The sequence below is a fragment of the Rothia sp. HMSC067H10 genome (assembly GCF_001810635.1).
Lineage (GTDB): Bacteria > Actinomycetota > Actinomycetes > Actinomycetales > Micrococcaceae > Rothia > Rothia dentocariosa.
Genome location: NZ_KV802317.1, coordinates 230,687 through 346,029 on the forward strand (window position 1 = coordinate 230,687; position 115,343 = coordinate 346,029).

General features: G+C 50.0%; 92 protein-coding genes, 1 tRNA gene and 2 riboswitches (1 of these 95 cut by a window edge). Of the genes, 60 read left to right on the plus strand and 33 right to left on the minus strand.

Annotated elements, in window-relative coordinates; genetic code table 11:
- Positions 1-23: 23 nt before the first annotated feature.
- From HMPREF2756_RS08075 to fabF, 10 genes are all read left to right on the plus strand, one after another.
- A complete protein-coding gene (locus HMPREF2756_RS08075; protein WP_070620130.1) occupies positions 24-818 on the plus strand; it encodes a ribonuclease HII in 795 nt (264 codons plus the stop codon).
- Positions 818-1,153, plus strand: a complete 336-nt coding sequence (locus HMPREF2756_RS08080; RefSeq protein WP_013398957.1) for a DUF2469 domain-containing protein — start codon at positions 818-820, stop codon at positions 1,151-1,153. Before HMPREF2756_RS08075 ends, HMPREF2756_RS08080 begins: the two co-directional genes overlap by 1 nt.
- A gap of 279 nt (positions 1,154-1,432) precedes the next feature.
- Positions 1,433-1,879 (plus strand): YraN family protein, encoded by a 447-nt coding sequence (locus HMPREF2756_RS08085; RefSeq protein ID WP_246825895.1) that lies wholly within the window; start codon positions 1,433-1,435, stop codon positions 1,877-1,879.
- On the plus strand, positions 1,879-3,423 hold the full coding sequence (locus tag HMPREF2756_RS08090) for a YifB family Mg chelatase-like AAA ATPase (RefSeq protein ID WP_070620138.1): 1,545 nt from the start codon (positions 1,879-1,881) through the stop codon (positions 3,421-3,423). Before HMPREF2756_RS08085 ends, HMPREF2756_RS08090 begins: the two co-directional genes overlap by 1 nt.
- Positions 3,424-3,623: 200 nt before the next feature.
- Complete coding sequence (gene dprA / locus HMPREF2756_RS08095; RefSeq protein WP_246825896.1) at positions 3,624-4,958, plus strand: DNA-processing protein DprA; 1,335 nt, start codon at positions 3,624-3,626, stop codon at positions 4,956-4,958.
- Between the two features lie 61 nt (positions 4,959-5,019).
- Positions 5,020-6,090, plus strand: coding sequence for a tyrosine recombinase XerC (locus HMPREF2756_RS08100; RefSeq protein WP_083301700.1), 1,071 nt, complete (start codon positions 5,020-5,022; stop codon positions 6,088-6,090).
- Positions 6,091-6,384: 294 nt separating this feature from the next.
- The gene (locus tag HMPREF2756_RS08105; protein WP_070620141.1) at positions 6,385-7,284 is read left to right on the plus strand and encodes an ACP S-malonyltransferase; all 900 of its coding nucleotides are present in this window, start codon (positions 6,385-6,387) and stop codon (positions 7,282-7,284) included.
- Positions 7,285-7,340: 56 nt separating this feature from the next.
- Positions 7,341-8,366, plus strand: coding sequence for a beta-ketoacyl-ACP synthase III (locus HMPREF2756_RS08110; RefSeq protein ID WP_070620144.1), 1,026 nt, complete (start codon positions 7,341-7,343; stop codon positions 8,364-8,366).
- A gap of 202 nt (positions 8,367-8,568) precedes the next feature.
- On the plus strand, positions 8,569-8,811 hold the full coding sequence (locus HMPREF2756_RS08115) for an acyl carrier protein (RefSeq protein ID WP_004004541.1): 243 nt from the start codon (positions 8,569-8,571) through the stop codon (positions 8,809-8,811).
- An 88-nt stretch (positions 8,812-8,899) separates the two neighbouring features.
- Positions 8,900-10,168, plus strand: coding sequence for a beta-ketoacyl-ACP synthase II (gene fabF, locus HMPREF2756_RS08120; protein ID WP_070620147.1), 1,269 nt, complete (start codon positions 8,900-8,902; stop codon positions 10,166-10,168).
- A 209-nt stretch (positions 10,169-10,377) separates the two neighbouring features.
- On the opposite strand, the gene HMPREF2756_RS08125 is transcribed toward fabF, so the two are convergent.
- Complete coding sequence (locus HMPREF2756_RS08125) at positions 10,378-11,853, minus strand: GH25 family lysozyme (RefSeq protein WP_070620150.1); 1,476 nt, start codon at positions 11,851-11,853, stop codon at positions 10,378-10,380.
- A 480-nt stretch (positions 11,854-12,333) separates the two neighbouring features.
- Positions 12,334-12,473: riboswitch (FMN riboswitch) on the plus strand.
- A 123-nt stretch (positions 12,474-12,596) separates the two neighbouring features.
- Between HMPREF2756_RS08125 and pnuC the strand changes: the two genes are divergently transcribed.
- The 12 genes from pnuC (at position 12,597) to lgt (ending at position 24,597) form a co-directional block, all read left to right on the plus strand.
- The gene (pnuC, locus tag HMPREF2756_RS08130) at positions 12,597-13,316 is read left to right on the plus strand and encodes a nicotinamide riboside transporter PnuC (RefSeq protein ID WP_070620153.1); all 720 of its coding nucleotides are present in this window, start codon (positions 12,597-12,599) and stop codon (positions 13,314-13,316) included.
- Entirely contained in the window at positions 13,313-14,560 is a 1,248-nt protein-coding gene (gene ribD / locus HMPREF2756_RS08135; RefSeq protein WP_070620155.1) for a bifunctional diaminohydroxyphosphoribosylaminopyrimidine deaminase/5-amino-6-(5-phosphoribosylamino)uracil reductase RibD, read from the plus strand. The genes pnuC and ribD overlap by 4 nt, the downstream gene beginning before the upstream one ends.
- A 191-nt stretch (positions 14,561-14,751) precedes the next feature.
- Positions 14,752-16,029, plus strand: coding sequence for a 3,4-dihydroxy-2-butanone-4-phosphate synthase (gene ribB / locus HMPREF2756_RS08140; RefSeq protein WP_070620157.1), 1,278 nt, complete (start codon positions 14,752-14,754; stop codon positions 16,027-16,029).
- Entirely contained in the window at positions 16,026-16,787 is a 762-nt protein-coding gene (locus tag HMPREF2756_RS08145; protein WP_070620159.1) for a GTP cyclohydrolase II, read from the plus strand. Before ribB ends, HMPREF2756_RS08145 begins: the two co-directional genes overlap by 4 nt.
- 82 nt (positions 16,788-16,869) lie before the next feature.
- Positions 16,870-17,343 (plus strand): 6,7-dimethyl-8-ribityllumazine synthase, encoded by a 474-nt coding sequence (gene ribH, locus HMPREF2756_RS08150; protein ID WP_048779800.1) that lies wholly within the window; start codon positions 16,870-16,872, stop codon positions 17,341-17,343.
- Between the two features lie 139 nt (positions 17,344-17,482).
- The gene (locus tag HMPREF2756_RS08155) at positions 17,483-19,075 is read left to right on the plus strand and encodes an anthranilate synthase component I (RefSeq protein ID WP_070620164.1); all 1,593 of its coding nucleotides are present in this window, start codon (positions 17,483-17,485) and stop codon (positions 19,073-19,075) included.
- Positions 19,076-19,099: 24 nt separating this feature from the next.
- Positions 19,100-19,783 carry a Trp biosynthesis-associated membrane protein gene (locus tag HMPREF2756_RS08160; RefSeq protein WP_070620167.1) on the plus strand — a complete coding sequence of 228 codons (684 nt, stop codon included), beginning with the start codon at positions 19,100-19,102 and terminating at the stop codon, positions 19,781-19,783.
- Positions 19,784-19,954: 171 nt separating this feature from the next.
- On the plus strand, positions 19,955-20,209 hold the full coding sequence (locus HMPREF2756_RS08165) for an HGxxPAAW family protein (protein ID WP_048779795.1): 255 nt from the start codon (positions 19,955-19,957) through the stop codon (positions 20,207-20,209).
- Between the two features lie 94 nt (positions 20,210-20,303).
- The gene (gene trpC, locus HMPREF2756_RS08170; protein ID WP_070620170.1) at positions 20,304-21,098 is read left to right on the plus strand and encodes an indole-3-glycerol phosphate synthase TrpC; all 795 of its coding nucleotides are present in this window, start codon (positions 20,304-20,306) and stop codon (positions 21,096-21,098) included.
- A 187-nt stretch (positions 21,099-21,285) separates the two neighbouring features.
- Positions 21,286-22,617 (plus strand): tryptophan synthase subunit beta, encoded by a 1,332-nt coding sequence (gene trpB / locus HMPREF2756_RS08175; RefSeq protein WP_070620173.1) that lies wholly within the window; start codon positions 21,286-21,288, stop codon positions 22,615-22,617.
- Positions 22,614-23,465 (plus strand): tryptophan synthase subunit alpha, encoded by an 852-nt coding sequence (gene trpA, locus HMPREF2756_RS08180; protein WP_070620176.1) that lies wholly within the window; start codon positions 22,614-22,616, stop codon positions 23,463-23,465. The genes trpB and trpA overlap by 4 nt, the downstream gene beginning before the upstream one ends.
- A 1-nt stretch (position 23,466) precedes the next feature.
- Positions 23,467-24,597 carry a prolipoprotein diacylglyceryl transferase gene (gene lgt, locus HMPREF2756_RS08185; protein WP_083301701.1) on the plus strand — a complete coding sequence of 377 codons (1,131 nt, stop codon included), beginning with the start codon at positions 23,467-23,469 and terminating at the stop codon, positions 24,595-24,597.
- A 228-nt stretch (positions 24,598-24,825) separates the two neighbouring features.
- Here the strand turns inward: lgt and HMPREF2756_RS08190 are convergent, their stop codons facing one another.
- Positions 24,826-25,398, minus strand: coding sequence for a flavodoxin domain-containing protein (locus HMPREF2756_RS08190; protein WP_070620183.1), 573 nt, complete (start codon positions 25,396-25,398; stop codon positions 24,826-24,828).
- 509 nt (positions 25,399-25,907) lie between these two features.
- On the opposite strand from HMPREF2756_RS08190, the gene pyk reads away from it, so the two are divergent.
- On the plus strand, positions 25,908-27,386 hold the full coding sequence (gene pyk, locus HMPREF2756_RS08200) for a pyruvate kinase (RefSeq protein ID WP_013398979.1): 1,479 nt from the start codon (positions 25,908-25,910) through the stop codon (positions 27,384-27,386).
- A gap of 199 nt (positions 27,387-27,585) precedes the next feature.
- Here pyk and HMPREF2756_RS08205 read toward each other — a convergent pair.
- Positions 27,586-27,665, minus strand: a tRNA-Leu gene (locus tag HMPREF2756_RS08205).
- A 211-nt stretch (positions 27,666-27,876) separates the two neighbouring features.
- On the opposite strand from HMPREF2756_RS08205, the gene HMPREF2756_RS08210 reads away from it, so the two are divergent.
- A complete protein-coding gene (locus tag HMPREF2756_RS08210) occupies positions 27,877-28,491 on the plus strand; it encodes an ANTAR domain-containing response regulator (RefSeq protein ID WP_048754317.1) in 615 nt (204 codons plus the stop codon).
- Positions 28,492-28,931: 440 nt separating this feature from the next.
- Here HMPREF2756_RS08210 and HMPREF2756_RS08215 read toward each other — a convergent pair whose 3' ends face one another.
- Positions 28,932-29,396, minus strand: coding sequence for a PaaI family thioesterase (locus HMPREF2756_RS08215; protein WP_037231482.1), 465 nt, complete (start codon positions 29,394-29,396; stop codon positions 28,932-28,934).
- 112 nt (positions 29,397-29,508) lie between these two features.
- On the opposite strand from HMPREF2756_RS08215, the gene HMPREF2756_RS08220 reads away from it, so the two are divergent.
- Positions 29,509-29,922 carry a nuclear transport factor 2 family protein gene (locus HMPREF2756_RS08220; RefSeq protein WP_037230878.1) on the plus strand — a complete coding sequence of 138 codons (414 nt, stop codon included), beginning with the start codon at positions 29,509-29,511 and terminating at the stop codon, positions 29,920-29,922.
- 79 nt (positions 29,923-30,001) lie between these two features.
- Here the strand turns inward: HMPREF2756_RS08220 and HMPREF2756_RS08225 are convergent, their stop codons facing one another.
- A complete protein-coding gene (locus tag HMPREF2756_RS08225) occupies positions 30,002-31,279 on the minus strand; it encodes a dicarboxylate/amino acid:cation symporter (RefSeq protein WP_070620188.1) in 1,278 nt (425 codons plus the stop codon).
- Between the two features lie 229 nt (positions 31,280-31,508).
- On the opposite strand from HMPREF2756_RS08225, the gene polA reads away from it, so the two are divergent.
- Both polA and rpsA read left to right on the plus strand, forming a co-directional pair.
- Complete coding sequence (gene polA / locus HMPREF2756_RS08230) at positions 31,509-34,454, plus strand: DNA polymerase I (RefSeq protein ID WP_083301702.1); 2,946 nt, start codon at positions 31,509-31,511, stop codon at positions 34,452-34,454.
- 322 nt (positions 34,455-34,776) lie between these two features.
- Complete coding sequence (rpsA, locus tag HMPREF2756_RS08235) at positions 34,777-36,237, plus strand: 30S ribosomal protein S1 (protein WP_004004572.1); 1,461 nt, start codon at positions 34,777-34,779, stop codon at positions 36,235-36,237.
- 115 nt (positions 36,238-36,352) lie between these two features.
- Here the strand turns inward: rpsA and coaE are convergent, their stop codons facing one another.
- Complete coding sequence (gene coaE, locus HMPREF2756_RS08240) at positions 36,353-36,973, minus strand: dephospho-CoA kinase (RefSeq protein ID WP_246825897.1); 621 nt, start codon at positions 36,971-36,973, stop codon at positions 36,353-36,355.
- A 33-nt stretch (positions 36,974-37,006) separates the two neighbouring features.
- Here coaE and HMPREF2756_RS11550 point away from each other — a divergent pair, with 33 nt between their 5' ends.
- The 5 genes from HMPREF2756_RS11550 (at position 37,007) to HMPREF2756_RS08260 (ending at position 43,064) form a co-directional block, all read left to right on the plus strand.
- A complete protein-coding gene (locus HMPREF2756_RS11550; protein ID WP_246825941.1) occupies positions 37,007-37,699 on the plus strand; it encodes an IMPACT family protein in 693 nt (230 codons plus the stop codon).
- A 139-nt stretch (positions 37,700-37,838) separates the two neighbouring features.
- The gene (locus tag HMPREF2756_RS08250) at positions 37,839-39,038 is read left to right on the plus strand and encodes a hypothetical protein (RefSeq protein ID WP_246825898.1); all 1,200 of its coding nucleotides are present in this window, start codon (positions 37,839-37,841) and stop codon (positions 39,036-39,038) included.
- A 114-nt stretch (positions 39,039-39,152) separates the two neighbouring features.
- Complete coding sequence (gene uvrB / locus HMPREF2756_RS08255; RefSeq protein WP_070620200.1) at positions 39,153-41,321, plus strand: excinuclease ABC subunit UvrB; 2,169 nt, start codon at positions 39,153-39,155, stop codon at positions 41,319-41,321.
- A 209-nt stretch (positions 41,322-41,530) separates the two neighbouring features.
- Positions 41,531-42,214 (plus strand): transcriptional initiation protein Tat, encoded by a 684-nt coding sequence (locus HMPREF2756_RS11055; RefSeq protein WP_083301704.1) that lies wholly within the window; start codon positions 41,531-41,533, stop codon positions 42,212-42,214.
- Between the two features lie 154 nt (positions 42,215-42,368).
- Positions 42,369-43,064 (plus strand): hypothetical protein, encoded by a 696-nt coding sequence (locus tag HMPREF2756_RS08260; protein WP_070620203.1) that lies wholly within the window; start codon positions 42,369-42,371, stop codon positions 43,062-43,064.
- A 21-nt stretch (positions 43,065-43,085) separates the two neighbouring features.
- On the opposite strand, the gene HMPREF2756_RS08265 is transcribed toward HMPREF2756_RS08260, so the two are convergent.
- On the minus strand, positions 43,086-43,484 hold the full coding sequence (locus tag HMPREF2756_RS08265) for a winged helix-turn-helix transcriptional regulator (RefSeq protein WP_070620207.1): 399 nt from the start codon (positions 43,482-43,484) through the stop codon (positions 43,086-43,088).
- A 158-nt stretch (positions 43,485-43,642) separates the two neighbouring features.
- Here HMPREF2756_RS08265 and HMPREF2756_RS08270 point away from each other — a divergent pair, with 158 nt between their 5' ends.
- Complete coding sequence (locus HMPREF2756_RS08270) at positions 43,643-44,245, plus strand: NAD(P)-dependent oxidoreductase (protein WP_013398991.1); 603 nt, start codon at positions 43,643-43,645, stop codon at positions 44,243-44,245.
- A 76-nt stretch (positions 44,246-44,321) separates the two neighbouring features.
- Here HMPREF2756_RS08270 and HMPREF2756_RS08275 read toward each other — a convergent pair whose 3' ends face one another.
- The 5 genes from HMPREF2756_RS08275 to HMPREF2756_RS08295 all read right to left on the minus strand — a co-directional run bounded on the left by HMPREF2756_RS08275 (position 44,322) and on the right by HMPREF2756_RS08295 (position 54,057).
- The gene (locus HMPREF2756_RS08275; RefSeq protein WP_070620210.1) at positions 44,322-45,755 is read right to left on the minus strand and encodes an alpha/beta fold hydrolase; all 1,434 of its coding nucleotides are present in this window, start codon (positions 45,753-45,755) and stop codon (positions 44,322-44,324) included.
- Between the two features lie 133 nt (positions 45,756-45,888).
- Positions 45,889-47,205, minus strand: a complete 1,317-nt coding sequence (locus tag HMPREF2756_RS08280) for a hypothetical protein (RefSeq protein ID WP_070620213.1) — start codon at positions 47,203-47,205, stop codon at positions 45,889-45,891.
- A gap of 155 nt (positions 47,206-47,360) precedes the next feature.
- Complete coding sequence (locus HMPREF2756_RS08285) at positions 47,361-48,701, minus strand: hypothetical protein (RefSeq protein ID WP_246825899.1); 1,341 nt, start codon at positions 48,699-48,701, stop codon at positions 47,361-47,363.
- Positions 48,702-49,396: 695 nt separating this feature from the next.
- Positions 49,397-50,761, minus strand: coding sequence for a hypothetical protein (locus HMPREF2756_RS08290; protein WP_070620219.1), 1,365 nt, complete (start codon positions 50,759-50,761; stop codon positions 49,397-49,399).
- Positions 50,762-51,450: 689 nt separating this feature from the next.
- Entirely contained in the window at positions 51,451-54,057 is a 2,607-nt protein-coding gene (locus HMPREF2756_RS08295) for a DEAD/DEAH box helicase (protein ID WP_070620223.1), read from the minus strand.
- A 224-nt stretch (positions 54,058-54,281) separates the two neighbouring features.
- Here HMPREF2756_RS08295 and HMPREF2756_RS08300 point away from each other — a divergent pair, with 224 nt between their 5' ends.
- The 3 genes from HMPREF2756_RS08300 (at position 54,282) to HMPREF2756_RS08310 (ending at position 58,797) form a co-directional block, all read left to right on the plus strand.
- Entirely contained in the window at positions 54,282-54,959 is a 678-nt protein-coding gene (locus tag HMPREF2756_RS08300) for an immunity 52 family protein (protein WP_246825900.1), read from the plus strand.
- Positions 54,960-55,244: 285 nt separating this feature from the next.
- Positions 55,245-57,071: an ABC transporter transmembrane domain-containing protein gene (locus HMPREF2756_RS08305; RefSeq protein WP_070620226.1), complete on the plus strand. Its 1,827-nt coding sequence runs from the start codon at positions 55,245-55,247 to the stop codon at positions 57,069-57,071.
- Positions 57,064-58,797 carry an ABC transporter ATP-binding protein gene (locus tag HMPREF2756_RS08310; protein WP_070620229.1) on the plus strand — a complete coding sequence of 578 codons (1,734 nt, stop codon included), beginning with the start codon at positions 57,064-57,066 and terminating at the stop codon, positions 58,795-58,797. Before HMPREF2756_RS08305 ends, HMPREF2756_RS08310 begins: the two co-directional genes overlap by 8 nt.
- A 112-nt stretch (positions 58,798-58,909) precedes the next feature.
- Here the strand turns inward: HMPREF2756_RS08310 and HMPREF2756_RS08315 are convergent, their stop codons facing one another.
- Positions 58,910-59,998, minus strand: coding sequence for a hypothetical protein (locus tag HMPREF2756_RS08315; protein WP_246825901.1), 1,089 nt, complete (start codon positions 59,996-59,998; stop codon positions 58,910-58,912).
- 43 nt (positions 59,999-60,041) lie between these two features.
- A complete protein-coding gene (locus HMPREF2756_RS08320; RefSeq protein WP_246825902.1) occupies positions 60,042-60,767 on the minus strand; it encodes a DUF6318 family protein in 726 nt (241 codons plus the stop codon).
- 229 nt (positions 60,768-60,996) lie between these two features.
- Positions 60,997-61,121: riboswitch (TPP riboswitch) on the plus strand.
- Between the two features lie 100 nt (positions 61,122-61,221).
- Between HMPREF2756_RS08320 and HMPREF2756_RS08325 the strand changes: the two genes are divergently transcribed.
- Complete coding sequence (locus HMPREF2756_RS08325; RefSeq protein WP_070620235.1) at positions 61,222-62,865, plus strand: bifunctional hydroxymethylpyrimidine kinase/phosphomethylpyrimidine kinase; 1,644 nt, start codon at positions 61,222-61,224, stop codon at positions 62,863-62,865.
- Positions 62,866-62,981: 116 nt separating this feature from the next.
- On the opposite strand, the gene HMPREF2756_RS08330 is transcribed toward HMPREF2756_RS08325, so the two are convergent.
- The 5 genes from HMPREF2756_RS08330 to HMPREF2756_RS08350 all read right to left on the minus strand — a co-directional run bounded on the left by HMPREF2756_RS08330 (position 62,982) and on the right by HMPREF2756_RS08350 (position 68,709).
- On the minus strand, positions 62,982-63,530 hold the full coding sequence (locus HMPREF2756_RS08330) for an NAD(P)H-dependent oxidoreductase (protein ID WP_004004591.1): 549 nt from the start codon (positions 63,528-63,530) through the stop codon (positions 62,982-62,984).
- Between the two features lie 253 nt (positions 63,531-63,783).
- Positions 63,784-64,332, minus strand: coding sequence for an NAD(P)H-dependent oxidoreductase (locus HMPREF2756_RS08335; protein ID WP_013399010.1), 549 nt, complete (start codon positions 64,330-64,332; stop codon positions 63,784-63,786).
- Positions 64,333-64,541: 209 nt separating this feature from the next.
- Positions 64,542-65,324, minus strand: coding sequence for a slipin family protein (locus HMPREF2756_RS08340; RefSeq protein ID WP_004004593.1), 783 nt, complete (start codon positions 65,322-65,324; stop codon positions 64,542-64,544).
- Between the two features lie 158 nt (positions 65,325-65,482).
- A complete protein-coding gene (locus HMPREF2756_RS08345) occupies positions 65,483-66,292 on the minus strand; it encodes a transposase (RefSeq protein ID WP_070620238.1) in 810 nt (269 codons plus the stop codon).
- A 5-nt stretch (positions 66,293-66,297) separates the two neighbouring features.
- Complete coding sequence (locus HMPREF2756_RS08350; protein WP_070620241.1) at positions 66,298-68,709, minus strand: nitric-oxide reductase large subunit; 2,412 nt, start codon at positions 68,707-68,709, stop codon at positions 66,298-66,300.
- A 459-nt stretch (positions 68,710-69,168) separates the two neighbouring features.
- On the opposite strand from HMPREF2756_RS08350, the gene HMPREF2756_RS08355 reads away from it, so the two are divergent.
- From HMPREF2756_RS08355 to HMPREF2756_RS08430, 16 genes are all read left to right on the plus strand, one after another.
- Complete coding sequence (locus HMPREF2756_RS08355) at positions 69,169-69,849, plus strand: lysophospholipid acyltransferase family protein (protein ID WP_004004596.1); 681 nt, start codon at positions 69,169-69,171, stop codon at positions 69,847-69,849.
- Between the two features lie 91 nt (positions 69,850-69,940).
- Positions 69,941-71,914 carry an excinuclease ABC subunit UvrC gene (uvrC, locus tag HMPREF2756_RS08360; protein WP_070620244.1) on the plus strand — a complete coding sequence of 658 codons (1,974 nt, stop codon included), beginning with the start codon at positions 69,941-69,943 and terminating at the stop codon, positions 71,912-71,914.
- A gap of 103 nt (positions 71,915-72,017) precedes the next feature.
- Positions 72,018-72,908 carry an RNase adapter RapZ gene (gene rapZ / locus HMPREF2756_RS08365; RefSeq protein WP_013399016.1) on the plus strand — a complete coding sequence of 297 codons (891 nt, stop codon included), beginning with the start codon at positions 72,018-72,020 and terminating at the stop codon, positions 72,906-72,908.
- Positions 72,908-73,978 (plus strand): gluconeogenesis factor YvcK family protein, encoded by a 1,071-nt coding sequence (gene yvcK, locus HMPREF2756_RS08370; RefSeq protein WP_048752243.1) that lies wholly within the window; start codon positions 72,908-72,910, stop codon positions 73,976-73,978. Before rapZ ends, yvcK begins: the two co-directional genes overlap by 1 nt.
- A gap of 136 nt (positions 73,979-74,114) precedes the next feature.
- On the plus strand, positions 74,115-75,080 hold the full coding sequence (gene whiA / locus HMPREF2756_RS08375) for a DNA-binding protein WhiA (protein WP_070620247.1): 966 nt from the start codon (positions 74,115-74,117) through the stop codon (positions 75,078-75,080).
- A 469-nt stretch (positions 75,081-75,549) separates the two neighbouring features.
- Positions 75,550-76,554, plus strand: a complete 1,005-nt coding sequence (gene gap / locus HMPREF2756_RS08380; RefSeq protein WP_070535121.1) for a type I glyceraldehyde-3-phosphate dehydrogenase — start codon at positions 75,550-75,552, stop codon at positions 76,552-76,554.
- Between the two features lie 270 nt (positions 76,555-76,824).
- Entirely contained in the window at positions 76,825-78,048 is a 1,224-nt protein-coding gene (pgk, locus tag HMPREF2756_RS08385; RefSeq protein WP_070620250.1) for a phosphoglycerate kinase, read from the plus strand.
- A 118-nt stretch (positions 78,049-78,166) separates the two neighbouring features.
- Positions 78,167-79,624, plus strand: a complete 1,458-nt coding sequence (locus tag HMPREF2756_RS08390; protein WP_070620252.1) for a hypothetical protein — start codon at positions 78,167-78,169, stop codon at positions 79,622-79,624.
- 142 nt (positions 79,625-79,766) lie between these two features.
- A complete protein-coding gene (tpiA, locus tag HMPREF2756_RS08395) occupies positions 79,767-80,543 on the plus strand; it encodes a triose-phosphate isomerase (RefSeq protein WP_013399020.1) in 777 nt (258 codons plus the stop codon).
- A gap of 128 nt (positions 80,544-80,671) precedes the next feature.
- Positions 80,672-81,019: a DUF6176 family protein gene (locus HMPREF2756_RS08400; protein WP_070620255.1), complete on the plus strand. Its 348-nt coding sequence runs from the start codon at positions 80,672-80,674 to the stop codon at positions 81,017-81,019.
- Between the two features lie 289 nt (positions 81,020-81,308).
- Positions 81,309-82,934: a BCCT family transporter gene (locus tag HMPREF2756_RS08405; protein WP_070620258.1), complete on the plus strand. Its 1,626-nt coding sequence runs from the start codon at positions 81,309-81,311 to the stop codon at positions 82,932-82,934.
- Positions 82,935-83,078: 144 nt separating this feature from the next.
- Complete coding sequence (locus HMPREF2756_RS08410; protein ID WP_048752228.1) at positions 83,079-83,489, plus strand: hypothetical protein; 411 nt, start codon at positions 83,079-83,081, stop codon at positions 83,487-83,489.
- 122 nt (positions 83,490-83,611) lie between these two features.
- Positions 83,612-83,869: a preprotein translocase subunit SecG gene (secG, locus tag HMPREF2756_RS08415; RefSeq protein WP_172461380.1), complete on the plus strand. Its 258-nt coding sequence runs from the start codon at positions 83,612-83,614 to the stop codon at positions 83,867-83,869.
- Between the two features lie 247 nt (positions 83,870-84,116).
- Positions 84,117-85,496 carry an SWIM zinc finger family protein gene (locus HMPREF2756_RS08420; RefSeq protein ID WP_070620261.1) on the plus strand — a complete coding sequence of 460 codons (1,380 nt, stop codon included), beginning with the start codon at positions 84,117-84,119 and terminating at the stop codon, positions 85,494-85,496.
- A 135-nt stretch (positions 85,497-85,631) separates the two neighbouring features.
- Complete coding sequence (locus HMPREF2756_RS08425) at positions 85,632-88,217, plus strand: DUF6493 family protein (protein ID WP_246825903.1); 2,586 nt, start codon at positions 85,632-85,634, stop codon at positions 88,215-88,217.
- Positions 88,218-88,239: 22 nt separating this feature from the next.
- Positions 88,240-90,873 carry a DUF6493 family protein gene (locus HMPREF2756_RS08430; RefSeq protein WP_070620269.1) on the plus strand — a complete coding sequence of 878 codons (2,634 nt, stop codon included), beginning with the start codon at positions 88,240-88,242 and terminating at the stop codon, positions 90,871-90,873.
- A gap of 67 nt (positions 90,874-90,940) precedes the next feature.
- Here HMPREF2756_RS08430 and HMPREF2756_RS08435 read toward each other — a convergent pair whose 3' ends face one another.
- The 9 genes from HMPREF2756_RS08435 to HMPREF2756_RS08475 form a co-directional block, all read right to left on the minus strand.
- Positions 90,941-91,906 (minus strand): 6-phosphogluconolactonase, encoded by a 966-nt coding sequence (locus tag HMPREF2756_RS08435; RefSeq protein WP_070620272.1) that lies wholly within the window; start codon positions 91,904-91,906, stop codon positions 90,941-90,943.
- On the minus strand, positions 91,899-92,885 hold the full coding sequence (locus HMPREF2756_RS08440; RefSeq protein WP_070620275.1) for a glucose-6-phosphate dehydrogenase assembly protein OpcA: 987 nt from the start codon (positions 92,883-92,885) through the stop codon (positions 91,899-91,901). The genes HMPREF2756_RS08435 and HMPREF2756_RS08440 overlap by 8 nt, the downstream gene beginning before the upstream one ends.
- Positions 92,882-94,435 (minus strand): glucose-6-phosphate dehydrogenase, encoded by a 1,554-nt coding sequence (gene zwf / locus HMPREF2756_RS08445; protein WP_013399029.1) that lies wholly within the window; start codon positions 94,433-94,435, stop codon positions 92,882-92,884. The genes HMPREF2756_RS08440 and zwf overlap by 4 nt, the downstream gene beginning before the upstream one ends.
- 212 nt (positions 94,436-94,647) lie before the next feature.
- Positions 94,648-95,754, minus strand: coding sequence for a transaldolase (gene tal / locus HMPREF2756_RS08450; RefSeq protein ID WP_070620278.1), 1,107 nt, complete (start codon positions 95,752-95,754; stop codon positions 94,648-94,650).
- Between the two features lie 109 nt (positions 95,755-95,863).
- Positions 95,864-98,005: a transketolase gene (tkt, locus tag HMPREF2756_RS08455; protein WP_083301706.1), complete on the minus strand. Its 2,142-nt coding sequence runs from the start codon at positions 98,003-98,005 to the stop codon at positions 95,864-95,866.
- A gap of 328 nt (positions 98,006-98,333) precedes the next feature.
- Complete coding sequence (locus HMPREF2756_RS08460) at positions 98,334-99,245, minus strand: heme o synthase (protein WP_070621057.1); 912 nt, start codon at positions 99,243-99,245, stop codon at positions 98,334-98,336.
- Between the two features lie 305 nt (positions 99,246-99,550).
- A complete protein-coding gene (locus HMPREF2756_RS08465; protein WP_070620283.1) occupies positions 99,551-100,597 on the minus strand; it encodes a COX15/CtaA family protein in 1,047 nt (348 codons plus the stop codon).
- A 93-nt stretch (positions 100,598-100,690) separates the two neighbouring features.
- Positions 100,691-101,521 (minus strand): ABC transporter permease, encoded by an 831-nt coding sequence (locus tag HMPREF2756_RS08470; RefSeq protein ID WP_037230894.1) that lies wholly within the window; start codon positions 101,519-101,521, stop codon positions 100,691-100,693.
- Positions 101,518-102,534 (minus strand): ABC transporter ATP-binding protein, encoded by a 1,017-nt coding sequence (locus tag HMPREF2756_RS08475; RefSeq protein ID WP_371440708.1) that lies wholly within the window; start codon positions 102,532-102,534, stop codon positions 101,518-101,520. The genes HMPREF2756_RS08470 and HMPREF2756_RS08475 overlap by 4 nt, the downstream gene beginning before the upstream one ends.
- Before the next feature lie 326 nt (positions 102,535-102,860).
- Between HMPREF2756_RS08475 and HMPREF2756_RS08480 the strand changes: the two genes are divergently transcribed.
- The 5 genes from HMPREF2756_RS08480 to HMPREF2756_RS08500 all read left to right on the plus strand — a co-directional run bounded on the left by HMPREF2756_RS08480 (position 102,861) and on the right by HMPREF2756_RS08500 (position 107,653).
- The gene (locus HMPREF2756_RS08480; RefSeq protein WP_070620289.1) at positions 102,861-103,685 is read left to right on the plus strand and encodes a helix-turn-helix transcriptional regulator; all 825 of its coding nucleotides are present in this window, start codon (positions 102,861-102,863) and stop codon (positions 103,683-103,685) included.
- A 93-nt stretch (positions 103,686-103,778) separates the two neighbouring features.
- Positions 103,779-105,236 (plus strand): Fe-S cluster assembly protein SufB, encoded by a 1,458-nt coding sequence (gene sufB, locus HMPREF2756_RS08485; protein ID WP_004004625.1) that lies wholly within the window; start codon positions 103,779-103,781, stop codon positions 105,234-105,236.
- The gene (gene sufD / locus HMPREF2756_RS08490) at positions 105,236-106,510 is read left to right on the plus strand and encodes a Fe-S cluster assembly protein SufD (protein WP_070620292.1); all 1,275 of its coding nucleotides are present in this window, start codon (positions 105,236-105,238) and stop codon (positions 106,508-106,510) included. The genes sufB and sufD overlap by 1 nt, the downstream gene beginning before the upstream one ends.
- An 18-nt stretch (positions 106,511-106,528) precedes the next feature.
- Entirely contained in the window at positions 106,529-107,287 is a 759-nt protein-coding gene (gene sufC / locus HMPREF2756_RS08495) for a Fe-S cluster assembly ATPase SufC (RefSeq protein WP_070620295.1), read from the plus strand.
- Between the two features lie 36 nt (positions 107,288-107,323).
- Positions 107,324-107,653, plus strand: a complete 330-nt coding sequence (locus HMPREF2756_RS08500) for a metal-sulfur cluster assembly factor (RefSeq protein WP_004004628.1) — start codon at positions 107,324-107,326, stop codon at positions 107,651-107,653.
- Positions 107,654-107,789: 136 nt separating this feature from the next.
- Here HMPREF2756_RS08500 and HMPREF2756_RS08505 read toward each other — a convergent pair whose 3' ends face one another.
- Positions 107,790-108,254 (minus strand): HD domain-containing protein, encoded by a 465-nt coding sequence (locus HMPREF2756_RS08505; RefSeq protein WP_083301708.1) that lies wholly within the window; start codon positions 108,252-108,254, stop codon positions 107,790-107,792.
- 1,430 nt (positions 108,255-109,684) lie between these two features.
- On the opposite strand from HMPREF2756_RS08505, the gene HMPREF2756_RS08515 reads away from it, so the two are divergent.
- A complete protein-coding gene (locus tag HMPREF2756_RS08515) occupies positions 109,685-110,497 on the plus strand; it encodes a DUF4253 domain-containing protein (RefSeq protein WP_070620301.1) in 813 nt (270 codons plus the stop codon).
- 50 nt (positions 110,498-110,547) lie between these two features.
- On the opposite strand, the gene HMPREF2756_RS08520 is transcribed toward HMPREF2756_RS08515, so the two are convergent.
- The 3 genes from HMPREF2756_RS08520 to HMPREF2756_RS08530 all read right to left on the minus strand — a co-directional run bounded on the left by HMPREF2756_RS08520 (position 110,548) and on the right by HMPREF2756_RS08530 (position 112,623).
- Positions 110,548-111,114 carry an energy-coupling factor transporter transmembrane protein EcfT gene (locus HMPREF2756_RS08520; protein ID WP_246825466.1) on the minus strand — a complete coding sequence of 189 codons (567 nt, stop codon included), beginning with the start codon at positions 111,112-111,114 and terminating at the stop codon, positions 110,548-110,550.
- Between the two features lie 117 nt (positions 111,115-111,231).
- The gene (locus HMPREF2756_RS08525) at positions 111,232-112,023 is read right to left on the minus strand and encodes an energy-coupling factor ABC transporter ATP-binding protein (protein ID WP_083301709.1); all 792 of its coding nucleotides are present in this window, start codon (positions 112,021-112,023) and stop codon (positions 111,232-111,234) included.
- A 6-nt stretch (positions 112,024-112,029) separates the two neighbouring features.
- Positions 112,030-112,623, minus strand: coding sequence for a biotin transporter BioY (locus HMPREF2756_RS08530; RefSeq protein ID WP_070620307.1), 594 nt, complete (start codon positions 112,621-112,623; stop codon positions 112,030-112,032).
- 269 nt (positions 112,624-112,892) lie between these two features.
- Here HMPREF2756_RS08530 and HMPREF2756_RS08535 point away from each other — a divergent pair, with 269 nt between their 5' ends.
- Positions 112,893-114,491 (plus strand): ABC-F family ATP-binding cassette domain-containing protein, encoded by a 1,599-nt coding sequence (locus HMPREF2756_RS08535; protein WP_070620309.1) that lies wholly within the window; start codon positions 112,893-112,895, stop codon positions 114,489-114,491.
- Positions 114,492-115,085: 594 nt separating this feature from the next.
- On the opposite strand, the gene HMPREF2756_RS11070 is transcribed toward HMPREF2756_RS08535, so the two are convergent.
- Positions 115,086-115,343, minus strand: partial view of a metal-dependent hydrolase gene (locus tag HMPREF2756_RS11070; protein WP_004004637.1) — the final stretch only. It continues 459 nt past the right edge of the window; only the last 258 of its 717 coding nucleotides appear in the window; its start codon lies off the right edge, out of view; its stop codon occupies positions 115,086-115,088.

A 115,343-nucleotide genomic window follows, 5' to 3' on the forward strand; every position in this document is an offset into this window, starting at 1 on the left:
CACGTGGAAAGATAAGACTACACATGCATAGCGCGAATCTTGAGTATGAACAAAAACTTTTTACCGCAGGGTATCGCTTGATCGCTGGTCTTGACGAAGTCGGGCGTGGAGCATTAGCAGGCCCCGTAAGCGTAGGTGTTGCTGTGTTAGACCAACAAAATCAGCAGATACTTGAAGGACTCACGGATTCAAAGGCCCTAACCCCAAAACGCCGTGAAGCCCTTATACCGCGTATCCAAAAATGGTGTTCCTACGCTATTGGGCACACTACACCCGCCGAAATAGACGTTTTAGGAATGACCTACGCACTACGACTGGCGGCGCAGCGAGCGCTCGCCGATCTTGCGCATCGAGGTTTATACCCTGAGGCCGTACTTTTGGATGGGAAACATGATTGGCTCAGCCAGCCGCCTGCGAACCTGCTCGATTCTATGGACCCTGTATACCGTCGGTATGAGGAATTGCTTCACCGCGTATGGAAAGGTGCTGACTCGGCCGTAGAAAAAGGTTGGAGTGGTCCAGTCACCACGATTATTAAGGGTGATTATCAGTGCGCTTCTATAGCTGCCGCCTCGGTGGTTGCCAAAGTCGAGCGTGATGCCTTCATGGAATCCTTATCGGCAGAGAACCCACACTACGGCTGGGCGAAGAACAAGGGGTATGGGTCTGTGGCGCATCGTCAGGTTATTAGCGAGTATGGACCTAGTATTTATCATCGTCTTTCATGGTCGTTACCGGCTACAGAAGAGCAACTGACGAATACACGTATCGGTCGCAGCGAAGTATTGAAAGTTTCGAGAGAAGACGGGGAAAGTTAATGAGTGCAGAAGAACTGGAAAACTATGAGACCGATGCTCAACTAGCATTATACCGGGAGTACCAAGATGTTATGTCGCTATTTAGCTATGCCGTTGAAACGGACCGCCGGTTTTATCTCGCAAATAAGGTCGATGTAACGCCTCAGATCCGGGAGGGAACCATATACTTTGAGGTCGTGATGAATGATGTGTGGGTGTGGGATGTTTTTCGCACTAATCGGTTCGTCAAGAATGTTCGAGCTTTTTCGACTCGTGACGTAAATGTTGAAGAACGGCTACCAAATCAGGACTTTACGGTGCCAGAAATTGCTGATCTCCCCGATGATTTAGGATAAAAGCGACCGTAGCGCGGCAAAAGACTGAGCTTAATATAGCGGTTTATAGCCGGCTCTCAGATTCAAATTTTTGGGGGTTAATAGGAAGTTTTCGCATAAATCGCTGTGGATAACAAAGAAAAGTGTCCCATTCCCTTAGGTTTTCCACAAATCTCAGAGTAGAGCCCGCGTACTATGGATACAGCGGTCATAGTAGAGGCAAGAACATCTGCTATGCGCCAAGAATCTGGGGAGCTAGTGAGCTTCGCATGAGTTTTGGTGTTCTCATGAGGAGCCACTATGACAGCTATAACGTCGCGCACGCCATCGAGCCGCACACTGGGAAAGCCAAGCTGGATTCGTAGACCTGCGAAGGCACATCGGGTGGGGCGCTGGGGCGAAGACCTAGTTGCCCAGATTCTTAGTGTTAATGGGTACAGGATTCTGGAACGTAATTGGCGTCCGCCCGCAGGGCTAGATATTCCGCTGCGGGGAGAGCTAGATCTTATTGCTATTACTCCCCAGGACGAGCTGGCTTTTGTCGAAGTTAAAACTCGATCCTCAGAAGAGTACGGGCATCCTTTTGAAGCTATCAATGGTGATAAGGCTAAACGTACACGTGAACTCGCTATACTATGGTGTCGTCTACGCGAGAACCTTGATTTTGGGTATTTTCGTGTTGATGCTATTGCGGTGACAGGAACTCCTGAAAAGTTCACCTTCGAACACTTGATGGGGGTGGCGTAGTGGGGTTTGCACGTACGTACTCTGTAGCTTTGGTTGGGCTTCACGGCCATATCGTTGATGTTGAGGCGGATGTCTCTCAAGGGCTTCCCGGATTTGTGCTCTTGGGCCTTCCTGATACAGCTCTTAACGAATCTAAAGAGCGTGTTCGCTCTGCCGCTAAGAACTCGGGTATTTCGTTAACACAGCACAGACTCACCATTAACCTGACACCCGCAACACTGCCTAAGCGTGGCTCTGGGTTTGATCTTGCGATGGTAATCGCGGCTCTGCAAGCTGAACGAAATTTACATCCTAGCGGCGATTGCGTTTTTCTTGGGGAGCTAGGGCTCGACGGTTCTTTGCGGTCTGTTCCTGGCATACTGCCAGCTGTAAAAGCTGCCGCTGATGCGGGGCACTCGCGCGTAGTGGTGCCCCAAGCCAACGTTGCAGAGGCATCGTTAATTCCGGGAATTCAGGTTGCCGGATTCCGGTGTTTGGCAGAAGTATTTTCTGCTTTCGGAGCGAGCACAGAGAACCTGAAATATCCACCAGCGCCGGTTGAGTCGATGACTCCGAATCCTTCTGCGCATACTGCGGTATTAGCTGATATGTCTGATGTTGCGGGGCAACAACAGGGAAGATTTGCCCTCGAAATTGCTGCCGCCGGGGGACATCATATTTTGTTGCAGGGTCCTCCCGGATCTGGGAAAACAATGCTGGCAGAGCGGCTTCCTACTATTCTGCCTCTTCTTGATGATGAAGCAGCTATGGAGGTAACAGCGATTCAATCGCTCTGCTCATCGGACGCATCTTTGAGCGAACTAGTGCGTATACCGCCTTTTGAAGCTCCGCACCATAGCGCATCTGCACCCGCTATTTTGGGAGGAGGCAGCGGAATCCCGCGACCGGGTTGCGTTTCAAAAGCCCATCGCGGAGTACTTTTTCTGGACGAAGCTCCAGAGTTTAAACGTACAGTGCTCGATTCGTTGCGCCAGCCTTTGGAGAGCGGAGAAATAGTTCTTGATCGAGCTGCGGCCTCAGCAATTTACCCGGCCCGGTTTCAATTAGTTCTTGCTGCCAACCCTTGCCCTTGTGGAATGAACGTAGGTACCGGTGCTGATTGCACCTGTACCCCTCGTGAGCGACGCTCATATTTCAGCCGTTTATCGGGACCACTTCTTGACCGTATAGACCTCAATCTGATGGTTCCTAAAGTATCCTCCGCCGAACTTGCCAGCCAAGAACGCGGGGAAAGTTCTCGTAGCATTCGAGAAAGGATTATCACAGCTCGTGCTGCCCAGGTGGAAAGATTATCTCCCTATGGGTTACGGGTTAACGCTGAGACGAATGGAAAAATTCTACGCGGACCGCTTCGGCTGAACTCAACCTTGGTACAAGGTCTTAACCGAGCCGTAGACCGGGGCACTTTAACAGCGCGCGGATACGATCGCGTGTTACGCACCGCATGGACTCTGAGCGACTTAGACGGCACGACCTCACCTCAACAGGAACATCTTGATGTGGCTTTATTCCTGCGGCAGCAGGGTGGGCATCAAGGGCTATAAAAATTATCCACGTTGATGGAATAAACGAGCATAGTGAAGAGAGAACTATCATGCCAGACGTACTTTTAGACGTAGAAAACCATACATATTTTCAACAGCTAATGATGTATCGCAGGAAAGAGCTTGAAAGCCTAGACCAAGCGTACATCCCGGAACCTTTTGAAAGTTCAATACCGTTTCAGTGGCGAATAAATGCGAAGTTGCAGGATGAAGAAGCCGAGCTGCTATTTGAGGAAAACCTGGAACCGGAAGAACGGATCCGCCAGGTGCGAGCCTATATTCGGTTATGTACCGCCCTTATTATGCGCTTTGCTGATCCTGCGGACCCTCTGATCGTTGAGGGACTAAAAACTTTGGGGGCTCCGCTTACTTTGTATTGCGTGACTAATCCGGAAGGAATGACGGAAACGTGGTGGAATGGGGGAGAACCCAGCGAAGAAATTGCCGATGTACTTCGTGCCGCAGGGGTCAGTTATACACCCGGTCAGCATTCCATGAGCTATGAGGACTTTACTCGTGGTATCGCAAAGAAGCGTAGGAGATGGCAGGGACGTCAGCGATTTGAACCTCGACGTGAATGCGCTATGGCGGTATCTTGCGGCATATGGCTTGTAACCCCTGTTGATGATTTTTGGCCTAACCACCTGCAAGATTTAGGGGATGAAACTCCGTATGGTCTGTGGGGCAAGGGTGATCCCGCAAAATTACGGATACTAACAGAGTATTTTCAGAAATGTGTTGCGGTCGTTGGTTCGCGCGATGCAAGCGTGTACGGGGCTGATGCAACATCATATTTAGTACACGAATTAGCGCAGAAGAGTCACATTATCATCTCCGGTGGGGCTTATGGCATTGACGTGGCTGCACATCGTGCTGCGCTTGCCGCAGGAAATTCTGCGGTTCCTACGATTGCGCTCATGGCTGGAGGTCTGGATCATTTCTATCCCGTGCAGAACAGTGAGATTTTGCACCGTATTGTGGAGGAAGGTCTTATTCTGAGCGAAGTATCTATTGGAAATACACCCACACGGTGGAGATTCCTAGAGCGTAACCGTCTTATTGCCGCCCTTTCACACGACATTGTGGTGGTGGAAGCACGTTGGAGGTCGGGCGCCCTCAACACCGCCCGGCATGGACTTGAAATCGGACGGGAACTTTGGGCTGTTCCAGGGAATATTAACTCTCCAAACTCTGTAGGTTGTCACAGGCTTATTCGGGATGGCTATGCTCGTATCCTGAGCGAGATACAAGATATTCTGGAAGCTCGTGAAGGGTTCGATGCTCTGCAGGAAGAAAAGCAAAGTCATGATCACGAGCAAAGCACAATTCTCGATACCATGTCGGAGGCGCAGGGACGGCTTTGGGACATGATGTCCCCGCGGACCTATCGATCGGCGGAGGAGCTTGCGGGCCACATCGGCTTGCCTTTGCGCGGTACTATGGTAGAACTGAGCCAATTGGCGCAACAAGGTCTGGCAGAAACCGATGGGTTCGGGTGGCGTAAAATACGGCAGGCAGCTCGCTCAGCATCATAGCTTAGTACATGGACTTGCTAACCTTGCAGAAGAGATAGGGGCAGAAGGTGAGGAAGGAGAAATGACAGCAGCATTTTGGGATGATAATAAAGAGCTTTCAAAGACTTTACCTATGCCCGATGCAGTTTTACCGGAAAGTTCATTAGCCCCTACCCTCCCCATATCAGCAAGCCAGCAAGACTCCGCCCCAGACCTTGCTCCCGTCTTATCTGGAGAAGTATTTTTACCTATTGTCGAGCATTTCGAACGTTATCTCAGGTACGAGAAGTATCGTTCCGAAGAGACTATCCGATCGTACATATCTGATCTCTACGGGTTTTTCGGTTTTATCGGACGACGGGGAATTAGCCGTGTTGAAGATATAAACCTGCAGCTTATCCGTGAATGGCTGGGGTCTATGCACCTAAAACAAAATGCCAAGACGACTGTAGCTCGACGTGGTTCGACCCTGCGCACTTTTTTCAGCTGGGCTCATGAGGAAGAACTCATCACAGAAAATCCTACCCGGGGAATGAGTACGCCTAAGCGTGACCGACATCTTCCTGCTGTCCTGAGTCAGGAACAGATGAGCTCCGTTTTGGACACCGTAGCACTGCGATGCCGCGAAAATCCGCAGGATATCCGGATGCTGAGGCTTTGGGCTGTTCTAGAGGTTCTGTACTCATCGGGTATGCGTATCTCAGAACTTACAGGCTTGAATCTATCGAGTATAGACCGAGCTAATAAGACGGTTCGCGTTATCGGTAAAGGTAATAAAGAACGTGTTGTACCATTGGGAACCCCCGCGATGAAAGTTCTTTCACAGTGGGTCAAAATAGGGCGCCCGTATTGGATAGCCAAAGGTTCACGCGATGTAACTGCCCTGTTTATAGGGCCACGCGGTAAACGTGCAAACCCTCGACAAATTCGTGAAGATATTAGCCGAATCCTACGTACACTTGAGGATACCGAGGTTTCAGGGGCACATGTCCTTCGTCATTCTGCTGCAACTCATCTTGTTGACGGAGGGGCAGATATTCGTACCGTTCAAGAGCTGTTAGGGCACGCATCGCTCTCAACGACACAGATCTATACCCATGTCTCCATGAAACGTTTAGCAGATACCTATATTCGTGCTCATCCGCGAGCTTGATTGTACGGAAGCGGAAAAGGCTATTGAAGTTTTTCGTATGCTTGCCCTGCGCGGTAAGCGAAAAATGATGACGTTACAAGAAGCAGCTGGTACTTAGAGGGCATAAGATATCAAGACCAATATCCAGCGGAGCCTGTGGTGGGCGCTTATGGGATATACCAGCTAGGACAAAAGATGAGTAGAATATCTCTGGAGCGTTTATCATAATATGTGGCATTTTGAGCTACTCCGTACGATGATAAAGCGATAGAATACTATACGCGAGAGCGTCATGAGCTATTTGAAAGGTCAAGAATGTACGCTATTGTCTGCCCCGGTCAAGGATCTCAAAAAAAGGGCTTTCTCACTCCTTGGCTTGAGATTGTTGGAGTTCGTGAACACCTTGAGCGTCTCTCACAAGCAGCAGAGCTTGACCTTATCCATTACGGCACCGAAGCCGAGGAAGAAGCTATTAAAGACACCGCTATTGCCCAGCCTTTGATTGTTGCTGCAGGTATTGTCACCGGGCGTCTAACGCTTGCTCGTCTAGGATCAGAGAATCTACTTTTCGCGGGGCACTCCGTAGGAGAAATTACAGCAGCCGCACTTTCTGGAATTCTTAGCGATGAAGATGCTATGCGTTTTATTCGCGTTCGTGCCACCGGCATGGCCCAAGCCGCCGCTGCATCCCCAACCGGTATGGCAGCAGTCCTGGGCGGCGATGAAGAAGAGGTTCGTGAAGCAATTAAAGCGGCGCAGCTAGTTGCAGCCAACTCCAATGGCGGTGGACAAATCGTTGCAGCAGGCGCACTTGACGCTCTTGAAAAATTCACTGAGAATCCACCGGCGCGTACTCGTGTTATTCCGCTTAAAGTTGCTGGTGCCTTTCACACAGAAGCTATGGCCCCAGCCGTGGAACCACTCAAGAAATTTGCATACACGATCACGGTTGAAGATCCGAAGCACAAAATTTTGAGTAATCGCGATGGCTCTGCGGTCGCTTCCGGACAGGAATTTCTCGATTCTCTCGTCAAGCAGGTTACAAACCCTGTGCGGTGGGATCTGTGTATGGCTCAGATGTTGCAAGACGAAGTCACCGATATTATTGAGGTAACACCTGCAGGAACCCTCGTCGGATTGGCAAAACGCGCAATGCGTGGTGTACCTTTCACCGCCATTAATGCTCCTGAAGACCTCGAAAAATTTGGTGCATAGGTTTAAGGCGTATCAGATCAGACCCACGAAGAAACAGCTCAAGGAACAGTAAACACGTGACTACCCTCAAACAATATGAGAACAATCGTTACTCCCGCATTTTAGGCTATGGGGCTTCCCGTGGTGAGGTGATTGTTCATAATAACGATATCGTTGAAGCTATCAACTCGTCTGATGAGTGGATTAAGCAGCGTACCGGGATTTCAACCCGACATCGAGCGAGCGAAAACCAAACCGTTAATGACCTTGCAATCGCAGCAGCTCATGATGCGCTCGCCAACTCACACGTGACGGGTGAACAGATTGATGCCGTTATTATCTCAACAATTTCCCATCCGTATGCTACTCCGTCACTAGCTGTTCTGGTTGCGGATGCCATTGGGTCTCGGTGTCCTGCTTACGATATTTCTGCGGCCTGCGCTGGCTTCTGCTATGGTATAGCTCAGGCAGATGCTATGGTTCGTTCTGGTATGGCGCAGAATGTTCTCGTGATAGGCGTTGAAAAACTCTCAGATTTTATAGATAATACGGAACGTTCTATCTCATTCTTGTTGGGAGATGGAGCGGGTGCGGCTGTTGTCAGCGTATCGGACGAACCCGGCATCGCCCCGACTATTTGGGGGTCAGACGGTTCTCGTTGGGGGACTGTTGGAATGACCCATTCCCTCCTCGATATCCGTAACCGTGACTTTGTCGCTAACCCTGTGCAGGAAGACGAAAAGATTTGGCCTACCCTGCGTCAAGATGGACCTTCAGTCTTCCGCTGGGCCGTGTGGGAAATGGCAAAAGTTGCACAGCAGGCTTTAGAATCGGCAGGTATTACTCCGGATGAGCTGGATGCATTAATTCCGCATCAGGCTAATGCTCGCATTATCGATCAGATGGCAAAAACCCTGAAATTGCCTGAAAATGTCGCTATTGCGCGAGATATTGCGGATGCTGGTAACACGTCTGCCGCCTCCGTTCCTTTGGCAGCGCATCGTCTTTTGCAGGAACAGCCTGAACTTTCTGGAAAATTTGCACTACAGATTGGTTTTGGGGCCGGTCTTGCATATGCGGCACAGGTTGTTGTTCTTCCGTAAGTTATCGAGATCACTCTTAAGGTATCTGAATATACCTTTTATGAGATAGCTCAAATTCGTACCTGCAAAAACTAGATTTACAGTACGAATTTGAAAAACTCGGGGTTATTGTGTGAGATACTTACACAGACACGATAAACTCGATTATGCACATGCTCTTAACCAGGAGCGTGCTACCACTTCTATGACAAAGGAGCCCTTCATGGCTAACAAAGAAGAGATCCTCGCAGGTCTTGCTGAGATTGTAAATGAAGAGACCGGTGTTGAAGTTGAAGATGTTCAGCTGGATAAGTCCTTCACCGAAGACCTCGATATTGACTCTATCTCGATGATGACTATTGTAGTGAACGCTGAGGAAAAGTTCGAAGTTACTATTCCAGACGAAGAGGTCAAGAACCTCAAGACTGTTGGTGACGCAGTAGACTTTATCGCAAAAACAGCCTAAATTAGGCTACCGACGATGGGCGCGGGCAAGTAACCGCGCCCATCTGTCTAGTTTCACCCTCCACCGATATAAACAAGAAAGTGTGAAGATGTCTCGAAAAGTGTTGGTGACCGGTCTCGGCGCAACCACTCCTATTGGCGGCGACGTCCCCACCACCTGGGCAAATGCGCTTAAAGGCGTCTCGGGTATCACTAAAATTGATGAGCCCTGGGTAGAAGAATACAGCCTGCCTGTTTACATCGCTGGGCGCCTCGCAGAGCCTGCTCACGAGTCAGAACGACTCACCAAAGTTGAAGCAAAGCGCTTAGATCCTTCAGGACAGCTAGCACTTATCGCTGCTCGTGAAGCCTGGGAAGATGCTGGTTTTTCGGGTTCCGACGCTGAATCCGCAGAAGAAGTTGATCCCTTACGCACCGGTGTAGCATTTGGTACTGGGATCGGTGGTGTGTGGACCCTGCTTGATGCATGGGATACATTGCGTGAGAAAGGGCCTCGAAGGGTTCTTCCCATGACAGTTCCCATGTTAATGCCTAACGGTAACGCAGCCGCTGTGTCGATGAACCTGAAAGCGCGCGCCGCTGCTCAAACCGTCGTATCTGCCTGTGCTTCTTCAACGGAAGCTATGGAGCTGGGGGTCGATATGATTCGCACAGGTAAAGCAGATGTGGTTGTTGTCGGCGGTTCCGAAGCAGCAATTCATCCTCTTCCTTTAGCGGCCTTTGCACGTATGCAGGCATTGTCATCGCGCAACGATGACCCCGAAAAAGCCTCACGCCCTTATGATATGGATCGTGACGGATTTGTGATGGGCGAAGGCGCTGCGGCTATGATTCTTGAGTCAGAGGAGCATGCCCGAGTCCGTGGAGCGCGAGTCTATGCCGAGCTAGCAGGTACCGGTGTCTCTGCTGATGCCTTCCATATAACCGCTCCCGATCCTGATGCTCTAGGAGCCACACGAGCTCTGCGTGAAGCACTCAAAGATGGGGATATTGACCCTGCTACAGTTGTGCATATTAACGCACACGCAACCTCAACTCCTGCGGGGGATCTACCGGAAGCAACTGCTATGCATGCTACTTTCGGTGAGCATACAAAGAATATTGCTGTTTCTGCAACCAAGTCTATGACGGGGCATCTTTTGGGTGGTGCAGGAGCCCTTGAAGCAGTGCTTACCGTATTGGCGATTTACAACCGCAAAGCTCCGGCTACTATTAATCTGGAAAACCAAGATCCGCAGATTGATCTTGACGTTGTGACACAGGCACGGGAGCTTCCTGAAGGAGAGATTGTTGGTATCTCGAATTCCTTCGGCTTTGGTGGACATAATGCAGTCGTCGCGTTCCGTTCTGTTGAGTAACTCTGCATAATACTGCATTGGGGTCTTCTCAGGAATTACCTGAGAAGGCCCTTTTCGTATCTGTGTACAGCTGAAGCCATGAAAAACAGTGAGGTATGCATACCTAACGCAGCTGTCATATCTGAAAGTGCAGCGGGTAATAATATCAGGGAGGATTCCCCACAGTTTTGTGGGGAATCCTCCCTGATTATTAATGAGAAGCGACTATTTTACTTGTGCTTATAGCGGTAGATAAACGCTGCCATCGCACCCCGTTCAACAGGTTGCCAAGGGCGGAAGGTGCCATCAGCCCAACCGGTAGCGATACCAGTACCTTTGAGCCACATAATTTCTCGATAAAATTGATTGTTCGCTCCAATATCTGAGAAATTACGGCCTGCGGGCACCGCTGGCTTCCCCGCAAAACGGTAGAAGAAAGCTGCCATCGCATCGCGGTTGACACTATCGTGCGGACGGAAGGTGCCATCAGCCCAACCGGTAGCGATACCTTGCTGATGCATCCAGACGATTTCGCGATAGAACTGGTCTTGAGGCGCTACATCGCGGAAAGGTGAACGTGCTGGAAGATTAACCGGGGGAGAGCCAGCCATACGGTAGAAATAAGCTGCCATTGCAGCGCGTTCTACACCTGCGTCCGGTCGAAAAGTGCCATCCGGCCAACCAGTAGTAATTTTCTCGTTGGCTAACCATTCAATTTCTTTATAGAAAGGCGAGCTCTGCGGAACATCCCGGAACCGGGTCTTAGGAGCCGTTTCTACTCGGGGCGCGGGTTGAGGATGCCATGAACGGTTCTTTGCCCCCGCATTGGTGGCTAGTGCACGTAAATCGTGAACCGTACCCGGGAAGAAATTCGAGTCTCCAACAAAAGGTCCTTCAGAAGAGAACTGCCATATATCGTAATTACTCCACCCGGCTGGCATAGGACCGGGATAGTAGTTGTAATTTGCCAGATGCAGGAGGTGGTTACCGAACTCTGTTGCGCCTACGCATTGTCTCCACCAGTAATTAGCGGTATAAATCATAGGATATCGACCGGTGAGGCTGCGATAGGTTTCCATGAAATCACGAATCCATCGAGTGAGATCGGCGCTGCTCATGTTGTAGCAGGTGTTGCCAAGACTTGGATATGGGTTATATTCAATGTCGAGCAGACCCGGCATCGTGATTCCGTCGTTAGTCCACCCACCGCCGTGTCTGACGAAATAGCGTGCCTGCTCAGCACCAGAAGTCGAACGCGGGTTAGCGAAATGATAGGCACCACGAATCATGCCCGACTGTGCGGAACCGTTGTATTGTTGAGCAAAGTAAGGGTTAGTGTAATAGTTACCCTCTGTTGCTTTTGTGTATGCAAAACGGGAGCCCATATTATATGCACGGTTCCAATCTACATTTCCTTGGTATGAAGAAACGTCCATACCGAGGGTTCCACCTGTGGGAGTCCACATGGAAGTGGCATTAGGGGAGATCTTGCCAAGAGTTGAGGATTGCGACTCTGCAAGGCGAGCTCGCTCACCTGCACCCATTGGAGTATTCATTTCCGCGTGAGCGGGAATTTGAGCTGTAGCAGAAGCATCAGAAGTATTTTCATGAGCTACTGCCGGGCTTATAGTCCCTAAAGCCAGCACCATAGCGCCAACGGCTGCTAGGGTCTTTGAAATAGACTTTTGCCGGTTAAAAAGTTTCATGTTTACCTGCAATTTTATTTAGTTGTGTATGTGAGAGTGATATGTGTTGTGCATGATTTAAAAATGCGAAGAATTTTTTTCGATTCTTAAAAATGCACTGCAGATCATGCTTCTCAAAGGAAGCGTGAACGAAGAGTATTCTAAAGATAGTTTCCTATAAATTTCAAGTATTTAAACCTTTGTAGCCCGTTTTTGTGGAAGTATGAGTATTTTTTAAGTGTCAAGTATTAAAATATCTGATACCGCAGGAGTAATATCATTAAATTGTATGTTAAACCTCATATACGGTGGAAAATTTTATATTTTTCAATATAAACAGGCAAGGAGAAAAGTACATTCTATGTGAGAGTACATAATGTCTAAATCACAAAATTAAGGGTAAAGAAATTGACATATCTTTAGCCCATACTGTGATAGCGATGGTGCCTTCCTCAAGACCTGCTTTTGGCGATCTTGCGTGGTGTGCCATAATTGACCCGTAATCGTGCTCCGGGGTCGGTGAAATTCCGAACCGGCGGTGACAGTCCGCGAACCGTGTGTATCAGTTATTGTGATGCTTACGGCCGAACCGGTGAAACTCCGGTACCGACAGTACAGTCTGGATGGTAGGCAGCACGAGCAGAAAGCACGGGATGCGGTCACGGTATATATTCGAAACCGTTATCTAATGTTCCAGCAATTGCTGGAATCAATGCATTTTGTTCTCCCCGGAGTCGCCGCAATGACGATGAAAGGGAGGAACAGTGAACGTTCTGCGGTGGCTCTTCGACGCACAAATACAGTTTGGAGACCAGATTCTTCTTGTGCGCGAAGTTTTAGGTAACCTTTTCGGTTTAGCCTCAGCGCTGGGCGGAATGCGCCGTAAAGTCTGGGCATGGCCGATCGGTATAGCCGGAAATCTGCTGCTTTTTACCGTTTTTATGGGTGCCTTCTTCGGCAGCCCCAACCCCATTAATATGCTTGGTCAGGCTGGGCGCCAGATTATGTTCATAACTGTTTCTGTATGGGGCTGGTATCGTTGGCGGCAATCTTGCAGAGTTCAAGGAACGCGTGCCGAGGGGGCAGCTGTAATTCCACGATGGGCATCCAGGATGGAACGTTTTAGCATTATCTCTGTACTTATTCTTGGCACGATAGCGTTAACCCCAATATTTCGTTCTCTAGGGTCATACGAGCCTGTATGGTCAGATGCTTGGATATTTACCGGTTCGCTTATGGCGACCTATGGTATGGCACGAGGATGGGTAGAGTTCTGGCTAATTTGGGTTGCTGTTGATATTGTTGGTGTTCCGCTACTTTGGGGTGCAGGCTACTATGCCACCTCGCTGATGTATGTTTTCTACGGATGCTTTACTCTTGTAGGCTTCTTCGTATGGTGGAGTACTCGGAACCGTGAAGAAAAAACCCGAGTTCAAACGCAATTTCCAGATATTACTGTTGACGTGGAATCGAGCAAATCATGACAACGTATCTAGGTCCTGAGATGTATACGCCCGTAAATGACCTTGACTATTCTGCTGCGGAGTACGGACATCTTCAAGGAATACCTGCTTCGGTAACCATGAAGATCCCTGAAGGGGCATTGACCGATGATTGTGCTATGCGTTTAGCTTTAAAAGCCGCTCGTCAGGGTATACGAGGGGCTAATCCACTTGTGGGGGCAATTATTACAAATTCCACCGGTCAAGTACTCCACGTTGGATGGCATCGCGGGGTAGGAACACCTCATGCTGAAGCTGATGTCCTAGCTCAAGCCCGCGCGGCTGGCACGGATATGAGCGATGCAAAAATGTATGTTTCGCTAGAACCCTGCAATCATACAGGCAAAACCGGTCCGTGCTCGCATGCTATCAAAGAAGCTGGAATTTCTCAGGTCTTTTATGCATATCCAGATAGGAACGCTCAGGCTTCTGGCGGAGCAGAATATTTAAGCTCTCACGGAGTCGTAACAACGTATATGCGAGAATTTGCTGAGGACTCGTACTCGCTAAATGAACGATGGTTTATTTCGGTCGCAGAAAAACGACCATTTATTACCGTTAAATCTGCTTCAACTCTTGACGGTTTTATCGCGGCAGCAGACGGCACCAGTAAATGGATAACTGGTTCACAAGCACGTGCTGATGGGCATCTCATCCGAAAACGTGCAGACGCCGTGATGATCGGAACCCGCACTACACTCCTTGATAATCCCTCACTAGATGCCCGTGATATCTCAGGGCAACGCTACAAGAAACAGCCTTTACGGGTTGTCATGGGAGAAACAGATATACCAAGCACCTATAAAGTGTGTGGTCTAGGTACAAGAGACCCAGAAAATTACATGCAGGTTTACACTCATGAGCCCCGAGTGCTTCTTGACGAACTTTACAGTCGTGGGGTGCGACACCTCATGATTGAGGGAGGACCGGGAATGGTTGGTCTATTTACCGGGGAAGATCTTCTTGACGAACTTGTTTGGTACCGCGCTCCTATACTCATGGGGCACGGTAAAAGTGCAATGTACCGACTTATTACCAACACGTTGGAAAATGCCCCTCGTCTGCAGCTTGATGATCTTGGGATGTTTCCATCAGTCCGGGTCTTAGGCGAAGACACCGCAACGCACCTGATACCAAGCCCCCGTAGCACTGCAAAAAATACACCGGGTATTCGTCGTGTACTTCCACGTTTCACACACAAATATTTTCCAGAATCACGAGAATAAAAACTACAAAAGTTATGCATAATTCCTGGAAACAAAGTGTAGGAAAGGGAACATCGTCTTTGAGATCGTTCCGGTATGCACCTGCACAATATTTCGGGGAATAAAAGACTCATCTTTATAGTTATAGTGCAAGTATCGTAGCGGCATCTGAATTCCATCCCGGTGCAGCTGCCACAGAGGAGAAGACACACATGTTCACAGGAATTATCGGTGCGCTAGGTACCGTTGAATCCGTTCAACCAGTCTATGACGCTCAAGGGACTCCGACCGGAGCTGCATATATCACTATTAACGCTGGTGACATTGTCTCTGACTTGGACCATGGAGGATCCCTAGCTGTCAACGGTGTATGCCTAACTGCCGTTGATGAGGATAGCATTGAACCGCAGCAATTTCGCGCTTATGCAATGGGGGAGACGCTCACTCGGACCAATCTAGGCACACTAACTCAAGGATCGGTCGTTAACCTTGAACGGTGCATGCCTGCCAATGGAAGGTTTGACGGACATGTAGTCCAGGGACACGTAGATGGTATCGCGACGGTTATATCAATAACTGAACATGATGCATGGTGCACTATTCGTTTTTCCATTCCTCAAGAACTTGCTCCGTATCTGGTTGAGAAGGGTTCTATTGCAGTCTCTGGCGTATCGCTGACAGTAACAGCGGTTTCTGCCTCTGCTGAGAGCGCTCCCTGGTTTGAAGTCGGTTTGATTCCTGAAACTCTTAGCGCAACTAATCTAGGGCAGCTTACCGTAGGAGACACTGTCAATCTTGAAACAGACGCGCTCGCTAAATACGTAGCCCGGTTGATGGAAATGAGAAATGTAGATTTCCATGAAACTTCCGTAGTTGCACAAGAGTTGGATTCTATTCAGGAGGCCATTGAGGCTATCTCCGCCGGTCGAGCTGTCGTTGTAGTGGATGATGAAAACCGTGAAAATGAGGGAGATATAATTTTTGCGGCTGAATATGCTACAGAAGAACTCATGGGATTTACTATCCGCTATACTTCCGGAGTGATATGTGCTCCAATGAGTCACGAACGCGCAGACAGCATGAACTTGCCGCCAATGACCGCGCACAATGAAGATCCTAAAGGTACTGCATATACGGTTTCTTGCGATGCGCGTGTAGGAACCACAACAGGTATTAGTGCTGCCGATCGGGCTTGTACAGCGAGAGTTCTTGCGGATAGCTCGGCGGTTCCTGAAGATTTAAGTCGTCCGGGACATATATTTCCCTTGCGCGCCGTGGCTGGTGGGGTTTTGGAACGTGCTGGGCATACCGAAGCGGCCGTAGAACTTACTCGTGCGGCCGGTCTTTCGGGCGTAGGCGTTATTGCCGAGCTTGTCCATGATGATGGAAGCATGATGCGTTTTGAAGCATTGCGCTCTTTTGCAGCTGCGCACAGCCTCCCCATAATTTCGATCGAAGACCTTATTCAGTATGTGAAGGAACGAGCATGAGTGATACCCCAGAAAAGCAGAGCACTCAGCACAAGCACATACCCTCAGAGCTCGAATTCGAGAAATGCGATCTTGCTGAGAGATTTGCCCACCAATACACAGCTTCGCCTTTAGACTTAGTGCCTCATCCCAGCCCGCAACTGGTGGAATCGACCGTTGAGGTTATTGTTCCTACACCCCATGGAAACTTTGGGGTAAGTGCTTGGCGGTTTGCCGATGGTGTTGAGCATATGAGCATTCGTGCTATAGACGCCCAAGGGAACCCTATTGCATTTTCGGGAGAAGCTCAGATTCCCGCAGTGCGAATCCACTCCGAATGTGCTACTGGAGATATTCTGGGCTCCTTCCGATGCGACTGTGGTCAGCAGCTTGAGAATGGGTTAAAAATTCTCTCGCGTTATGGTGGTTGGATGCTCTATATTCGCAATCATGAAGGGCGAGGTATTGGGCTTGTAAATAAGCTGCGAGCCTATGCACTTCAAGACGTTGGCCTTGATACCCTAGACGCAAATTTAGCGCTTGGCTTAGACGAAGATATGCGTGATTACACGCAGGCGGCACTTATTCTGCAAGAACTCGGGGTTCATAATCTGCGACTTATCACAAATAATCCGGCAAAGGTTGACGCGCTGACCGAGCTGGGGCTTGAAGTACATGAGGTAATTCCTGACGAAATTCCGGCGCGTGCTGAGAACGCCAAGTACCTTGAAACAAAACGTCGGCGTATGGGGCATAGGCTCCATGGGCCTAGTATATAGTTCTTCTGGCTGATAACAGCTTGCTGTGTGGTCAGAGGACGACTTTGCGATATAAACCAACGACACCAAGGAGTTAAGAAATATGAGCGGCGCAGGAGCAGCAGATACCACTCTCAATCCTGAGGACTACACTGGATTCAAACTAGCTATTGTCGCGGCAAGCTGGCACACTCAGGTCATGGAAGGGTTACTCGATGGGGCGCAGCGCGCCGCCGCTGATGCGGGGCTGGAGCCGACTATTGTGCGTGTTCCGGGGACTTTTGAACTACCTGTTGCAGCAACCCGTCTTGCCGAAAAATACGATGCGATTGTTGCCCTCGGCGTTGTTATTCGCGGTGGAACTCCTCACTTTGACTTCGTATGTCAGGGCGCTACGAGCGGTCTGACCGATGTTTCCGTGCTGACTGGTCGCCCGGTCGGTTTCGGGGTACTCACTTGCGATAATGAACAACAAGCTCTAGACCGTGCCGGACTTCCTGGTTCCTCTGAAGACAAAGGCTATGAGGCAACGGCGGCAGCTTTGCAAACCGCAGCGACTCTCAAACGACTGAGCTAATTAACAGCGCGAAGTGTCAATTTTGATACTTCGCGCTGTTTGGTCAAACCACTGTTAGATGTGGTGGAACTTGTACACTAATACGAGAGCCCCAGGCAACAGCTTGGGCATCAGCGATCAAGCACGAAGGATTAGTCCTATGCAGGATTTGGGCATTATCTCACCCTCTCTTGAAGAATTCCGGGAACGCGCGGTGACTCACCGAGTTATTCCGGTGTGCATCAAAATTCTTGCAGACTCGCTCACACCCATTGGTATTTATCGTTCGCTGGTTCTACACGATGGTGCCGCTGATCCTGGAACTTTTTTGCTTGAATCGGCTAAGATCGCGACCGAGGGGGAATCGGCAGCTTGGGACCGGTATTCTTTTATCGGCGCTTCTTCTCGTTCAACCCTGACCACACGAGACGGCAAGATATATTGGCAAGGGCAAACTCCGGCGGGAGCCCCAACAGAAGGCGACCCCGTTGAAGCTATCGATCAAACACTTCGTATGCTTCATACTGAACCGGTTCCTGGCCTTCCACCGTTAACATCGGGGTTGGTAGGTTACTTGGGCTGGGACGTAGTACGCCGCTGGGAAAACCTGCCGTATCCGCCAGCTGATGACGTGAATCTTCCAGAATTTGCCTTGAATATGGTTTCTGACATGGCAATCCATGATAATACTGACGGTACAGTGCTCTTGATCGCAAATGCCATTAACTTCAACGGTACCGATGAAAATGTGGATGATGCATACGTCGATGCGGTCGAACGTCTGCACCGTATGCTGCAGCAGCTAGAACAGGGTGCCTCTGAAACGGCATCGGTTTTAACCGGAGTTTCTGAGGTAAATGATCGAATTCATCGTGAGGTTACTCAAACCTGGTCGGTGCAAGGGTATCAAGATGCAATTGATCGGTGTAAGAAAAATATTATTGATGGCGACGTCTTTCAGATCGTGATCTCACGTCGTTTTGAAGCTGAAACTGGTGCGGATGCGCTTGATGTCTATCGCGTCCTTCGTCAATCTAACCCTTCACCCTACATGTACCTCTTTAACTTTGAGGATGCTGAGGGTATTCCTTTCCAAATTGTTGGTTCTTCCCCAGAAGCCTTGGTGACCCTCAAGGAGGGTCGTGCGACCTCGCATCCTATCGCTGGTTCCCGGCCTCGCGGTGCAACTCGTGAACAGGATATAGCTCTTGCTGAAGAGCTTCTTGCCGATCAAAAAGAGCGCTCTGAGCATTTGATGCTGGTTGATTTGGCACGTAATGATCTGTCTCGAATTGCAAAGCCTGGAACGGTCTCTGTTGATGAGTTCATGGTGATTGAGCGGTTTAGCCATATCATGCATATTTCTTCCTCAGTGAGTGCTGAACTTGACCCTCAATTCAGTGCTTACGATGTACTTCGCGTTGCTTTTCCGGCGGGGACTCTCTCGGGGGCTCCCAAACCGCGGGCCATGCAGCTTATCGATGAGTATGAGCCGACCCGTCGTGGGGTTTATGGGGGTGTCTGCGGATATTTTGATTTTGCTGGAAACATGGACATGGCTATTGCAATTCGTACTGCTGTTCTCAAAGGAACAAAAGCTTACGTACAGGCTGGAGCCGGTATTGTGATGGACTCCAACCCGGAGTCCGAGACTGAAGAGACCGTAAATAAGTCAGCTGCTCCGCTCCGTGCCGTATTGACGGCATCGGGTCTGAAACCTCTGCAGACAAAACGCGTTACAACAGCAGATTAAGAACCTGCGGGAGGGCATAATCCCATGAATACACAGCGGCATAAATCCTCGTCTTTGAATCAATCAAATAACTACGAGACAACGAGTACTGCTACGGCTTTTAGTGCGGCGGATGAAAACTTACACTCGAAACCTGCGCGACTACAAGCGCCTGGACTGGTGCTTTTAGCAGGGCTTGCTGTGGCTGCCCTTGCCTTTAGCACGACGCTTTTTCCTTGGGTCCAAGCGCATGTGAACGGGGTCTTGGGGGAACAAAACCTTGACATTAACGGGTCTCAAGCGGCGCCCGCAGTAAGCGCGCTGGCGATGGTAGCTTTAGCAGCTCCTTTAGCGGCACGCATAGCCCCTCAGCTTTTGCGGTATGTTATCGCATTTGTAAGTTTAGGATCCGGGGTGGGTATTATTTTTTCTGCGCTGTCGGTGGTGATGAATCCCGCAGATGCGGTTGTAACTGAGACCAGCAAGGTAACGGGAACCGTGGCGTCTACAGGTGCGTATGATGTGACTGTTTGGCCGTGGATTTCATGCATATCAGGTTTTCTTATTATGTGCGTGGGACTTTGGACTCTTGTGGTGGCTCGACACTGGCAAGGTGGGCGTAAATATGACCGCACAGTGCGTAACATGCAAGAAACTCCCGGTGAGGTCGACAATATGGATGCATGGGACCTGCTGAGCAGGGGAGAAGACCCTACCGCAGAGAAATAGTTTTAATAGTAAAAAGGTTTCAAACGCTGCGAGTTGTACACCCATGCCTGCCTAAATATTTGTACGATTCTCACCAGCAAATTCACAGAAGACGAGGTCATGACCTAAAATCGAAGAAAGGACGTCTGTACGCATTATTCGCGTATCTGTGCACACACATGAGGAGTTTTCGTGACGGAAGAGAAAGTTGTTATTGTTCCTGAGCGCCCGTATGCAAATCACGGTAGCACCGTAGCGTCGTGGGTTATGATCGCCATCATGACGGCCGGGGTACTTGTTGGTGCTGTTGCGTATGATCTGGCTCAGCCCGTTATCGTCTTTGTTGGTGCTGGCATTATCGTGCTGGGTCTAGTGGCTGGATTGCTTCTCAAGAGTGCTGGCTACGGCCAAGGTGGTTCTAAAACCAAAAATACTGAGCGTCACTAGTAAATACGCTATGAGCGCCTCGCCCATGACGAGGCGCTCTCTCTTGTGCTATCTCAAACTTTTGGATATTTGATGACTATGAGAAGGAACACTGTTGAGTACCGTACTAGATGAAATTATTGGTGGAGTACGTGAGGATTTAGAGGATCGTCGTGCAAAACATCCTCTGGAAAAGGTGCAGGAGCTAGCGCTCTCTACGGCGCCAGCTCTTGACGCTGTATGCGCTTTACGTGGTGATGGCCGAACTGTGCGTATCATTTCAGAGGTGAAACGTTCGTCTCCATCGAAAGGTGTCCTGGGGGAAATAGCGGATCCAGCGGAACTAGCGGTGAAGTATCAGCGTGGAGGAGCAGCAGCTATTTCGGTGCTTACCGAAGAACGCCGTTTCGGCGGAAGCCTGGAGGATCTGGATGCGGTTCGTGCTCACGTCAGTATTCCCATATTGCGTAAAGATTTTATTGTTGATGAGTACCAGATTTGGGAGGCACGTGCACACGGCGCAGATCTGGTGCTTCTTATTGTTGCTGCTTTGGAAGAGGATACCTTGAGTGCTTTCTTAGAGCTTGCCGAATCGCTTGGTATGAATGCTCTCGTAGAAGCACATACTTCAGAAGAAATATCTATAGCTCAGCGTGTCGGAGCCAAAATTATAGGTATTAACGTTCGCAACCTAAAAACTCTTGAAGTCAAGAACGCGCATTATGCAGAGCTTGCGTCCGACCTGCCGGAAAGCGTTATTAAAGTTGCAGAATCTGGTGTATCTGGGCTGAGCGATGTACAGAACTACGCGCAGGCTGGTGCTGATGTCGTGCTTATTGGTGAGACTCTGGTCAAATCTGGAGACCCGGAGAAAACTGTACGTGAATTTTCGGCTGTACCTCATCTCTAATGCAGATTAGAGCTATCTTACGTAGATGACAGTTTTTCACATGTGAATAATCATAGGGCTTTTCTTTATATACGCTGACGCTATGTCATTCCGCGTAGAATAGTAAGAATACGAACAAGCCGTACCATGAGTTAAGTGTACAAACCTAACTCATGGATGAAAATAAAAGTACCCGGGAAGGACAACAATGAGCGAAAACCTGGCAGACGCATTTCTTGAGGGGAAATCCCTCAAAAATGCACCCGGTCCCTACTTCGGGCAATACGGTGGGCGATGGATGTCTGAGTCGTTAATTGCCGCCATGGATGAGCTTGAGTCTACCTTCCAGAATGCTAAGCAGGATCCAGAGTTTATTGCGGAATTTCAGCGACTCTCTGCTGAATACTCGAATCGTCCTTCATTGCTAACGGAAGTTCCGCGGTTCTCAAAGCACGCTGGGGCTCGGATCTTTCTGAAACGTGAAGATCTTAACCATACCGGTAGCCACAAGATTAACAATGTTTTAGGACAAGCACTTCTCGCAAAGCGCATGGGTAAGACACGTCTGATCGCAGAGACCGGTGCTGGTCAGCACGGTGTAGCAACGGCAACGGCTGCTGCGCTTTTCGGTATGGACTGTGTGATTTACATGGGTGAAGAAGATACCGAGCGGCAGGCTTTGAACGTGGCGCGTATGCAGCTTTTGGGCGCGAAAGTTATTGCCGTTCAGAATGGCTCCCGTACTCTGAAAGACGCTATTAATGAGGCTCTTCGAGACTGGGTCGCTAATGTCGAGAATACCCACTATCTGCTGGGTACAGCGGCGGGAGCACATCCTTTTCCTACTATGGTGCGTTTCTTTCATGATGCTATTGGCTCTGAAGCACGCGAACAAATTCAACAGATGACTGGGCGTCTTCCCCACGGAGTTTCTGCATGCGTTGGTGGGGGCTCAAACGCCATTGGAATCTTCCATGCATTCCTTGATGACCGCGATGTAAAACTTTACGGTTTTGAGGCGGGGGGAGACGGTGTAGAAACCGGACGTCACGCCGCAACTATTAATCTAGGCCGCCCAGGAATGCTTCACGGTGCCGTAACCTACCTGATGCAAGACGAAGATGGGCAAACTATAGAGTCGCATTCGATTTCTGCTGGCCTGGACTATCCCGGCGTTGGGCCCGAACACTCATACCTTTCAGACTTAGGCCGTGTCAGCTACCAGCCGGTGACCGATACTGAAGCTATGGATGCTTTTCAACTGCTTTGCCGTACTGAAGGTATTATTCCTGCCATCGAATCGGCGCATGCACTTGCCGGTGCGTTACGGGTCTGTCAGGAGTGGGCGCATCAAGATTCTGAGTCTGCCCGTGAAAAAATAATGGTGGTGTGCCTATCTGGTCGTGGCGATAAAGACATGGAGACCGCCTTGAAATGGTTCGATCTAGGGAAAGCAACCCCGTCATCTTCTCTCATGACAGGCAATAAAGAGGCAGTTGCTGAGAAGGCAGTGCAGGCAGAAAGCGAGGCGCACGCATGAGCTATCAAGACGCACAGCCGCATGCGGCAAAGTACGAAGTCCTTGACGGTACCTTCCCACCCCAAAACCCGAACTCGCTTCTCGTGCAGCGGTTACGCGAATGCAAAGAAGATGGGCGTGCAGCACTTATCGGGTACCTCCCCGCAGGTTTTCCCAACTTTGAAGATTCTGTGGCAGCAGCTATCGAATTAGGCAATAACGGTGCCGACATTATTGAGCTGGGCGTACCGTACTCGGATCCGGTCATGGACGGCCCCGTTATCCAGCATGCCACAGGTGCCGCATTAGAAGGCGGCTTCAAACTTTCTCGGGTTTTTGATGCTGTACGGCGCATTACCGAGGCAACCCAATCTGTCGTTGTCGTGATGACGTATTGGAACCCCGTACTTGCCTACGGTGTTGATAATTTTGCACGTGATCTTGCGGCTGCTGGAGGAGCTGGAATGATCACTCCAGATTTAGTACCCGATGAAGCATCGGCTTGGTTCGAAGCCTCTAAAAAATACGGGTTAGATCGTATTTTCTTGGCGGCGCTATCATCATCGCCTCAACGTTTAGAGACTATCGCTAAGGCTTCGAGCGGGTTCGTTTATGCCGTTTCTGTCATGGGCGTTACAGGGGCTCGCACCTCAGTCTCAGAAGCTGCCCAAGGACTTGTCGAAAACCTTCATGCTGCAGGTGCTGAATACGCATGTGTTGGTTTAGGCGTTTCAACTCGTGCCCATGTTGAAGAGATCGGAACTTATGCAGATGGTGTGATTGTAGGAACGGCACTTGTAAAAGCTCTAGCTGATGGAGGTCCTGCTGCGGTGGGAGCACTAACTCGTGAACTTGCAGGACGTGCATAGTATGAATGTTATATTATCGGAATCCTTTACCTCAGCAGTATCCCTTCCGCTGGCGTCAATTCCGTCGCCGAGTGTATCTTATCTTCAGCTTGGGCCGTTTCGTATCCATTTTTACGCACTTTGCATTTTAGCCGGAATAATCGTGTGTCTATGGCTTAGCGCTCGGCGCTGGGCACAAGTTGGCGGCACACGTGAGCGCGTATATGACGTGGCAATGTGGGCTATTCCCGCTGGAATTATTGGGGCGCGTGCTTACCATGTGCTCATTACAGACCCTGGCAGCTATTTTGGTCCCAATGTCTCTGATCCTTGGGCTTTCCTGAAGATTTGGGAAGGCGGCATCGGCATTATGGGAGCGGTGTCCGTAGGAGCCCTGGGGGCCTGGATTGCTTGTCGCCGATACCAGATTAACTATGCAGCATTTGCGGATGCAGTTGCACCAGGTATTATTTTGGCGCAGGCTTTTGGTCGTTGGGGCAATTGGTTTAATCAGGAGCTTTTCGGTAAGCCTACTACCCTTCCGTGGGGTTTGGAGATTAGTCAATCGAGTGGGAATTTTCCTGCTCAATATCCCGCAGGAACTCTCTTTCACCCCACATTCCTTTACGAATCATTGTGGAATCTTGTGGGCGCATTCCTTCTAATTTTCCTGGGGAATAGGTTCCTGAAGCGCGGACAAACTTTTTGGCTCTATGTGCTGTACTACGGTATTGGACGGTTCTTCATTGAAGTGTTCCTGCGTATTGATACCTCTGAAACACTTCTGGGGCTGCGGGTTCACGTGTGGACATCGGGTGCCCTGATTGTACTAGGGTTGATCGGCTTTGTTGCCGCTGGTATCCGCGCTAGGGCTAAAGCTGCAGCGGGCATTGCTGAAGCTCCAGTTCAGGGGCCATCTGTTCAGCATACCCCTAACTCAGAGAAGACTGCCGCCCAAGATTCGGATGAGGTTTCTAACCAGGGTAAAGAGACCTTGGAAGAATCTCGGATATCTGAAAAGAAGGTAACGGAAGAGAAGAAAGCTACAAAAGACAAAGAACCAGGCACCCACGAGGAGCCTGCAGATAGGGTTCAGACCGGTGATAAGCAGGATAAAGCTCCTGAGATCCCGTGGAAAAAATCTAAATCGTAAATTCCTGGACAACTAACCTTGGGTCCTCTTCACTATTTTAATGGTGGAGAGGACCTGACTTTTTCCTTGATGAAAGATAAAAGGAGGGGGTGGGCCGCACACACAAGACCCACCCCCTGCAACCGAATACGTTATCGGCGCGGCCTCGCACCCGCATCCGGAATCAAAAGACCGGAGGAGGAGAGAAAACCTCCGGCCAAGCTTATTTTGGTAACCTGCTATGCGATATCAGAGGAATTTGGATATTGCTTCAACAAGTGGTTTTAGAGACTCTCGGTTGGTGTAATCCGCATGGCCGGTTTTATAGCACTCAAGCATTTGCTGAATACCTTCGTTGGGGTTTGGATTAGCCATCAACCAGGCGCGAACCGGACCTTTAAGAGCGGTCTTATGAGCAAGTGAAAGTTCTGAAAAATCAATCCCACCACGTAAATGGAAAGTCGGGCGTCCATCGGTGAGTTCTGCGGTATAACTTTTAGCGACAGCCTTGTCGAGTAGTTTTTTGGAGTGCTCGCCTGTGAAGGAAACCGTGAAGAATGCAGTACGTTCCTTTTTAGGGAGAATAACGGGAACAATTTTCTTCTTGAGGCTGGGAGCGCCTGTAAGGAACCCACCGTAGTCGCTACCGCCAATAATAACGGAGTCTGCTGCTTCCACAAGTTCAGGGGTTACTTCTGTAGCCCGTAGAGTATCGACTTCAGGAGCCTGTGGTAATGCTCGCAGATCTTCTGCTAGCCAGTTCGCATAACGCTCGGTGTACCCATAGGTTGAACCGAAGATAATCAGCACACGAATGGTCACTGAAGCCTCCCAAAGCAAATTTGCATACAAGATACTAATTATTGATTCCAGTCTATGGCAGGTGGTGATAAATGTGAAATTGCTTAGCCAATACTGGCGTGTCGTTTTTATCACATGGAAGAAGGGGGCGAGCGATGAACATCAAGGTGTGTCATACATGATGTGGGCATATTTGTTTCTCGGACAGGAACGCTTGGCCATAGTTTCAAATGAGATGTCAGAAAACAACTAAAACCTAATTATTGTTCTGAGGGGCAGGTAGAGAGCATGTGAGTCTTGAGTGGGCAACATGGTTCGAGGTTAAAACAAGGATTTCCTGAAAATACCGAGAATTTTCCTCCCGAAAACGCTTGAGAAGGAATATACTAGAAGGGATGCATGCCGCACATGCCATGTTGTGTATACATGGTGTTGTGTGGGAATAATTGGGACTCCTGATGAGAAGGTTCCATTCATATTATGGGTATCTTTCTTAGAAGGTTCCACCCCAACACACGAAGGTTAGGTACATGAGGCGCGCAAAAATCGTTGCAACCATTGGTCCGGCTATTTCTTCTCCCGAAAAAATTGCGGAAGCGATCAAGGCGGGTATGAACGTTTCCCGTCTGAATATGAGTCACGGTGACCATGACGTTCACACTAACTCTTACACAACTATCCGTGAACAATCCGCGGCGTTGGGGAAAGAAGTAGCTATTCTCGCTGACCTGCAAGGTCCTAAGATCCGTTTGGAGCGCTTTGTAAACGGGGAAGAATATCTAAAGCCTGGCGCTGATTTTACGATTACTTCTGAGGACGTTGAGGGTACCAAAGATATCTGTGGTACGACTTATAAAGGTCTTCCTGGCGATGTGAAGCCCGGCGATAAACTTTTGCTGGATGACGGTAAGATCCAGCTGGAAGCCGTTGAAGTAACTCCAACTCGTGTTCGCACTCGTGTGATTGTAGGCGGACCTATTTCAAACAATAAAGGCATCAACCTTCCTGGAGCGGCCGTTTCTCTTCCCGCGCTGACCGAGAAGGATGAGGCTGACCTTCGTTTTGCCTTGAATTTGGGCGTAGATATTATTGCTCTTTCCTTTGTACGTAGCGGGAAAGACGTAAACCGCGTTCATGAGATCATGGCCGAAGAGGGTATCCGTATTCCGGTGATTGCCAAGATCGAAAAGCCTCAAGCCGTTGATAATCTGCAAGATATTATCGACAAGTTTGATGGCATCATGGTTGCCCGTGGCGACCTTGGCGTGGAACTGCCGTTCTCTGAGGTGCCACTGGTTCAGAAGAAAGCTATTGAGATGGCTCGTCGCTGGGCTAAGCCCGTTATCGTGGCAACTCAGGTACTTGAGTCCATGATCTCTAGCCCGACTCCTACGCGCGCGGAAGTCTCTGACTGTGCAAATGCAATCTTGGATGGCGCCGATGCGGTGATGCTCTCCGGCGAGACTTCGGTGGGCAATTACCCCATTATTACCATTGCGGCAATGGCCTCCATTATTCGTGATACTGAGGAAAAGGGTCTATACCGCGTACCACAGCTGGACCGTAAGCCCCGTACCCGTGGTGGTGCCATCACGCGTGCAGCTGTAAACATTGCGGAACAATTGGATGTAGATTACATTAGTACTTTTACCCAGACTGGTGACTCAGCACGCCGTTTAGCACGTCTACGCCCTGCGCAGCCGGTACTTGCTTTCACCCCCAACCCAAAGGTGCGTGCTTTTATCTCACTGTTGTGGGGCGTTGAAGCTGCGCATGCGCCGGTGGCGACCAACATTGACGGTACGACCGACATCGTAAATGACTACCTAGTGGAGCATAAGCTTGCAGAACCGGGTGATCTTATTGTGATTGCTGCAGGTTCCCCTCCCGGGGTGGCGGGATCAACCAATATGGTTAAGGTACACCGTATTAAGGAACAGGGTTCCGGTGAGCATGAGCCGGAAGAGCGTGAGCACCTGCGCCCCTACGGGGAAGACGAACACAAGTAAGGTTCTTCTTTATCGTGTAAACATTTTTCGAACTGAATCTATGAGAAGTCCCGCCTCTTTGATGCAGGAGGCGGGACTTTCTATATGCGGAAAGACCCACCATATGAGTTGCGGGTACCCAATCTATTGAACTGGAGCTCCAAGAAAATAAAAACTCGTCTCGAAACCATAACTATGGTCAAGACGAGTTTAGTAAATGTGCCCGAGGTGGGACTCGAACCCACACTCCGAAGAACCTGATTTTGAGTCAGGCGCGTCTGCCAATTCCGCCACTCGGGCTTGCACTCAAAGGTACGCATAAGATTCTACCCTATCGATTGGCAGAAAATCGAATTACAAAGAGTGAGAAATGTCCACAGTATTCTTTGAGTCCTCGACGATAGTTTTGCATCTAGACGAGAAACATACAAATTTCAACCTTATACAGTAGATGAAGTTTTATTAACTACTGTAGAATAAAGGCGACTGAAAATAGACCAAGGAGAGAGTTATGTCAGAGAAGACCGCTCACGAACACGAGGGAGAGCAGGTCTCGGCGCGCACCGTTGTGGTTGCCGAAGACGAAGCATTGATTCGCCTGGACATCGTCGAAATCCTGAAGGACCAAGGGTTCGAGGTCGTGGCAGAGACCGATAATGGTAAAACCGCTATCGAGCTTGCTAAAAAACACCATCCCGATTTGGTGCTCATGGATGTCAAAATGCCGATTATGGACGGTATTACAGCCGCCGAGGAAATCGGAAAGGAAAAAATAGCGCCTGTGGTGCTCCTGACCGCTTTCAGCCAGAAAGAGCTGGTGGATCGTGCTGTTGAAGCTGGGGCCATGGCATATGTGGTCAAGCCCTTTACTCCTAATGACCTTTTTCCCGCTATCGAGGTGGCGCTTTCTCGATATGAACAGCTGCGTACGCTAGAGAAAGAGGTCACAACTATTCGTGATCAGTTTGAGACTCGAAAGCTCGTAGATCGTGCCAAGTCTTTGCTTATCACCAAAATGAACCTCACCGAGCCCGAGGCATTCCGGTGGATTCAGAAGACCTCAATGGACCGTCGCCTCTCTATGCGAGAGGTATCCGATACTATTATCAAGCAGCTGTCTGAGTAATCTTCTTGGGACCTTAGTGTCAAGTCCCAAACGATGATTAGCTGCTGCTCTAGAATATAAAATTCAGGAGTGTGGATTTTCAGGACAACAAGACTCTTGTTGTCCTGAAAATCCACACTCCTGCTTTACGCTTTTATTTGCTCACGACAGCCTTGAAATGAATGTATTAGCGTCGCATTATACGGGTTATGTCGTCATCGTCATCACTACCATGAGGACCTTTAATCGGGCGTGCTGTTGGGGACCCAGCCCAGAGTAAAACGCCGGCTGCCATGAAAAGTCCTAACCACCAGAAACTTCCTGGATTTCCCATAGCGGCAACCCAACATACCAGTAGAGCAGCTATGGCTAAGGGCAATGTAATACGTTTTGCACGGACGATTTTTGGATAGCGTTTGGAATACGGTTGGCGCGCCATATCAATCCTCTATATGTCTGCTTTAGGGTCGTGGAATGATCATATTAGTTATACGAGCTGTACAAATAGTTCGATCGGACTCATCCATAATCTCTATAGTGTGTACGCAAACGGTACGTCCCAGCTTAACTGCCGTACAGATTCCCGTAACGTGGCCACTAATAGCGGGGCGCACGTGAGTTGCATTGAGATCTACCCCAACGGCTATGGAGTCAACTCCTCCATGGATACCTGCTGCTAATGAACCAAGAGTTTCTGCAAGAACAGCCGAGGCACCTCCGTGGAGCAAACCGACAGGCTGGGTATTCCCCTGCACAGGCATGGACGCCACAGCTCGCTCAGCAGTTAGCTCACTAAAGATAATTCCCATACGGGGGATTAGCTCTCCCAAACCCTTCGGAAAGAATTTATGAGCCTCTGCGGGTACACCGTACTCGTTGAGCTGCGCTATAAGGTCAGCAGATAGTTTAGGGGTAGATTCAGTCATGCCTTCAAGTGTACTCCCAGTGATAGGGTGGAGTAGAAAAAGAGCTCTTATCAAGTATCTGTTTGTCGGGATTGAGAAGAAACGAGATTCCTGCTTTGGAAGGTGTAAGAATATGGATGATCATGCACGTATCTATGAAGAATGGCATCGGTACGCTAAAAACCGTGATACTGAAGGACTGCTCAGCCTTTATGCTGAGGACGCAGTTTTTGAAAGCCCCCTCGTGCCAGCAATAATTCCCGGAGCTGGCGGCGGAGTTTTGCGGGGACGAGAAGCGATTAAGCATTTTCTGGAAGAGGGCACCCACCGTCGTCCGAATGAACTTGTACGTTGGTACCGCACGGGGGAGTATCTGACTAATGGGAAAACTTTGGTGTGGGAATATCCGCGAGAAACTCCTGAAGGAGAACAAATAGATATCTTAGAGCTCATGGAAATATCTGATGGGCTTATTGTGAATCATCGCATCTATTGGGGTTGGAAAGGATGTCAGCATATTAGCGAAGCACTCGTACGGAATAAGTAAGGTGTAAGTAAAGCTCCATATGAATAACGGGGTGCGCATCCAAGGTTTCTGGATGCGCACCCCGTCGTTTAGGTCAAGGCTATGCCGAAATTGCTTCTGCTTTTTCGATGTCTTCATCGCTAATCCCGGCAGTTGGATCAACCCCCAACATCTTAGAGATACGTTCGGTAAACGTTGCAATGGTGGCATCTCCGGTGACATTAGTTGCGGTACCGAAAGAGTCTTGCGCAAGGTACAGAGCAATCATGAGGGCGATCATGGATTCATTGAAACCAAGCATCGACTCCAGCAGCCCGATGGCGGTCATCACACCTCCGCCGGGTACACCCGGGGCCGCGACCATCATAATGCCTAGCATAAGCACTACTGGAGTTACCGAGGCAAAATTGGGATTTTGCCCGGTCATATACAGGACTGCGACTGCACATGAAGTAATCGTGATCATAGAACCCGAAAGGTGGATGGTAGCGCATAGCGGAATAGCGAAATCAACCACGCGAGGAGAAATACCAGCCTTCTTCGCGGATCGAACCGTTACCGGGATGGTAGCTGCTGAGGACTGAGTTCCAATGGCCGTGAAATAGGCGGGCATCATGGTCTTGAGCATCCTAAACGGGTTGCGTTTTGAAACGCTTCCGGCAACTGTGTACTGTAGCGTTAGCGTTATCCAGTGCAAGATAATGACCATAATGAATACCATGCCGAAGACCGAGAGAATCTTAGCAACCTGGCCTGCAAGGGTCATATTCGCAAAGACGCCCACGATATGGATGGGCAGAAGCGGGATAATAACGTAGCTGAGAAGCTTCTCAATGATAACTTGAAAATCCTCGAAGAGATTGAGCATGCTACGAGTCTTGAGGGCTGTTATTCCCAGACCTAGGATAAAGGACAGAATGAGTGCGCTCATCACTCCCATAATGGGGTCAAGCTCAAACTTGATGTATCCTGTCGAGAGTGCATTTTCAGGGTTATCAAAAGATTCTAACCGTTGCCCCTTCAACAAAATAGGGTACAGGAATAGTGCCGCCGTTAAAGCTAAAAATCCAGCAACAATACTGGAAAGATATGACAGAGCTACGGTAATGCCCAGCATCTTACCTGCACCTTGGGCTAGCGAACCAATTCCTGGAACGATAAAACCGATAATAATAAGCGGGATAGAGAAGCTCAGGAACGCACTGAAAACAGTAGAGAACGAGACAAAGATCTGAACTACAACATCGGTAGGGATAGAGGTACCCAGCCCGCTATTTATGCCACCGATCATCCCAGGAGTTGTAGCACCGATAAGAACACCTGCAAGAATTGCAATCGCAATCCAAGCAAGGAGAGGGATCTTTTTGAGTAGTTTCATAATTTCCTATGTGTGTTGGGACCGATAAGATCCATGCCGCTCATCCCCGGTATTCTCAGGGAACACTCAAGTATAGAGTTATATCCTAGCGTGAATGAATATGTTTATCCAGCGACAGGACAGACGTTCATGACATGAAAACGCCTAGCCGGTACTAGGCCTTTTAGAAGTTTTCAGGCGCGTTGCGTTCACTATCACTCCCGCCGTCGAAAACCTCTAGAATGGGATTGTGAGTAACTCAGAAAATACCCTGCTCCTTATTGATGGACATTCACTGGCCCTTCGCTCTTTCTTTGGCATCTATACAATGGCAGAGAAAACGGGAAACCATGTTTTTGTGCGAAGCGACGGGCAGCATACGGAAGCAGTTCATGCCTTCCTGTCTACCTTGCTGAACATTATTAAAGACCATAACCCTAGCCATATTGCGGTGGCATTCGATCTGCCCGGTGGTACTTTTCGCACGGAGGAATACAGCGAATATAAGAGCGGTCGTAACGTTATCCCTGAAGCCTTCGACGGGCAGCTTGATCTCATCAAGAAGATGCTCGGAGCTCTGAAAATCCCGGCGCTTACCCAGGAGAATTATGAGGCAGATGATATCGTCGCGACCCTGACACGGCAGGGATCAGAAGCTCAATACAAAGTGCTCATTCTTTCAGGAGACCGCGATATTTTCCAGCTTGTTACGGACGATGTTACATTGCTGTATCCCGTAACGACTGGTCCCTCCAAGGGTATTCAGCGTATGGATCCTGCAGCGGTTGAGAAAAAAACAAAAGTACCACCTCGGCTGTATCCGGATCTCGCTGCGCTCACCGGTGAACAAGCCGATAATCTGCCTGGAGTCCCCGGAGTTGGACCAGGCTTTGCTGCTAAATGGCTTCACGAGTACGGTGATCTTGAAGGTGTACTTGCTAATAGCGAGAACATCAAAGGTAAAAAAGGTGAGGCTCTGCGCGAAAACATTGAGAATGTGCGCAGGAACCGTCGCCTCAACCAGCTTGTTGACACGCTCAATTTGGATGTTGAGTTCGATCAAATGCGGTTTATTCCGGACCTTCAGGAGCTTGAAGCGTTCTTCGATGAAGTGGAATTCCGCACTATTCGTAAGCGGGCCCAGGATATATTAGGGCCTGTCATACGTGCTTTGGGCGCGCAAGCTCGTACCGCAGGTGAAGAACCCATGACAGATAACGGGGTTCCGAGTGGTCCCACCTTTGAGCCAATTCGTACCGATGAGGCGATCACTGTGACATCAGCCGCAGACTTTCGTGCATGGTGCGAGCATGCAGCCCACGTTGGGTATGGGCGTGACGCATCGGGTAATACCATTGAGGTTCCTGAAAGGCTTAAAGGCGCGGTTACGCTTTTCCCTGTGATTGATGTGCCTGTAGCCCGTGAAGGTGTGAAAGTTACCAAGACTAAGATTCGCGCTGCTGAAGAGAATCCGGTACTGCGAGGAATTATTCTGACCTCGAAAGAATCATCGCTGTGGATCAACCTGACGAATATTTCCGAGGATCTCGCCTCAGCATTTGCGGAGTGGGTTTCTGACCCTCAAATGCGTAAGATCGTGATGGATCTCAAAAATCAGCGGAAACTCTTACGTGAGTACGGGTATAAACTCGATGGAGCCATCGAAGATCCGTCACTATCCTCATATATGTGCGGATACATAGCAGCTACGAATCGTAGGCTCTTTGCTGAACGTATTGAGGATTTAGCTGAGAAATATCTTTGGATTCCCCAACAGGAATTCAGCGAACTTGTCTTCCCAGAGGAAGCACCCTCACTTTTTGAGATGCCCGGTGAAGAGAACCTACGTTACTTTACCCAGGTTTCACGGGTTATTCACGAACTGGCGCGTATTCTGCACTTCGAAATGCAAGAACAGGGCCAGCTTAAGATTTATGAAGATATTGAGCTGCCGCTTCTGTACGTTCTGGCTGATATGGAGCAGGCGGGTATCGCTGTCTCAGATGCCTTACTAAACGAGCTTAATGATACGTTTAGCTCACGCGCATCCATGGCCGAGGAACAGGCGAAAGTACTTATTGGCGGTGACGTCAATGGTGAGTCCCTCAATCTGGCATCTGTGAAACAGCTCCAAACTGTACTCTTTGAGAGGCTCGGTCTTCCGAAGACCCGCAAAATTAAGTCCGGGTATTCAACGGATTCAGAATCTGTGGCTGACTTGTTGACCAAAGTATCGCCGGAATCAGATGGTGCTCAATTCTTGATTGCGCTCCAGGCGTACCGAGATAATATCAAGCTCAAGCAGACTGTCGAAGGTCTACAAAAAGCGGCAGTCACAGATGGTCGTGTACACACTACTTTCCAGCAAAATGCTGCATCAACGGGGCGTCTTTCCTCGACGGCACCGAACCTGCAGAATATCCCAATCCGCACTGATGAAGGACGACGTATCCGCGGTGCCTTTATCGTGGCTCCAAAAGTTTTAGACGGTGTAGAGTATGAAGGTTTGCTCACCGCCGACTACTCGCAGATTGAGATGCGTATTATGGTGCATCTCGCCGCCGATGAGAAATTAATCCAGGCTTATGCGGATGGTGAAGACCTGCATCGGTACGTTGGCTCTGAGGTGTTCGGGGTTGCCCCCGAAGAGGTGACACCCCAGATGCGTGCGAAAGTTAAAGCAATGTCTTATGGATTGGCATACGGTCTTTCTCGGTTTGGTCTCGCAAAGCAGCTTAATATTAGTTCCGATGAGGCAGGAGAGTTGCGTACCAACTACTTCAAACGATTTGGTCGTGTGGGGCGTTTCCTGCGCGGGGTCGTCAAACAGGCTCATAACGACGGTTATACCGAAACTATTTATGGGCGCCGACGTTCACTGCCAGATCTTGACTCTCCAAACCGAACTCGACGTGAGGCAGCTGAACGAGCTGCCCTCAACGCTCCAATTCAGGGGACAGCTGCAGACATCATTAAAATCGCAATGATTAACATTCACCGCCGACTTCAAGAAGAGAATCTCAAGACCCGCATGCTCTTGCAGGTTCACGACGAGATTATCCTCGAAGTTGCCGTCGGTGAACGCGAAGCAGCGCAGCGCATCCTAGTAGAGGAGATGAGTGAAGCTATTGAGCTGAAGGTTCCTCTCGACGTGCAAGTTGGCTGGGGCAAGTCCTGGGAAGAAGCCGGACACTAGTCAGAAGCCGCGAAGAGAGATGAACGATGCCGTCGGACTTATTCGGAATATATTGCACACAGAATAGTGCAAGAAATACCCGCATCGATGCGCGTCGTTCATTGACGACACGCCCGAAAAACACGTACACTAGTAATCGCGTGTATCAGCATCCCTATGCACCAGAGGCATGTACCATACGCATCTTCCGGATGATACGCGCGGTAAGTATCCGTCAGACTCGACGTCACCTCTCGTGCTTTGAGTAGGAAACAGTAAGTGAGCGCTCGCAAACTTGCCGGAGACGTCGACCTATTATTAATCCAATTGGAGCCCTAACTACATGAGCACCAACATCCCTCAGGTCGCAATCAACGACATCGGCAACGAGGAAGAATTCCTCAAGGCAGTTGACGAGACCATCAAGTACTTCAACGATGGCGATCTCGTCTCCGGTCAGGTTGTTAAGGTTGATCACGACGAGGTTCTGCTCGACATCGGTTACAAGACCGAAGGCGTCATTCCCTCTCGCGAGCTTTCTATCAAGCACGATGTAGATCCCGGTGAAGTAGTCGCAGTTGGCGATGAAATCGAGGCTCTCGTCCTGACTAAGGAAGACAAGGAAGGTCGCCTGATCCTCTCCAAGAAGCGCGCACAATACGAGCGTGCATGGGGCGACATCGAAAAGATCAAGGAAAACGACGGCGTCGTCACCGGTACCGTTATTGAGGTTGTCAAGGGCGGTCTTATCCTTGACATTGGTCTGCGAGGCTTCCTGCCCGCATCCCTCGTTGAGATGCGTCGTGTTCGCGATCTTGCACCCTACATCGGTCAGCAGCTCGAAGCTAAGATCATCGAGCTTGACAAGAACCGCAACAATGTTGTTCTCTCTCGCCGTGCATGGCTTGAGCAGACTCAGTCCGAGGTTCGCTCCACTTTCCTCAACCAGCTCGAAAAGGGCCAGGTACGCGAAGGTGTTGTATCGTCTATCGTCAACTTCGGTGCCTTCGTCGATTTGGGTGGCGTGGACGGTCTGGTTCACGTTTCCGAACTCTCCTGGAAGCACATCGACCACCCCTCCGAGGTTGTCGAAGTTGGTCAGCCTGTAACCGTTGAAGTTCTTGAGGTTGATCTGGATCGTGAGCGTGTCTCGCTGTCCTTGAAGGCTACCCAGGAAGACCCGTGGCAGGCATTTGCTCGCACTCACGCTCTGGGTCAGATCGTACCCGGTAAGGTTACTAAGCTCGTTCCCTTCGGTGCGTTTGTTCGTGTTGAAGATGGTATTGAGGGTCTGGTTCATATCTCTGAGCTTGCTGTGCGCCATGTTGATTTGGCAGAGCAGGTTGTTTCGGTGGGCGAAGAGCTCTTCGTCAAGATCATTGATATTGATATGGATCGTCGTCGTATCTCCCTGTCCCTCAAGCAGGCTAACGAAGGCGTTGATCCCAACGCTACCGAGTTCGATCCCGCACTATACGGTATGGCAGCTGAATACGATGAAGCTGGCAACTACAAGTACCCCGAAGGCTTCGATCCCGAAGCTAACGAATGGCTTGAAGGCTTTGACGCACAGCGCGAGGCTTGGGAAGCACAGTATGCAGAAGCACAGGCTCGCTTCGAAGCACACAAGGTTCAGGTTGCTAAAGCACTTGAAGCTGACGCAGAGGCAGCCGCTGCTGCTCCCGTTGCCGCAGCTGAGCCAGCACCCGCATCATCTTACTCTTCCGATGAGAAGTCTTCCGCTGGCACTCTCGCATCTGACGAGGCTCTAGCAGAGCTGCGTAAGAAGCTGACTGGCAACTAAGGTTTACTCGTTTATGGAGTAGCCTCTAGTTTTAGAGCACAAATATCACGCGCGAGGGTTCCCAAACCTGGGGGACCCTCGCGTAGTATTGTACGCCTTTTCTCGTGTACCAGTTTTAGACCTCAGCACGTAGCTCGTTCCAGACCTTTTGAACCTGTGCTTGAGTATCTTCACGAGATCCACTATTGGTAATAACCCACCGAGCAATGTCGGCACGCTGCTGATCGGTGGCTTGAGCAGAAATGCGTGCTTGGGCTTCTGCATAGGACATATTCCGATATTTGCTAAGTCGCTCTAGACGAATGGGGAGATCTGTCTGTACCGCAATGACAGCATCAAATTCTGCAGCGCGTTGAGTCTCAACCAGGAGCGGAATATCATCAATGATAATGCCCGAAAAGTTGGGGGAGTTTACCGCATCGTCAACAATCTCAGAGGCGCGAGCACGAACTTTGGGATGCACAATAGCATTAAGTTTCTTTCGCTCTGCGTCATGGGCAAAGATACGTTCCGCTAAACGAGCACGATTAAGGGTTCCGTCTGCATTGAGGACGGACTCTCCGAAGAGGTTGACTGTGCGAGCAAGGACTTCCTGCCCAGGATCCATGAGTTCACGCGAGATCGCATCTGCATCAATAATAACGGCTCCTAGATCCCTGAACATCCGCGCGACTGTGCTTTTACCGCTTCCAATGCCGCCTGTCAGAGCGTAGCGACGGTACTGTGTAACGCCCATGAAACCCCTAGAATAGTAGTTGTGAGTACTCAAATGTTCCAAGAATCCCGCGCACAACGATACACAGTATTGCATGGAATAGCACCCTATGAGAGTCTTCTTGAGATTAAGCGTAGCGAATTTATTGGTCATGTTAAACGCGTATACACAACAGATGAGGCACGTGCTTACATAGATTCGCTTCGGAAGAGCTATCACGATGCCCGCCATGTGTGTTCGGCCTTTGTTCTTGGAGCGGACCGTGAAATTCAACGTTCATCGGACGATGGCGAGCCTGCCGGTACTGCCGGAATTCCAATGCTTCAAGCTCTTTTAGCACGCCAGACACGCATTGATGAGGGCGGTACTGACCTTTCTGATCTTGTGGCCGTTGTTGTGCGTTATTTTGGGGGTATCAAATTGGGCGCTGGCGGATTGGTGCGCGCCTATACCGATGCGGTGGTGCAGACTCTCGATAACGCCCATTTTGATTCTCGGGAACGGATGCGGGTAGGCACCGTTTTAGTTTCTCTGGCTGAGGTTGGGCGAGTGGAGAATGAGATTCGAGCATCAGGAATTGAAGTCTTAGGTACGGATTATCTTGTAGACGGCGCCCAGATCTCTCTAGGTGTTTTCGACCGGGAGCAGGAGAAGCGCGAGGCACAGGAACGTGTTATAGCAATAACTTCTGGTCGGGAAAATATCGTATGGGACGATACTCGGTGGGTAGATATTCCATGTTTTTAGCCCAGCCATATTAGATTTAGAGCATACCCTAAATTTTAAACTAGGCTAGGCATAGTATCTTGGTGCTGATTGTGGTACGTTGAATACGGTGCAGCATTGTCTGCCACATACACCGCAAGTGAAAGCCGAGAATTTTCCCGTGCATTTTAACTCTGAACAGCATAGCTCCATCACACATACGTCTAAGCCCGATATTGGACCTGCGACTGTTGAGCAGATTCTCAATGCTTATGCGCAGGGTAACCTAGATACGCTCCTGAACGTGTTGGCGCAGCGGCCGCATGATTTTGCGCAACAGCTTAACCGTATTTGCCGTGCTTTTCCTTCTGAAATTGAACGTATTGCAGTCACTCTTCAAGAAGTAGGCGAAAATCTTCCTCAAGGAACCCTAGTTCGCCTCTATAATCAGTATTCCAATGCGGCTCGCGGCGTGGGAGAGAAAATCTCTCAAGATAATTCTCGCATGCTGCATATCATCCAGACCCCTGTGGTAACTCGTGCTCATGCTGCCCGCCTGCTCCTAGCCCTAGAACTCTGTCTGGCACCTAAAATGCGTGGACTAATTGTGACCATGCCGCCTCAAGATTTTTACCAGCCTATGGAAGTCGAACCTCAGCCGGTCTCATGTAACCCAGCGCTCGATGGTGCAGTTAACCCCTTTATACCCAGTCTGTGGGAAACTTTTCCGTTGGGAAATTCCAATGAAGCTGTGGCGCTGAGTGCTACAGGTATACGCGAAATTCCTGACGGGTATGAACTATCTGTTATGCTCCTCGACGATGACTACCAACGCGTGCATACCATAGAGCGGGGTGCACCAGATACTTGCTTCTCATGTTTCTGGGATGAAGAAGTAGAAGATTCAGAGAACGATATTCGATGTGGGCTTGAGCTGGGATACCGTGTTGAAGAGTACGCTGAAATTAACGTGCACCGCGCCATGAAAATGGGGGCGCGGTACGTCGTAGTAACGGCTCTTGCAGGAGAGCGCTTTCCACAGAGCACTGATGAGGATGATACCTGTAATGCACCGTCGCAAAATGGTGCTCCACGGTTTGATTCTCGGGTTGCGCCAGATCTGCGATCTTTGATTATTACCCCGGATGAAAATATTCGCCCGGTTGCACATCGCGGTAATTTTCACGTTCTGGATGTTCCAGGGCGCACGGTTTGTGCCGTACTCGATCTTTATAAGCAACGAATTACTATGCCTGCGGTCGGCATTCCGATGAAAGCTGACGAAGACAATACGCTCGCCGCTCTCATAGGAGCGCTAAATGGTTACCTGCCCATGACAGTACGAGATTTCATGCAGCTATCGGGAGCTATAGTTAAATAAGTATCAAGTTTGGATCGTGTGGGATATTGGACCCATCAATTTCTTAGATGGTGGCATGCATCTTCCTAGAGTGAAACCCTCTGATTTCTCGAATACATCAACTAGAATAGATGTATGAGTCTTGCTCCGGAGATTAAACGAGTCGTAGCCCCTTTTGAAGTTGTCAGTCCATATCAGCCAGCTGGTGATCAGCCTAAGGCCATTGCTGAGCTTACTGAGCGCGTGGAGAACGGTGAAAAAGACATCGTTCTGATGGGTGCCACCGGCACCGGTAAATCTGCTACGGCGGCATGGCTGGTCGAATCTGTGCAGCGTCCTACGCTTGTTATGGTGCAGAATAAGACTCTTGCTGCCCAGTTAGCCAATGAACTGCGTGAGCTCTTGCCCAATAACGCAGTCGAGTATTTCGTCTCATACTATGACTACTATCAGCCTGAGGCATATGTTCCGCAGACGGATACTTTTATTGAGAAAGACTCCTCGATCAATGAAGAAGTAGAACGCCTGCGGCACTCTGCTACGAATTCCCTTTTGACTCGCCGCGATGTTGTTGTGGTCTCGACTGTATCGTGTATTTACGGTTTGGGTACGCCCGAAGAATATGTGGAGCAGATGGTCACTCTTGAGCGCGGGGATGAGATAGATCGTGATGACCTGCTGCGCCAATTCGTGAATATGCAGTACGCCCGCAACGACATGGATTTTCACCGTGGAACCTTTCGGGTTAGGGGCGATACTGTCGAAATCATCCCTATGTACGAAGAGCATGCTATTCGTATTGAATTCTTCGGCGATGAGATTGAGGCTATTTATACTCTGCACCCGCTCACGGGTGAGGTTATTCGAGAGGAAGACGAGATGTATGTCTTCCCAGCGAGCCACTATGTTGCCGGTCCTGAGCGCATGGCTCGCGCTATTGCCTCTATCGAAGACGAACTCCAGGAACGTTTACAAACGCTAGAATCTCAGGGGAAGCTGCTGGAGGCACAGCGACTACGTATGCGTACCACCTATGACCTTGAGATGATGGAACAGATGGGGTTCACCAGCGGTATTGAGAACTATTCACGCCATATCGACGGTCGTTCAGCAGGTTCGGCTCCGCATTGTCTGTTAGACTATTTCCCCAATGATTTCCTGCTTATTATCGACGAGTCACACGTGACGGTACCTCAAATCGGTGCCATGTACGAGGGCGATATGTCTCGTAAACGTACGCTCGTGGAACATGGGTTCCGTCTGCCTTCTGCCATGGACAACCGCCCTCTAAAATGGGATGAATTCTTAGAGCGCATAGGGCAAACTATTTATCTTTCGGCTACTCCCGGCAAGTATGAGCTTTCACAGGCTGATGGTTATGTTGAACAGATTATTCGTCCAACAGGACTGGTGGACCCAGAGATTATTGTAAAGCCTACGAAGGGGCAGATTGACGACCTTCTTGAACAAATTCAAGAGCGTACTGAACGCGACGAGCGTGTTTTGGTGACGACTCTAACCAAACGTATGGCAGAAGACTTGACCGAGTATTTGGTGCAGCATGGAGTACGTGTGCAATATTTGCACTCCGATGTAGATACTCTCAAACGCGTAGAGCTGTTACGTGAGCTTCGCCTGGGCACTTTTGATGTTCTGGTAGGTATTAATCTGCTTCGTGAGGGACTGGACCTTCCTGAGGTTTCACTGGTGGCTATTTTGGACGCTGATAAAGAAGGATTCTTACGTTCGACGACCTCGCTCATCCAGACGATTGGTCGTGCAGCGCGTAACGTCTCGGGGCAGGTACATATGTATGCAGATACTGTTACCGATTCAATGCGTACTGCTATTGACGAGACGAACCGTCGTCGAGAGATTCAGCAGGCGTATAACCGGAAGCATGGCATAGATCCGCAGCCTCTGAGGAAGAAAATTGCGGATATTACAGATGTTCTCGCTCGCGAAGAGGAAGACACACATGAGCTTTTGCAATTACGCAAGAGCGGTAAGAAAGGTTCTCGAACAGTTGAAGCCGGAGCGAAGACAGGGTCAAGTACTTCCTCGAAGATCGTAGCAAGTACTCCAGAGTCGGATGCTCTTCTTGCCAAAGCTCAAGACCGTGTTCGCGCCGATGGCCTCGCAGCTGAGCCTGCTGAGGATCTGTTGGAACTTATCGAACAATTGAGTGAGCAGATGCGTCTGGCTGCAGAAAACCTGCAGTTTGAGTTAGCGGCACGTTTACGTGATGAACTTACCGATCTCAAAAAAGAATTTCGGCAGATGCGAGAAGCTGGGCATGCGTAATGTCTTATTAAGAATGAAAATATAAAGGTTCAACCTTATACTTGTTGAGATATTGTGTTTTGTCCTAAAATTTAGAATATTGCTTCGATGAAGATATGCGTTATTTTCGCTTCACAGATGTATAGGAATTTGCGCGTTATAATTACCTGTTAGCAGAGAAGCAATTACACTCACTCACAAGATATGCATAGGCATTCAAGGAGAAGCTTTTGCCCAGAAATAAGTCAATACCTATTAATCGACGTGCTGTGGCTAAGGGCGTCGCATGGGCTACCCCGGTAGTGGTCGCTTCTACAGCGGTTCCAGCAGTTGCTGCATCCCGATGTGATCCTAAGAGCGCCCCTGGATTTCGCCAGGCGGGTTCGTGGGCCATTAAGAATCCAGACAGAGGAAAACTCAAGTCCGCTGGATCTAATCGTCCGAGCACGTTTCATGGAAAAGAATATTGGATTTCAAATACAACTGCTTTAGGCGAAGAACCCGCTACTATTAGGATTACTGCGGGGTTTGAATCAGGAGCTGATGACAGCAGTATTTTAAATACTGAATGTGGTATGTATCGTGTACGTATCTATATGACGGCTATAGAAACACGAGCAGCTTCCGGAGAATACCGTGGTAATCCTAAAGTAACTATTACCCTGAGAGATCCTCGAGGAAAACTTATTAACGGGAAAACTCTTCGATATACCACTGACCCCGCTGGACAACCTGGGGGGTTTATTTCAGTTCCCTTAGGTGAAGATATACAGGCACAAGAATGGACTCTCAAAGCAATTCCTGGAGTCTATAGGTTTGAGGCTGTCTTTGACGTTCCTGCCGAGGGTCTGGAGTCTCGTCGAGTCCAGAATCGTGGTCTTGGCTTTACTGTGCCAATTTTTGAGCCAATGTAAAGTAGATTATTTTGCATAACCTTGTACATGCACAGAAAGATAATAATGTCGTAGTGCATATGCATAGATTTACACGTATGCCTACACTCTGGATTTGTTCTTGTTCCATAAGGGTTTAGGTGGTCATCAAAACTTGAAAGAAGGAACAATACCTGTGCGAACCGGTGCGTCGCAGAGCTGCGATTACAAGGCAAATCGCCGCACTGTTACTAAAGGTATAGCCTGGGCGGTACCTGCAGTGCTGTCAGCAGTGACAGTACCAGCTTTTGCAGCTTCCGGCTGTGAAGATGTACCTGGACCCAGTTTTGCCCAGCTGGAGCGGTGGTCTATCTCCAATCCTACATCCGGGGAACTGATATCGCCTGCCTCGAATGGGATAAAAATTATTGGTGGGCAGGAATACTGGATGTCGGAAAGCACCGCAGCAGGCAATGAAAAAGCGAGTATTATTTTGCGCACTGCGTACCGTGCTGGCTACGATTCAGAAGCTCAGCTACGACCAGGATGTCGGTATTCTTTTAAATACTCTGTAGCGGCACATGACGCAGACCATGGTAGGCGCAAAGGCAAAGGTGACGTCAAGTTGGATGTTTACCTCTATGACCCTGATGGGGTCCAGGTGCGTAACAGTGGGCATACCTATACGACAAAGCCGAGACAGAACACTAACAAATCAACCTCTGTTCCTCTTGGCGGGCAGGTGTCTGCGCATGAGGTTTATGTAACTGCTCAGGAGGGGCTTTACCGTCTCGAAACTGTTATTACTGTTGCCGCAGAAGAAAAACGGCACGATAAAGTCGTAGCCCGAGCAATCGGAATTACCTCACCCTGCTTTGAATTTGCGGGGTAGATGCTTCCTGCCTAGGGAAAACTATGAGGCAACAACGTTCTGATCGTAACGTTCGCGGGCGGCGAGAACTGCATTCATATTAGTTTCTGCCCACTGGCGTAAAGCATTCATCGGGGCAATAAGTGTATTACCAAGCGGAGTTAATGAATAATCTACACGTGGTGGCATGGAAGCCGTGACCGCGCGGGTGAGCAGGCCATCGCGCTCCATGGAGCGCAAAGTCTGGGTAAGAACTTTGGGGGATAACCCTTCGATATGATCCTTAATCTCCCCAAAACGAGCACTTGGCTGATCGGCAAGAACAGCAACAATCATAGGAGTCCAGCGGTCCGTAAGATGTCGCAATACAGTACGTGAAGGACACGCGCTAGCCAGAATATTGGCGGGGGCTCCATTATGTGATGTCAGAGTTGCAGCCATAACTACTTTCCAGTCCAAAAATTGAGAAAGTTTCTATAATTACCTTGAGGTATCTGGTTACTAAAGGATACTATTGTCTCGGAAGCCCGGCAAGCTGGGGGAGTACAAGACAAAAATCCGAGCTATTGGCGTGCTTGGAAACAGGAAAGGATATACAGATGAACATCGCGGTTATTGGGGCAACCGGCATGGTCGGGGAGCGCACTGTGGCAGAGGCAGTTGCGCGCGGGCATCAGGTCGATGCATACAGCCGTTCTGGCAATGCTGTACCCGGTGCAGAAAGCAAAACTGTTGATCTAGCTAACACCGACGAACTTGTCTCAATCGTTAACGGTCACGACGTTACCATTATTGCTGTTTCTGCCGGTCGCGGTACTTCTGCAGATCCGGTTATCAACGCCCATAAGGCGCTAATTGCAGCCAAGCCTGCTGGTCGTCTACTGATTGTAGGTGGTGCCGGTTCCCTCATGGACGAAAATGGTGTGCGTCTCGTTGATACCGCTGGGTTCCCCGAGGCGTACAAAAATGAAGCCAAAGCTTTCTGTCAGATCCTTGAAGAATACCGAGCATCCGACGGGCTAGCTTGGACGTTGCTTTCCCCCGCACCTCTTATCCGTCCCGGTGAGCGCACCGGAAAATACAATGTATCGCTTGACACTCCTGCTGGTACTGAGATTAGTGCTGAGGATTTTGCTGTTGCTCTGCTTGACGAAGCGGAAACCCCGAAACATCCTGGTGTTCGTTTTACCGTTGCTCACTAAAATGTAGGGTTGGAAATACTAAAATCCGGTACAGCTTCTTAAGAAGCTGTACCGGATTTTAGTATTCACAAAGAATTTACTGATTATGGACCTCGGCTAGCATATTCTTCAAATGGCCCAAAATAGTGAGTGGATCGGAACCAAAACCATCATGATGATGAGTTTTTGAGGTCCACACCTGAGTATTACCCACCCAGCGGGCTGTCTCCATTGAGTTCTCAAAATCCACATAAATATCTGGATTGTAAGCTGCAGCAACTACCGGAACCTCATTCCGATGCAACTGTTCATGATCGTAGAGTCGGCCCCAGTCTTTCTTCTCCGCAAGAATTTGCGCAACATCTGCCAGAGGGTGCAGGGCAGGATCTTCTTCGTAGTACCACGGAAAAATATGCTCGCCCGTGAAGAAGAGAGTATCGGCCTCAGGAGAAAACTCGGGGCGCTGTGCCGCTACCCGTGCCGCTGCCCAATTAGTGGGGGCGGGCGAAGGTGAGAGCTCATAACCCGCAATGCCCGGCAAGGTACCGTCAGCGGGACCATCTGCATAGATCGTCTCATGCATGAGGGCGTAGAGAGGATTTGCCAGGAAAGAAACTTCGCTGCTCATAGATGAGAGGAACTGATCTGAGAGGCGATCGTCTCCTTCAGCGAAAGCAGTTTCTAAGAAGTAGTGCAGACCGCGCTCGCGCCAGCGCCCACCTAAATAGTGACCAGCCATCTGAAAACGGTGATCGGTCAGGCGTTCACCCGTGGGAAGGTACTCTTCGTGGGTCCGCAGATGTTCTGCGATGCGAGTAGCGAGAGCTGCATCCTCGGGGAACCACTCATAGTATTCCTTGTTACGCTCAGCCATACGATCGAAGGTATGCTGGTACACGTTGTCTACTGTGGTGCGAATTGGTGCCAAACCCGCAGTAATCCTCGAATCACGCAGTGATTGTGGGGCGAAGGACAGGTAAGACAGAGTCAAGAATCCGCCGAAGGACTGACCGATGGTTGACCACCGCTTGTCCTTACGGCTGGCGAGCAAGACCTCGCGTATAGCTTCCGCATCTGCGATGATAGAGTCTGCTCGGAAAAGCTCAACATATTCGGCCTGAATCTGGGGGTCACCCACCGCTGTAATGTTGCGTGCGGATAGGGGAGAAGACATACCGGTACCACGCTGATCCAGCAGGATAACGCGGTGAGTTTTAGCCAGCTCGGCTATCCACCCACCGATGGAACCGGTCTTAGGGGAACCAAACCCAGGACCGCCCTGTAGATAGACGATATAGGGACGCTTCTCGACGGGAAGAGTCAGAGTCTCGCTTGTATTGATGACTTCACGAGCAAAAATTTTGATGCTTTGATCTGCAAAACGTGAAGATAGCGCGGCATCACGCCCTTTAGAAAAAATCAGACCGTGAGTGAGCGGAACCTGAAACCAATGGTCGATAATTTCGTATCCATCATGTTTGACGACAGTGCCTTGGCGGTATTCAACTTGAGGAAGTGCAGAAATGGTCAACGGTGAACCTTCTTTCGTACCTATAAACTCATCATGTGTATAGTCTATCGCGCCCTACCTCTTAAGGCAGAGCGCGATAGTTTTTATGGTAGTGCAAGAAGTCAGATTCGCTTACATGTGCGTACTCAATGTGTTAGGAAAGCTTGCACAGCGAAGACTCAGCGGTTCCATTAACACGACGACCTGGGGAACCCGGGGTCGTGCCTGAAGAAATATTAGAGTTATAGACTTGCGAGCTATCTACATATGAACCGCCTGCGCCGCCGCCGCCCGAAAAAGCAGAGGCACCCACAGGAGACCATGTACGGGTAGTCCACGGTCCATATGTTTCACGAGTCCAGCTCTGATCGGTGATGTAGCCGCCCGATGTAGTTACCGAACCTGAACCACCGCCTCCATAACCCCCACCACCGGTTGCGCCGTGGAGAATAGAACATTGGTTAACTTCTTCATCGGATGAATTCGTCGTGTTCACCATGCCGATACCGACGACACCGGAACCCCCAGTACCACCGTTGGAACCATTACCCGTTAGACGTGCATCATCTCCCATGCTACCCGCAAGGTACTGGTTTATTGTGGAATGCTCGGCATTATTCTCATAGGAAACCGAAGTGATATTCCGTGTATTAACGGTACCGCCAACAGCGCCGCCAGCACCTCCGCGCCCGTCACGGCCACCAAGTCCACCATTCATTTTGAGTCCGAGACCTGGAAAATAGTGGTATATTTCTTCATAACTACCGCCGTTCGTGTCGCCAGAGCCTCCCGTACCACCATTAGCGACGGTACCCGGAGTGAAATAAAGGGATTTAAAGTCTGCTGGGCGAGGTCCAAGGCTATCTTCTCGCCAGTCCGTATAAAGCGTCTGGCGACCGCCTCCTGCACCGCCACCGCCAGCGATAGCGATAACAGTACCGTTGAGAAGAACCGCAGATGCGCCTCCGCCCGTAGGAGCATAGAACTCCATCAATCCGCCTGGATGCTCCTGAAACCTTTGTACCTGACTATTAGTGCCAATATATGCACCAACATGGGAACCACCGTCTGCCCAACCGCGTCCCGGCGTAGAAGCAGTAAAACCATAAGGGCCGCCTCCACCGGCCACAATGAAGGTGATAACGTCACCTTCGTTGACATTGACAGCACCAGAGACTGTGGCTCCCGCACCCCCGATGCCACCTTGGGCAGACCCCTGGTACGAGCCTCCAGAGCCACCGGTAATAGAAAATTTGAAGGCCTTAGTTTTCTTATCTACCGTTACAGTATATGTACGCGACGTACCGTCGGCTGAGGTATTTGCAAAGGCCTGTTCGTAGCCGCCATATTCACATTCCACCGATGATGCGTAAGCGGGAATGGTAGCGCTTGCTGTCACGAGGGGGACAGCCCACGCCGACCCCTGTACAAGAGTTCGACGAGATAAGAAGGGGGAGGATTTTGCTTTCATGGGTTTAACTCCTTGAGAAATTGATATAAAGATTTGCGAAGTGCAGTAGGGGAGATAGAGCGATCATACGTATAGGGTAACTCCCTAGTTACACGCATTAGAGGGATAAGAAGTACGGTGCGAAATACGTACAAGTATTTCGCACCGTACTTTATTTACTTGGTCTTCTTATCTGCTGTGAAATTACGGCATACAACAGCGGTTGCCGCGCCATTCACACGCATACCGGGCTTACCAATGTTGCTACCAATAGTTATACTGGAGTCATAGACGCGAGAGGTATCGACGTAGGACCCTCCACCGCCACCTGCGCCGGAGAACGCCGCTGAGCCAACTGGTGACCAGTATCCCCCCTCGATGTAGTTCCCATCAACCCAACCTGTGACAGAGGCGTAGGATTGATCCGCGCCATAACCGGCAGCAGTAGTCACTGACGCGCTACCGCCGCCGCCGTATCCACCGCCGCCGGTTGAGCCGTGGAGAATGGAACACTGGTTCAGATCACTTGTGCGGTACCAGGTAATAGCCATACCGATACCAACCACGCCTGCACCGCCTTGACCTCCATTATTTCCTTGGGAATTTTTTGTGAGGGTAGCATCAGCACCTGCGTTACCGGCAACGTTTTGGCTGAATAAGTAGCGCTCTTGTGAACCCTCAAAGGAAATAGCGCTGTTGCTCTTCGGATCAGACAAGGAACCTGCAGGTGCACCTGCTCCGCCCTGCCCATTACCGCCGCCAAGACCACCGTTCATGTTGAGGGCAGGTCCTGGGAAGAACAAGTAGGTTTCTTGGTAGCTGCCGCCGCGTTCACCCACACGTCCGCCAGAACCGCCGCTTGCCATATCGCCTGTATTGAATTTGAGACCTTTAAAGCTTTCAGGCTGCGGACCGTAAAACTCCTTATTCCAAGAAGTACGCGAAATCTGGCGAGCCCCTGCACCGCCGCCGCCGCCAGCAATAGCAATAGGAGTACCATTCAAGAGAATTGCTGATGCACCGCCGCCAGTAGGACCATATAGCTCGTTTATTAGGCTCTTGCTAGAATGCTCCTTGTACCGCTTCGTGTATTCATTTTCATCCATGATCGCTTCACTATGAGAGCCACCGTCAGCCCAGCCTTTACCCGGTGTAGACGGGCTATTATTATATGGGCCTCCGCCGCCAGCAATGATAATGGTTACCTCATCGGTTGGGTTAAGATCAAGGGTTCCGGTAACAAGAGCACCAGAACCACCGTGGCCATCGCGGGCATTGCCTTGATAAGTACCACCGGCTCCGCCCAAAAGGGTGAAGGTCATGACTTCAATATTGCCAGCGGTGAAGGTGTGGGTTACAGAATCACCGTTTGTTGTAGTGTTAGTGGGTACATCTAGGGTAATACCTGGGGTGCACAGCGATGATGCAAAAGCTGGTACAGAAGCGCTTGCTATGACCATAGGAGTAGCCCACGCAGCACCTTTAACAACGTTGCGGCGAGATATGGAATGCTTCATTGTATCCTTCCAGTGTTTGATGTGTGAGTGATATGAAAACCTTAGCGCTAGTTTTGACGCACTATCGAATGATGGCATTATCACCACTGTCATTAGTAGGCGATAGGTGTCATTATCCTTGGTATCTCTGCAGATTTATCAGTCAGAGCTGTTAAAACTCTGATATGAAACTGCTCTGCGGAGATGAGAAAGTCCTAAATTATTTTGTGTAGTGGCGCCTTTCGAGGATGGATATAGTGCGATTATTTGAAGCGCATGGATTATTTAAGGATTATAGAGTATTTTCTCTGTGAAATGTATTCCCAAAGTTGAGAATATTATAAAATTCACTATTTTACGTCAATATTGATGTGATATTTACAAATCTCTCAACCTCTTACGGAATGATATTGAGTAAAAATATTAAAAATGTATCATGTAGTGAATGAGGGAGCATAATGAATGCATGAGAAGATATTTTGATGTAGGGAGCATCTAGAAATGATTTATTGGTAAAGTTATTTTTGATAAAATTTATGGCTTTCGATACACATACATGAAGTCAGATTCGAAATAGTATTGATATAAAGTTTTACTTATTTGAGGTATATGAGATAAGGCTTTGCATGGTCAAAATTCTACACATGCAAAGCCTTATCTCTAGAGAACACCGTAACGCGTAAGCATCATCATATGCTATTCGGCGTTGTCTTTACTTACTCACCTTTATTGTCTTTATTATCCGAGTTTTCTTTCTTGGGGTCCTCGTTGTTGGGGAGGCGGCACCAAGAAAGTTCTGCTACTGCGTTAATACGGCTCAAAGCAGTAGCCGGACGGGTGGCCAGATCCGGTAGGATCTGCCCTTCAAGGAGAGCATCGTCATGGGTTAGGTATGAACCGCCCGCACCCGCGCCGCCAGACACAGCGGCAGCACCAACAGGAGCCCAGCCGCCTCGGTCGTATTTAACCCAGCGCTGATCAGAAGCATAAGCACCTGCGGTTGTTACGGAGCCAGAGCCGCCCCCGCCGTAACCCCCGCCACCGGTTGAGGAGTGCACAAGCGCGCCCTGGTGCAGATATTTGTGGGTAAACTGACGGTTATCGACAAAGGCGCGACCAACTACGCTGCCACCACCTGTGCCGCCGTTATTGCCGAGGCTATTTCCGTCAAGGGTAGCGTCTTCACCCGATTTGCCAGCTACATCCTCATAAAATACGTCGTTTTCATCGTTAGTGGCAAAAATAATGGAAGCATTGGAATCCATATTGCGCAGACCACCTGTCGTTGCGCCAGCGCCGCCTTTGCCATTTTCTCCCGCAAAACCACCGTTTGCTCTTATGCTGGGACCGGGGAAGAACTTGTAGATCTCAGAGAATGAGCTGCCATTTGCGCCGTTTCCAGCGCCGCCGCTGCCGCCTTGGGCAGCTTCGGTTGTTTCAAGAACGAGAGGGAGAAACTCTTTGGGTTGGGGGCCGGACTGCATATCGTTCCATACGGTGTAGGAGTAGAACCTAGTTCCCGCTCCGCCACCTCCACCGGCGACAGCAATGAGTTTGTCATTGAGGAATACCGCAGATGCGCCACCGCCTGTAGGGCCGTAGTATTCCTCGGCAGTGTTGGGGCCTTCAAAGAATTTGACGGTGCGTGCGTCGGTCGTTTTGTAGGATGGCCCGTGTGAACCGCCATTAGCCCAGCCCTTACCTGGTTCCGTCGGCTTATCACGGTTATAGGCGCCGCCCCCAGCAAGAACAAACTTGAGAACGTCATTCTCCTTGACCGCAAGAGTCCCAGTAATGAGTGCGCCTCGGCCGCCGGAACCATGCATTGCAAGACCGCGGTAAGAGCCGCCCACACCGCCAGTAATGCGGAAAGTAACGGTTTCAACACCAGCAGGAATGGTGAAAGCTTCTAGGGTAGATGACCCATCATTAGTGAGGTTCTGGTTAACCGGGACAGAAATGTCGGGAACGCATTTTTCGCGGGATGATGCGTATACAGGAACGGCGGAGCTGGCGATAACAATGGGGGTTGCCCATGTGGTGCCCTGAATAATACGACGTCTAGAAATTGAGCTTGCCACGTATGATAATCCTAAATGTCTGAGATGTAGTGATACTGTCTTTCCCTGTTTGCCTATCAGAGCAAATTCCGGGATGCGTTACTGAGCACAACAGACGCAAAGAATTACATAGGCGAACCTTAATCTGTAATCAACAATATATGTCAGGTATAAGTATATACTTGGCAGAATATATGCTGATATTAAGGTTAGATTCTTGTTATCTGTGTGTTTTGAATCGTAACTGTATCTATAGTTTACGTGGTTGAAGATTGTAGTGGTCGGAAATGCAGAGAGATTTTGGTAGTGCACTTCCATAAAATTTGTTTCAGATCACAAAAAATTTAAGATTTATAGAAGTTTTTGTGATGTAAGATACTAAATATTCTAGAAATTTAGGCACTTTGGCGAAAATTTGTGATTTGTGACATATTTTTCTAAGTAAAGAAACTATTCTTCATATTTGGAAAATGAGCGTGTTCGATAAACGCGGTATGTGGACTATAAGTACATCAAACTACGCAAGCTATTTGCAATGTATGACGGCGCAAAATGATGTGGAAGAGGATAATTTTATAGACGCGGGGGGGGGGACAATCCTACTCTCGATAGTTTAAGGCTATGCGAACTCTATTAGCACTGGAATCGTTTTATTGGATTATGAAATGTTTAAACAATGCATTGAAAGTACGCAGCTGATCGCACATATTTTAGAATTCACCCACACTTAGGATCTTCAGAACTGGGTAACCAGCATCATCGGAGGCAGCAAGAGTTACCTCCGCCCGAATACCCCAGTCGAAGTTGTCCTCAGGATCAGCAAAGGTCTGCTGTACTTTCCATACGCCAGGATGTTCCCGCACATCATCGTCAATTTGAACGAGCTTAGGGGAGCGAGCCTCAGCATCCGTATAGATATCGTCGTAGGCATCAAAATAGTCATCCATCGCATCCGCCCAAGCGTCAGCATCCCATCCTGAGACCTCATCTAGTTCCCCAAGTATGTTCTCTCGCTCATCGGCGAAAAGCTCAACACGGCGGAAGAGAGCATTGCGCACCATCACCCGGAACGCACGTACATTCTTCGTGACGGCCGGGGGAGTATCATCCTTAATCTCGGCGGCGGCACGGTCAGCTGCCAAGGATGCAGCATCTTCGCCAGCGGCAAGTTTCTCCCACTCATCCACCAGCGATGAGTCGGTTTGGCGCACTAGTTCACCCAGCCACTCGATAACCTCCGCAAGATCATCGTTGACGGCCGACTCGGGTACCGTTTGCCGCAGCGCCTTATACGCATCCGAAAGGTAACGCAACAGTACGCCCTCACCACGTTCTAACGCATAGTACTGCACAAAGTCATTGAAGCCCATAGCGCGCTCGTACATATCACGCACCACAGATTTTGGATGCGGCTCAAAGCGTGCCACCCAGGGTGCCGACTGCTGATACGTAGTGTATGCCTGCTCGATTAACTCAGTGAGAGGCTGAGGGTAGGTTACCTGATCGAGCTCATACATACGCTCGTTATACTCCACACCGTCTGCCTTCAGCTGCGCTGAAAGCTCGTTCTTAGCCTTACGCTCCTGTGCATATAGCACCAGGTGAGGCGGCTCCAAAGTTGCCTCAATCAGCGAAAGAACATCTAAAGCATAGTTGGGAGAATCAGGATCCAAAAGTTCAATGGCTGCCACCGCGAATGCCGAAAGCGGCTGATTTAAAGCAAAGTTATCCTGTAAATCTTCGGTAAGCCGCAGGTATGAGCCATGCTCATCCGGGGTATCTGTGCGCTCAATAACCCCGCCGGTCAGTAGTTCCTTATAGATACTAACGGCTTTACGCAAAAGTTCCCGGCGACGTTGCGGCGGCTCATGATTCACCTGAAGAATGCGATAGGCTGCGACCACCGGGTTCTGCGGGCGTTGCATCAGGTTCAAAAGCATTGAGTGGGTAATATCGAACGAAGGGGTCAGCGGCTCAGGCTCTGCCGCGACCAGTTGATCGAAGGTCTTCTCTGACCAACCCACAAAACCTTCCGGCGCTTTCTTGCGTTTAGACGACAGTGACTGATTAATCTTCTTTGTATCGTCACCGAACTTCGCCTGTGCTTTGGCCAATAGGCGCGCATTTTCTATATCGTGTTCGGGCGCCTGCACCACTACGGTACCGGCGGTATCAAAACCAGCTCGACCGGCACGTCCCGCGATTTGGTGAAATTCACGTGCGCGCAGGCGGCGATTCTTCGACCCATCAAACTTCGACAAGGCCGTGATAAGTACGGTGCGAATAGGCACGTTAATGCCTACGCCCAAGGTATCGGTACCGCAAATCACCTTTAACAACCCAGCCTGCGCAAGCCTCTCCACAAGACGACGATATTTAGGGAGCATTCCCGCATGGTGAATACCGATACCAGCCCGCACCAGTTTATTCAGCGCCTTGCCGAAACCCGGGCCAAACCTGAACCTCGCAATAAGCTGCGCGATCCGCTCTTTCTCCTCCTTTGAAGCAATAGCTACCGACAGCAGCGCGTTTGCCTGTTCCAGGGCGGCCTTCTGCGAAAAATGAACAATGTAGACGGGGGCTTGCTTAGTCTGCACAAGCTCCTGAACCGCCTCCTGAATGGGATCGGTCGAGTAGTAGAAATGAAGCGGAATCGGGCGCTCGCTACTGGCAACCAGCACGCTTTCACGACCGGTGAGTGCCGTCATCTCTTCCTGGAAGCGCGTGGTGTCGCCCAGGGTCGCGCTCATGAGCAAGAATTGCGCCTGCGGAAGCTCCAAAAGCGGCAGCTGCCATGCCCAGCCGCGTTGCGGGTCAGAGTAGAAATGGAACTCATCCATAATGACTTGGCAGACATCCGCAGACTTACCCTCGCGCAGAGCAATATTCGCCAGGATCTCGGCGGTACAACAGATAATGGGGGCATCTGCGTTAATAGCCGAATCTCCGGTAATCATACCGACATTTTCGGCACCAAAAATCTCGATAAGATCAAAGAACTTCTCGGAAACAAGAGCTTTGATGGGGGCGGTGTAGTAAGAACGCTGCCCAGTCGCCAAACCGGTAAAATGCGCCGCCACCGCCACCGTAGATTTACCCGATCCTGTAGGGGTAGCCAGCACCACGTTATTCCCCGCCGCAATTTCCAAGACAGCTTCATCTTGAGCTGGGTAAAGCGTCATGCCTCGGCTGGAGATCCACCCGGTGAACGCCTCATAGATTTCATCCGGGGTGAGCGGATTGCCAGTATAGTCGAGCCGGTTGTAACCGCCGGGATTCTCCGCGAGTTTGGGGGAAAGGTATTCAAGAATGCTCATGGTGCTTCAATTTTACCGAGTCTAGAGGCAGAGAATTAGCAGAATCCGTCAAAATCAGCGATGCGCACAATATTGGGTAACTATTGCGTTACGCAAGATATACACGCCACAGGAAACTTAGGTTATGGTCATTTTTTACGCTAGCAGAAACCCCTCTGACTGTTAGACTTGCGTATAGCGAAGTGCGGTTAGTTTCCCTTCTGATAAGGAGTACGCAATATAGCATGAGAATATCCTTAAAGGACACACAAATAGCGGGATACTGGGCGACCGCAAGGAAAAATACTCTTGATGATTGTGTGTCAGAACTTCACCATTTTATGACCTCGCTTGAGTCACTGTACCCGGGCGGACACTGGCGTATCATGCGCGAAGCTCCTCAGCGGTTAGGGGCTAATGTTGAAAACGCTATTCCTGGATTGACCGATCTGCTACTGGGCCAGCTAGAGGGCGCGAAAACTCCAGATGCAGACGTCTCATTTGGGTACTACTTTAACCTTGAATATCTGGGGCCGCTCCCAATAATTGTCCAAGGATGCGTGGGAATACAAACCGACAATAAGAATTTTAAAAACTTTGTCCTGATCAAATTTTGGCGAGACCCCGAAGTGCCAGAATCTTCACAGGGAGAACCCACTCTTGAATCCGGTCACCAACTGCTTGAAACAATTATTCGTTGTTGGTCACCGCACTTAGCGACATGGACAACACCCGCCTGGTTACGTGCTGTACCGAAGAGAGAAGCGTATACACCATCTCTAGGGTGGAAAACCTATTTCAGCGAACCAGCAGCATGCGAACTAATCAGCGACTTAGGAAAACCCCTGCATCAGGGAATACTTCTTGAAACCTCATCGGATATTCACGATGTCACCCCGGAGAAAATTGTGGCGCTCGCGTAAGAACTATCGAACCGTGGAGTAGAGCGTGTACTCTACTGCGGCACATGAACGTATTGAATCAGCATCTTGAATCTTCGCACCAAAAAATTACTGCGTGACATCTTATGCTGTGTATGTTTCATCTAGATTGTCTGCAAAAGTATCGTAGCTAGTTTTCTGTAGGCTCTCGTGAAAATAAGCGGTACAGCAGAAAACTATAAAATCTGCAATGCAACATGTCACATATATAAGGTAAATGTGTTAGCCTCAATATTTAATGAAATAGAGGGTATAAGCGAGGCACATATGGCGAATGCGGACGAGCAGTATCACCAAAGAAGTACAGAAGAAGCTCCCACTAGTACAAAGACGACGCAGAACCAGCAGAAAAATCATACACAGTCCTCACAAACTCCCAAGGTAGGTATTTCTGACGATGACCTGAAAAATCGGGTATCTTTACGTGTGAGTGCCCCCGGGTATAAATATCCCTGGTACCGTTGGGTTATCCCCATGCTTGGAGAAACTACTGCGGGTATCGGTGCTATCGGCATTCCCGTTGTCGTGGGCACTTTTATCAATCACCAAATCGCAGGACACACGGCTGATGCCTGGCTGCTGTTTTGGGTCGTTGTCGTCTCCATCGGGTTTATCGCGCTCAACGAATACTTTGGGTGGGGCGCATCCATGAAATTTGGTGCCGAGCTAGACCGCGACTGGCGCACCTATATTAACGCCCTGCTCAACCGCGCAGCGCATAAGAACAATGCGGGTGAGATGGTTACCGTTATGAGCAAAGACGTGCGCCGTATCAGCGCAGTATTTTTCTCAATCCCTCTCTTCACCAACGCCATGATTATCGCAACTTTAGGCGCTATACAGTTGTGGCTCATTAGTCCGCTCACTGCGGCGGTGACTCTTACCGGAACAGCCTTAGTGATATGGGTTCTGGCGAAATACTCCACCTTCATGGAAAGTAAAGTGGGCGTCTACCGCGCGAAAGATGGTGAAAATTCTTCGCGTGCCTCAGATATAGCAACAGGACTACGCACCATCACAGGACTGGGCGCTGAACAGCAAATGCGCGAGCGCTATCACCAGGGAGCAGATGACGTTTTCGACGCTCTCATGGAATATGAGAAAACTCATCGCTGGATGTTCCTTATCCGCGTATTCCTCAGTGGAACAGTCACCCTGCTTGGTATTGGTTTCGCGCTGACGGGACACGTTGAGAACGGACGCTGGGTACCTGATGTTCCAGCTGCTTCCCTAGTAACGGTTGCTTCTATTATCGCCATGATGGGTGGGCCCGTCTGGATTTCACAAAACTTTCTCACCGAATGGCGTTACGCCAAGGTGGGGCTGGCTAAAGTCGCTCGGCTTGAAGGGTACGCCGGGGTACGTAAAGGTGTGCTTAAAGAACCGCGAACAGATACCGAACTTGAAGCATATGTGAGCCATGAGAAAGAACACGATATGCCGGTCGTCGATATCCCGCAGGTTCCCGCAAAGGCACGCAACGCGCGCATCGTATACATCAATCCTCGACATTGGCAGCTGACTGCTCAAGAGTATGCAGAATCGCTTGTCGAACATGTGCGTGCGCTCGCTGCCGAAAAACTGCCGGATAAACAGCGAATCCTACTAAGTGAGCCTAACCCTATGATTTTCGCCGGAACTTTGCGGAATCACCTACGTCTGGGCACCGTACCGCCCGAAGATACTATAGCTGCGCAAGCGAAAGATGAAGCTCTCCTTCAGATAACCGACTCTAGCGAAATTGCTTACCGTTTGGGTGGGCGAAATCCAGATGAATATTTTGAAGCGCTGATCACTAGCGAAGGGGCTAACCTTTCGGGCGGACAACGCCAACGTTTAGCTCTTGCGCGTGCTATCGCTCAGGACACCCAAATACTCATTTTGACTGAGCCCCTTAATTCTGTGGATGAGCCAAGCCAGAAATATATTTACGACAGACTTGAGGAATGTGTGGGCACGCCTGCAGCACCAGAGCTCTATCCTGGGCTGCTTGCGGGCTTTGAGACTATTTACATTATTTCGACAACTGCAGAAGTATCTCGGCGTATTGCGCGAGATAACAATATCGAAACCCAGAGGGTAAATCATGTCTAAGTTACCAACCGAACCGCCCCGTGTGGTTGTGCAGAAAATGGGTTCTTATATTGTGCGTTATAGAGGGCATGCATTCTTCACTTTTATGGTTTATGTGTTGAGCAGCGTCATGGGCGCGGTAGTGCCTCTGCAGATTGGTGCAACTGTTGACGACGTTGTGGCTGGTAAGTATGCGCAATTTCCGTGGAAACCTGTATTGATCATTCTTGCCGCTACTGTTGCTCAAGCCATCGTGATGCTTTTGGCTATGTACAGCGCCGCCCGTCTTGGCGCCCTCGTAACACGCCAAGCAAGTATAGATACCATTGATGCAACTCTAGATCTTGATGCGCGAACCGTCGAGGAATCCGGCAGCGGCGACCTGCTCACACGAGTGACTGATGACCTGTCTTCAGCCTCGAACGCCGTCAGCTTTGACCTGCTCGAAATTCTTTTTGTGATTCTGTATTTCGTAGTTTCTATGGTTTCACTTGCCACACTCAGCGTACCTCTGAGCGTTATCTTCCTGCCCATGATTATCGGCTTGGGCGTGCTGATGGGATATTTTCTGCCGCGTCTTGCCCGTGAAAATCAGAGCGTGCAGGAGATTACGAGCGAGCTTAATAGCGTGCTGACCGAGAATGTTCGGGGCGCATCCACCATTCGTGAACTTGGGGTGCATGATGCTCGCAACGAAACATTCGAGGCTGATAACGATCGGCGTTATCGGGCTACACTCAAGATGGTGCGTATACGCCAAAATTATTACACGCTTGATGCTCTGAATGCGTGGTTCCCTACCGTTATCTGCTTGCTCTGGGGGTCCTTCTGCGTCATGCAAGGGTGGGCAACCTGGGGTGCCTTGGCGACTGCATCCATTATGGTTTTCAGCCTGAGAACTATGGCGGATATTTTGGGGCATCACGTGGGCAATATACGCATAATGCTGGTTAATATGGGGCGTGTGTTTGGGATTATTAATCTGGCGCAAGCGCAGCGTGCTCGGCGCAAAGATATTCGTAGAGCACAACATCATGAAACTTTGGGGAATACCACACATGTAATCGAGTGCTCCCATGTGTCGTACGGTTATTCTTCAGATGCGCTTGTACTGACTGATATTAATCTAAAGATTGCGCCTGGGGAGTGCTTAGCGTTAGTTGGGCGTTCTGGCTCTGGAAAAACCACGCTTGCAAGGCTCATTGGCGGTTCCTTGAGCGCGCTTGACGGTACAATCCGTGTGCTGGGAAAACCAGTTGGCAATGGGGAATTTCCAACCGACAAGTACGAAGATGGTAGGCCGCGACTACTGGTTTGTACCCAAGAAGCGCATATTTTCTTTGGTACCGTTATTGATAATTTCACCGCTGTAGTACCAGAAGCCACCGAGAAACAGATCGGTGAAGCTCTGGATGCTGTTAGCGCTCGTTGGTGGCGTGAGCTTCCCCAAGGGTTGAAGACGCGCATCGGTACGGGAGAGCACGAACTCACCCGTGACCAGATTCAGCAGCTTGCTTTAGCGCGCATCGTCGCGGCAAACCCTCACGCGGTGATTCTTGATGAATCGACCACCCAGCTTGAGCTTGTGGACGCGATCGAATCATTACAGGCCGTGCTCGCGAATCGTGCTGTGTTGATTATTTCGCACGATGCGCGTATCGCCTCTCTGGCAGACCGCGCCGTTTTGCTTCAGGAAGGCATGATTACTGCTGAGGGCACGCCCGCTGAGATTTTCGCTCTGACCTAGAAGATGATAGTCAAAAGCCGTACACTCTCTGCCCCTCTCGTAGATGGGCACAACGGCACGATAGAGAAGAAAAGTGTACGACGCTCGGACAGGTTATAGAGTTAGTTGGGATTTATTTTTTCTTATGGAGCCGCCATTCGGTATCGCCTGCTCCCGAGTCATCGCGATGCCAATGCTGCCCTGTCACCGGGTCAGGCTGCGTTAACTTTGGATTCGGGTTATTACGATCGGGCTCATCCGGATGTGCTGGGCATCCTCGAGCACCAGGGTCTTCGTGGCAGGTTTTACCTACAGAATGCACCTCGGTATCCCACACGCGTACTAGAGTGGGATCACTGCGAACCGTAAGCGAGCCAACAATATTCCAGTCTCCACCTTTGAGACGGTACCGACCCTGATAGGTGACAGTAACGTAAGCATGATAGTTGCCGGATTCTTTGAAAGCATAGCTGGTATCGGTGGGTTTAAAGTTACGTTTGCTCTTGTCCCAGACAGAGCCTTGCGCGGTTCCTGAATCCCGCGTTGTGTACACAGGGTCGCCGGCACCGTACTCATAGGTATAGGCAACGGGAACAGCTTCTATCGTGACTTCTTCATCGAGGATAGTAGTATCATGTGCTGCGGTTTTCACGCCGGTCACATAGAAGTTTGTGTTGATCCCGGTATTGACGTGGGGCTCATGCCCGTCGAAATGTAGTGCGGGTTTTGTAGTGGTAAGTTCGGCGAGTTGCTCCCGAACTTGGTGCTCTATCTTTTGGGTGCGAACTTGGGCGTTATCGGCAGTAGGTTCGTTTTCAGGTGTGTTTTGGTCTGCAGGATCGTTGGGAACGCACGCTATACCGCCGTTTCCTGACTGAACGACACCGTATTGTTTATAGTTGCCTGAATCGTCAATGGGTAGGGGAACACGGGCTACTTTACCGGGTTTCCCTTGGTAGAGACAGGGCGCATCTTTAGAAGCATTGCCATTGTAGACATCGAAGGTATTTCCTACACTACTCACGGTTGCGGGAGCGTTAGAGCCTGTATCGGCGATACCTTGCTTCGCGTCAGTATCTCGATATCCATTACTTTGTTGAGGTACCGTATGAGGTTCGTTAGGCTGTTGTGAATTGCTGGAAGACGAGGTTCCCTTAACCGTGAGTTTACCTCCGTGGATATTGCCTGAATAGTCGTTTGCAGCAGAAGAAGAGTATGACACTGTACAGAAGAAAATTACTGTTATAGCGCAAAAAACGCGTTTCTTATTTGAGCTCAACTTTTTCCATCCCAGCAAATGCCCAGTGACCAGTTGATTTGAAAACGATACCGAACTCGATAGTGTTCTTATTTTGTTCGGACAAGGGATAGGTATGGGTCTTATAGTCTTCGTTATCTAAGTAGACGACGTCGTTAGCGATAATATTTCCGATGATGAGGTAAACGTGATCGCTTGGCGATATCAGAGTGGACGGGTCAAAGGTGAGTTTTCTAGTACCACCAACTGCCCATCCTCCCTTTTGGTAGAGCCTATAGACATAGTTGGCAATCTCTTCCTCTTCTTTATAACCTTCAGACGTATAGTCAGCATATGGTTGTACGTCTCCAGTCTGTATAGCATAGTTCCGCAGGTCGTTCCAATACTGAATAAAGTGAAAAAGCGCCTCCGGTGTCTCAATCCCAATATCTTCGGGCTTTTTGGGCTTGGGGACGTTCTGCGCGGGTCCTTTTTCGTCTGCGGGACGGTACTCACCTTTGGGCGCTTCAGAGCCACCAGAATAACCCTTAGTGAAGGTCGGATGCGCCTGTGCCTCAGGTAAGGCAGATTCGGTACCATGTGGGCTAGAGCTACCGTCTGTGGTGTTGGATGTTTCGGCACGAGCAGGTGCTGTCTCATGTGCTTGCTCTCCGCAAGCGGTCAGGAACTCAGTAACGCAGATCCCCGATGCGAAGGCTATCAGGGCACGACGGTTGAGGACTTTTTGAGGCACACTGTTGTGCCTAAGGGCAGGAATGTTCATCAGTGAACTTTCGTGGTTGGGTGAATATACAGCAGGCCGCAGGGGAGCGCGACCCTTTTTCAACAGTACTGTTACATGTCAAGAATAAGAAATATTACTTTATAAGAGTTTGAAAATTACCAAAACTTAGAGATATGTGCACGGCAATGACACATAAAGTCCGTGAACCTATTGAGCCCAACAGTATATGCTACAGTGAAAACGCGATATGGGGTGCTCCATTTTGTAACGGATACACAGCACGGCGCTGTTGTCTGGAGCTGAGATATACCCATTGAACCTGCTCTAGTTAGAACTAGCGAAGGGATATCGAACTGTGGCAGAGCAGCCTTAACCTTCTTTCTGAAACACCCGATTCATCATTATCTAGATAGCGTGGTGCGTTTGCAGCGATACCACGCCCATTCCAAGGAGACTTATAGCTATGACGCTATTAAACACATCTACACCTCGCGTGCTTTCCATTGCCGGAACCGACCCTACAGGCGGTGCTGGAATCCAGGCCGATCTCAAGTCTATTGCCGCAAGCGGTGGTTACGGTATGTGCGCCACAACCGCGCTTGTCGCACAGAATACACAAGGGGTTCGCAGCATTTTTGCTCCACCTACCGAGTTTTTACAGGAACAGCTTGCGGCAGTTTTCGACGATGTGACTGTGGATGCCGTTAAAATTGGTATGCTCGGCGATGTTGAAACTATCACTACCGTCAAGACCTGGCTTGCAGAACATCCGGTACCAGTGGTGGTACTTGATCCGGTGATGGTTGCCTCCAGCGGCGATCGCCTGATTAGTCAAGACGCCGAGCAGGCACTGCGCGAATTGGTGGCGCAGGCAGATGTTATCACTCCGAATATTGCCGAACTCGCGGTGCTCTGTGAGAGCAACCCTGCCCAGACTTTGGAGGAAGCGCACAACCAGGCGGCTCAGCTTGCGGGGAGCACTGGCACGATCGTGATTGTTAAGGGCGGTCACCTGACGGGGGAGGACGCCGGAAATTCGGCTGTTTTCCCTAATGGAACTCATACACATGTAGCTGTCACCCGCATCCAGACAAAGAATACCCACGGCACCGGGTGCTCACTCTCATCAAGTCTTGCTACCCGCCTTGGATTTGCTCTTGTGAATGGCAATAATGAGCTGAGTGTACGAGTACTCACGAACGCGCTGGCATGGAGCACCCGGTGGCTCAACGAAGCTATTATCGCTGGTGAGGAACTGCACGTGGGCAGCGGGCAGGGTCATGGACCGGTTGATCATCAGGCACGTGCTCGCCGTTTGGAGCATGCAGCTGATACGAAGCCGTGGGAGCACTTATACGCTGATAAAAATCTTACGGGCGAGAGTCCCAAGAATTTGGTGAAACCCGCGCAGCGGAAATCCCCAGAGCCGAAGGTAACTCCGGCGGGTCCGTGGACCGCCGTCCTGTGGCAAGCTACCGGTGATATTTGGCGTGACATTCTCGATTTGCCCTTTATTCGCGGGCTGGGCGACGGCACGCTTGACGAGGATTTATTCGGCTTCTATTTAGACCAAGATGCGCAGTACCTTGCCCAGTATTCTCGCGCCTTAGCTACTCTTGCGGCACGTGCCACCTCACCGCAAGGTCAGGTGCATTGGGCTGCGGGTGCCCAGGCGGCAATTGTTGAGGAATCGCTTTTGCACGATGAATGGTTGGCGGCGCATCCCGCTATTCCTGCGGAGCAGGGTGGTATTCGGCGTGGTGCGCCTTCGGCAGTGACAATGGGGTACACGAACTTTTTACGTGCTACTGCTGCTGGTGAGGATTATGTGGTGGGTGCAGCTGCGGCGCTTCCATGCTACTGGCTGTACCTTGAGATCGGTTACCGGCTTTTGGAGAAAACCCACGAGGAACATCCGTATAATTCCTGGATTTCGGTGTATGGCGGCGAAGAGTTTGCTGCAGATGTGCGCCGCTGCGTGGCGGTTGTTGAGGAAGCATTTGAGCAGGCTTCCCCCAGTCAGCGTGTTGCCGCCGCTCAGGCATATATGAGCGCATGCCTATATGAACGTGACTTCTTCGACCAGGCTCATAGAGCGTTGCGGTAAAATCACACCGTCCGGCCCCCACGCGAAAAAGTAAAAAAGGCTCTTTATCCAAATAAAGCGTATTTTTCACCGCTTGATTTGGATAAAGAGCCTTTTTAGCAGGTAGGTAGAAGGGACTATGCCCCCAGCGCCTCCAGACGCTCAATCAGGCGCTTGCCGTGATCCTCACCGATGGCGCGAGCAACAGCAGGGTTATCGGGGTCGCCAGTGGTGCCGTAGCTGTATAGCGGCTCCTCAAGAGGCATACCGGTAAACGCTGCGGTGTTCTCAAACTCGGTCAACGTGGCAGATACGTCGCGTGGCAGCATAGTGCGGTAGACATCTTCAATAGCGCCAGCGGTTGCTGAGATCAGAAGCTTCTTACCCTGCAAAGCAGTGCCGTTTTCTCCATACGCGAAGCCGTACTCGAAAACGTCGTCAATCCACTGCTTCAGCAGAGAAGAAATTGAATACCACATCACCGGGAACTGCAGAACGATGACGTCTGCTTCCACAAGTGCCTTCTGCTCAGCAGGTACGTCAAACTTACCGTTTACACGCAGCTTGTCGAGCTCACGAATCTTGACGTTATCGCCGAACCGTGCCCGCACGGCATCAAGAATAGCCTTGTTAGCGTTAGAAGTCGTAAGGTCAGGGTGCCCCGAAATAATCAGGATATTAGACATAGTCATCCAATCTATTAAACATCAGAATCATGAGCTTGTGAGTGCTGATTCAAGTATAAGCTCAAGTTTGCCACCTTCGTATATTAGCACGCTATTCCCTATGTCTGCCTGTGAACATTATGCCGAATCTAATACATACTGCTAACAAGCTTTTAGTTTTCCAGAAGGTGTACGATGCACAACATTACCCATAAAATGCATGACAAATACCTAATGCGATGGCGCCGAAAAAGAAAATAGCAACCGCAATATACTAAGCCCGCAAGGATTCTAACCTGGCGATGAGCTTGGTGCCATGATTCTCACCAATAGCCCGTACCGCTGCGGTATTCCCCGGATCACTTGATGCGCCGTAGCTGAAAATAGGTTCTTCCAACTCCATACCCGTGAAAGCGGCAGTATTCCCAAAATCGGCGTATGTGGTTGTGAGCTCATACGGCAAAGCATCACGGTACATATTCTCGGGAGCTCCCGCAGTCGCAGAAATCAAGAGCTTCTTACCGCGCAGCGCCGTGCCTTGCGGACCGTATGCAAAGCCATACTCGAAAACGTCATCAATCCACTGTTTCAACAAACCCGGCACCGAATACCAGTACACAGGGAACTGAAGCACCACGATATCTGCTTCCGCGAGTGCCTTCCGCTCGGCTGGAACATCGAATTTACCATTCACGTACAGCTTGTCGAGTTCACGCATGTTTATCGCATCGCCAAAATGGTTTTTTACAGCATCAAGAACCGTCTTATTTGCAGTGGAATCTGGCAGGTTCGGGTGACCTGAAATAACAAGAATCTTTGACATGATAAATCCAATCTGTGTGCGATAAACAGGAAAGTTAGGAATCCAATATATCGAGCCTCAAGTAGAGCTGCTAGGTTCCTTGCTTATTTTCACGATTTCTACGCCCTGAGGTGAATAGGTTAAAGAAATATCCGGAACAAGCTATATTCCCCGAGTCTGTAGGAAAGAACTGTTCCGGATAATTCTGTGATATTTATCGAAGGATGCTGTTACTTTTCTTCGTGAGAAGCACCCTTCAAAGCCCCCATAAGCGGTCCCACAATATCCAGCGGAAGCGGGAAAACAACCGTCGAATTCTGATCAGCGCCCAACTCCAAGAGAGTCTGCAAATACCGCAACTGTAACGAAGCCGGTGAATCACTGAGAATGTCAGAAGCCTCCTTAAGTTGAGATGAAGCCTCAAGCTCACCACGTGCCGAAATGATCTTGGCGCGGCGTTCACGCTCAGCCTCAGCCTCACGAGCCATTGCGCGCTGCATGGCCTCAGGAATCTCAATATCCTTGATCTCAACCAGCTCGACTTTAATACCCCACGGGCGGGTGCGTGAATCAATAATGCTCTGCAAATCTGCATTCAAATCATCACGATGCGCCAGCAAAGTATCAAGATCCACACGCCCCAGCAGTGAACGTAGTGTAGTCTGAGCGATCTGAGAAGTAGCGATCGGGTAGTTTTCGACCTCAAGTACGGCGTCTTTTGCACTAATCACACGGAAAAGTACTACCGCGTTCACGCGCGCAGGAACGTTATCTTTTGTGATAACTTCCTGCGGGGGAATGGTCAGCGTAATCACACGCATGTCCACGCGCTGCAGAGAATCGATGAGCGGAACCACCAGGTTAATACCAGGTTTCAGCTCGGAACGCAGATGACCGAAGCGGAAAGAAATACCGCGCTGATATTCAGGGATGACCCGAAGGGTACGAATAATCAGAAAAGCGACGATTACAAGAATCGGAATAACAATCGAAAGAACGGTAAGAGAATCCATCATGTCCTCTAAAAATATGTTGGTAACGGTCAGTAGGAATGACCTGTGTAGATGCGTGCTGAGAAAAAATCTAGATGCGGTGACAATACGCACCCCGATCTCTAGGTTACCGATTTATCAACGACGGTACCTTAGAAACCGGGGCGCGCATCCTCACACTAACGAGAGACTTCTTCGAGATTCTGCTCCTGAATAACCTCTGCGGTAGTTTTATGCAGACGTGGGGTAGAAGTCCCCTCGCCGCTCCACGCCGGACGATCAGGATCAATCTGCGAAGAACGCACAGGCAAAGTTGCAGCAGAGATTATCTGCTTACGAGCATCGTCGGTGCGGCGCTTACGCTCATTGCCAATACCGCCCCACTTAGCGGCAAACCTATCCATCTTAACCGCCACCGATTCATCCGCAGTAGACCCAGGAATATGTTTAGGATCTGCCACAAAGTTCTCAGGCGATTTGATGAGCTTGATGGCTAGGGGATAGGTGAGTGACAAGCAAGCCACAATAACGGCGGCTTCCACCAGCAGCTCCAAGGGAGCATGCCAGGCCAGAGCCGTAGCACCCACGATAATAGGACCGAAAAGCGCAACCGTCACGGCAAGACCGCGATGGAACTTACCCGACTCCGAGTAAGGCCACTCATCAACTTCACGCGTAAGTTCACGCCCATTAGACGAGACGGTGCAAGTGTCCTTAATAGGACAGGTATTGCACACGCTCGGCTTGGCGCGGTAGCGCATCACACGATTATCCGTATCAAACGCTACCGGCCATAGCCACTGATCCTTGGGGCAGAGCCACGCATCGTTACTCTCGTGGTAGGTGAACCCGAAAGTCCGGGATGCCACGAAACGTTGGCTTGTGCGCTTAGCAAGAATATCGAAGCCCCACCCGACGGCGACTAGCCCCAGCGCATAAACGCTGGATAGCCACACCATCAGGGACACTCCGGCAATTTGCTCAGGCATGATAGTCAGCCTCGACGATCGCTACGGTACGGACTGGTCTGTTCGGGAAGCTCGTCAGCAGCCTTAGCACCCGCAAACTCGGCAATACGCTCGTCATCCACCAACTCGTATAGCGGCGGCTCGGGGAGCTCCAGAACGGTTTCCTTGTTCTTCTGTGAGAAGTACGAAGTTATACCCAACCATGCGAGTTTGAGCAGCGGCATGATACCAGCCAAGAAGATCACGTCGCCCGGTAAGCGTAGCCAGTCCATAATCACAGTTGAACCATCGTGAATAAACGCGAAGGAACGGGCCTCGTAGTAGCCTTCACCCACGGACTTATACAACTGAGCAACACCCAGCGGCAGAAGCGAAATGAAGACCATCCAGATCAGGCCGATGTTCAAGGCCCAGAATGAGAACTTCAGCCCCTTCTCAGGCCATTTATTCTCAGGAATCAGGTAACGCAACGCGAACACCGCGAAGGCCAGTGCCAACATACCGTACACGCCCATCATAGAGCCGTGCGCGTGGTTTGCGGTGAGTGCGGTGCCGATTTCGTAGTACGAAACAACCGGCAGGTTGATCAGGAAGCCGAAGACACCTGCGCCCAAGAAGTTCCAGAAGCCTACAGCAATAAGGAACATCACAGCCCAACGATGCGGGAACGGCTTGGTGCGGTTGGAGTACTGGCGAGCCCCCAACTGCATGAAGCCCCACGCCTCAACAGTCAGGAAGGTCAACGGAATAACCTCTGCTGCCGAGAAGAACGCACCGAATGCCATCTGTTCCGAAGGAGTACCAGCGAAGTAGGTGTGGTGCATAGTACCAACCACACCACCGGCGGAGTAGAGCACTGCATCCATCATGATGATGGAGATAGCGATGCGCTCGCGCACCACACCCAAGAGTACGAAGACGTAAGCAACCATCACAGTGGTGAAGAGTTCGAGGAAGTCTTCAACCCACAGGTGCACCACCCAGAAGCGCCAGAACTCGGCGACTGAGAAATGGGTGCGCTGACCAGCGAGCATACCCACGGCGTAGAACATCGGAATTGCCAGACCTGAGAAGAGGAACAACCAAGGCATGGAGGTTTTCTTCCCGCTCTTGAGGCGTGAGCTAAGGGTACGCCAAACAATGACAATCCAGATGAACATACCAGCGGTGAGCAGAATCTGGAAGAAACGCGGCAGATCAAGGTACTCCCACTGCTGCGCAAAGATAGTGTTCTCGGGTATCCAGCCCTTTTGCGAGAACCATTCGTTGAGGAGCGAACCGAGCACCACAATAACCACGGCCACGAAGAGGACGACGGTGAGTAGACCTTGCTTCTTCGGCTCTTTGCGGGTAATAAGCGGGGCAATGAAGATACCACCAGCTAGGAACGCCGCAGCCGTCCAGAAGAGGGAGAGCTGTACGTGCCACGTTCGAGACACGGTGTAGGGCAGTAGCTCACCCATATTGATACCGAAGAACCCGTCTATTTCAACGCGATAGTGCTCGGTGAGAGCGCCCACCAAGGCTTGCAGGAGGAATAGAACAATAATCGTGATGAAGAAGAGTCCAGCTGCCTTCTGGGAGGGGGTGAGCTTAACTTCATCCGGCTGCCGGAAGTCAAGGACTGGGGCTTCTTCGCCGTGCCAACCGATGGTGCGCGACCAACGACCATATATGGCAAACAACAAGCCGGTACCGCCAATGAGGGCGATGAGCGATAGAGCCGACCAAACCATGAGGTCTGCAGTAGGTTTATTATCAACGTTTGGTTCTGCGGGCCAGTTATTGGTGTAGGTGTAATCCTGGTTAGGACGCTCGGCGGCCGACGCCCATGCCGTCCACCCAAAGAATGCCGTCAAATCGTGCAGTTCTTCGTCGCTCTTAATAGCGTTAGGAAAAAGACCTAAGGAAGTATCACCACGGGTAAGGGTGTCCTTGTAGTGGTCTGTCATCAAGCTGAAACCCTTGGTCTGTCCTTCGGTCCAGGTAAGGGTTTTGCTGGGTTCGTCGTATTTATTCTCGTGACGCCACTCGTTTTTAACGATTTCGCGCGGTTCTTGCTTGCCTTCTGAGCGGTATTTATCAACGGCGGCATCGGTGGTCTTGCGCAGGTATTCTGCGGTGAAGTCCGGACCGATGTACGCACCGTGACCCAGAACGGAGCCGTACTGCTGCAAACCGCGGCTCTGATAGAGCTCCTGGCCATGCTGAATCTGCTCAGCAGTTGCGATAACTTTACCGTCATTGCCGACGATCTTATCGGGGAGCGGCATAGAGAGCGCGTAGGTGCGCATCGCCAAGACGGCCATGATGGTAAAGCCCAAGAGCATCACAAACGCTACAGCCTGTACCCAGCCTTTTCCAGCATAGGCACCGACTGCATCCGTGCGGCGGGTGATCTTGGCGATCTCCCCGCGCGTTACGGTTTTCTTAGCCATTTTGATGTGTCTCCAGTGTGCGTGGATTGATTTTTGTTAGTGCTCGCGGCAAGCATCCCCATAATTAGGAAACCCACAGGGGCACTTAGTTTTATTCTTGCATTACGAATACGAATTTAGAAAGTTTACAGACACGGTGTCATTATTATGAAAGAAATTACACAGGTAAAGTAAGAATAGTTCTCATGTTGTGTATTGTTTGATATAATTTAGTACCTCATTTTTATTTTTAGGTGAGGCTTACCTAAGAATTAAGCAAGATTTTTGTACTCTAATCCTGGTGGGGTTCCTTAAGAATATGCATCTGCTTGAAATAATAAGAAAGTAAAGAAAACACTTCATAGGTTTTCATAATATCTTTGCTGATCCCGAAAAAGTTACTACAAGCGTCAAGCCTATAAAATCCGTATGGAATAATAAAGAACGGAGAAAACCACCAGAACCATAAGGAGTTCGGACATGCTGGCGTACAAGGCAGGGCAAAAAGTAGTAACGGGGCTACTGCGCACTGTATTCAGGGCACGGGTGACCGGGCTTGAGCATTTCCCAAAGAAGGGGCCCGTAATTGTGGCATCTAACCATTTATCCTTCCTCGACTCCATTATTATCTCCGCTATGATGCCCCGCCGAGTAGCATTCCTCGCGAAGGCGGAGTACGTAAATACACCGGGTATTCGAGGCAAGGCCATGAAGGCCTTTTTTGAAGCCGTAGACATTATCCCCGTGAACCGCTCCGACCGTTCGGAATCCCTTAAAGCACTCGATCTAGCTCTTGAAAAACTTGAAGAGGGTAAAGTCTTCGGTATCTACCCTGAAGGTACACGATCTCGTGACGGGTTTTTATACCGCGGCAAAATTGGTGTAGCCTGGCTAGCCCATATGACTGGAGCACCAGTAGTTCCTGTGGGTCTTATCGGAACCGAACGTCTGCAGAAGCCCGGCTCAAATATGATTTACCCTCACCGGTTTACCATCCGCGTGGGGGAACCCATGCATTTTGAGAAGACCGGCGAGAAAATGACTGGTAAACAGCGCCGTCAGACCACCGACCACATCATGGATGCTATCGCTCAGCTCTCGGGCCAAGCCCGGAAGGACGAATACAACGTTTCGCCCTCCGCCGAGCGTGACGCAGGGTAGCGCTTGCCAGTCTAAAAACGAGTACACTTAACCGCGCATCCTGATTATGGATGCGTGGTTATTTTTCAGTACTACACCGTGAGGAGCGTTCGTGGCAGATCCCCAGAGCTATCGCCCAGCCTCCGGCGATATCCCAACGCACCCCGGTGTATACTGTTTTCGTGATTCCCACGGCAGAGTTATATACGTGGGTAAAGCAAAAAACCTGCGCAACCGACTGAGCAGCTATTTCGTAGCCCCAGAACGGCTGAGCCCGAAAACCTACGCTATGGTGCATACTGCCGCCAGCGTGGAATGGACGGTGGTTGGCAGCGAGCTGGAATCTCTACAGCTTGAATACACCTGGATCAAAGAATACAAACCCCGCTTTAACATAGCGTTCCGCGACGATAAATCTTATCCCTACCTTGCAGTCACAATGCGTGATAAATTCCCGCGAGCGCAGATCATGCGCGGTGATCGTAAAAAAGGTGTGCGGTACTTTGGTCCTTACTCACAAGTGTGGGCTATTCGTGAAACTTTAGATGCGCTTCTGCGCGTATTCCCGGTGCGTACCTGCTCGGAGGGAGTCTTTAAACGTGCCGAGGCTTCGGGACGCCCGTGTCTTTTAGGGTATATCGATAAATGCGCAGCACCGTGTGTAGGGCGTGTGAGCCCCGAAGAACACCGTGAACTAGCGGATGGGTTGTGCCGTTTCATGGCAGGGGGTGCCGAAAAATTTATTACCCAGCTTACCCGACGTATGAAAAAAGCTGCAGCCGATATGGACTTCGAACGTGCAGCTGTATTACGTGACGATATTACCGCGTTAACAAAGGCATTTGAACGTAACGCCGTGGTTTTATCGGACTCTGTTGATGCTGATCTTTTCGCCTTTGCTCAGGACGAGTTAGAGGCATCAGTGCAGGTGTTCTTCGTGCGCGGTGGGCGTATTCGAGGCCAACGTGGCTGGATCGTTGAGAAGGTTAACGATGGTGGTGAAACCGAGCTGATAGAGCAGCTTCTCGTTCAGGTTTATGGTGAAATGGCGGCAAATATTGCTAGCGCTGCAGCTTTCGACGAGGATTCCGGGTTAGACGCTACACAACATGAGATCCCTCGACAGATTTTAGTTCCTACTATGCCGGAGAATACCCAGCAGCTTCAGGAATGGCTATCAGGTGTGCGTGGTGCCAAAGTCGATATTGCAGTACCGCAGCGCGGCGATAAAGCGGCGCTGATGAAAACGGTCGCCGAGAACGCCCAACATTCCCTGACCCTGCACAAGAGCCGTCGTGCTGGGGATATTACCACCCGTTCAGCGTCGCTCGTGGAGCTCCAAGAAGTCTTAGAACTACCGGACCCGCTCATGCGCATAGAATGCTACGACATTTCCCATGTGCAAGGTACTAACGTGGTAGCCTCTATGGTGGTCTTTGAAGACGGCATGCCCAGCAAAAGTGCCTACCGTAAATTCTCGATCACAGGGGATGCTGCTCGTGACGACACCGCCAGTATGTATGACGTCATCACCAGGCGATTTAAACGCTATCTCGCCGAGCAGCAGCAACGTGCGGAAGCACCTTTGTCCTCGGGAGAAGTTGCGGCGGATAGCTCGGCACAAGAACCAGCTAAATTCGCGTATCCGCCTAATCTGGTCTTAGTTGATGGCGGTCCACCTCAAGTTGCAGCCGCCCAGTCCGCCCTGAGTAACCTCGGCATTGAGGATATCTACGTGGTAGGTATCGCAAAGCGTCTCGAAGAGCTGTGGTTACCTGACGATGATTTCCCAGTGATTCTGCCCCGCACCTCTGAAGCGCTATACCTTGTGCAGCGTATTCGCGATGAGGCACACCGTTTTGCTATTACCTTCCACCGCGCAAAACGAGGTAAAGCTATGGTGGCTTCTGCTTTGGACTCTGTGCCCGGACTAGGCAGTGTCAAGCGTGCGGCGCTTATTAAACATTTTGGGTCGGTTGCTAAAGTACGGAACGCCTCGATTAAAGAACTCCAACAGGTTTCAGGGGTAGGACCTGCGCTCGCGCAAAAAGTGCATGACCACCTCAACCAAAAGGAAACTGCCTGAGGCAGCACCCCGGGTATTTATGCACAGATAGCCGTCCGCCATAAGGGGTTGTCTAGTATGATGGAGAACTAAAGACAATTCGTATCAAAGGAGAAACTGCATAATGAGTGACGAATTGCTAAATAAATCGCAAAAACCCCAGATATTGGTAATTACCGGTATTTCAGGCGCAGGTCGTAGCACTGTTGCTAATGTCCTTGAGGATGAGGGCTGGTATGTGATTGATAATATTCCGCCACAAATGCTGGAATCGATCGCGGAACTCGTTACGCAGGACGGCGCCAAAGTTCCGAAGGTTGCACTGGGGATTGACGTACGAGCCCGCGCGGTTTTCGACGACTTACCAGCGGCTATTGAAACTCTTCGCAAATCTGACGTTGATTTCTCGATGCTCTTTCTAGACGCCAAAGATGAAACTATCGTGGCTCGCTATGAGGCACAGCGTCGCCCCCATCCGCTTCAAGGAGAAGGTCGCGTACTTGACGGTATACGTGCCGAACGTTCCCTCTTCGAGGGGCTTCGACTCGCCTCTGACCGCACGATTGATACCACGGGCATGAACGTGCACGAGCTTGCACGTACAGTACGCGAGATGTTTGCTGACGGACCGGATAAAAAACTTAACCTTACTGTCATGAGCTTTGGGTTCAAACATGGATCACCCACAGACGCAAATTTCATGGCAGATATGCGCTTTATTCCAAACCCGCACTGGATTCCTGAATTGCGTCCGCTCACCGGACAGGATGCCCCAGTACGTGACTACGTGCTCAGTAACTCTGGGACTGAGGAATTTATCAGCAACTACTTGGAAGCTCTGCGTCCGGTTCTGGAAGGGTACCGTCGCGAAGGAAAATACTACGCCACCATCGCTATAGGATGCACCGGCGGGAAACACCGCTCGGTCGCTGTCACGGAAGAAATCGCTCGGCGCCTGAGCGCGTTCCCTGAAGTTAACGTACACGTATTACATCGTGATAAGGGGCGTGAGTAATGGTACGCATCGGTCATTCACCTGATCTGCCTGTCGGCTCTGACACCCAGGGAATCCCGAAACTACCCGCGTTACCAACTCAGGCTTTACGGCTTCTTAAAAGTACTCACCGCGTTACCAAAGTAACAGCTTTGGGGGGTGGGCATGGGCTTTACGGTTCGCTGTCCGCGCTTCGGCATGTCACAACAGATCTAACGGCTGTAGTAACAGTTGCCGATGACGGAGGCTCATCGGGTCGCCTGCGTAAAGAGATGGGCGTACTTCCTCCGGGAGATTTACGTATGGCTCTCTCGGCCCTTTGCGATGATACCGATTGGGGGCGAACGTGGCGAGACGTTATGCAGCATCGTTTTAGCGCGCCCGAGGGGTATAATGATGAGTTTCCTCTTGAATATCACGCCCTTGGAAACCTGCTTATTACGACGCTCTGGCAGCTTCTCGAAGACCCTGTTGCCGGGCTTGACTGGGCGGGAGCTCTGCTCAACGCCCGTGGTCGGGTGCTTCCTATGGCATTGGATCCTATGGTGATTTATGGTACGGTGCTACGGGAACATGCTGGCGGTGGCATCGAACGGGTGCGTATTAGCGGGCAGGTTAACCTCTCAAAAGAAAAGCAAGTGCACGATATTGGGCTTACTCCCAAAGACGCGCGCCCATGTCCGGAAGCGCTAACCGCTATTGAGGAATCCGATTGGGTAATATTAGGCCCAGGGTCGTGGCGCACCTCCGTTTTGCCGCACTTGCTGTTAGAAGCACAGCGCGATGCTATCTGCCGTACAGAAGCTATGCGCTGTGTGGTTATGAATCTTTCGGATGACGAAGAAACCGCTGGATTCACCCCAGCCGCACATTTAGCACTCTTGAAACGATACGCCCCGAGTCTTCGATTGGACGCGGTCATTGCTGATGACGAAACACCCAAGTCTGTACGTAGTGAACTGGAACGAGAATCAGAATCTATGGGAGCGCGTGTGATGTGGGCACCCGTACGAGCATCAGCTGAAAACAATGTACATAATCCTCTGAAACTTGCAGCGGCTTATCACGAACTATTTTCGTTCAAGTTTTAGAGGTAAGGAGCGTGGAATTTATTTTCTATTTATGCCACCTCAAGATAAACCGTTTCTCTAAGTAGAGCGTGTAGCATAGCTGAGTGCATTATCAGCACATCACATCATACGAACCTCACGGTGGGAAGGAACAACAATGGCTCTTACCGCGCTCGTTAAGGATGAGCTGGCCAGATACGAAACGAGCAAAGCATCAGTACGTAAGGCGGAAATTTCGACTATTCTGCGCTTTACTGGTGGTTTGCACATCGTTTCTGGGCGGATTGTTGTTGAGTCAGAAGTTGATTCCGAACAGACCGCGTTACGCATGCAGCAAACCATTGCTGAAATATACGGGCATGAGGCTGAGATAACGAGCGTCAGCGGTGGCGGTTTACGCCGCGGCGGGCGTTATATAGTGCGTGTTGACGCCGGGGGAGAAGCCCTTGCTCGACAAACCGGTCTTTTAGATTTGCGCGGCCGCCCGGTGCGGGGGCTGCCGCCTGCTGTTGTCAATGGCTCCATTCAGGACGCCGAAGCGGTCATGCGTGGTGCTTTCTTGGCACATGGATCGCTCACAGAACCTGGTCGCTCATCAGCAATCGAATTTACATGCCCGGGGCCGGAAGCAGCGCTTGCTCTTGTGGGAGCGGCCCGGCGTTTGGAAATTATTGCTAAAGCGCGTGAGGTTCGTGGAGTGGATCGTGTTGTGGTTCGCGATGGCGAGACTATAGCCCGGCTTTTGGAGCGTATGGGGGCTCAGGACGCCCTTAAAGCGTGGCGCGAGCAGCGTACCCGTAAGGAAGTTCGGGCGACCGCGAACCGTCTGGCAAACTTTGATGATGCAAATCTGCGTCGTTCTGCTCAGGCAGCTGTGGCTGCGGGTGCCCGTGTAGAACGTGCTTTGGAGATCCTAGGAGACGATGTTCCAGATCATCTGCGTTATGCGGGCGAGCTGCGTGCCATGAATAAGCAAGCCTCTTTGGACGAGCTGGGACGTATGGCAGATCCTCCTCTGACGAAGGATGCGATCGCTGGACGTATTCGTCGTTTGCTAGTCATGGCCGATAAACGTGCAAAGGAACTGGGGATTCCTGGAACTGAACTCCCGAAGTCTTCATAAGTAATTGTCGTGTCAAGGGCGGGTTATCTGAACTCTCTACAGATAACCCGCCCTTCTGTTGCGCAAAAAATTTTTATAGGCAAGCTAATACTACTGTGATGCGGTGGCGCGTGGGGTCGTGCGCTCTTTCATAGAAGAGAAGGATCTAACTATAAAGTCTTTATGTATATTTTTTCTTAGTTTGACATCAGTTGCGTTTGAGTAGCTATAACCATATCCCAACATAAAGAGCCGCTGAATTCAACGTAAAACAACAGAAAACAAAGAGTTTTTGGTCAATTTCGTAATGTAAATCACAAAAATACCTGATAAAAACACACCCAAACGCACATAAACTAAGGTACGATTATAACAATACCGGCGGACACGCAACCAGCGTGAGACGAAAGACTCTAGAGACTCTTGCATGAGACCCATGAACAATGGCTCTAGTCCGTCAAACTCAATGCACTGACAAGGAGATACTCCAGTGACTGTACGCGTAGCTATCAACGGTTTTGGTCGCATCGGCCGCACTTTCTTCCGCGCCGCGCGCGCTGAGGCTGAGGGCTTTGAGATCGTAGCAATCAACGATCTTACCGACCCGAAGACTCTTGCCAACTTACTTAAGTATGACTCCATTATGGGTCGCCTGGGGGTCGACGTAGAGGTCAAGGATGATGTACTGGTTGTCGACGGCAAGGAAATTAAGATCCTTGCTGAGCGCAATCCCGCAGATCTTCCTTGGAAGGACCTCGGCGTAGATGTTGTGCTTGAGTCTACCGGTTTCTTCACCGAAGGTTCAAAAGCACAGGCGCACATTGATGCCGGCGCTAAGAAGGTTATTATTTCTGCACCCGGCAAGAACATTGACGGTACCTTCGTGATGGGCGTGAACGACGAGCAGTACGATCCGCAGAACCACCACATTGTCTCCAATGCATCCTGCACTACCAACTGCCTGGCTCCTTTGGCAAAGGTTCTCAACGATTCCTTTGGTATTGAAAAGGGTCTGATGACTACTATCCACGCATACACTGCTGACCAGCGTCTGCAGGATGCTCCCCACTCCGACCTACGCCGTGCACGTGCAGCAGCTGTCAACATGGTTCCCACCTCCACCGGTGCGGCAGCAGCAGTTGGCCTCGTGCTTCCCGAGCTCAAGGGTAAACTGGACGGTTTCGCAGTTCGCGTTCCTACCATTACCGGCTCCATTACCGACCTTACCTTCACCGCATCCCGCGAGGTTACTAAGGAAGAAGTTAATGCGGCTCTGAAGGCTGCAGCCGAGGGTCCGATGAAGGGCATCATCAAGTACAGCGAGGATCCCATCGTATCGAAGGACATTGAGGGCGAAGGAATCTCCACTATCTTCGATGCGCCGCTGACCAAGGTTATTGGCGACCAAGTGAAGGTTATCGCTTGGTACGACAATGAGTATGGTTATGTATCCCGCTTGGTAATGTTTACCAACAAGGTCGTGGCTTCTCTCTAAGCCTATCTGCGCAAGGATAGCTACTTTACGAGCTGACGAGGAGAACCCCAATTCTACAGCATGTTTTTACCGTAGAGTTGGGGTTTTCTTGTACCACGAAGTAAAGAACAAGGCGTGTATGTCTGGGATATCGGTAGAATTTGCCTAAACCACCATCCGCGCCGAACTAGGCTAAAAATGGTCATTTCAGCAGACTTACGGCTATGTGACCACCAGAATTCTGTATTATTGAAAATACACACATCCCCACTAATGTAGGAGGAATTTCCCATGGCTAAGGCACTTGCAGAGCTGCTTGATGAAGGTGTAACGGGACGTTACGTGCTGGTTCGTTCCGATCTTAACGTTCCCCTAAAAGACGGCGTGGTAACCGATGACGGCCGTGTGCGTGCATCCCTGCCTGTTATTGAAAAATTGGCTAAAGCTGGTGCTCGCGTTATTGTAACCGCGCATCTTGGGCGCCCCAAGGGTCAGGTAGATCCCCAGTATTCGATTGCCCCTGCGGCTGCGCGCCTTGCCGAGCTTGCATCCGTACCTGTAAAGGTAGCGGCAGATCTTGTGGGTGAGGACGCAAAGGCGAAGGCTGCGGACCTCAAAGACGGTGAAGTCCTTGTTCTTGAGAACGTGCGTTACGATGCTCGGGAGACTTCTAAGGACGATGCAGAGCGTGGTGCATTTGCAGACGAGCTCGTTGCTCTCACCGGTAAAAATGGCGCATATGTGGATGACGCATTCGGCGCTGTTCACCGCAAGCATGCGTCAGTTTACGATGTAGCGAAGCGTCTGCCCGCGTACCTTGGCGACCTTGTTAAGAAGGAAGTCGATGTTCTCTCAAAGGCTCTTAATAATCCCGAGCGTCCCTTCGTCGTCGTCATGGGCGGTGCGAAGGTCTCTGATAAACTTGCCGTGATCGACAACTTGATTGGCAAGGCAGATTCCATTCTTATTGGTGGTGGCATGGGATATACCTTCGCCTATGCGCAGGGTTACGAAGTCGGTAATTCCCTGCTTGAAAAAGACCAAGTTGAGACTGTAACGCGTTACCTAGAAGAAGCTCCCAAGAAGGGAACAGAAATCGTGACCGCTGTTGATGTTGTCTGGGCTGATGACTTCTCAGCAGAGGCTAACACTGAGATTCGCCCCGTCGAGGATCTCACCGGCGGTAAACTCGGCGCCGAAGCAGAAGGTCTAGATATTGGACCGAAGACTCGTGAGCTTTTCGCAGAGAAGATTAAGAATGCGAAGACTATTTTCTGGAATGGTCCGGTGGGCGTCTTTGAAATTGCTCCCTTTGCCGGTGGTACGAAGGCCGTTGCAGAAGCAATTGTTGAGTCTGATGCATTCTCCATCATTGGTGGTGGTGACTCTGCATCGGCTGTGCGCAACCTTGGCTTTGCTGACAAACAGTTCGGACACATCTCTACGGGTGGCGGTGCATCGCTCGAATACATTGAGGGTAAGACCCTGCCAGGTTTGGACGCTCTAGGCGCATAACTCTTATTGCGCTGCCGCTAGGAAAACGCACCCGGCTCTCAACCTCAAGGACGTGCCGGGTGCGTTCCTATATGCTCATAGATAGATAGCCATAACCCACATCGCAAGGATGCATTCCATGGGATTTTTCTCTAAATACTTTGGTTCCCGCGAAGCTACAACAGTCGCAGACTATGAACGTGAAGTGCGGCAAGAAAGACAGGTATCTGCTCAAAGTCTAAAGGAACCTCGGAAGGCAGACGAAGCTAAAGTCGCATCAGCTTCAGAACATCCGGATTATTTGTATGGTGCCTCTGCCGATAATTTGTCAGATTTTTGGGAAAACTCAGCAGCTGATCGGGACCACAAACTGACTATCACCATGCTGCAAGCACAAAAATCTAGGGATATTATTCAGACGCTAGTAACTGACCTTGAAGATCACCTGGACGAGCTCCCGAGTTATCTAGAGAAAACCGTGACGGAGCTTCATCAAAAAACTACTCAAGCGCTCCTAAGCTACTACACTTATAACGCTGCGTGGGAGATAAACCCACAAAACCCAGAATTTGCCGAATATTATTTTCCGAGTTATAACGCTGCATACGATATTGTAAAAGTTGCTTACCGGTGTCTGCAGAATAATATCTGGACTACAACTAATATCTCAGGACAAAAACACGAGATGATACGTATCTTATCTGAACGTGCACAAGATACGGCGCAGATTATTCCAGAGATTATGCCAACAGTTATAGATTCCCCGGTAGTCATGGCTCCATCAGACGCATTTCTTATTTCTGTAGAAGAACGCCAGAGCATTCTGAAGACAGGACAGCGTGTTGCCCAAGAAGCGATAGTACGCGCCCAGCACCTTGCCCAAAAGGCTAAGTCACAACCTGAAACGGGACTCTATAATCTAGCACTCGCGTATGAATCGGGCGCCTCAGATCTTGTACTTGCCCTTGAAAACTATGCAGACTGTGCGCGGGAAAGTCAACTGCTGCATGTGGATTTTGTTACTGCTTTTCGTCAAGTGGTAAGAATTTTGCGGGAGACTTCTGGCGATGAACAGTACGTTCATATACTCGAATATCTCGCGAGATTAGAGTCTATATCGATAAGAGCATTGGAAGATTACTCTCTTGCTGACGACGCTGATACTGTGCTCTACCTTCTGGATCTTGTGCAATCGGATGTTCCTGAACAGACCTTTACAGAGATTTTGGGCTGTTTGCTTGAACCGTACCGGCGCTACCTCACAATGCTGCTGACTCAGTGGGATATCTATACTCTAGGAAATTTTGCTCCGCTTATGGTAGCGACCTATGCGATGTATACCCATGCGCGTATATGTTATGAGGAAGCATTGGCTGAGAATGGAAATACCCTACAGGCCTGGAGCCTCGCCCACAGCGCTCATGAAGCAATCGTGATGGCGCATCGTTATGCGTACACTGATTACCATGAGATGTTTCAAGATTACGACGAAGAAGAACTTGATGCTCTAATACTGCAGAACATGTCGGAAAATACTCGGGAATTCTTCATACAGGAGACAGAACAAATGGCAAACGCCTGGAAACTTGATCTGTAGCTTTTCGGAGTAGGCCTGACTAGCCTAAAAATCCAGATAAAACCTAGAGCATTTAGTGTTTTTTGAGTGATCAAACCATTAAAATAGAAGATAGAAATTTCCGAATCTATACCCTGATTTTTTGGGGGATTGGAGCAAAAATATGTCGCGCAAACCGCTGATCGCCGGTAACTGGAAGATGAATCTTAACCATGCTGAAGCCGTTACGTTGGTTCAGAAGCTAGCATGGACTCTTGATGATTCGAATTTTGATTTTACAAAGACTGAGGTAGCGGTATTCCCTCCTTTTACCGATATTCGCTCCGTACAAACCCTCATTGAAGGTGACAAACTGAGTATTGAGTATGGCGGTCAGGATCTTTCTGTACATGAATCCGGTGCGTATACCGGAGAGATCTCTGGTGCTTTTTTGCAAAAACTTGGTGCGAAATACGTTCTCGTAGGACACTCTGAGCGTCGCACTTACCATCACGAAAGTGATGAACTATGCGCTGCTAAGGTACAGGCTGCTTACACCTATGATTTGACTCCGGTACTGTGCGTTGGTGAAGCTCTGGAAGTTCGTGAGGCTGGCACTCATGTGGACTTTACCCTTGAGCAGCTTCGCGGTTCTATTGCAGGCTTGAGCGCCAAGCAAGCAGAAACTCTCGTGGTTGCGTATGAACCTGTATGGGCAATTGGCACTGGTAAGGTCGCAACTGCTGATGATGCGCAGGAAATGTCTGCGGCTATACGTGCTGAATTTGAAAAGCTCTACTCCGCAGACGTTGCTCAGAAGGTTCGTATTCTCTACGGTGGATCGGTTAAGTCTTCTTCTGCACCCTCTATTATGGGGAAAGAAGACGTGGATGGTGTGCTGGTAGGTGGCGCTTCCCTTCAGGCTGAAGAGTTTGCAGCAATTGCGCGTTTTGACGCATAGCTAAGCAGTAATTCGTATTAAAGGCGTCTAGCATACGTGTATTCGTGCGCTAGGCGCCTACCATTTTGTGTAATGTTACGAACATGAACAGAAATATTCTCATTCCATATTTAGAAAGGCTGATATTGATGCAGGTTGAGCTCACCAGATTTCGGGTGCGAAAAGGTCAAGAAGAGCGAGCTGTAGAATGGATGCGTTTTCTTCGCCAGAATATGGATTCCGTTGAGCAGACTTTAGCGCCCGAGAAAATGTATGTTGAAACGATCTTTTCGGAGGTTCGTGATGGGCATATGTACTTGTACTGGTACAGCGTACAGGGGCAGGGAGCACAACCTGTAGAAGAATCAGAGCACCGGGTGGATAAGGAGCATTTAAGGTTCTGGCGCGAGGTTATTGACCCTACATTTCCGGGAGAAGATCTAACGATGGAGGTTCTGATGATGCTACCAGATGTTCGTAAAGTTGCCTCAGGGTAAGAGAATGTAGCTTTGGAGCACAATAGGCGGTACCTAAAATTTTTCTGTAAAAATGTGGAAAGTTAGCGATTTTCGGTATAGATCTACGGCTAATATTATTATAATAATATCTAAAATATAACAGAATGATTAAGGATTTTGAGTTATTTTGATGCAGTTGGCTGTGTTTTATTTAAATTTAATTTAATTGACTATAATTTAAATTATTTTTATATGTTTAAAATGTTTGGTTTTGTAAAATCTTTGAGATTTGTTACACTTGTGCCTAAGCGTTTTAGGAGGGTGAGACATGAAATCACGCAAGTATACGTCTGTTTTTATTGGTTCATTAATTATCTCATTAATATTAGTGGCTCTGGGCTTTGTACCGGGTTACGGGCAAATTGCCGAAAATTGGAGGTCACTGATTGGAACTAACTTTGGTTGGTTCTACCTCTTGCTTGTAACTCTTATTGTATTTGTCTGCGGCTTCTTTGTTTTGAGCCCTATGGGGCAGATTAAGCTGGGGGAGCCAGATTCGAAACCCGAGTATTCAACTGGATCATGGATTGCGATGCTCTTCTCTGCTGGTATGGGCATCGGTCTGGTTTTCTACGGTGCCGCCGAACCGCTTTCGCATTTTGCTAGCAAATCCCCGCGTGCTGAACCCGGGTCACAGCAAGCGATGGCAGATTCTTTCCAATTTACGTTTTTCCACTGGGGTATTCACGCCTGGGCTGTGTACGGTATTGTGGCTATGGCTTTGGCATATTTCGGTTTCCGTAAGGGAGAGAAATATCTTCTTTCTGTCACACTTAAGCCGCTTTTCGGTAAAAAAACCGATGGCTGGCTGGGATATATTATAGATATTGTTACTGTGGTGGCAACCGTTATTGGTGTGGCAACCACGCTTGGCTTCGGTGCTATTCAGATTAATGGTGGGCTGAGCTACCTCACTGATAATGCCATTCCTAATAGCATGGAGGCACGCACTGTTATTATCGTAGTAACCACTGCTCTCTTTGTGCTCTCAGCTCTTTCGGGGCTGGGTAAAGGTATTAAAATCCTTTCAAATCTTAATATGATTCTGGCTATCGCACTTCTGGCAATTGCTATTGCGGTTGGCCCCACCGTCAAAATCTTCGACAATATGACGGAATCCATCGGTCTATACATGCAGAACTTTTTCGAGATGAGTTTCCGAACCGCCGCATTTAACGGTGACGAACGCGCCTGGATTGATACCTGGACCATTTTCTACTGGGCATGGTGGATCTCTTGGTCGCCCTTCGTTGGCCTCTTCATCGCCCGCATCTCCAAAGGCCGTTCAATACGTGAGTTTATTACTGTAGTACTTCTGATACCTACCGTCTTAAGCTTTATCTGGTTCTCCGCTTTCGGTACGATGGCTAATACGGTACAGCAGAACGGTCTAGAGAATCTGACGAAACTAGAGGATGAACAACTGCTGTTCGGCACGTTCAAACACTACCCGCTGGGTATGTTAATGTCGATCATCGCAATCATCCTGATCTTTACCTTCTTCATTACCTCAGCAGACTCAGCAACTTATGTGCTCTCAATGCTTTCTGAAGATGGGCGTCTTATCCCCACTAACGGAAAGAAAGTTGTGTGGGGTGTTATCGTCGCGGGTATTGCAACCGTGCTGCTGTATGCTGGCGGGCTAGACGCTCTGCGGAATACGCTGATTATTATTGCGTTACCCTTCGCCGTTGTGATTGCGTTAATCGTGGTGGCGCTAATAGTTGAGGTGTATCACGAGAAGGTTCAGATGGGTCTGTCGATCTCGCCTAAACGGTATCCTGAAAAGGGACAGCCCTTCAAATCTTATGAACCTTACGAGGTTGAAGATTCTGAAGACGATCAGATATCAGAGGAAAAGTCTGAGGCAAAAGTGGTTCAAAAAGAATCATAAATTTTTAGCATCGTAAAATAAAAGACCTTCCCAAGTGTTGGTTATCACTCCTGGGAAGGTCTTTTATTTATGGATTAGCAAACTGTAGCTACCCTATAAGCTAAGTCCCTGCATCCCGGAAACTCAACCCGTTAGACTTTAACTATGTTTGCAATTATATCCCTTGTCGTTGCAGGTCTTTTGGCGGTCATAGTGGTCCTCATTATTCGAGGCCGACGAGTCTCTGCGCCTACTGCTGAGACTCCGCAGATCGTGTATTTTGAAAATAAACGTGATAGTTTCCTGGACTGGCTGTACCATCGTACAAGTTCCCCAGAAGTGCCCGTTCAGGTAAAACTACGCGATTGGGTAGACTTGGGATTCTATGCCGAAGGCGGCAACTACTGGGGTGTAGCCCAACAATTTACGTACTATCTTGTTCAGGGCGGTTATGTTTACGCCTACGATACTGAGGGAAATCCACTTGATGCGGGGCGAGCACTGCGAGACCGTCCAGATGCATTTCAGCTTACCCCCAGCGAATATCAGCGGCGTGTCACTCAGTTTAGGCAGTAATTTAGCCCTTCGCTCTACGCGTTATTACGTGTTAGAGAATGACCACAGAGTCTCTATACCGTATAGTTATTAAAGTCTGCCATGGGACAGGCTTTATTATCGACCTATTAGGAAGGCCCGCTGTGGACATCATTATGAATGTGCTTTTGGTAGTCATCGTGATTACCAGCATTATCACCGTGCTTCTGGTGCTCTTGAACCGCGGTCAGGGTGGTGGCTTGTCCGATATGTTTGGTGGCGGTATGACCAGCTCACTGAATTCTTCAGGTATGGCTTCTAAGAACCTAATCCGTCTGACCATTACAGTTACCGTTATTTGGGTTATTGCCGTGGTGCTTTACGGCCTAGCACTACGTTTTAACGGACAGTTCGTCATATAGACTTTATATATTTCAAGAAGCCCCGGCAGGTACATCTGCCGGGGCTTCTTATATGTCCTACTGTAGTAATTATGGAGATTGTCGGTGCATAAGATGACGGAGGATCAAGTCATGACGAGTGTCTGATATAGAGACAAGTAGATAATATTTTCCCTAGGATGACGGAAAAGATGCCAAAACTTTCGGGGTTCAGGCATAGTAGTGATAAGGCGAAAACCTAGCATATCCAACCACTGAAGGGATCGCCATGGCACAGACTCTAACCTATACATATCTAAACCCTTCTTTACTGCATGAACAAGACGGCAGTCTTGGACTTGCTTTAGCAACTAGCGGTGGCAGCACACCGGAAGGCGCGGCGTCACACCCTTACTTCTTCTCAGGATTCATGGAGCACCCTGATGTAATCGCGGCGTCGCTATTGGTGGTTGCGCGCGTGGCCCGCACCCGCTACTACACCCCACCCGGCATGGTCGCCGCCATTTTGCGGGCTGCCGACCCGGTAGTGACCAGCACCAGCGAGGGACTCCGGTTTGAATCCTTTAGCGCCTGCTGCGGTGTCTACGCCCGACTTGACGTAGACTCCTCCGCCCTAGATGCTACCCACAGTGCTGTGGGCGTGACAAATGTGGACGTGAATCCGCCGCTTCGCACCGCTTTAGCTTCTCTCCGGGCTGGCGAACCTCTCCACATGGATGTGGGGAATGAAGGGTTGCTGACCACCACCCTAGACGGTGAAGTGAAGGAAGATAAAGTGCCCCTGCCAGTACGCTGGCTCAAAGGGTTCGCCGAAACACAGATGCTCTCATCCCTGATGAAGCCCACTCATTCTCTGGACGCGGCAGCAGCTCGCATGTTCATCCAGGGGCTGCCGCGCCGATCCGCCACGAAAAGCGTCATGTGGGCAACCCGTGCGGTGCGTTCACTGAGGCTGGCTACCCGAGCCACCGTTGGGTCGGTGTGTGTGGCCGGACCGGAGCGGCTGCGGGCGCTTGAGCCGCTCATCCGATTCATGACCCGCCTAGAAGCATACAGCGAACCGGTCACCTCAGGTAACACCCCGGTGTCAAGCGTGTGGGTGGCCCACTTGCCAGGCGCGCGCCTGAGCATTGGGCTGAGCCCCGAAAAATCACGCGGATTCTCAGGAGAAGGTTCTGTGTTGCAGGCGCTCTCCAATCCGTCAGTTGCTGAAAATGCAGATATGCTCAGTGTGCTTCTGTCCTTTGAGCCGCGTATTGAGGTGCCCGTCATGTCTGCACGCAGCGGGCTGAACGATACTCAAGTACGCAACGCCCTCGCATTACTGGCATCCTCCGGACAGGTCGGTTTTGATGTGCAGGCAGGGGAGTACTTCCACCGGCCGCTGCCTGTGCAGGCGGATGCCCTGCAGGCTATGCATCCGCGGCTTGTGAGTGCCCAGAAGCTTATTGACTCCGGTGCGGTGTGGGATGACGGAGACGGCACCTATCGCGTACAGTCGCGGGATACGTTCTACACGGTAACCCCTGCCGAGAAAATCGAAGAATACCGGTGTACCTGCCCGTGGTGGGTGAAATACCGGGGCACCCGAGGACCCTGCAAACATGTACTGGCGGTAAGTATTAAACGTCGTGGCGGGCTATATTAGCCCGATACCGGGTTGCATCCGTAAAGAAGCATATTTTCCGTACACACCCAAATATACAAACAGGTAATGGTGGATGAGAAGAACTATTCGCAGCACACGAGCCTTGGAGAGCGTCGTGCACACCTTCGGGAGCTCATGAAACGTGACGACGCAACCGTTGAGGATTATCACGCGGTGATTAGTGGGGCGGCAGAGGAAGAACGCGCGTCGTTGGCCAGGACGTTATCGCCCACGAAACTTGCGAAAGCCCGAGGGGAGAAAGCAGCTTTGGCCGCATATGCAGTAGGGGCTTTAACCTCTTCGACTCCGCGTGCGGTAAGGATCATAAGTGAACTTTTTCATCCTCTTCGAGATGAGAATTTTAATATTATTCCTGAGCCGCCTATGCCTGCTACTGAGCAGCTCTGGGAATTCTTAACTCAAGGGGTAATAGAACGATCCGATGAGTGGGTTCTGCATTTTGTTGAAGAATGTTCAGACGATTGGTCCATACGTTCCTGGACACACCTCAATAAACTTATACGTGAACATTCGCTGACGAGCTTATCGCCAGGGTATCTTTGCATGGTGATAAATGCCGTCCCACACGTGAGGGAAAAGTCTGCGGAAGAGTATCAGAATATAGAGCAGTTCTTCCGTCACGATCCTGTGCTGCTGGAACGAGAATTTTGGGATGCTTTCACAGCTGAAGGGATACTCGCACAGTCTAGGTGGGATCCCACCTTGCAGCCTGAATATCGAAGTTCGTCGTCATTTTCGGCTCTTGCTCAGGTCATGTGCGCAACTTTTCCAGATATTCGTCCCAGGTTCTTGGATGAAACGCTCAAAGGTCTCCTGCGCGACTACTCGGCCCACCATGTGCGGCATTTTTATCGGTCCCATGCTGCTCTGCAGCCAACACCTCAAGAAATTAAGGAGCGTTTTGCGCTCTACCTTTCGGTGTTGGGAACGGCGTATAGCCCAGCTATCGCCATGGCGCAAGATCTGCTGGAGCAGGCAGTCTACGAGCTTTCCGACGCGCAAGCACGTGAGCTCATTGAGGTTTCAGCAACGGTGCTGACGCGCACCGAAAAGAAAATTCTGCATGCTCAGATACGGCTTCTTTCTCTACTGCTTAAAGTCCACCCCGAATGTACTGAACAAGTAAGCCAGATAGTACAGGATGCTTTCAAGTCTATGCCATTGGACCTTCAAGACAAGGCCCAGAAGCTCATCAACGATTCGGTGCAAGAGCCACCCATACCTCAGAACGCAGCGGGGAGCATCACGGTACCGGATATCACCCCGAAGGATCGTGAACCGCAGGGGTGCTTGACGCCTCGACCGCCTATTACTACGGATCGGGAACTAATGGAATGCCTGGCAGCAACCTTCCAAGGAGGCGATGGCACCGATATTCCGCGTATCCTGGAGTACTTGGAACATGCCGAGAGTCTGGAAATAAACGGTGCAGAGCAGAAGCTTCTCTGGGAAGCTCGTGAACTTCTCATAGAAGAATCATTCGGTATTTATACCCTCTCCAGTCCCAATATCCCGTACCTTGCCATTGCGGCACTCATCAAAAGCGGGCAGATACAACACGCTGATATTGCTGAGATACCGATCATCCCCACCTGGTATACAGAACGTCTCTACCTAAGCGATGAGCACGGGGACCCGGTGATAGTAGATGAACAGACGGCTAAGAAGTATCACCCTCGTCCTTTTAACGTAAAAGCTACAGGGACAGAACTTCGTCTCAATGAGCGCGGACCTCACATGCTGCTGATGGAGCAGTTGTTCGCCCTGATTTTTGCGGGTCAAGACGCAGAAACCAGCGTAGTGGCTGCGCCTTTTGCGCCCCAGCGAGTAGCCCTTGAACGCACTACGGGTACAGTCCTCACCCAGTATTGGGAATCGCTATATCTTGCTCGGGAGCACAGCTTCCCTCTGCAATTCCCGCTGTGGGTTGGAACGGATACGCCCGATGCTGCCGCGCTCTCCGTTGAAGCTGCTGCGTTTAACACCAACAGCACGCAAATCGAGTACGTGCACCGTATGGTGGAATCAAAATACTATCCTGCGTACCGCACGGTCATGGGGTGGTACGGCTGGCTGATGCAGAACAACCCGGATATTTTTAGCGCACAGACCATGCCTATTCTTGTGGCAGCTATCCATGCCCATAATGCTTATGGCGCCGATATCATCATGCGCATCCTAGGTGATATGCACCGAGCACTGGGTGCCGCCTCCTACAGCGCACTCGGGCTTGGTGCCAGCGCTAAAACTACCGAGGTGCGCGCCAATGCTGCGGAGGCGCTCGCCTCCCTGGCGGATTGGGGCATGGTCGATACCGCTTTATTAGCCGAAGAACTGTGTTGGCTGTTGGGTCAGCACCATGTGATGGCTCAACGAATTGAGCAGACATTTAGGGATGCTGCGTCGATTAGCCCCTTGGCGGGCTGGCGGATTATGCAGGTACTAGAAGGCATACTGCCTGCCGTGGGCGAGGTTAACCGGGGCGGCGCTCTGGTACAGCTCTTGGTACAGCTGGCGGGGGAGTACGGTGTCAGTATCGAGATTCCTGAGGTTTTGCGGCCCAAAATGAAAGGATCGACCGTGCTGGCGAAAAGTCTGCGTGCGCTTGAAAAGCTGCAGCCTCATCCGACCGAGCTTGCGGAGCAGGCCCGAGACCAAGCCCAAGAACTGCTGGACCAACACCGCTGCGCACAACCCTAAACGCAGAAACTGAGAGCCCGTTATGACACCAAAAATACCGCAACCTAGTCTTACGGAACGTCGCGCCCGCCTGCGGGAGTTGCTGAAACGTGACGATGCCACCTTCTGGCAATACCATGAAGTTCTCACCGGTGCCACCGAGGATGAGCGCAAGAGCCTTGCACGCACACTTTCCATTAAAAAGCTCATAGACCGCTACAGCCGTGAAGGAACGACCGAGCAGCGGCTTGTGTGCGTCTACACGGCGGCCGCACTGGGTGGAACCTTCAAACATGTGGGTGTTGAGCTCTTAAACCTCATCGGCCGGGGATTACCCGGTGAGGCGAACTGGAAGTTTTCAACCGCTGAATCGGAACAATACCTTAGCCAACGCACAGAAGCCATGATGCTTGGACTCAGCGAACGTGATAACACCTGGATAACCGGGTTCGTTAACGAGCGTGGCTATGGCAGGTTTGGTGACGACTTGCCCACGCTCTGGGTGCAGATACATCAGCTTCTTCACGAACGCGGACTTACCAATACCACGCGCTCCTACCTCTGGGGGTTCGTGACGGCCGTTCCTGACATGTACATTGGCTCATCCGAGAACTGGGAAGAGGTTATCTCTTTCTTCAAGAACAACCCTCAGACGCTAGAACACGAAATGTGGGCGTGTTTCACAGATGAAGGGCTTCTGCGGAAAGAGTGGTCAGGGCGTGAAAACGCGGACACGCTCGCTCTCTTCCACATGCTGCAGGAGAATTTTGACGGATTCCGTGACCGCCTGCTTACTGAATGTCTGAAGGCGATGCTCCGCGACTTTTCTGCCAAGAACACCAGTATCTTTCACCACATCTATCGGGGGATGAACCCCACCCCAGACGAGAACCTTGGTAACACCAATCTGCTCACCTCAGTGCTCACTACCGTTCCCTCAACCTCCGTGGGATTGGCTCAAGAAATGTTGATGTCATGCGTCGAAAAGCTGACCGAACCCCAGATTCATGACTTACTTAATGTCTCTCGCACCGTGATGCTTCGCACCGAGAAGAAAATACTCCGGGCGCAGATCGCACTCCTTGGCGCTATTGCTAGAACGCACCCCGAGTATACTCAAGATGTGGACGGCTTGATGAGGGAAACCGCAGAATCTCTCCCGCCTGATCTGCAGCCCGCTGCGCAAACACTCATGTCTCCTGCTGAAGCCGCGGCGGATAAAACTAGCGCACCGTCTCACGCGGAGCAAGTAATGGGCAGCGTCATGATTCCCGAGAATCTGCCGCAACTTTTAGAGCAGCACGTTTCAACCCCACAGGTGCATATTTATACGAGTGATGCTGAGTTTATGGATGGTCTTATTCCCTGTCTCCAAGGCACAGGTGACGGTTCGCAGCTCCCGCAACTCATTGATTATTTAGCGCATAATCCTCGCATTACTCTTGATACGGCCCAGCAGGACTTTCTGGCTGAACGATGCGTGAATTCCGGTATCCGCTCGGGTACTCATGCGTTAGGCAACTATCTGATGTACCGGGTGATTGCCCCGCACCGAAAACTTTTTAAAAAACTGCCGCAAGGTTTTACCGGGTACCGGCATGAATTCCATACCGACCCCCAGACTGGCGAAACCATCCAGCCCTACCAGGTTGAACACACTGGATCTCTGGGGCGTCAAAAACCCCGTATAGAGAAAACGACCACAAATTATCGTGGACCGGCGGGGCTCTGTCAAGAGCAGATTAACTGTTTAGAACATCCAGAAAACCTTGTATTTGCGCCTATACCTCACGCAGAAGAGAGCACCTGGACACGCCATGTTGAACCTCTCACTTACCGCCCGCGTCCTCACAATATGTACGACCAAGCCTATGCTGAGGCTCCCAACGGCGGCCTGATGATGTGGCTTATTGAAGATCACGAACTACCGACCGCACAGATGCCTTTCGCACAGGCAGCTCTAAACACCGCAGGCATTCCGGAAGAGTTTATGCACCGTGCTGTTCAGGCAATCGACGATTTTCACTGTACCCTTATGCAATGGTATGCGTGGCTTCTGCAGAATAACCCCAATACATTGGCAGCGCAGAGCATGCCGTTCGTCACTACAACAGGATTCCAGAAACACGTCAAGGGGCTTGACGCCCTACTGGATACCATCACCCACACACATCAGGTTCTGCAAGACCCCGCCTATTCCGTGTTGGGCTGGCTAACTGGTGCAGCAGCAGCTGAGCACAGGGCTCTCACCGCCGAATCTATTGCCGCTCTTGCGGGTCGTGGAATGCTCGATACTTCTTTACTTGCGGATGAACTGGCCTACCTGCTCCGAGGGGGATGGGTTAAACCGATACGGGCAGCCAGCTGTTTACAGGACGCTGCATCCATTAGCCCGCTGGCGGGGTGGCGTATCGTGCAGGTGCTAGAGAACATGCTGCCTATGGTAGGTGAGATAAATCGGGGCAGTGCCCTGGTGCAGCTTTTAGTGCAATTAGCAGGGGAGTACGGTGCTAGTATCAAGATTCCTGAGGTTCTGCGGCCGAAGATGAAAGGTTCCACTGTGTTGGCGAAGAATCTGCGTGCGCTTGAAAAGCTGCTGCCGCATCCGACCGAGCTCGCGGAGAAAGCACGGCAAGAAGCAAGTCACCTCAATACTATCAATATGCTGAATGACTAAGGACGCGAAATAAAAGTGGGAGTCATAATCCTAAGACCGTAACCCCCACTAGAAAAATTTGTGGATCCTAAGCTAGCGATTCTTCCGTCGCAAAAATCAGGGTCTGTTTCTGCCCACGAGCCCCGATAGCTGGAGTTTCTAGGAGCATATTGGCAGTAATATCCTCAGCAGGAACCTGTGAACCCTTGAGAAGACGGGTTGTCGCATCCTGTTTATCACCGCCGGTAATCAAAAAGAAAATATGGCGCGAATTATTGATAACCGGCAGCGTGACAGATACACGTTCGCCAGGTGGCTTAGGGGAATCCTTGACCATTACCGTCACAGCTTTAGCGCCGTCCACAGGATCCTCTGGTAAACCTGTGCCCAGAAGGACTTGCTGCCGATTGGGAAACAGCGAAGCGATGTGACCATCAGGCCCCATCCCTAGGAGCGTAACATCAAAAATGGGGACAGGCCATATATCCGAGCCGCCGCCGCATCCACAACCACCGCATCCGCAGCTGCCTCCAGATTGCTGAGCAGCAGATCCCCCGTGCCCTCCCGCTAATGGAAGCTCGGATGCCCCCTCAGGCATCTCAACACGCACGGGTTCTGCAGAACCCGCAAAATTGCGCATTTCGTAGGCATAGTGCTCGGCAGCAGCTTCAACATCAATCATGACGTCGGAAGGACCCATACGATGCGCGTTTTCAACCGGAAAACCAAGATCTACTAAATCTGCGAGAAGCGCCTCGATTGCTTGTCCATCGTTCCGATCCGGATCACGCTCAGGAACAAAGCGTTCATCCGAGAACCAGAAATGAACGCGCGACCAGTCAATATCCTTAACACGTGGAGACTGAGCCCATGCACGAAGAGTAGCAATGCCCATCGTGCCACCTGTAAGAGAGACATGAGCCACGGTACGTTCGGTGAGTACATGCTCAATAACATCTAAGATACGCGTAGTGGCATCAGAGGCAAGCGCCTCCCGAGAAGGATGCGCTATTAAAGTTGGAGTACTCTCACCAATATTGTTGATCTTAGGCATCAAAAACCTCGGGAAATTCAGAAGTATCAAGGAAAGGTTCAGCATCACACTGAGCAGGATGCATTTCCAGAGTAGGAAATGCCGACTTTAAAACTTCCCCATACATAGTGTCAGGGTCAAGTCGGCGTAATTCCTCAGAAATACAATCCGCTAGAGTACGAACTGGTAGTGGAATCTGCTGATCAGGCGTATAGGGAGTCTCAATAATAGCGATATTCTTGCCGGGGCGGAACATTATCGTTTGTCCATCTTCACGCTCAATAGCTACACGGTAAAGACCCCGTTCTGCTGCGCCGATAGTTGCAAGATGAACCTCAGCCTCGAGTTTCCAGCCAAGCCAAGCTCCAAGGAGCACAACCGAAGGAGACTTCTCAGACCCCCAAACCACTACACGCTTAACAGGGGAGTCAGGCATCTGCTCCAAAAGAGCTGCCAGTTGGGTACGCCACAGCGTCAAACGTGTCCAGGCAAGATCGCTATCCCCGGCCTGATAAACCTTAGAAAGATGCGTAAGAACAGCCATAGGATCATATGCGCGTGCCGAATCTGTGATACGGCGCTGTGCAATCCTACCAATTGAATCCTCACCCGGATTCTCAGGGACGGAATGCGGCCACCACACAACAATAGGAGAATCCGGCAAAAGCAGACCAGAAATCAACGATTCTGTCGGCGTTGATGCACTACCCCAGCCGCGCAGAATAATAAGCTCAGAAGCGCCGGCTTCTCCACCCACATGAATCTCGGCATCCAGCTGATCGGGCGTATCACTATTATGCGCAATATGCACAATGATCCGGCTCGGATGCTCGTGCGAAGCGCGGATAGCCGCATTAATAGCTTCGCGAGAATGTCCTTTTTCTGCTAGTACCACCAAGGTAAGTACACGGCTGCTGCTAAGACTGCCGTTTGAAGCCAGAAGATCAGAAAGTTCCTTTGAAATAGCAGAAACATTCGTGTGTTGCAGATGCGAAATCACGGGCGCCTCCAGGCACGGTTATCACGCTCAAGCATCTTCTGAGCCGAACGTGGACCCCACGAACCGGATTCATAGGGTTCAGGCTTAATCTTGTTCTCTTCCCAATATTTCTCAAATGGATCCAAGATCTTCCACGAAAGTTCGACCTCCTCGTGGCGAGGGAACAGCGGCGGCTCACCTAAGAGCACATCCAGAATCAAACGTTCATATGCCTCAGGAGATGCTTCGGTGAAGGCGTGTCCATACCCAAAATCCATATTGACGTCGCGGATCTCCATCTGAGTACCGGGAACTTTAGCTGCAAGACGGATCGTCATACCTTCATCAGGTTGCACACGGATCACGATAGCATTCTGCCCTGCGGGAACCTCAGTCTCCTTACCAAAGAGACGGTCAGAAGATTTCTTGAAGAGAAGCGCAATCTCGGTTACTCGGCGACCCAGCCGTTTACCCGCACGCAGATAGAACGGAGTTCCTGCCCAGCGGCGGTTGTCAATATTGACTTTAAGAGCCGCAAAAGTTTCTGTGCGTGAGTCCGCAGGAATATCTTTCTCATCAAAGAACCCGTTGACATGTTCGCCGCCTTGATAACCGGGGGCATACTGGCCGAGCGCAAAAGAATTTTCCAGATCATCAATACGTACCGCTTCCAGTACCTTAGCCTTTTCAGCGCGAAGATGCTTAGAATCAAGACTAAGGGGTTCCTCCATGGCGGTTAGAGCCAACAGCTGAAGCAGATGGTTTTGAATCACATCGCGTGCGGCACCCACACCATCATAATAGCCCGCACGAGAACCAATGCCGATATCCTCAGCCATCGTAATCTGCACGTGGTCCACATAATTTGCGTTCCAAACCGGTTCAAACATCTGGTTTGAGAAACGCATCGCTAGAATATTCTGAACGGTCTCTTTACCCAGATAATGGTCAATGCGGAACACCGAATCCGGCGGAAAAACCCGCTCAACGATTGCGTTGAGTTCGCGCGCCGACTCCAAATCGTGGCCAAATGGTTTCTCGATCACCACACGACGCCACCCATTCATGAGACTGTCGTCAACAGCCACATCATCACGAGAAGCTAAACCGTGCTCGGCAAGTTTAGAAAGTACCTGCTCAAAAGCTTTTGGCGGAATAGAGAGATAGAACGCATGGTTGCCCTGAGCCCCACGTTTGTCGAGCTCTTCCAAGGTTTCCTTTAAACGCTTGAACGCTGCGTCATCATCAAAATTACCGCGAACAAACCGCATACCCTTCTGAAATTGGTTCCAGACATCCTCACGGAATGGGGTACGCGCATTTTCTTCCACAGACTTACGCACATAGTTACGAAAATCATCGTTATCCCACTCGCGGCGCCCATACCCAACAAGACCAAAACTTGGGGGCAACAAACCACGATTCATTAGGTCATAGACCGCAGGGAGCAGTTTCTTGCGGGCAAGATCGCCCGTGACGCCGAAGAACACAAGTGCGGAAGGACCCGCAATACGAGTGAGACGTCGATCGCGCGAATCTCGTAGCGGATTCGACTCATGACCGGTATGCAAGATAGATTCCTTTGATTGCTGATAATGTGCACATTCACCCTGCGATACTTTATGTACCTCTGGGGCACGTATCCCTGCATCTTACCGTTTCAATGGCAAACGAGAGATATCTGACAGCGAGCGCCGAAGCTAATTCTGTGCTATTTATAGCGACAGCGCTCGCCTTATGAACTTTAGAGAACGGGTATAACGAAAAAATTATTCACTAGTCACTAACGTGACTCACTAAGTGCTTTCCGTACGGTCTCCAGAAGCTCTTCCCACGAAACGTCAAACTTTGCAAGACCCTCGGTTTCGAGCTTATCCACAACCTCTACATATGAGATACCCAGACGCTCGATATCGTCCAGAATCTTGTTGGAGCTCGTATACTCACCGGTTACAGTATCTCCCGTGATTTCACCATGGTCAGCAACAGCGTTCAGAGTTGCTTCAGGCATGGTATTGACAGTGTGTTTAGCGACCAGACCGCTAACGTAGAGAGTATCTGGAAGTGCCGGATCTTTGACTCCAGTAGATGCCCAGAGCGGGCGCTGAACGTTGGCACCATGAGATGCCAAACGTGCCCAGCGTTCAGAAGAGAACATCTCTTCAAAAACTTCATATGCCAGACGAGCATTTGCCAGACCGGCCTTACCCTTAAGCGCTAAGGCCTCTTCAGTACCGATTTCATTCAGACGGGTATCTACCTCGCTATCTACGCGGGATACGAAGAATGATGCGACCGAATGGATCTTAGAGAGATCCTTACCATTTTTGAGTGCTTCTTCAAGGCCGAGCATGTAAGCGTTAATGACTTCACGATAACGTGTTAGTGAGAAAATGAGAGTCACATTAACGCTGATTCCGGCTGCAAGAGTCTTGGCAATAGGCTCCAAACCTTCGACGGTTGCGGGAATCTTGATCATGACATTCTCACGGCCTACACGCTCGTAGAGTTCTCGTGCCATTTTCTGGGTTCCCTCGGCATCGCGGGCAAGGCGAGGATCAACCTCAATAGAAACCCTGCCGTCGTAACCTTTAGAAGCAGAATATATGGGTTCGAATACGACACAAGCAGCACGTACGTCGTCAGTAGTCGCTGCGAAGACAGCTTCTTCAACGTCTGCACCGGATGCGGCAAGCTGACGCATCTGCTCAGCGTAAGCAGCACCTTTTGAAAGCGCACCGGCAAAGATAGTGGGGTTGGTAGTGACACCCACGACGTTCTTAGCGCTGATGAGCTCTGCAAGACTGCCACTGGTAAGACGGTCGCGGGAAAGATCATCAAGCCAAATGGAGACACCAGCGTCAGAGAGCTTTCGAGTTGAACCACTCATGAAATAAAACCTTCAATCTAAATTAGTCAATATGGACGGGTGAGCGTTAATGAGCTATGCCAGATGCAGCGCATCAGGACTCACCGAAAAACTTTAACTTGCCGACTGACTATTTGACCGCAGCGATAGATTCTTCAGCAGCATTTACGACGGCTTCAGGGGTAATACCAAACTCACGGTACAAAGTCTTAGAATCGGCAGAAGCCCCAAAGTGCTCAATTGAGACAGCACGTCCTGCAGAACCGAGCAAATCGTACCAGCTCATGCCCAAACCGGCTTCAACTGAGACGCGTGCTGCAACCGAGGAAGGCAGAACTGATTCTCGGTATTCGTTTGACTGCTCGTTGAACCATTCGCGGGAAGGCATTGAAACGACTCGGGCTGCAATGCCTTTTTCTGAGAGCTTGTGGCGGGCTTCGAGGGCAATTTCAACTTCAGACCCAGTTGCGATCAGGATGACATCTGGAGTTCCCTCGGTGTCAGCCATAACATAACCTCCGCGGGCAGTACCTTCTGCGGAAGCAAATTTTTCGCCTCCAGTGTCTGAATGAATATCCTCACGAGCCCAAACCGGTAGGTTCTGGCGAGAAAGTACTAGACCGGCAGGGTGGTCTTTCTTCTCAAGAATGGTGCGCCAAGCAACTGCAGTTTCGTTCGCATCTGCTGGGCGTACAACGTCGAATCCAGGAATTGCGCGCAGTGAGCTGAGATGCTCGATCGGCTGGTGGGTAGGCCCGTCTTCGCCGACACCAATGGAGTCGTGAGTCCAGATATACAGCGCTGGTACACCCATGAGAGCTGAAAGTCGGACTGCAGGACGCTGGTAATCCGAGAATACGAAGAACGTCCCAGAGAAAGCACGGGTTGGCGAAGATAGCACGATACCGTTCACAATTGCTGCCGCCCCCTGCTCGCGAATACCGAAATGCAACACACGACCGTAGGGGCTACCTGTCCAATCCTCCGTACTGTGCGAAACCGGGTTGAATGATTTGGCGTTGTTGATAGTGGTGAGGTTAGAACCTGCTAGATCGGCAGATCCACCCCAAAGTTCAGGGAAAGTATCGGCAATAGCGTTAATGACTTTGCCGGATGCTGCGCGAGTTGCTAGTGAAGTACCTGGCTCAAAGACGGGGAAAGCAGCCTTATAATCAACTGGCATTTCGCCTGACACCAGGCGGTTGTACAGCTTTGCCCGCTCGGGGTTAGCCTGAGCCCATGCCTCAAATTTTTCATTCCAAACCTTGTGTACAGCAGCACCGCGTTCACGAAGTTCACGAGTATGCGCCAGAACCTCATCCTCAATGAAGAAGCTCTTTTCGGGGTCAAACCCTAGAACCTTCTTGGTTTCAACAATTTCTTCGGCCCCCAGCTTTGAGCCGTGAACGGCCCCAGTATTTTGCTTGTTGGGCGCTGGGTAACCAATGATGGTACGCACCTCAATGAATGAAGGCTTATCCGTGACCGCTTTCGCGCGCTCAATAGCGTTGTAGAGTTCCTGCACATCTTCAACATAGTCGCCGGTCTTGGCCCAGTCCACGCGCTGAACATCCCAGCCGTAGGCCCGGTAACGAGCTGGTACGTCTTCGGTGAATGCAACGTCAGTGTCTTCTTCAATAGAAATATGGTTGCGATCCCAGAGTACGATGAGATTGCCCAATTCTTGGTGCCCAGCAAGCGCACTGGCTTCTGCCGTTACGCCTTCCTGAACATCGCCTTCGGAGGCGATACAGTACACATAATGGTCAAAGGGAGAAGCACCAACCGGGGATTCGGGGTCGAAAAGACCACGCATATAACGTTGAGCATATGCAAAACCAACAGCAGAAGCGAGCCCCTGACCCAACGGACCAGTCGTAATTTCTACGCCCTTGGTGTGCTTATATTCGGGATGTCCAGGAGTGAGCGCATCCCATGTGCGAAGAGATTCTAGATCCTCCATCTCAAGACCATACCCACCCATAAATAATTGGGTGTAGAGAGTCAGCGATGTGTGACCGGGGGATAGGATGAAACGATCGCGACCTTCCCAACGGTCATCATTGGGGTCTTGGTTCATGACCTTTTGGAAGAGTAGATAGGCAACAGGAGCAAGACTCATGGCGGTGCCGGGGTGACCTGACCCTACTTTCTCAACCGCATCGGCTGCCAATAAGCGAGCAGTATCAACCGCACGCTGGTCTACCTCAGTCCATTCGAACTTTTCGTTAGGGTTAGTCACGTATTGTCCCTTCGCTTGGTGGTACGTCATGCATGAAGTACACAAACAATAGTAAGTAGTCTGTGAACGCTGACTGCAGCAGATATAACTCAAAAGACAGGGTGCGTATTCCATGAGCGCTCTCAACGAGCAATCATGTATATAGCATCTATAAATCTATCGTGAAATTCTACCTTCTTAAGGATAGTTCACCATCCTAGCGTTTATAGCATGTTCGCATGGTATTTAGACGACTTATGCCTCACGCTGAACTTACATATATAGGATGCTGTAGCCCAAGCTCCACGTAGATATGTTTCAAAATAGACCACCCGTATCTTGAGATAGCTGCTTTACTCGCCTCAAGATACGGATGCTCTTAGAAAATAAAAGATTCTAATATAGGCTGCCCAACAAAAGGATCGATTGCCAATGCAATGAAAAGAATCGTTAGGTATGTGATGGACCCGAAAAATACCACCATAGCGGTACGGCTTGTCGCTACCTGCTGGAGAGCTAAATAATGGAGCTTGTGGCAGTGGTAGAGGAACCATGCACCAGCGGTAGCCGCGCTAACGCCGTACACCCAGCCCGCGCCTCCAATAGGGATCAGTAGAAGCGAACAGATAACCATAGCCCAGCCGTAGAGTACGACCTGTACAGACACTGCTTGAGCGGGAGCGATAGCACCCAGCATAGGAACACCGGCTGCTTTATAATCCTCCGCGTATTTCATAGAGAGTGGCCAATAGTGCGGAGGAGTCCAGAGGAAAATTACTGTAAAGAGAATTAAAGCTGGCCATTCAATGGTATTGCGAACAGCTGCCCATGCAATTAGGACAGGCATACACCCGGCAATCCCACCCCACACAATATTCTGAGTAGTGCGCTTCTTTAAATACATGGAGTAGAAGACTACATAGAGCAAGATAGCGGCAAGCCCTAAAAGCCCAGAGAGGGGATTTACCATAGTCCACAAATATACGACGGAGATAACAGCAAGTACCCATGCAAAGACGAGTGCTTCTCGGTCTGTTAGCTCTCCGGTAACTAGGGGGCGTTTTTCGGTTCGCTTCATTTTTCGGTCAATATCACGATCGATATAACAGTTGAAAGCGCAGGAAGCGCCAGCCGCCATGGCTCCGCCAAGAAGCGTATTTATGACTAACCAGAAACTGGGCATGCCGTGTGCCGCAAACATCATTGTAGGGGCGGTTGTTACTAGAAGAAGCTCAATAATTTGGGGCTTTGTTAGGTGAATATACGCTTTTATTTTGCGTCCCAAGGTCATGTCCCTTGTTGCCCGCGGAGTAGGTACAGTCACCTCTGACGCCGCATGCGTGGAGGACGGAACCTCCTGAATTGTGTAACCCTTCATGATGGGCTCCTTGACGTGTGTGCGTGTGCCTAATCTGCGCGTATCAATCTGTGGGGTAGGAGGTACTCACAGATAGGCATACCTTCGGCTCAAAGACGTGCAGGCGCAGGAATGCTCCTTAATAGTGTACGCCTAACCTTAAATAGCTACCAAGGCATGCCAGCAATAAACCCATATATGACATTGCGCGCTTACAGTACAGTGTGAATAACTTAGCTCTACGAAACTGCTAGCCGCTGTTTAGCTAGGGCACGAGCCTTCTGAGAAGATAGGGTCAGCTGCCTTTCGATCAGCGATAGTGATGCCCAGGTAAACATACCCGACCCCAGCATATGCGCCTCAACGAGTAGAGGGGGAAGCCCCGTATTGTACTGAATATAGCCAATCGCGCCCTGATAGACCATGATTGCTGCCAGTACAAGTAAAGATGATAAGAAAGCACGTGGCATGGCGTACTTCCGTACTAGAACAAACATGATAACCAGCAGAAAAAGAAATGCCCACACTGCCCATGCATGAGCACGGGATACTGCGATAGCGTCGAACTCGTGGCGATGCGTGCGTGGATCACCCGCATGCGGACCAGTCCCAGTGACTACGGTACCCATGAAAAGTAAGAACGAAACTAACGCCAAACCAATCCAACCAAGTAGCCGGATAACACCACTTTTTTGTAGGGGAAACTCCCTAGTAATATCTTCGCGCTCAGAGACACCTGCTTTAAAATAGCGACGCACACGGTTTACCAAGATTGCCGCTAATCCAATCATGATAGCAGAGGCGAGGTAATGGGCTGTTACCATCCAGGGATTGAGCCGCTGCCATACAGTAATACCGCCAATAACGGCCTGTAGCGGAATACCCCACAGGAGCAGTAAAGTCAGATTGAACAGATCACTGTACTTTGATTCGTGCGCTCGTAATCCCGTAAAAAGCTTTGGAAAGATTGCTTTGACGTGGTGCACATCAGGCAGCGCAATACGGAGAATCGCTAAGAACGCAAGGATAGTGATTACCATGAGCACAAAAGTGAGCATACGGTTACCGAATTCAACGAGCCCATGAATACCGTCGGCAGGGGTAGTTGTCCACTGTTCTGCAGTACACCGCGGCCAGGTATCGCATCCTAGGCCTGATCCTGTAAGGCGCACAACGGCACCGGTTACGATGAGTAAGAGATTGCTCAGAGCCGTACCCACCGCTGTGTATAAAACCCAGGGAGTGTACTGGATGGGGGATAGCTTATTTTTGAGGGTAACTAGCATAAGAAAAGCCTTTTAACCGTGTATGCGTTAGGAATGATCGTTGATGGTGCTGATTGATTCCAGAGTTCGTCCAGAATCCTGAATCTAAGAGCGCTAATCGGACCATTTAAATTTGCGTGAAGCAATAAAACCAATCACTAGTGTCCAGGCAAGTAGCACAGCATGGGGAAGAGGTAAGAATATATCCTGTAGATAATCACCGCGAATCGCTTCACCTAAAGCGCCTGAAGGCAGGCACAGAATGATAATGCGGTACAGCTCAGGGAAATTATCCATTGGAATAAGGATCCCACCAGCGCTGGCCAGAACAACCCAGGCGATATTCACGATAGCCAAAGTTGCCTCAGCCCTCACCGTCCCAGCAACGAGTAAGCCTAGGGCTGTAAACGCGGCTGCCCCGAGCAATAAAGTACTAAAAGAGCGATACATCGCAAAAATATCCGGACGCCATCCAAGACCGAACCCAACAATAGTGACCATAATAAACTGTATGGCGATAACGGTGATAACTGCCAGCACCTTGCCAATAATAAGCCCATTGCGTCCTAGAGGAGTGGTAGACAGAAAACGAAGAACACCGTACCGGCGGTCAAAACCAGTGGCAATCCCTTGACCAGAAAGTGCAGTTGAGACAACACAGAGAGCCAGTACCCCCGGCACTGCAACATTGATGCGGGTCGTGTTCAACGCATCAGCGTAAGAATCCAGAAAGCTTGTATAGCGAAGTCCAAAAAGCGCCATCACGGGGAAGGCAATATTGAGCATCAGCTGTTCGCCATTTTTAAGCATGGCAAGGGTCTCATATTTACCTTGAGCTAGAATACGCTGAAAACTAGAAGCAGCGCGCGGATACGGATACTCGTTACCTTCTGTCATCTGCTGGCTATCGGGGGCAGTGGGCAGCTCTGCATTTGTGGGGTTCATCGAATATCACGTCCCGAAATATCCAAGAATACGTCCTCCAAAGTCTTCGGTTCCATCGTGAGAGAGTTAGGCATAAGGTAGTGATGTGCTAGGGCTGTCGTGAAAGCGGAAAGATGTTCGGGTGTAAGGGGACCACGGAGCTCATATTCGCCTAAGCCGCCTAGTGAGTATGGCATATGCTCGATAAGCTCTACATCCGTACGAAGATGTACAGGCAATAAGTCGTCACGCGTAGGTGAAGGTGCTTCTAACGTGAAATGAAGACGTACAACCCCGTCTCCTGATACAAGTTCAGGGACCGTGCCTTCACGCACCGTTTGACCATTATCAATAATATAGACATAATCTGCGAGCTTTTGCGCATCATCAATGAGATGGGTTGTTAAGATAATGGCGACTCCAGCCTCACGCTGCTCACGAATAATGTCAAAGACGACATTGCGAGACTGCGGGTCAAGTCCTGCTGATGGTTCGTCTAAAAAGAGTACCGAAGGACGCCCAAGAAGGGCTGCTGCTAATGAGACACGTTGTTTTTGTCCCCCAGAAAGGCGCCGAATATTGGTGCCGTTAAAAGCATCTATTCCTAAACGATCAACAAGTTCACCGACAGGATAAGGATTGGCGTACATCTGAGCAACATGTTCAAGAAGTGGTACGGGACGTACGGCGTTAGGAAGCCCCCCATCCTGAAGCATGATACCGACGGAGGCCCGCATCTCTGGGGATGCCAGAAGAGGGTCTTCTGAAAGAAGCTGAATAGTGCCGGACGTAGGTTCAGTAAGCCCCTGGGCACATGCAAGAGTTGTAGTCTTACCTGCACCGTTAGCACCCAAGAGTACAACAACCTCGCCGGGATAGACTTGAAGACTTATGTCAGCAACTGCGCGATGCATACCCTGAGCGGTAAGACGTTCAGGGTGTTTCTCGCGGAAAGAACGAGAGGGCTTAAACTCTTTGACGAGATGAGAAATCTTGAGTGCAGGATCGCTGCTAGTACCGCGAGCTGCTGAAATGTCTAATGCGGTAGTTGCTTGGTGTTGATAAGCTTCAGTTTCTGCCACCTCTCTATCTTAAGCCCTCAGAGAGTAATCTCTATGTTTCCCTCTGGCGATAGCATCTTTATGACGAGAGTTAGATCACGTCACAGTGAGGATATGAACCGCTTAGCACCCTCATGGAAATGCCCGAAGAGCAAAAATACCTAGAGGCCTAAAGGCGGTATTATCTTTCACCGGTTCTTATGGCTTGCCGCAGCTAAGCAAGAGACTAAATGGTGTGGTGTGTGCAAGTAGGAAGACCTTACTAGCCAAGATTGAAGTAATTAGGACATACTTTAGTTGTGTATTCCGTGAACAAGACATCTCATCGAGGGTTTCAACAGCAGCCTTCCTCGCATAAGAAGTCAAGCTCTGGCGCACGTAAAGCGGAAGTTGAAGAACGCACCCGTGACCGGGTTCTTCGTGGTGTCCTGAACCATGGTCCCGTGTCTGCGGCAAGCTTGGGAGAACTTTTAAGCTTGACCCCCGCCGCTGTGCGTCGGCACCTTGATGCGCTTGAACAAGCAAACATGATTGAAGTTGCTTCTCTCAAACAATATGGGGCAGGTGCGGGGCGCCCAGCTCGACGGTACGTCATCGCACCTCAAGGTCACGAACGTCTAGGAAATGACTATTTGATGATTGCGCGCAACGCTCTTGAAATGTTGCGTGACACCGTTGGGGAGAGCGCACTTGAAACTTTCGCATCCACACGGGCTGCCGAAATGGAGGCGCGATACCGCCCTGTTGTGGAAGCGGCAGGGGAGGATGTTGCGGCGCGAGCCCAAGCTCTCGCTGAAGCCATGAGCCGTGATGGGTTTGTGACAACAGCGCAGATTACAGAACCACCTGCCGGTCGGCTTGCGCCGGGGAAATTGCTAGCTAGCATACAGCTCTGCCAAGGTCACTGCCCAATACGCGATCTGGCTGAAGATTTTCAGGTTTTCTGCGAACAAGAGACTGGGATTATTTCTGATCTTCTGGGCGTTGACGTACGTAGGCTATCAACGATGGCTGGAGGGGCTCACGTATGCACAACTCACGTTCCGCTCAATCACTTAACAGAACGTGTGAATTCTGAAAAACCGGAAACATCAGAAAGCATGCGGGGTAGTTCGGCACGGTAGAAATTACCCCAACCTAGAGTGTGTTATTCCAAAGACTACCGAGCCCGCATCTGCGGAGCCGGATAAATTTCAATCCATCTAAGAAAGGCCGTAATGACTGAGCAAGTTGAGCAGAGTGCCAACGACACTGTCATTTCAGAGATTCTGGAGTTGAACCCTGAACTCGAGGGCATTGGCAATTACGAGTATGGTTGGGCAGACTCTGACGAGGCGGGCCAGTCCGCTAAGCGTGGTCTGGACGAAGCCGTAGTGCGTGACATCTCTGCGAAGAAGAATGAACCCCAGTGGATGCTGGATATGCGTCTGAAGGCATTGAAGTTTTTCGAGCGTAAGCCGATGCCAACCTGGGGGGCAGATCTTTCTGACATCGATTTCGATAACATCAAATACTTCGTGCGTTCTACCGAAGGTCAGGCTGAGTCTTGGGAAGAGCTTCCTGAAGATATTCGCGTAACATATGAACGTTTGGGTATTCCGGAAGCGGAACGTAACTCATTGGTCGCTGGCGTCGCCGCTCAGTATGAGTCTGAAGTCGTGTACCACCAGATCCGTGAAGACTTGGAATCTCAGGGTGTTATCTTTGTCGATACTGATACTGGTTTGCGCGATTATCCTGAAATATTTAAGGAGTACTTCGCCTCTATTATCCCTATCGGCGATAACAAGTTCTCCGCTCTTAATACTGCGGTGTGGTCTGGCGGATCATTTGTTTACGTTCCGCCGGGGGTGCATGTTGAGATTCCTCTGCAGGCGTATTTCCGCATCAACACTGAGAATATGGGCCAGTTTGAGCGTACCTTGATCATTGCAGATGAAGGTTCATATGTTCACTATATTGAGGGCTGCACCGCGCCTGTATACCGCTCTGACTCGCTGCACTCAGCAGTTGTCGAGATCGTTGTTAAGAAGAACGCCCGTGTTCGCTACACTACCATTCAGAACTGGTCGAACAATGTGTACAACCTGGTGACTAAACGAGCAGTCGCACATGAGGGCGCCACCATGGAATGGGTTGATGGTAACATCGGCTCTAAGGTTACTCAGAAGTATCCTGCAGTATATATGGTCGGTGAACACGCCAAAGGTGAGACTCTGTCAATCGCGTTTGCTGGTGAAGGGCAGCATCAGGATACTGGTTCCAAGATGGTGCATATTGCCCCGAATACTTCTTCAACGATTGTTTCGAAGTCCGTGGCTCGTAACGGCGGACGTAGCGCATACCGTGGCCTGGTTCAGGTACGTGAAGGTGCGAAGCACTCGAAATCATCCGTGGTGTGTGACGCTCTCTTGGTTGATACTGTATCGCGTTCAGATACCTACCCATATGTCGATGTTCGTGAAGATGACGTTACGATGGGGCACGAAGCTACGGTTTCACGCGTCTCTGAAGAACAGCTCTTTTACCTCATGCAGCGTGGGCTGGCCGAGGATGAAGCAATGGCTATGATTGTGCGAGGCTTCGTTGAACCGATTGCTCGCGAGCTGCCCATGGAATACGCACTTGAACTTAACCGCCTCATCGAACTTCAGATGGAAGGATCTGTGGGCTAATGTCGACTAACGAAGAGACCTTGGGATATCACAGCCCAATTATTCCCGGTATGGACCAGGAAGGTGAGAAGCTCGCCTCTGAACATGTCCATGATGATACTATTCTGCGCGCTACCGAGGAACACCATCAAGGCTCAAACCCTAATAACGTGCAGAAGGTTCTTGACGCTTCCCGCGCAGAACGGAAAACCTCATATAATGTTGAAGACTTTGAGCCACTTACTGGACGCGAGGAAGATTGGCGTTTTACCCCGCTGAAACGTTTGGGCGGTCTTCACCTTGACATTCTGCAGGCACAAGCCCAAGCTCCGAAGATCCAAGCACCTTCTGAAGTTATCCTTGAAGAAGTATCCCGTGAAGATGAGCGCATTGGTACAGCAGGTGTTCCTGAAGACCGTGTAGCTGCAAATGCATGGACTCATTTTAAGACGGCTACCGTGGTGACTATTCCCACCGAAACTGAGCTAACTGAGCATATTGAGATAGATATCGACGGACAGCATCGTGATGCTGCTGCTCAACATATACTGATCGAGGCTAAACCATTCTCAAAAGCGGTTGTTGTAATTCGGCATACCGGATCGGCTGTTTTGGCGCAGAACATAGAATTCCTGGTACAAGATTCTGCACAGTTGAGCGTTATTACTCTTCAACAATGGAATGACGATGCGATCCATGCCTCTGCGCAGTATGCCAAGCTAGGGCGCGATGCTCGTTTCAAACATGTGTGTGTTTCATTGGGCGGTGATATGGTGCGTGTTACCCCTTCAACGAAATTCACGAAACCGGGCGCTGAGACAGAGATGTACGGTCTTTATTTTGTGGATGCTGGCCAGCACATCGAGTCACGTTTGTTTGTGGATCATTCTGTGCCCAACTGCAAGTCGCGAGTGACTTATAAAGGTGCATTGCAGGGCAAAGCAGCGCACTCCGTATGGGTTGGTGACGTCCTCATTGGTAAAGAGGCGGAAGGCACGGACACCTATGAGCTGAACCGTAACCTCCTCTTGGAGATTGGTCCGCGCGCTGATTCCGTACCGAACTTGGAGATCGAGACTGGACGTATCGAAGGTGCCGGTCACGCATCAACAACCGGTCAGCTAGATGATGAGCATCTATGGTACCTGCGGGCTCGTGGTATTCCGGAAGCTGAGGCGCGTCGTCTAGTGGTCCGCGGATTCTTAAACGAAATTATCCAGCAGATTCGCGTACCAGAGCTTGAAACAGAACTTACTGATGCCCTTGAAGCAGAACTTGCTCTCAGCAACAACTAAGCCTTATTAGGAGAAACAATGTCTACCCTTGAAATCAAGGATTTGCACGTCTCGGTCATTCTTGATGATGAAAAAACTAAGCCTATTCTCAAAGGCGTGAACTTAAACATTAACTCGGGCGAAATCCACGCTATTATGGGTCCAAATGGTTCCGGTAAATCTACTCTTGCCTCAACTATTGCCGGTCACCCCAAATACCAGATTGATTCCGGGCAGATACTGCTTGATGGTGACGATATTACCGAGATGAGTGTGGATGAGCGTGCTCGTGCTGGATTGTTCCTCGCCATGCAGTACCCAGTCGAGATCCCCGGTGTCACGATGTCTAACTTCCTGCGTGCTGCTAAAACTGCTGTGGACGGTAAGGCACCTAACTTACGAACCTGGACCAAAGACGTTAAAGAAGCTATGAACCATCTGGACATTGATCCTGCGTTCGTTGCTCGTAACGTCAATGAAGGTTTCTCCGGCGGTGAGAAGAAACGTCATGAGATTCTGCAGCTGGAGCTTTTGAAGCCCAAGTTCGGTATTCTTGATGAAACCGACTCCGGCCTTGACGTTGATGCTCTTAAAGTCGTGTCTTCCGGCGTGAACCGTGCTCACGAGGAAAATAATATGGGTGTTATGCTGATTACGCACTATACCCGTATCCTGCGTTATATTAAGCCCGAGTTTGTGCATGTTTTTGTAGACGGCAAAATGGTCGATCAGGGCGGTCCTGAACTTGCAGATCGTCTAGAAGAAGAAGGCTATGTAGCATACACTGGGAAGAAATAATCTTACTCAGTACGAACTACTTGTAAGAGGTGCATCATGACTGAGACAGTGCAAGCTCGTCCCTCGCAAGAGGAAATTGAGGAAGTCCTCAAGGAAGTCATTGACCCTGAACTTGGGGTAAATATCGTTGATTTGGGTCTGCTTTATGGCATGCGCTGGGATGATAATGGAGTCCTGATCCTGGATCTAACGCTTACCACAGCTGCATGTCCGTTACAGGACGTTATTGAGGAACAGGTGGAAGCAAATCTCGATAGTGTCGTTGCTGAATGGCGCGTGAATTGGGTATGGATGCCCCCGTGGGGACCCGAACGCATTACTGAGGACGGTCGCGATATGATGCGCGCTCTCGGCTTCAACATTTAGCATTGCCATACGTTTGTTCATGCTGTAGAGGGTGGGTGCCTGAAATATTCCAGGCACCCACCCTTTACCTATAATTCCACCTGATATAACACCAGTCGTTCACAAACGAGATAGGCCATGCTTGATTCTTGCGCAGCTACTCTTTGGTAATGCCTAAGAGCCTGAGCGATTTATTGTATTTCTTCGTCAGACGTTTGCGAGTATCTTCATCAAGGCGGGAAATACGTTCCGGGTCGGTGTTATCGGCAATGTCAGCAAGTTTGACCCACAGCGCAATTTCATTGGCGCGAACTCTCGCCATAGATGACTCCAGGGGTTCATGCGGACGTTTGGTGAGCGCATCAACGGCATCAACAATGCGGGCTGAAAAGTACCAAGCAAGATAGGGAAGAGTGACTTCTGTATCCTCTACGGTATCGTGCAATAACGCCACGATCTGTGCTTCTGCGCGAAGCTCTTCAGGGGCAATTTCGCGCACTTTAAAAGCAACCCGTCGCGGATGAGATATATAAGGCCAACCGTTTTTATCGACTTGCCCAAGGTGGGCGTTGTCAGCAATACTATCCGCGAGACGGATCATTTCTTTAAAATGTGAATTCATCGTTGTTTCCTTCAATAACGTGATATTTCTAATGTACTCCCGCGTATGTCATTGTGATGCGCTGCTGCTCGTCATATATCGCTTCTTTGCGTCTAGCTAGAGGAGCGTATAGGGCGAGAGTTTTCAACCTCAAAAGACTGGTCTCCAACCCATATATAACTTCCTATTATTGCGCGTCCTATCCCTTGAGCATTGCGCAGGGAAGGAACGTTGTCGGCATGGATTGTTCCCCATAGCATGTCTTGAGGATTTACTTGAGGTAATTTGAGGAGGTTTTTAATACCGTGACGTAGAACTGCGTTCCCTAGACCTTGTCTGCGAAAAGGCGCATCTAGACATAACTCTTCGACGCTAAACCCTCTAAGTCCTTGTTCACCTCTGCGATCTAGAGTCAAAAATCCTGCTGAGGAGTTATCTACTGTAATATGCCAGCCTGTTCCTTGACGTATAGCATTTTCAAATGATTCTTCTCCCTAAGGAGTGGCCCACTCAAAAAAATTAGAGTTCTTAACTGCAATAGATTCATATATGCGCTGCGCTTCGTGACTGGCAGCAGAAGCATCAGCAGGAGAAAGCGGGATGAGCTCGACTCGATCATAATTCTTCGGCCATGGGCGTTTGTCTAACTCACCTAGAGTCCCGGCGACAATGTGCATGTCAATAGTTGTTGCACGAGAACCAGGGACTGAACCAAGGTCATGTATAAGCTGATCTACCTTACCTGGCACAAAGAAACGTGTGCATATAGGACGGAAGCTTTCATAGTGGCGAAGCAAAGATTGGCTTAGAGCTGCGATATAGACTGTAGTACAAGGAATATTCGTAGCTATTACATCTATAAAAGGTCGATTCAGATTTTGCCCACGGTATCGAACTCCTGTAAGCGCTTGGTATGTGGCATGTGAATCCGTTATCGAAAAGAATCTATTGGCCCAGTCTCGTGTGTCTTGCGTAGGCATGTAGTTGAATTGGTCCTGTAGAAGAGGACTTATATGATCTCGATACCCCGCACCAAACTCTGAGGAAGCACGTTCCGTAATGTCTGCCGTGAAGTCTTCTGTACACTGCCGTGAAATCTCTTTGGCAGAGTAGTACATATGGAAATTCTGAGGGACCCAAGAACGAGAGAGAAAGTCTTGTGCTTGTTCTGCGGGAAGATTTCCTAGTATAAACATAGAGATACCCTAACATATGTGATGTGCAGCATGCTTATATTCGATTTATGAAACTTATTCTGTTTTAAAAGAGATAAAAATCATAGTATATGAATGTCAAATAACAGATAGGTTTGAAATACTTTGAGGGTATATCATGTGAATTGCTTAAGATGCTTTAGACTCGCCCCAAATCTAGCGTAGAAATCTGTTGTATGAGGCAGAAACTAACCGAAAACTCAGGTAAACTGGTGGGAATCAAGCATCGGAGACACCATGGCGGAACTCTATAAGAAGTTCACCTCTTTATATCCTTATCCGCATCTGCGGATAGCCCCTGGCGCTCCCAGCAGTTATATTCACCATTTGTATCTTAACCGTTTGGCGGATGGGCGAACCTACGGGTTCACCCCGGTTCTGGTCGTACTTGACGATCTTCTTCTGTCTACTATCCAGAACAATATATCGGCACGCACGAAAAACCCGCCAGTGGATATTAGCGCTGAGTACGTTAAATCCTATGCCCAAGATATATTGACAGAACACCAAAAACGCCTTGATAAGGATTCATTAGAAATTCTTGTGCGTAAAATATTAGCTCGGGCTGACTCGACTTTATTCGAGAACTATTATGAAGGATTCTTAACGTCACAGGTAACGGTTCCTCGCGGCATTGCACCTGCTCTACGTGCGCCTGCCCCTCTGACATTCGTATCAAGCCTGATGAACGAAGATGAGATTCTAGATAATTCAGCTGAAATTATCTTGCTTGAAATCCCTACAACGTCCCCATCAGACGTCTTTGCGTATCTGCCGTTTGGCGGGTGGGAAGACGTCCCAAGTGCGGAAGACATGCTAGCACTCGCGCAGTATTGGTATGAGCGGGATAATGCTATTCCGGCTGTTATTGCAGCAACCTATCTTGAGTTTTACACTGCAGAGCCAATCACAACATTGCGCGACGCCGAGGTGCTTGCTTTAGAGCAGGGGATAATAAGTCGAGCGCTAAAGCCCACGAGTTATGAGGATCTCTCATGTGTCGTGAAAGGGCTTTATAACAAACCTTCGTGGTTCGTATGGTGGGAATAGTTTTGCTTAGCCGGGAATGATGTTGCTGGTGCCGTAAAAGAAAATTCCTTTTAGAGTTCTACGCCTCGTGCGGTTAAAACGTCCCCGGTTATTTGAGCGTATCCTACTGCTTGTACCACAAGAGGTACAAGCAGTCGCCAAGTGGAACGTTTGGGCAAACCGCGTGCGTGAGCAGCTTGTTGTAAAGCTGCCCAATTATCCATAATGGCGGGAATAGATCTTATAACCAGAGCGAGCATCAGTCCTATACGTTTGGGAGATAAGCCTAGAAGTTTAAGCGGTGTGAGTAACCAGATGATTCCATCAAGTAAAAGAGGTAGCGGAGTAGTCGTGAGAAGAAGCCGTGAGATTAGGACGGCGCCTAGCATGGTGCACATGACGTCTACCGCATTTTGCCACGTGCCCCAAAAGAGATAATAAAGTCCTAAAAGAATTATGAGCCATCGCAGCGTATAGACAATTTCTAAGAGCGTGCGGATGCGCATCCCAGCTGACCAGGACAAGATAAAACAAAAGAACAGAACGTATAGTGCTACTTCCCAACCGGTCACCGCGAGCGCGAGAAGTAAACAAGCGCAGAGGCTGCTTTTGCCCCAAAGCGGTGTGCGATGCAGCATCGAATTTCCCGGAGCGTAGCTTCCAATAAGTAAACTGCCGAGGAACGTCGTATGATGCAACCTATGAGCGGTTCGATTCACGCAGTTATATCCTTCCTGGACTACCCGAGTTGTATATCATACAGAGGGGTTTTCGTTGGGAAAACCTTGTTCACAATATAGATGGTATCGTTGAACCGTCTCGTGCGCTTTGCCATGGTATATAAGCTCTCCATTATGGATAATGATTGCTTCATCGCATGTCTCCGCCAAGTCGAGGTCGTGGGTACTGATAATAAGCATCTGATCGAGACTATTCAGAAGGTTTATCAGCCGTGTTCGATTACGTAGATCAAGAAGAGTCGTAGGCTCATCAAGTAAGAGGATTTGTGGTTCTACCGCTAAAATCCCGGTGAGGGCTACAAGTTGTTTCTCTCCGCTGGAGAGAGAAAAAATACTCTGATCAGCTTTGTCGTCGAGACCTTGTTGAGCAAGAAGCTTATGTGCTTGCTCTAGGCGTTGAGTTCGGTTGAGAGAGCTATGCCGACGGAGGCTAAGCTCTAGATCTTCGAGGACTGTAGGCATGATAAGCTGCGCATCTGGGTTAGCGAAGAGCATACCTATAGACTGACGAGTTATCTGGGGACGTTCGGAGATATCTACTCCACATACCTTTATGATTCCCTGGGAGGGCCGAGTAATACCGTTAAAAAGCCCTAAAAAGGTTGACTTTCCCATGCCGTTAAGCCCAATAATCGCAGTTTTAGGTGCGGTTAAAGAAACTGATACATGGTCGATAATATTTCGAGTTTGTCCGTGAGCGTCTTCAGCTGACACGGTAACTGCATCAAGTTCAAGGGACGGGGGAGCGGGCAGCATCGTTGGTGCTTCGTGCTCAATTTTGGCGCTACTTTTCTTGGAAAAAAACATCCTCAATTACCTGCGAGATTTTGAGCGCACTAACCCAGGAAATGCCCGATGCACAGCAGACGATACGATAGACGCAACGATAGATTTAAGAAGGTCTGGAAGAGCAAATGAAGCCGCGATAACGAACGCATGGGTAAATTCCATATGTCCGTTGGTCATAAGCCCTAAGATACCTCCTGCAGAAATTACAACGAAGCCTACCATAGCGCAGAAGATGCACAGGATAGCGGTAAGCCAGGGGTTGAGCTTTCTGCGGATTACTGTATAAGCTAGCGTCCCAGCCAATAACGCGCCCAGAGGATACGCCAGAAGATAGCCACCGGTTGGCGTCGCAAGCGTACCAAACCCTGAAGCACCTTTAGCAAAGATTGGTAGCCCTAGGCACCCTAACAGTACGTAGAGGAGAGTTGCTATAAAAGCTCGAAAACCACCGAGTACTAGAGCGGTGGTGTAGATAGCGAAAGGGCCAAGAGCTAAAGGAATCGGGACACCTGGGATTGGTAGTGCCAAAGGACTAAGAACCGCGATAAATGCTGCGAAGACTGCTATAAGAGCTATATTGCGCCCTGGTGATTGATCTGGGGCATAAGAGTTAGGCACGAGAGTTGATCCTTAAAAATATGAAGTCGTGTGTGGCTGATTATGACGTTCGGTGTCAAAATCGAGGGTAGTACCGCCCTCGACGCCGCTGGGGTCTTATATATATTCTTATATACCTTCTTACCATAGAAAACACATTATGTAATATATATGACGTTTTACGGAGACTATCGGGTGTCAGCGTCTTCTAGCGTAACTCACGTAGAATAGATGGGTTGTTAAACTCCTCATTCACTAACTGTTTTGTTGATCCTCGGAAGGGACATGTTGTGATTTCAGTACAGAATTTAGAGCTCCGCGCGGGTGCCCGTCTGTTAATGGAAGATGTAACCTTTCGGGTAGATAAGGGGGACAAAATCGGTTTAGTGGGGCGTAATGGGGCCGGGAAAACCACTATGACAAAAGTCTTGGCGGGATTAGCTCTACCAGCAGAAGGTACAGTCACCCGGTCTGGCTCTATCGGATACCTTCCTCAAGACCCCAAAGTCGATGATATGACTCAACTGGCGCGTGACCGTATTCTTTCAGCCCGCGGACTTGACGGAGTAGCCAGGAAAATGCGCCAAGCTCAAGAAGATATGGCGAGTGAAGATGAGAGCACACGTACAAAGGGTATGCGGCGCTATGATCGTCTTGAGGCTGAGTTTATTGCTGGCGGCGGCTATGCCGCAGAATCTGAAGCCGCAGTTATAACCTCCAACTTGGATCTGCCTGAACGAGTACTCGCGCAACCTCTTGAGACTCTATCTGGTGGGCAGCGTCGTCGTGTGGAATTAGCACGTATCTTGTTTTCAGCTGCCGATACGATGCTACTTGATGAACCAACAAACCATTTGGATGCGGACTCCATTTTATGGTTGCGTGAGTTCCTGAAAAATTTTTCGGGTGGTTTGCTGGTTATTAGCCACGATGTTGAGCTTATGGAGTTGGTAGTTAACCGTGTGTTTTATCTTGATGCAAATCGTTGCGTGATTGACCAGTACAACATGAGGTGGAAGAACTATCTGAGCCAGCGTGAGCAAGATGAACATCGTCGTAAGCGTGAGCGTGCTAATGCTCAGAAGAAAGCTCAAGCACTCATGGAACAGGCTAATAAAATGCGGGCTAAGGCAACTAAAGCCGTGGCGGCTCAGCAGATGATAAAGCGTGCTGAACGTATGATGCGGGGTCTGGAAGATGAACGCCAAACAGATAAAGTTGCTGCTATCCGATTTCCTGAACCTGCCCCGTGTGGTAAGACGCCGCTGTCTGCACAAAGTCTTTCAAAATCCTACGGCTCACTTGAAATTTTTACCGATGTTGATCTGGCTATTGACCGTGGTTCTCGTGTTGTCGTCTTGGGGCTAAATGGTGCTGGTAAAACTACTTTGTTACGTATGTTGGCTGGCAACACTGCTCCCGACACCGGCAGAGTTGTCTATGGGCATGGAGCTAAGATCGGGTATTTCGCGCAGGAACATGAGATTCTTGATGGTGAGCGAACTGTTTTAGAAAATATGAAATCCGCCGCGCCGGATCTTGACGATACGCGGGTACGCACTGTCCTCGGATCATTCCTTTTCTCTGGTGACGATGTAGAGAAACCAGCAGGTGTACTTTCCGGAGGGGAGAAAACTCGTCTTTCATTAGCAACTTTGGTCGCTTCGAGCGCCAATATACTTCTCTTGGATGAACCGACTAACAACCTTGATCCTGCATCTCGTAAAGAGATTCTGAACGCGCTCAAAGCTTATAAAGGCGCTATCGTTATGGTATCCCATGACGAAGGAGCTGTGGAGGCTCTAAACCCCGAACGTGTTCTTTTGCTTCCGGACGCAGTTGAAGACCTCTGGTCGAAGGAGTATCAGGATCTTATCTCACTTGCCTAGACGCAATCTGCTCTTAGGACAAGGAAAAGGTGTTTACCTAGGCATCTGTATGTGATGTAACGCGTGGGAATGCTCCTAACCTTTGTGGGTATAGGCGTGTATGTAAACTGGCGCATAAGTGAAAGTGCTATGAAACTTTGAATATATCCTTAGAGCTTTCGCATATTATGTTGGCTATGTGGGATTTTCTGGCTAGAAGACACCCTCTTTACTTGATTTAATGATATATTGTGTGGGTTTTATAAAAATATAGTGTGTATCTGCCTACATTGTGGGTTTTTGGCTGGAAAACCAATACATGAGCGGGCTAGACTTGAGTTGTTCCCGCAAATGCGAGGATGCAAAAGCACAGATTTTCGACTCTGACGAGCCGGATTAGCGCAGGTAGAGAGATTCTCTATCTGCTCGTAAAAGGAGAACAGCCTATGCATAACACTGAGTACGAAAAGTACCCCACCTCCGGTGAAGAGAACGTCGAGGTTGACGTCTTCTGGCCCATCCAGGACGCTTAAGTTTTGGTCAGACTGAGGTAAAAAGGTTTTATCTCCCGCTCCTAACCATATGGTTAGGAGCGGGAGATTCTTTGTTTGATGCTCAAGAAATAATAAAGTTATGGAGTGGGTAAGGGCAGAAACCTAAAAGAGCTGCCGTGTACCAAACGATATAACAGGTTAGACAGAGAATAAGGATCTTTTCCCGGATGCTTCCTGCATCACCTAAAAGTGGGAGTGCCATGTAGCCGCTTTTCTTCCAGAGGGAAGAGGCAACAAGTGGTTTAACCGTAATGGGGTATAGCGGGAGAATACCTCGGGTGGTCAGTGCGTCACCTATAACATGTAAGGTTGCGCCCAC

Coding starts and splice junctions, on each gene's coding strand:
- HMPREF2756_RS08470 (WP_037230894.1), bottom strand. CDS start 101,521: ATGAACCCCACAAATGCAGAGCTGCCCACTGCCCCCGATAGCCAGCAG.
- HMPREF2756_RS08305 (WP_070620226.1), top strand. CDS start 55,245: ATGGCGAATGCGGACGAGCAGTATCACCAAAGAAGTACAGAAGAAGCT.
- HMPREF2756_RS08115 (WP_004004541.1), top strand. CDS start 8,569: ATGGCTAACAAAGAAGAGATCCTCGCAGGTCTTGCTGAGATTGTAAAT.
- rapZ (WP_013399016.1), top strand. CDS start 72,018: ATGAGTGACGAATTGCTAAATAAATCGCAAAAACCCCAGATATTGGTA.
- trpB (WP_070620173.1), top strand. CDS start 21,286: ATGAGCGAAAACCTGGCAGACGCATTTCTTGAGGGGAAATCCCTCAAA.
- sufD (WP_070620292.1), top strand. CDS start 105,236: ATGTCGACTAACGAAGAGACCTTGGGATATCACAGCCCAATTATTCCC.
- HMPREF2756_RS08280 (WP_070620213.1), bottom strand. CDS start 47,205: ATGAAAGCAAAATCCTCCCCCTTCTTATCTCGTCGAACTCTTGTACAG.
- lgt (WP_083301701.1), top strand. CDS start 23,467: ATGAATGTTATATTATCGGAATCCTTTACCTCAGCAGTATCCCTTCCG.
- HMPREF2756_RS08525 (WP_083301709.1), bottom strand. CDS start 112,023: ATGTTTTTTTCCAAGAAAAGTAGCGCCAAAATTGAGCACGAAGCACCA.
- HMPREF2756_RS08520 (WP_246825466.1), bottom strand. CDS start 111,114: ATGCTGCATCGCACACCGCTTTGGGGCAAAAGCAGCCTCTGCGCTTGT.
- HMPREF2756_RS08270 (WP_013398991.1), top strand. CDS start 43,643: ATGAACATCGCGGTTATTGGGGCAACCGGCATGGTCGGGGAGCGCACT.
- rpsA (WP_004004572.1), top strand. CDS start 34,777: ATGAGCACCAACATCCCTCAGGTCGCAATCAACGACATCGGCAACGAG.
- HMPREF2756_RS08220 (WP_037230878.1), top strand. CDS start 29,509: ATGGATGATCATGCACGTATCTATGAAGAATGGCATCGGTACGCTAAA.
- HMPREF2756_RS08265 (WP_070620207.1), bottom strand. CDS start 43,484: ATGGCTGCAACTCTGACATCACATAATGGAGCCCCCGCCAATATTCTG.
- HMPREF2756_RS08425 (WP_246825903.1), top strand. CDS start 85,632: ATGAAACGTGACGACGCAACCGTTGAGGATTATCACGCGGTGATTAGT.
- HMPREF2756_RS08105 (WP_070620141.1), top strand. CDS start 6,385: ATGTACGCTATTGTCTGCCCCGGTCAAGGATCTCAAAAAAAGGGCTTT.
- HMPREF2756_RS08310 (WP_070620229.1), top strand. CDS start 57,064: ATGTCTAAGTTACCAACCGAACCGCCCCGTGTGGTTGTGCAGAAAATG.
- HMPREF2756_RS08085 (WP_246825895.1), top strand. CDS start 1,433: ATGACAGCTATAACGTCGCGCACGCCATCGAGCCGCACACTGGGAAAG.
- HMPREF2756_RS08075 (WP_070620130.1), top strand. CDS start 24: ATGCATAGCGCGAATCTTGAGTATGAACAAAAACTTTTTACCGCAGGG.
- sufB (WP_004004625.1), top strand. CDS start 103,779: ATGACTGAGCAAGTTGAGCAGAGTGCCAACGACACTGTCATTTCAGAG.
- HMPREF2756_RS08400 (WP_070620255.1), top strand. CDS start 80,672: ATGCAGGTTGAGCTCACCAGATTTCGGGTGCGAAAAGGTCAAGAAGAG.
- ribD (WP_070620155.1), top strand. CDS start 13,313: ATGACAACGTATCTAGGTCCTGAGATGTATACGCCCGTAAATGACCTT.
- HMPREF2756_RS08460 (WP_070621057.1), bottom strand. CDS start 99,245: ATGACCTTGGGACGCAAAATAAAAGCGTATATTCACCTAACAAAGCCC.
- trpA (WP_070620176.1), top strand. CDS start 22,614: ATGAGCTATCAAGACGCACAGCCGCATGCGGCAAAGTACGAAGTCCTT.
- HMPREF2756_RS08330 (WP_004004591.1), bottom strand. CDS start 63,530: ATGTCTAATATCCTGATTATTTCGGGGCACCCTGACCTTACGACTTCT.
- HMPREF2756_RS08335 (WP_013399010.1), bottom strand. CDS start 64,332: ATGTCAAAGATTCTTGTTATTTCAGGTCACCCGAACCTGCCAGATTCC.
- HMPREF2756_RS08300 (WP_246825900.1), top strand. CDS start 54,282: ATGAGAATATCCTTAAAGGACACACAAATAGCGGGATACTGGGCGACC.
- pgk (WP_070620250.1), top strand. CDS start 76,825: ATGGCTAAGGCACTTGCAGAGCTGCTTGATGAAGGTGTAACGGGACGT.
- HMPREF2756_RS08225 (WP_070620188.1), bottom strand. CDS start 31,279: ATGAAACTACTCAAAAAGATCCCTCTCCTTGCTTGGATTGCGATTGCA.
- HMPREF2756_RS08515 (WP_070620301.1), top strand. CDS start 109,685: ATGGCGGAACTCTATAAGAAGTTCACCTCTTTATATCCTTATCCGCAT.
- HMPREF2756_RS08505 (WP_083301708.1), bottom strand. CDS start 108,254: ATGAATTCACATTTTAAAGAAATGATCCGTCTCGCGGATAGTATTGCT.
- yvcK (WP_048752243.1), top strand. CDS start 72,908: ATGGTACGCATCGGTCATTCACCTGATCTGCCTGTCGGCTCTGACACC.
- HMPREF2756_RS11550 (WP_246825941.1), top strand. CDS start 37,007: ATGTTCCAAGAATCCCGCGCACAACGATACACAGTATTGCATGGAATA.
- tpiA (WP_013399020.1), top strand. CDS start 79,767: ATGTCGCGCAAACCGCTGATCGCCGGTAACTGGAAGATGAATCTTAAC.
- HMPREF2756_RS08340 (WP_004004593.1), bottom strand. CDS start 65,324: ATGGATTCTCTTACCGTTCTTTCGATTGTTATTCCGATTCTTGTAATC.
- HMPREF2756_RS08435 (WP_070620272.1), bottom strand. CDS start 91,906: ATGCCTAAGATCAACAATATTGGTGAGAGTACTCCAACTTTAATAGCG.
- HMPREF2756_RS08465 (WP_070620283.1), bottom strand. CDS start 100,597: ATGCTAGTTACCCTCAAAAATAAGCTATCCCCCATCCAGTACACTCCC.
- fabF (WP_070620147.1), top strand. CDS start 8,900: ATGTCTCGAAAAGTGTTGGTGACCGGTCTCGGCGCAACCACTCCTATT.
- HMPREF2756_RS08355 (WP_004004596.1), top strand. CDS start 69,169: ATGCTGGCGTACAAGGCAGGGCAAAAAGTAGTAACGGGGCTACTGCGC.
- whiA (WP_070620247.1), top strand. CDS start 74,115: ATGGCTCTTACCGCGCTCGTTAAGGATGAGCTGGCCAGATACGAAACG.
- HMPREF2756_RS08405 (WP_070620258.1), top strand. CDS start 81,309: ATGAAATCACGCAAGTATACGTCTGTTTTTATTGGTTCATTAATTATC.
- HMPREF2756_RS08420 (WP_070620261.1), top strand. CDS start 84,117: ATGGCACAGACTCTAACCTATACATATCTAAACCCTTCTTTACTGCAT.
- sufC (WP_070620295.1), top strand. CDS start 106,529: ATGTCTACCCTTGAAATCAAGGATTTGCACGTCTCGGTCATTCTTGAT.
- HMPREF2756_RS08430 (WP_070620269.1), top strand. CDS start 88,240: ATGACACCAAAAATACCGCAACCTAGTCTTACGGAACGTCGCGCCCGC.
- HMPREF2756_RS08160 (WP_070620167.1), top strand. CDS start 19,100: ATGAATACACAGCGGCATAAATCCTCGTCTTTGAATCAATCAAATAAC.
- HMPREF2756_RS08295 (WP_070620223.1), bottom strand. CDS start 54,057: ATGAGCATTCTTGAATACCTTTCCCCCAAACTCGCGGAGAATCCCGGC.
- HMPREF2756_RS08155 (WP_070620164.1), top strand. CDS start 17,483: ATGCAGGATTTGGGCATTATCTCACCCTCTCTTGAAGAATTCCGGGAA.
- HMPREF2756_RS08350 (WP_070620241.1), bottom strand. CDS start 68,709: ATGGCTAAGAAAACCGTAACGCGCGGGGAGATCGCCAAGATCACCCGC.
- uvrB (WP_070620200.1), top strand. CDS start 39,153: ATGAGTCTTGCTCCGGAGATTAAACGAGTCGTAGCCCCTTTTGAAGTT.
- HMPREF2756_RS08125 (WP_070620150.1), bottom strand. CDS start 11,853: ATGAAACTTTTTAACCGGCAAAAGTCTATTTCAAAGACCCTAGCAGCC.
- pyk (WP_013398979.1), top strand. CDS start 25,908: ATGAGGCGCGCAAAAATCGTTGCAACCATTGGTCCGGCTATTTCTTCT.
- tal (WP_070620278.1), bottom strand. CDS start 95,754: ATGAGTGGTTCAACTCGAAAGCTCTCTGACGCTGGTGTCTCCATTTGG.
- HMPREF2756_RS08080 (WP_013398957.1), top strand. CDS start 818: ATGAGTGCAGAAGAACTGGAAAACTATGAGACCGATGCTCAACTAGCA.
- coaE (WP_246825897.1), bottom strand. CDS start 36,973: ATGGGCGTTACACAGTACCGTCGCTACGCTCTGACAGGCGGCATTGGA.
- HMPREF2756_RS08215 (WP_037231482.1), bottom strand. CDS start 29,396: ATGACTGAATCTACCCCTAAACTATCTGCTGACCTTATAGCGCAGCTC.
- HMPREF2756_RS08285 (WP_246825899.1), bottom strand. CDS start 48,701: ATGAAGCATTCCATATCTCGCCGCAACGTTGTTAAAGGTGCTGCGTGG.
- tkt (WP_083301706.1), bottom strand. CDS start 98,005: ATGACGTACCACCAAGCGAAGGGACAATACGTGACTAACCCTAACGAA.
- HMPREF2756_RS08210 (WP_048754317.1), top strand. CDS start 27,877: ATGTCAGAGAAGACCGCTCACGAACACGAGGGAGAGCAGGTCTCGGCG.
- ribB (WP_070620157.1), top strand. CDS start 14,752: ATGTTCACAGGAATTATCGGTGCGCTAGGTACCGTTGAATCCGTTCAA.
- HMPREF2756_RS08390 (WP_070620252.1), top strand. CDS start 78,167: ATGGGATTTTTCTCTAAATACTTTGGTTCCCGCGAAGCTACAACAGTC.
- HMPREF2756_RS08100 (WP_083301700.1), top strand. CDS start 5,020: ATGACAGCAGCATTTTGGGATGATAATAAAGAGCTTTCAAAGACTTTA.
- ribH (WP_048779800.1), top strand. CDS start 16,870: ATGAGCGGCGCAGGAGCAGCAGATACCACTCTCAATCCTGAGGACTAC.
- HMPREF2756_RS08145 (WP_070620159.1), top strand. CDS start 16,026: ATGAGTGATACCCCAGAAAAGCAGAGCACTCAGCACAAGCACATACCC.
- HMPREF2756_RS08345 (WP_070620238.1), bottom strand. CDS start 66,292: ATGCCTGAGCAAATTGCCGGAGTGTCCCTGATGGTGTGGCTATCCAGC.
- HMPREF2756_RS08500 (WP_004004628.1), top strand. CDS start 107,324: ATGACTGAGACAGTGCAAGCTCGTCCCTCGCAAGAGGAAATTGAGGAA.
- HMPREF2756_RS08410 (WP_048752228.1), top strand. CDS start 83,079: ATGTTTGCAATTATATCCCTTGTCGTTGCAGGTCTTTTGGCGGTCATA.
- HMPREF2756_RS08325 (WP_070620235.1), top strand. CDS start 61,222: ATGACGCTATTAAACACATCTACACCTCGCGTGCTTTCCATTGCCGGA.